Consider the following 115,343-nt stretch of genomic DNA (forward strand, 5'->3'; position numbering starts at 1 on the left):
GATGTCCCCGAGCACGCGGAATCGCAGCACAACGCCCCCAGCCCGACCGCCCGGACGGCGCCCCCACCCGTCGCGGTCCCCGATCGACCTCCCCGGCACTCTAACAACACTTCGCGAATTTCCGCCCGATCAATTCGATTGTTCAAGGTCCGGTAATGCGGGAGAAAAAGCATTTCCACGGCGACCGGCCCGGCAGGGGGCTGCCGGGCCGGTCGGTTCGCGGGAGGGTCGGGACGACGGATCAGAACATGGCCCTCCCACCCCCGCTGTTGCGGTGCACCATCCCGTCGTCGGTCTCGTAGAACCCGGACCTCTTGGAGTTCTCGCTGCCCCAGCGGTAGTCGTCACCCGGGTTCGACCGGCCGGACCCGGAGCTCTTCCTGGACTGCGGGCCGAGGTTCGTCCGGCCGGGCATCTTGTGCTGGTCGATCCGCTCCTTGCGGCTGAAGATGCAGTCGGACGGGACCGCGAGGCCGGACTTGCAGTACGAGGCGCCCAGCGGCCGGACCGCGTCCGGCGAGTCGCAGCCGATGGTCTGCGACCGGTTGCCGGCGGCGTAGCAGCCCATGTCGGTGGCCGGTGCCGCCTCCAGCTCCGCCTGCTGCTTCTCCCACTCCTCGCGCTGCTCCTCCTGCTCCACCTGCCGCTGCTCGGGGTAGTGGTTCTCGAAGGTCATCCACGCGGCCGTGGCCGTGCCCAGGCCGGCGCCGTCGGCGCCCTTGGCGACGCCCTCCACCACCTTGCTCGTGGCCGCCGCCGACTCGTCGACGATCGACGCGGACTTCAGGGCCTTGTCCACGCCCTTGACCGCGATGCCGAGCGCCTTGCCGTAGATGCCGGTGATGGCCGAGACCCCGTCGAGCACGGCCGTCGCGTAGTGGCCGTCCTTGACCGACAGGACGGCGTCGGCGACCGAGCTGACCACGGCCACCGCGCAGAACGCCATCCCGATCGGTCCCGGGATCAGCGCGCCGATGCTCGCGAAGGTGGAGATGGCCCCGAACACCCGTCCCCAGAGGCTGCGCCCGGACGGGTCGGCGTAGGTGAGCGGGTTGTTGTCCGCGTAGGTGTACCCGTTCATCGTCTGCGGGTCGTTCTTGGTCAGCAGCGGGTCCACCGACAGGAACCGGCCCAGCGCCGGGTCGTACTCGCGGGCGCCGAGGTGCACCAGCCCGGTGGACGGGTCGTCCGTCCCGCCCACGAAGCCGCGCCCGCCGGGGAAGACCGGTGCCGTGCCCCGGGCCTCGCCGAACGGCGTCTGCCGCCTGCGGGTGACCTGGAGGTCGGTGCTGCCCACCGCGAGCTGCGCGGTGCCCTGGTGGTCGCCCGCCAGCCAGGTCAGGCCGGCCGCGTCGCGCAGCGCCACGGTCTGGTCGCCGAACTGGTAGTACCGGGTGGCCGACTTCGCGCCGGTCGCCTTGGCGACCCGCAGCTCCTGGCCGTCCAGGTACAGCGTGGTGCCGGTCGGGTCGCGGCGCAGCAGCCGCTCGCCGTCCGCGTCGTAGGCGAACTCGGTGACGTCGCCGCCCCGGGTGACCCTGGCCAGGTGCCCCTCGGCGTCCCAGTCCAGCACCTCACCCGGCTTCGCCTTGACGTTGCCGGCCGCGTCGTAGGTCACCGGGCCGGACACGTCCACGCCCGGCCCCCTGGTGGCGACCGCGTTCACGGCGTGCGCACGCGGCTGCCCGGCCGCCGGGTAGGTGGAGGTCTGGACGGTGTCCCCGCCGGGGGCGTGCTGGGTCCGGGTCAGCCGGTTGCCGCTCACGTCGTAGGTGAACGACAGCCAGTACGGCGCGACCCCGCCCAGCCCGGCCACGTCCGGGTCGTCCCCGCACGCGGCCGACGCGGGCGTCCACGCCTCGGTGAGCCGCTGGAGGTGGTCGTGGCGGAAGCACTGGGTGTCGGCCTGGCCCGGTGCCCGGTCCGAGACCGAGGTGACGTTCCCGGACGGGTCGTAGGTGTAGTTGACGTCGGACCGCATCGGGCTCGGCACCTCGGCGTCCACGATCGACCGCTGGAGCCTGCGGGTGTCGGGGTCGTAGTAGTGGGACAGCCACACCCGCTTGCCCCGGTCGCCCAGGGTGGTCCGGGCGATCTCGCCGTACCGGGTGTACTCGGCGCCGGACACGTAGTCGACCGTGCCGCCGTCGCCGCCGGTCATGGTCAGCGGGTGGCCGAGGTCGTCGTAGGTGTAGGACACCGACTCCGCCGCCAGGCCGGCCGCCCCGGCGAAGCTGCGCCCGGCCACGGAACCGTCCGCCTTGTACCCGACGTACGTGGTGTACGAACCGGCCAGGCCGGGTTCCCGCGCGGTGGCCGGGACGGTGACCGTGGACCCGGCGATCCCGCCGAGCGGGTCGTACGCCTCGACCGCGTCGCGGTAGGCCGCGCCGTCGGCGTACCGGGTGGACGTGGCGGGCAGGCCCTTGCCCAGCGCGGCGGTGTCGTAGGTCCACTCCGCCCGGAGCGGGCCGGTCGGCGAGTCGAGGCGTTCGGAGGTCTTCCGGTTGAGGCTGTCGTAGCCGAAGACCAGCACGGTGCCCCGGGCGTCCTCGCGGCTCGCCAGGTTGCCGACCTCGTCGTAGGCCAGGGTCATGACGCCCTTGTCCGGGTCCTCGTCCACGACCTTGCGGCCGTGCAGGTCGTACGTCCGCTTCCACACCTGCCCGGCCGGGTCGACGATCCGCGCCAGCCGGTCGTCGGGCGTGTACGCGTACGTGGTGGTGTCGTAGGCGCCCTGCGGCCGGGTCCCGTGGTACTGCCGCAGCTCTACCAGCCGCCCGCGGGCGTCGTAAATCGACGTCCCGGCGTTGCTCCCGGCCGGCGGGGTGACGGTCACCCGGTCGCCGTCGTAGTCGGCGGTGACCCGCCACAGCTCCCGCACACCGCCCTTGACGACCTCCGCCCGCTGCCGGCCGGCGCCGTCGTAGGTGCTGACGGTCTGGCTGGCGACCTCGGCGTCACCGGCGATCCAGATCCGGTCGTCGACCGGGGCGTCGTTGAAGTACGGGTTGGTCGTCCGGGACCGGCGACCCTGCGAGTCGTACGCGGTGTCCGCGATCAGCCGGCCGCCGTTGGGTGCCGGTGTCTGCTTCTGCCGCAGCCGCAGCAGGCCGTCGTAGATCTCCTTGCTCGTCGTGTAGTTGCCGTTCGGGCCGACGGACGTGGTGGTCACCACGGTCGGCTGGTCCCGGCGGTAGGCGTAGGAGAAGTACCGGTTGCCGTGCGGGTTCGACTTCCTCGGCCGGTTGGGCAGCCAGACCTCGGTGGTGCGGCCCAGGGCGTCGTAGGTGGTCTCGGTGACGTTGTTGTTCGCGTCCTTGACCAGCACCGGTTGGCCGAAGGCGGTGTCCAGGGCGGTGGTGGTCGCCTGGTCGGCGGCGTTGGTGACCACCGTCCCGGTCACCGGGCCGCCGACCTCCGGCGCGTACGCCGTCCGGGTCTCGTTGTTCCTGGCGTCCTTCGTCGAGGTCACCCGGCCGTAGGCGTCGTACCCGCTGGTGGTCTTCAGCGTGGTCACCGGGTCCTGGCCGGTCCACCGGTCCAGGTCCTCCAGGCGGGTGACGTTGCCGCGGACCGGCGCGGTGGCCGCGCCGGTGGCGCCGTCGTAGAAGCTCCTGGTGGCCGACACCGCGTCGTCCGGGAGCTTCGGGGTGGCCGTGCACGCCTTGGCCACCGTCGTGACCAGGGACGGGAGGTTGAGCAGCCACGCCGCGGTGTTCTCGGCGTAGGTGGTCGTCGTGCACCTGTCGTCGGCCGCGGTGGTGGTGTCGCCCAGGTCGTTGTTCCTGGTCGGCAGGCCGTGGGCGTTGTAGGTCGGCTCGGTCCTGCTGGTGCGCCAGCCGCCGGCGGACAGGGCCTGGTAGTCGGTCTGCGGACCGGGTCTGACCAGGTAGGCCCGGAGGCTGCCGCGGGTCGCGGTGGGCCCCTGGACCGACGGCGTGCCGATCACCTTGGACACCACCCTGGTGGAGTCGCCGTCGAACACGGTGGTCTCGAACTTCAGGCCCTGCAACCAGCGGTCGTCGGCGCGGGCCCCCTGCTCGGAGTCGACGACCTGCGCCGACCGGGTTCCGCCGGGCAGGCGGTCGCCGTTCATGCCCTGGTAGTAGCGCTCCTCGGTCATGGTCACCGGGCCGGACGGGTCCTCGGGCACGCCCTTGCGGACCTGCACCCGCTTGAACCCGTGGAACACGTTGTAGTCGCGGTGGTCGTCCTTGGTGAACTCCGAGTCGTCCCACGCCCAGGCGGCCCCGTCCGGGTAGGCGTACCTGGTCTCCTGCACGGGGTTGGCCGCGATCCGGTCGGACTCGGTGATCTTCTCGACCACGTACTTGTGGAAGTGGTCGGTCCGCTCGGCGAAGTCCTTCTTCGCCCACTTCACCGGGTAGCACCGCAGGGTGTTGCTCTCCGGCGCGGGCAGTTGCCGCCCGGCGGCGCAGTCCGGCTTGGCGTAGGTGATCTGGACCAGGCCGCCGGACTCCGACTCGATCCCGCTGACCCGGTAGCGCAGCAGCGGGCCGATGCCGTCGGCGTTCTCCACCCGGTTGGGCAGCTTGGTGCCCTCGAACCGCACCGGCGGCAGCTCGACCGGCGACCCGCCGGCCAGGCCGGTGTGCCCGATGCCCTTGAGCCACAGCGCGGGCTTCTCGCCGTCACCGCTGACCGGGAACTGCTGGTCGAGCTGCCACTGCTCGACCGGCCGGTAGCCGGAGCCGTCGCGGACGGCGGTGACCACCCGGTCCAGCCGCCTGGTCGACCAGAACGACGGGCCGTGCCGGTCCGGGCAGGTCGGCGTGTCGCACTTGTCGCCCCACGGCACGTCCGGCCAGTTGTCCTTCTTGTCCGGCGTGCAGTCGCTGCCCGGCACGCACCGGTCGGCGGTGACGAAGTCGACCCTGGCCGCGGCCGGTTCGGCGTTGGCGGTGTTCAGGCCGTACCGCGCGGACTTGAGCGTGCCGCCCCTGGTGTAGGCGACCGCGGCGTCCTTGCTGTTCATGCCGTAGGAGTTGGTCTCGGCGTCGTAGTCGTAGAGGATCTGGTTGCCGTTGCGGTCGACGACCTTGTCCAGGTTCCACCGCCACGGCATCGCGCACTGCGACGCCTCGAACGTCCCCTGGTGGCACGGTTCGCCGGCGTCGTCGCCGAAGACGGGCAGCTTCCACGTGGAGTTGGCGTCGCCGCGGGAGCCGAAGGAGTACTGCGTCCCGTCGACCGTGGTGATCTTCCACGACTCGCCGGCGTCGCCCGGCTTGCCGATCCGCTCCACCCGCGCGCCGTCGTCCGAGCGCGGGTGCCAGCCCTGCTCCGGGTCCAGGACCAGGTCGCCGCCCGACCCGCCGTACGACGAGGTCGCGTTGTCGCTGCGCCAGCACAGGTCACCGACGCCCTTGGGCGGGGTGGTGCCGTCCGCGGTGTCGTTGGCGCACGGGATGTAGGAGCGCTCGATGTAGCCGACGGACAGGTCCCAGCCGTCGCCGATCCACGACGCCTGGTTGTTCGTCGCGCTCGTCCGGCCGTCCACCGCGGACGACGCGTAGGACAGCGCGAGGGTGGGCGCGAACCCGCCCGGGACGGGCGGGACGCGCAGCGGGTAGGACCAGGTGAAGTCGCCGGTCTGGCCGGAGACGTCCCACTTGGCCGACGGGGACAGCGGGGTGGCCCGGCTGGTGCCGCCGCCGTCCACGCCGCCGCCGCCCGGCGGCTGGTTGCCGTGCAGCTCGTTGCCGGTGGCCTCGTCGGGGCCGCGCGAGGTGTCCATCCTCTGCTCGGTCACCTTCGCCGACGGGGTGTCGGGCAGCGGGACCGAGGGTTCGCCCGCCCACGCGAACGGGGGAACCGCGGTGGTCACCACCGAGGTGGCCAGGACGAACGAGAACAGGACGGCGAGGCGTCTGCTGCCGGTGCGCAAGGTTCCTCCGGTCATGGTCCGAACACCGCCGCTTCGGCGGGGGCGTCGACGAGCGCGTAACCCAGCTGCCGGTCCACCGGGCGGCCGGCGCAGGAGGGGTCCGCGGTGACGAAGCTGTCCGTGCCCCGGCACCGGTAGAGCGGCCTGCTGGGCCCGGCTGGCGCGACCGTCCAGATCCGGCCCTGCGAGCCCACGACGGCCTTGCCCTCGCAGGCCGGGTCGGTGGACGCGAAGGAGTCGTTCCCGTCGCGGCAGAGCATCAACGACGTGGTGTCGGGCAGCTCGGCCATTGCCAGCACGCCCTGCACCTCGGCGAACACCGAGGCCACCGGCGCGGTGTCGACGGTGGAGAGGTCGTCGTAGCCGGGCAGGACGTAGCGGGCCAGCGGGGCGTAGCCGACCGAGTAGCCCAGCAGGCCCTCGGACGTGCCGCCCTCGCACGTGTCGGACCGCGACTCGAACCGGTCGCCGCCCGCCTTGCAGCGGTGGATCGCGACGGTCGGGACGTTGGTCGGCCGTGCGGTGTAGACCAGGCCGATCCCGCCCAGCGCGGTCTGCCCCTCGCAGGCCGCGTCGGTCGAGGTGAACGCGTCGGTGCCGGACGCGCACGCGTACAGCGCGCGGGTGTTCGGCCCCGCGGCGGCCGCGCGGCCCAGGGTGCCCTCGAAGTGGTAGCCGGGGCGGACCCGGTCGGTCGGGCCGGTGTAGTGGTCGCCCGCGCCGTTGACGAACCGGCCGAGCTGGCCCGCCGGCGGCGCCGGCCACGCGGCCCGCTCCGCGATCGCGGCGTCGCGCAGGACGCCTTCCGCCACGTGCACCTCGTCCAGGTCGCCCCGGAAGAACCCGGCGGCCTGCCCGCCGGCCTTGGCCCGGCCGACCACCTGCCCGCCCGTCGCGGGCCACAGGACGGCCTCGTCGCGCGAGGCGACCAGCCGACCGTCGACGTAGAGCCGCAACTGCCGCGCCGGGTAGTCGTAGACACCGGCCAGGTGGGTCCACTCGCCCACCCTGGGCGCCACCACGTCGGCGGCGTAGACCAGCGGTGCGCCGTCGGAGTCCGCGGTGTGCGCCCCGAACACCCACCTGCCCGGCTCCGGCCGGTACTGCAGGACGTACCCGGAGTTGCGGTCGCCGTCCTGGCTGACCACGGTGGCCGGCTGGTCGGTGGCGCGCAGCCGGGCCCAGGCGGACACGCTGAAGCTGTCGTGCAGGGGGACGTGCGCCGGGTTGGTCAGCGAGCCGGTGCCGTCGAGCACCGCGGCCCGCCCGGTCACGCCGGGCCCGTAGGTGACGCCCCCGGCGACGACGGCGTCGTTCTTCCGCCAGGAGGAGTCCTCGGCGTTGCCCCCGTCGAACCGGTAGTAGCCCCAGTCCCCGTCCGGGACGTCGTCGTGGACCTTGCGCACCTCGCCGTCGGACAGCGCCTTGCCGTAGACGCGGACCTCGTCGACGGCCAGGCCGAAGTACGACGCGTTGCCGCCGTTCCACCTGGCCCGGCCGATCGACATCGGCCCGGGTGCGGGCAGGACCGCCACCCCGACCTGGGCGGCCGAGAGCAGGCCGTTGACGTAGAGCCGGAGCTGGTGCAGGCCCGCGTCGTAGGACATCGCCAGGTGCGTCCACTCGCCCGGGTTCACCGACTCGGTCGAGTTCAGGATCACCACGTCCTGACCGGGGTCGTCGACGTCCCTGGTGGGCACGATCACCGCCCACTTGCGCGCGGCGCCGTTGTACCCCAGGGAGAACGTGCTGAGCCGGGTGCCGTCCTGCCCGATCACCGCCTGGTTGGCGGTGCCCGCGTTGTCCAGGTACACCCACGCGGCCGCGGTGAAGCTCCGCGCGGTGTCCACGACCGGGCCGTCGGTCTCGGCGTAGCCCGAGGTGCCGTCCAGCCGCAGGCCGTGGGCGCCGCCGCGGCCGCCGATCCAGGTCACGCCGCCCTTGAGGTTGGCGGTCATGCCCCGGCCGCTGGTGTCCCCGCCGACCGTCCCGGTGCCCTCGTCGAACCCCCAGCCGGCCGCGTCGGCGGTCGGCAGCGTCGCCGGTGCCGTCTCCGCCGGGTAGGAGTGGAACAGCGCGGACACCCGGGTCTTGTCCAGCAGGCCGGTGTAGACCCGGACGTCGTCGACGTCGCCGACCCACTGCTCGGCGGCCCGGCCGGCCACCTCGCCGCGGCCGACCACCAGGCCCGCGCCCGCGGGCGGCCGCCACGGCGAGTTCAGCGTGCCGTCACCGACGCGCGTCCCGTTGACGTAGAGCCAGATCTTCCTGGTCGCCGGGTCGTGCACGCCGACCAGGTGGGTCCACCGGTCCAGGTCGGACGGCAGCACCGACACCGCCGCCTGCGTGACGGGTGCGGCGGCCGTGTCCGACTCCGGCATCTCGAAGCTCCACACCCCGAACGGGTGGTTGGGCTCCCGCACGTGCCCCAGCTTGAACTTGCTGGCGCTCGCGCCGTCCACGCTGACCGCGTCCATCTTGCAGCCACCGGGGTTGGCCTGGAAGTCGCACGCCTTGTCCGGCAGCCGCACCCACGCCGACACCGTGAACGCCTGGTCGGTCCGCACGTCCAGGCCGGTGGTGGTCACCGAGTCGGTGCCGCCGTGGAAGGTCGCGGCGTTGCCGACCCGACCGGGGACGAACCCGGCGTCGCCGTTGAGCGTGCCGCCCCGGGAGCCGACCGAGTCGGCGGCGTTGCGGCCGGAGGACTCGTCGAACCGGTAGCCGTGCACCAGCGACAGGTCCCGGCCGGCCATGGCCTGGATCTCCGAGGCGAACAGCGTCCGGGAGTAGCCGGCCACGTCGTCGACGGCGCCGGTGAAGTACTCCACCGGCGCGCCGTTCCACTTGGCCCGGCCGATCTTCAGCCCGCCCGTCGCGTTCCACGACCGCGCGTGCGCGGTGGACCCGGCGAGCACGCCGTTGACGTAGAGCTGGATCTGCCGCGCGCCCGCGTCGTAGACCGCGACCAGGTGCGTCCACTGCCCCACCTGCACGGTCCCGGCGAGGACCTCGTCCCGGGCCGCGGTCGGGTCGTCGCCGGCGAACATCACGAACGACCAGTGCCCGTCGTCGGACGCGCGGAGCTTGAACGCGCTGATCCGGTCGCCGTCCTGGGACACCACGGCGGGCAGGCCGCCGAGCTTGTCCACGCGTGCCCAGGCGGCCACCGAGAAGCTGCGGTCGGTGTCCACGGTGTGCGGCGCGTCGACCCACTGCCGACCGGTGCCGTCCAGCCGGGCGGCCAGGTCGGCGGAGTCGGGCATGCCCGACTGGCCCGCGGTGTAGACGCCGCCGTTGACCATGGTCGCGTCCAGGCCGTTGGGCGACGAGTCGGCGGTGTCGCCGTCCAGCTTCCACAGGCCCTTGGCCACCGCGTCACCGCCGACGATGCCGCGGATCTCCTCGTCGGACAGCACCCGGCTGTAGGCGCGCAGCTCGTCGAGCGAGCCGTGCCACGGGTTGCCGGTCGCGCCGCCGTCCTTGTTGCGGCCCAGCACCATCGGCCCGGTCGCGTTGAACGCGGCGTTCTTCACCGCGGTCCCGGCGAGCACGCCGTTGACGTAGAGCCGCATCTGCTTGGCGGGCGCGTCGTACACGGCCACCAGGTGCGTCCACTCCCCCACCTTCGCGGGCACGCCGCTGCTCACCGCCGCGTCACCGGGGTGGACGGCCTCGTCCGACCCGAACGCGTAGAACTCCCACCGGTCGCCCGCGGGGTTGGCCCGGTAGCCCATCAGCATGCCGCTGTTGACCTCGCCGAACTGCGCCACGGCCGTGGCCAGCGAGTTCGCGCCCCCGGTGCGGTCCAACTTCGCCCACAGGGCGACCGAGTAGCTCTGGTCGGTGCGCACCACCGGGCCGTCGGTCCGCAGGTGGTCGGCGTCCTCGTCCAGCCGCAGCGCGCCGTCCACGGCGCCGTCGGGCACGAAGTGCGCGCCGCCCTGCAGCACGCCCATGCTCCCGCCGGGCACCGCGTTGCCGGCGGTGGTGCCGGAGGTCTCGTCGAACTTCCAGTAGCCCAGCTGCACGTTGTCGCGGCTGACCGCGGCCCGGATGTCCGCGTCGTTGAGGGCCCTGTCGTAGATCTTCACCTCGTCGACCGAGCCCTGGAGGTGGTCCACGTCGGGGCGGGAGTCCCACATCGTCCGCCCGATGCGGACGGGCCCGGCCGCGTTCTCCGGCGGCGCGTTGACCTTGGCGACGCTGCCGGACAGCACGCCGTTGACGTACAGGCGGAGCTGCCCGGCCGGCGCGTCGTACACGCCGGTCACCTGGGTCCACGTGTTGAGCTGCGCGTTCGTCGACGACCACACCAGGTCGGCCGCGCCCTGCACGGCGTCCGGGTCGGCCATGGCGAACACCCAGCGGCCGCCGTTCTCGGCCCGGTACCACAGGTCGAACCCGGCGAAGGTGGTGCCGTCCTGGCTCACGACCGCCTGCGCGCCCTCGGCCCGGGTGATCCTGGCCCACGCGGACACGGTGAAGCTGCCGTCGGTCCGCACCGCGTTGGGCGCGGTCACGTACCCGCCGGTGCCGTCGAGCGTGATCGCGGAACCCACGGCACCGGGGCTGTAGCTGCTGCCGCCGGTGGTGGTGCCGTCGCGGTCGCCGAGGAAGGCGGTGTCCTTCGCGTTGCCCTCGAACGAGTACTGCGCCACCGCGCCGCTGCCCGGCCGCACGTGCACGTGCAGCAGGGTTTCCGGGCTGGTGTTCCCGGCCCGGTCGACGCTCTGCACGTGCAGGGCGCGCGGTCCGTCACCCGGCGGGGTCGTGGTCACGGTCGCCCCGCCGCCCAGCGCGTCGGCGTCCACCGCCTCGCTCTTCTGCTCGTCCCACCGGTACACGTAGTGGTCGACGTCGGCGACCCCGGCGGCCTCGAAGGTGAACGCGCCGGGCACGCCGACACCGCCGTGCCACCTGTTGTCGTCCTGGTAGAGGCCCGCGGTCACGGCCGGCGGGGCGGTCGGCGGGTCGCGGTCGACGACGAACCCCGGTCCACCGCGGGCGTCGCCGGTGTCCCAGCCGTCGTCACCGCGCAGCGACCAGGTGACCTCCTGGCCGTTGTGCGAGGTCAGGTCGTAGGTGGTGCTGTAGGTGTTGCCCTGCTGGAGCTGCGGCCCCCTGCGGTCCTCGACCTGGGAGCCGCCCTTGACGGACCAGTTCGCGGTGAGCTGGTCCGAGCCGTCCCCGTCGGTGATCCTGCCCTTGAGCCGGACGGTGTCACCGGTCAGGTACGCCTTGCCCGCGCACCACTTGCACACCACGCCCCTCGGCTCGGTGGTGAGGTCGGTGGCCGGGTCCGGCCTGGTGTTGTACTGCGCGACGATGCGCGTCGCGCCCCCGTCGTACTTGCGCCAGCCGTCGGTGTAGCCGCTGCTCTCGTTGGCGGCCCGGATGAAGTACGCCGACCACCCGGACGGGTTGTAGTAGCCGCCGAGGTTCCAGCCGATGCCCTTGTTGCCCGCGCACCCGGTGTAGGCGGGTTGGGCGTTCGCGCTGCCCACCCGGGTGCCGCCGGGCTGGTTGTTCCAGGTGAGGTTGGCGTCGAAGGTGGAGTTGGCGATCCACAGCTCGTGCTGGGCGTCGGCGCAGCGCGGGCTGTAGAGGATGGTCGCGTTGAGCGAGATGCCGATGACGCGCTTGCCGTTCAGGAAGCTCGTGTCGAACTCCCAGAACGACCGCGTGGCGCCGATGTCGTTGCCGCCGGTGCAGCCGGTCAGGCCCGAGCAGCGGCCCACCTTGGCGTACGAGTCGACGTCGCCGCCGCCCCACCAGTGCCTGCTGTCCGGCTTGCCGGAGAACACCTTGGCCCAGCCGGCGATGTCGAACGTGCGCCAGTCCGGGTCGATGGTGACCGGGAACGCCGTGCCCGGGTCGGTCAGCAGCCCCTGATCGGGCACCAGGGTCAGGGACGTGCCGTCGAGCTCCAGGCCGACGGGCGCGGTCCGGCCCTCGGTCGCGTCCCACATGGTGGCGGGCGGGGTGCCGTAGCGGACCTTCCCGTCGGGGTCGGTGGCCCGGAGGGCTCCGTCCTCGGCGGTGACGGTCACGCCGTCGGCGTGGAGGTCCATCCTGATCCGGGCCAGCGCCGGGTTCCTCGCGGCCTCGGGGGTCTTGACGACCAGGTGCTGGGTGACGCCGTCGGCGGCGGCGGTCAGCTCCAGGTCCACGCCGGGCAGGACGTCGCGGTAGGTCGCGGTGGGGCCGTCCAGCGACGGCACCGGCAGGGCGTCGGGCCAGGTCAGCGTGATCGGGCCGTACCTGAGCAGCGGGCCGGTGCCGCCGCCGGACAGGGTCGTGCCGGTCACGACCGCCCTGGGGCTGACCGTGCGGTCCGGGTTCGCCGCGAGCACCGGGTCGACCGGTGCCCACGAGTCGCCCCGCCTGACCTGCGTCGGCCGCGCGCTCAGCTCGGCCAGCATGGTGCCGTCCGGCTGCGCGGACACCTTCCGCGTCGGCGTCCCCAGCGACGTCACGACCACGGGTTCGCCCTGCCGCCGCGCCGCCGCCACGGCCACGGCCTGGTCGGCCGACTCGCTGATGCGCGGGGCCGCGACCGGCGCGGGCTCCGGGTCGTCCTGGGCCGCGGTCACCACGAGCGCGACCCCCAGCAGCGCCATGACCAGCGCGAGTGGCTTTCTTCGCCACGTCATCTCGTCCTCCACCCCTCCGAGGCAATTGCCGGGCGAAGTGCAGCAAGACGACGATGCACGGACCTTTCACGGCTCTTACACGGGGACCGGAGAAGACGGGTGCACGCCGAACCAGCGGGTGGCGGCCCGCTCGAACGCCGCGCGGTCCGGGTCGCGGTCGCCGGCCCAGGCGACGACGCCGTCCGGTCGGACGAGCACCGCACCCAGCCCGAGGTCGTTCCGCGCCGCCCCGGCCGCGTACCGCACGCGGCTCCCCCAGCGCGCCGCCGCGCCGCGCAGGCGGTGGTCGGCGCCGAAGTCGAGCACGACGCCCCGTCCGTCGGGCATCAGGTCACCGAGGCGGGTGCCGTCCGCCAGGCGGAAGTCCGGTGCGTCGCGGCCGACCAGCGGGTGCTCGTCGCCGAGGTCGTGGCGGGTCCGCGCCCCCGACGTCCGCTCGAACACGTAGATCGTCCCGTCGCGGGTCCCGAGCAGGTCGCGGACCACCGCCTGGATCGCCCGGGCGTGCGCATCGGGTTTCATGACCGCCGTCTGCGCGCGCGTCCAGTCGAGCACCCGGGCGCCGACCGGGTGGCGTTCGCCGGTGTAGGTGTCGAGGAGCCCGTCCGGTGCGTCGCCGCGCACGGTCGCCGCGAGCTTCCACCCGAGGTTCACGGCGTCGCCGATGCCGAGGTTGAGCCCCTGCGCGCCGAGGGGCGAGTGGACGTGCGCGGCGTCGCCGGCGAGCAGCACGCGCCCCCGCCGGTAGGTCGTCGCCTGCATCGCCCGGTCGGTGAAGCTGGAGGCGTGCCGGACTTCGCCGAGGGTCACCTCGGTGCCGGACACCCGGCGCAGCACCGCCTGGAGGTGGTCCCGGGTCGGTGGCCGCGACCGGTCGAACGCGCCGCCGTCGAAGTCCAGCACGCCGACGTACCCCTCCGCGGGCGTCCGGAGGTACATGCCCGTCGGCGTCAGGGTGAAGCCGGGGCGCAGCTCTTCGGGATCGGCGATGGCGGCGAGCACGACGTAGCCGGTGAACTGCGGTTCGGTGCCGGCGAAGTCGAAGCCCGCGAGCCGGCGCACCACGCTGCGCCCGCCGTCGCAGCCGACGGCCCAGCGCGCCGCGTGCTCGTGCCCGCCCGCCCGCAGGACCACGCCCTCGTCGTCCTGCTCGACGGCGGAGACCGCGAGGCCCCGCCTGATCTCCACGCCCACGTCGGCCGCCCGCGCGGACAGCACCGACTCGACCGCTTCGAGGTCGGTCATCACGCCCTCCGCCGCCGGGCCGGGGAGCCGGAAGGGTGAAGCGGCGACGTTGGAGGGGTCGAGCACCATGCCCGCGAAGTGGCTCACGCTCCGAGGGGGTGACGGCTCGTCCGAGTCGGGTGCGTCGGGTGCGTCGGGTGCGTCGGGCAGACCCGAGGCGGTCAGCAGCGGTCGCAGCAGGCCGCGGCGGTGGAACGCGGCGACGGAGGTGGCGGACAGGCCGCGCATGCCGAGCGGGTGGGTCTTCCAGGGGGAGCGGGGGTCCGGGTCCCGTTCGAGCACCAGGACGGAGCAGCCCGCGAGGCCCAGCTCGCAGGCGAGGAACAGGCCGACCGGGCCGGCGCCGGCGATCACCACATCGTGCACGGGAACTCCTTTTCGGCGGTTGTGGTGCCAGGTTGGGGCGGGCCGCTCACACCGGGCGCACGTGGCGCTGACGCGGGTGCGGACGTGGGCGGAGACGGCGCCGCGTGGGCACGCACAGCGCTGACGCCTGCCCGGCAGGCGCCTCGGGGAGGCCGTTGCCGTGCCTCGCCGGCGCGTGCGCGAAAATCAGGGGGTGGACGGGGGTGCGCGGCTTCGCGTCACGCTGCTGGGCACCTTCCGGGTGTCCCGCGGTGACACCGCCCTGCCCGTCCCCGGCACCCGGTCGCAGAACCTCCTCACCCGCCTGGCGCTCGCGGGCGGACGCCCGGTCGAGCCGGGCGTCCTGATCGACGCGATCTGGCCGGAGGACCCGCCGGCCGCCCCCGCCCACGCCCTCCAGGCCCTCGTCTCGCGGTTGCGCCGCACCCTCGGCGCGGCGGACGACGTCGCACGACTCCCGGGGGGCTACCGGCTGGCCGTGGACGCCGCCGACGTGGACGCGCTGCGGTTCGAGCGGTTGGCCGGTGCCGGCCGGGACCGGCTGCGCGCGGGCGACCCGGGTGCCGCGGCGGCCGCGCTCGACGAGGCCGCGGCCCTGTGGGGCGACGGCCCCGGTGCCGAGCCCACGGCCGTCGCCGCGGTGGCGCCCGCCGTCGCGACCCGGCTGGCCCACGTCTCGGTCGAGGCCGTCGCCGACCTCGCCGACGCCGAGCTGGCACTGGGCCGCGCCGACGCGGCCGCCGCCCGCCTGACCGCCCTGCTCGCCGAGCACCCCGTGCACGAGCGCGCCGCCTCGCTGCTCATGGACGCGCTTGCCGCCCAGGGGCGCCAGGCCGATGCCCTGCGCCTGTACGAGCGGGTCCGCGAAACCCTGGCCGACGTCCTCGGCACCGATCCCGGCGAGGCGCTGCGCGGGCGTCACCTGCGCCTGCTGCGCACCGGGCCCACCCCGCCGACCGAGCCGCCCGGCCCCACCCCACGAACCAGCCCACCAACCGGCCCCGGCGCCCTCCCCACCCCGCTGACCAGCTTCATCGGCCGTGACGACGACCTCGCCCGCATCAGCGCCCTGCTCACCACCGGTCGCCTGGTCACCGTCCTGGGCCCCGGCGGCGCCGGCAAGACGCGCCTCGCCGTCGAGGCCGCCCACCGCCTGCGGCACGGCTACCGCGACGGCGCCCGGCTGCTCGACCTGGCCCCGGTCACCGAACCCGCGGAGGTGGGCGCGGCGCTGCTGGCCGCGATCGGGCTGCGCGGCTCGGCGCTGTTCGAGGCCGCGGCCAGGCTGCGCGGCGACCCGGTCGGCGAGCTGGACGTGCTGGTCGACCGGCTGGCCGGCCTGGAGGGCCTGCTCGTGATCGACAACTGCGAGCACCTGGTCGACGCCGTGGCGCACCTGCTCTCGACCCTGCTGCCCCGCTGCGCCGGGCTGCGGGTGCTGGCCACCAGCCGGGAGCCGTTGGCGATCGACGGTGAGGCGCTGGTCCCGCTGGGCCCGCTCGCCCTGCCCGGGCCGGGCGCGGACCTCGATCACGCCCGCCGCGCGGCGTCGGTGCGCCTGTTCGCCGAGCGGGCGGCGGCCGTGCGGCCCGGGTTCACCGTCGACGAGCGCGACCTGGACCCGGTGCTGCGCGTCGTCCGCGGCCTGGACGGCATGCCGCTCGCCCTCGAACTGGCCGCCGCCCGCCTGCGCACGCTCTCGCTCGCCGACCTGGCCGCCGGGCTGGCCGACCGCTTCCGGCTGCTCGGCACCGGCAGCCGGACCGCCCCGCCCAGGCACCGCACGTTGCGCGCGGTGATCGCGTGGAGCTGGGACCTGCTCGACCCGGACGCGCGCACGGTCGCGGAACGCGTTTCGGTCCTGCCCGGCGGGGTCACGCCGGCCTCGGCGGCCGCGGTCTGCGCGGGTACCGGGCTGGCCGACGACGAGGTGCGGGACCTGCTGGCGGCCCTGGTCGACCGGTCGTTGGTGCAGCTCGTGCCGGACACCGGTCGGTACCGGGTGCTGGAGACGATCCGCGAGTACGGGCTGGAGAGGCTGGCCGAGCAGGGTGCCCTGGCCGGGGTGCGGGACCTGGCCGCCCGTTACTTCGCCGACCTGGTGGCCCGGTGCGACCCGCTGCTGCGCGGCCCGGCGCAGCTCGACGCGCTCCACGTGCTGGGCGCCGAGTACGACAACGTGCTCGCCGCCCTGCGCCACCTCCTGGACGGCGGCGACGCCGACCGGGCGACCGGGCTCGCGGTGGACCTGACCTGGTACTGGCACCTGCTCGGCCGGGAGCGCGACGCGGTCCACTGGCTCGGCCAGGTGGTGGCGTCGCCCGGCGACGGGGCGACGCGCGACCTCGCCGAAGGGGCGCTGCTGCTCAACACCATCGCCACCGGGGACGTGCCGGTCGCCGAGGAGGTGCGGGCGCTCACCGACCGGCTGTCGGCCCGGCCGGGTTCCGCCGGCGCGCCGATCGCGCTCGGGCTGGCCGTCCTGGAGGACACCGGGGCGTCGCGGGCGGTCGTCCGGCGGCTGGTCGACGGCCCGGACGCGTGGTCGGCCGGCCTCGCCCGCCTGCTGCGGGCCCAGGCCGCCGAGAACGAGGGCCGGCTCGACCTGGTCCGCGGCGACGTGACCGCCGCCCTGGACTGCTTCACCCGGGCGGGCGACCGGTGGGGCGTGGCCGCGACCCTCCCGCTGCGCGCCCTGCTGCGGCAGTACGGCGGCGACCTCGACGGCGCGGTGGCCGACCTGGCCGAGGCCAAGCGGCTGGCCCGCGAGTTCGGGTCGCTCAGCCTCGGCGACGAGGTCTTCATCGACCTGCGCCGGATCGACCTGCACCTGCGGCTGGGCGAGACCGCGCGGGCGGCCGGGGTGATCGCCTCGGCCCGGGAGCGGGCGCTGCGCTCGGCGTCCCCGGACATGGCGATCCTGCTCGACGCGTGGGAGGCCGACGTGCTGGTGCGGACCGGTGAGCTGGAGCGGGCGCGCGAGCTGGTCGGCGTGGTCGAGGCCGGGCTGTCCGAGCGGCTGCCGTTCGGCGGCGACCACGGGCGCGCGCTGATCAGCGCGGTGCGCAGCGCGCTCTGCCTCGAACTCGGTGACGGCCCCGGCGCGGCGGAGGCCCTGGGCCGCGCGTACGCGGCCGCGGTCGACAGCTCGGACCTGCCGATCGTGGCGACGGTCGCGGTGGCCGTGGCCGGGCTCGCCGCGCTGCGCGGGAGTTACCCGGACGTGGCCGTCCTCCTCGGTGCGGCGGCCCGCCTGCGCGGCGCCCACGACCGCACCGATCCGCGGGTCGGCGCGCTGAGCGGCCGCGGTCGGGCCGCGCTCGGCGACGAGCGCTTCACCGCGGCGTACGAGAGCGGTTGGCGGTTGACCGTGCCGGCGGCGTTGGCCCGGGTCGACCCGGCGCGGCCGCGGACCCCGTGACCCGGTGCGGGCCGGCGTTCACCGGGCCGGCGTCGGGTGGCGCCGCGACCACCGGGGGTCGGTGACCGCGCCGACGACGAACCGGGCCAGGTCGGCGCGGTTGACGCGGCGGCCGTTGGCCGGGTTCGCCGAGTCGACGACGCGGCAGGTGCCCGTCGGCGGCCCGTCGACGATGCGGGTGGAGCGGACGAACGTCCAGTCCAGCGGGCTGTCCCGGACGATCCGCTCCATCCGGCGCATGTCCTGGTAGAGGTCCTTCAGCAGGGTGCGGGCGACGACCCGGTACCACAGCGGGTGGTCCGGGTCGTCGAGCCGGACACCGCTGGACGACAGCGCGACCAGGCGGTCGACCCCGTGCTCCCCCATCGCCGCGACGAACGCCCGCGCGGCCGCGGAGTACAGCCCGTCGGCCCTGGCCCCGGCCGGGCCGACGGCCGAGACGACGGCGTCGTGGCCGCGGACGGCGGCGCGGACGCCGTCGAGGTCCCGCACGTCGGCCCGGACCACCGAGAGCCGGGCGGGGTCGGCCGCCGGCCGGGGGAAGGCCGCCGGGTCGCGGACCGCCGCGGTGACGGTGTGCCCGGCGCGCAGCGCCTCTTCGACGAGGGCGCGGCCGGTGGCGCCGTTGGCGCCGAAGACGACGATCGAACTCACGGGGTCCCTCCCGGTGATCGCGGATCGCGACGCTGGATGAACGGTGTTCGTCACGAACAGCGTACGTTGCGAACGCCGTTCGTCGGCCCTAGGGTCGGGCCATGTCGAGGACCGCGCGCACCCGACCGCCCCGCCCGCCCCTGAGCAGGCAGTGGATCGTGTCGGCGACGCTGGGGCTGGTGGGCGAGCTGGGGGTGCAGGCGGTCAGCATGAGGCGGGTCGCGGCCGCGGTGGACACGGCGCCGGCCGCGCTCTACGTGCACGTCGCCGACCGCGACGAGCTGATGGCGCTGGCGCACGACCTCGCCGTCGCCGGCGTCGAACTCCCGGACGAGCGGGACGGGGACTGGCGGGCCCGCCTGGAGCTGCTGGTGCGGCGGGTCGTGAACGCCCTGGCGGCGCACCGCGACATCGCGGTCGTCGGCCGCGACGCCGCGCCCGGCCCGAACTCGCTGCGGATCACCGAGGAACTGCTCCGCCTCCTGCGGGTGGGCGGGGTGCCGGACCGCGTGTGCGCCTGGGCCCTGGACCTGCTCGGGCAGCACATCGCCTCGGCGGCGCTGGAGGCGTCCGCCGCGCGCGGGCAGCGGACCCCGCACGACGCCTACGCCGCGTTGGACGCGGGCGAGTACCCGAACCTGGCCGCGCTCTCCGGGCTGCTGGGCAGCGGTGACGCCGAGTCCAGGGCCCGGTGGAAGCTGCGGGCGACGATCGACGGCATCCTCGCCCAGGCCGGTGAGGCGGGGGCGGCGGGCTGCCCCGCCCACCCGGAAAGCCGGCGAACGCGAGCCGATCTTCCCCGCCGGGCGAACCGCAGAACCGATCTTCCCCGCCGGGCGAACCGCAGAGCCGGCCTCTCCCCCAGGCGAACCGCAAAGCCGGCCTCCCCCGGGCGAACCTCAGAACCGGCCTCTCCCCCGGACGAACCGCAGAGCCGATCTCTCCCCGCGCCGCCGCGTGGTGGACCGGGTCGTCGGACCGGCGGCACCCCCCTCCGCCGGTCCGCCACCCCGTCCTTCAGTGCCCCCCGCGCCCCCGCCCCGGCGGCGGCCGGACGCTGTTGCGCCGCACGAGCGCCGGGCTGGAGGTGCGCCGGGCCCCCTCGACCCCGTTCCCCTCGATCTGCGCCATCAGCAGCTCCAGGGCATCACGGGCGACGGCGTCGAAGTCCTGCCGGACGGTGGTCAGCGGCGGGATGAAGTAGGCGGCCTCGGGCACGTCGTCGAAGCCGACCACGCTCACCTCGTGCGGCACCCGCCTGCCGCGCTCGTGCATCGCCCGCAGGATGCCCAGCGCCAGGTGGTCGTTGGCCGCGAAGATCGCCGTGACCTCCGGCATCCGCGCCAGCACCTGCCCCGCCCGGTAGCCCGACGCCGCGCTCCAGTCCGCGGGCACCACCGGCGGCACCTCCGCGCCCGCGGCCTCCAGCGCCTCCCGCCACCCCCGGATCCGGCCCGCGCTGTCGAACCAGTCCGACGGCCCCGACACGTGCCACACCGTGGGGTGCCCGGCCTCCAGCAGGTGACGGGTCGCCACCAGGGCGCCCTCCGCCTGGTCGACGGTCACCAGCGGGGTCGAGCGCTCCGAGTCGCCGTCGACCATCACCAGCGGCACGCCGGGGGGAACGGTGTCGACCGCGTCGTGCGCGGACGCCGTCGGCGCGATCACCACGATGCCCGCCACCCGCTGGTCGCGGTGCCGCTCCAGGGCCGTGGTGATCGACTCGCGGTCCAGCACGTCGACCCGGTGCGCGGTCACCACGAACCCCGCGCCCGCCGCCGCCTGCTCGAACGCCGCCAGCAGCGAGGCGGGACCGCACAGGGTCGTGTTCTGGGCCACCACCCCGATCAGCTGCGAGCGACCCGTCACCAGCGCGCGGGCGAACCCGTTCGGGCGGTAGCCCAGCTCCTCGATCGCCGCGCGCACCCGCAGGCGCGTCTGCTCCTGCACGTACGGGTGCCCGTTGAGCACCCGCGACACCGTCTGGTGCGAGACACCGGCGAGCCGGGCCACATCCGCCATCGCGGGCGTCCCGGATGCCCTGTTCTCCAACTGCCGTCCCCTCCGCGCGGCAGCCAGCGGCCGAGCGGGCGACCGGCGGCGCAAGCGACCAGATCTCGAAAGTTTCGATATCGGAACCGATCGACTTTGACCAGCGGGTCAATGTAGCCCTGCGTAATTTCGCCAGTCAACCGATGCCGAATGCTAAATGTCGCGGCGGGAACTTTAGCTTCCGCAGCCCCTCGCCCGCCGAAGTTGTTCGCAAATGTTGCGCAGGGGCCGACCCCGGTCGAACGGGCGTCGAACGACGGTCTTGACACCTTTTGTGTTACCGCTAACACTGTCCGGCAACACGAAGTTGACGTCGCCGACACGCCTCATTTACCCACATCGTGCCGCACCGGTGCATTTCAAGACCGGTCGACTCGTCCTGCCCACCGCCAGGTTCCCGCCTTTCATGTTAGCGATCACACCAATGTTGACCGCCGACCGGGACGACCGGGCGGCGATGCCCCGCAGAACAAGGAGAACCCCGTGGATCGACAACGTCCGCAGCGACCGGGTCGGCGGACCGCCGCCGTCCTCGCCGCCGTCGGCGCGCTGCTGGCCGCAGGTCTGGCCGCCACCCCGGCGGCGACCGCCGCCGAACCGAACCTCATCACCAACCCGGGCTTCGAGGACGGCCTGACCGGGTGGGCCGTCAACAGCGGGAACCCCACCGACGGCGCGACCCTGTCGCCGACCGGCGACGCCCACTCCGGTACCGGCGCGGTGCTGGTGACCGGCCGGCGGACCACCGGGTCGGGACCGGCGCAGGACCTGGCCGGGAAGGTGCACGCGGGCAGGACCTACACGATCAGCGCCCGGGTCAAGTACGAGAACCCGGACAGCCCGGCGACCAAGCAGTTCTTCGTCACCATGCACTACGGCGGCTCGACCTACACCAACCTCGGCACCGGCACGGTGCCGCGCGGCCAGTGGGGGCTGCTCCAGGGCACGTTCACGATCCCGGCCGGGCAGGACGTCACGACCCCGCGCGTGTTCGTCGAGACGCCGTGGGTCGCGGACCCGGCGGCCGCGCCGGCGACCCACCTGATGGACTTCAAGGTCGACGACGTGGTCCTGCGGGAGTTCGTCCCGTCGACCACCATCGAGGTCCTGGCCAAGAACCCCGGCGAGGGCAACCCGCTGATCTCCCACAAGTTCGGCGCCGACGGCAACGCCTTCGTCCACGGCGGCCGGGTGTACGTCTACATGACCAACGACACCCAGGTCTACAACCCCGGCCCCGACGGCACCTCGCCCACCAACACCTACGGCGGGATCAACACGATCACCGTGATCTCGTCCGACGACCTGGTCAACTGGACCGACCACGGGGAGATCCCGGTGGCCGGGCCGAACGGCCTGGCGAAGTACGCGTCGCAGTCGTGGGCGCCCGCGGTCGAGAGCCGCGTGGTCGGCGGGGTGGAGAAGTTCTTCCTCTACTTCGCCAACAACGGCGCGGCCACCGGCGTCCTGGTCGGCGACTCGCCGCTGGGCCCCTGGCGCGACGAGCGCGGCAGCCTGCTGATCACCGCGCAGACCCCCGGTGCCTCGGACGGCCGCAACTGGCTGTTCGACCCGGGCGTGTTCGTCGACGACGACGGCCAGGGCTACCTGTACTTCGGCGGTGGCGGCAACGACGGCTCCAACTCCGCGGAGAACACCAACCACCCGAAGTCGACGCGCGTCATCAAGCTGGGTGACGACATGATCAGCACCGAGGGCGCGGCGCAGACCATCGACGCGCCCCTGGTGTTCGAGGCGGGCCACGTCTTCAAGCGCGGCGGCAAGTACTACTACTCGTACTCCTCGAACTTCGGCTTCGGCGGGCCGATCGACCCGAACGGCCCGCCGACCGGCGCCATCGCCTACCTCATGGCCGACGACCCGATGGGGCCCTGGACGCCCGAGACCTACGCGGGCGTCATCTTCAAGAACCCCGGCGTCTACTTCGGCGCCGGCGGCAACAACCACCAGTCGGTCTTCGAGTTCAACGGCGACTACTACTTCACCTACCACGCCCAGACGGTGAACCGCCGCATCACCGGCGGCGCGACGCAGGGCTTCCGCAGCCCCCACATCGCCAAGCTGGAGTTCAACGCCGACGGCACCATCAAGGAGGTCCTGGGCACCTTCGACGGCGTCGAGCAGGTCCGCCGGCTCGACCCCTACCGGGAGATCGAGGCGGAGACCATCGCCTGGCAGCAGGGACTGGCCACCAAGCGGCTCACCGCGCCGAACGACGTGCCGGACCTGGCCCTGCACGACGTCGACAACGGCGACTGGACGTCGCTGTCGTCGGTGGACTTCGGCACCGGCGCCACCGGCGTGTCGGCACGGGTCAGGCCGCTGGTGGCGGGCGCGGGCGTCCAGGTGCGCCTGGACGACCGCACCGGCCCGGTGGTGGCCACCATCCCGGTCGACGGGCCCGCCGGGGAGTGGACCGAGGTCGGGACCGACCTCGACGGCGTCTCGGGCGTGCACGACGTGTACTTCACCTTCGTCGGGCCGGACGGCCGGGACCTGGTCGAGGTCGACAGCTGGCGGTTCACCGCGCCGTCGCTGCGGGTCGACGGCGCGGCCGACACCCGGTGCGCCGGCCGGAACGTCAAGCTGACCGTGCGGGTGACCAACGACGACTCGGTGCCCGTCGACTTCGCCGTCGACACGCCGTACGGCGCGAAGTCGCTGGGCGGGGTCAAGCCGGGCCAGAGCCGGGCCCACCCGTTCACGGTGCACAGCCCGACCCTGCCCGCCGGGGTGGCGACGGTGACGGCGACCGCGAAGGTGGACGGGCGCGACGTGTCGGTCGGGCTCCAGGTCCCGTACGAGGCGCGCAGCTGTCGCTGATCACCGGCGGTGGGGCGGTCCGGGTTCCCGGGCCGCCCCACCACCGTACGGCAACGGTATTGACACTCAACGTGTTATCGCTAACACTGAGGTAACGCTCCGGTCACCCAGCGAGCACCACGGCGTGTGAACCACGCCGCGCGGTTCGTTGAAAGGCATTCCACCCGAGCAGCGTTCCACCCCACCACGACCACGCCTGTCCGCCTCGGCCGACGGGCCCGTTTGTTGTTAACGATAACAAAGCGACCCGCTCCAGGGGCGGTCCGCCCCGGGCGGGAAGTTGGCCACCGCTTGCGGACAGGCTCACCGCAGCCACCGCAGCCGATCCCGGGAGCCTCATGTCGTCCTCACCGTTGAGCCGTCGCAGGCTGTTGCAGGCCGCCGGCGTCGCGGCCGTCGCGAGCACCGCACCCACCCTGTTCCAGGGCACCGCCGGGGCGGCGGCGGTCCCGCCCGCCCGCGCCGACGTCGGCGTCTCGGCCTACGCGTTCGACCTCTCCGAGGTCCGGCTGACCTCGGGCCGGTGGCTGGACAACCAGAACCGGACGCTGTCCTACCTGCGGTTCGTCGACGTCGACCGGTTGCTCTACAACTTCCGCGCCAACCACCGGCTGTCGACCAACGGCGCGGCGGCCCTGGGCGGCTGGGAGGCGCCGAACTTCCCGTTCCGCACGCACAGCCAGGGCCACTTCCTCACCGCCTGGGCGCAGGCGTGGGCCGTGCTGGGCGACACCACCTGCCGCGACAAGGCCAACTACATGGTCGCCGAGCTGGCCAAGTGCCAGGCCAACAACGGCGCGGCCGGCTTCAACACCGGCTACCTGTCCGGCTTCCCCGAATCGGACCTCGACGCGCTGGAGGCGGGCTCGCCCAAGGCGGTGTCGTACTACTCGATGCACAAGACCCTGGCCGGCCTGCTGGACGTGTGGCGCCACCTCGGCAGCACGCAGGCCCGGGACGTCCTGCTGCGGTTCGCGGGCTGGGTGGACTGGCGCACCGCGCGGTTGTCCTACAGCCAGATGCAGCGCGTGCTGGGCACGGAGTTCGGTGGCATGAACGCCGTGCTGACCGACCTGTACCAGCAGACCGGGGACTCCCGGTGGCTGGCGACGGCGCAGCGGTTCGACCACGCCGCCGTGTTCGACCCGCTGGCGGCCAACCAGGACCGCCTCAACGGGCTGCACGCCAACACGCAGGTGCCCAAGTGGGTCGGCGCGGCGCGCGAGTACAAGGCCACCGGCACGACCCGGTACCGCGACATCGCCACCAACGCGTGGAACATCACCGTGGCCGCGCACACCTACGTGATCGGCGGCAACAGCCAGGCCGAGCACTTCCGCGCGCCCAACGCCATCGCCGCCTACCTCAACACCGACACGGCCGAGGCGTGCAACACCTACAACATGCTCAAGCTGACCCGCGAGCTGTGGCTGCTCGACCCGAACAACGCGGCCTACTTCGACTACTACGAGCGGGCCCTGCTCAACCACCTGATCGGCCAGCAGAACACCGCCGACGGCCACGGCCACATCTGCTACTTCACCGGCCTGAACCCCGGCCACCGGCGCGGCAACACCGGACCGGCCTGGGGCGGCGGCAACTGGAGCACCGACTACACCACCTTCTGGTGCTGCCAGGGCACGGCGCTGGAGACCAACACCAAGCTGGCCGACTCGATCTACTTCTACAACGGCACCACGCTCACGGTGAACCTCTACGCGCCGTCGGTGCTGAACTGGTCGGCGCGGGGCATCACGGTCACCCAGAGCACCACCTACCCGGCGAGCGACACCACCACGTTCACGATCAGCGGCACCGCGAGCGGGTCGTGGACGATGCGCTTCCGCATCCCGGCCTGGACCAGCGGGGCCACCGTCAGCGTCAACGGCGTGGCCCAGGGCGTCACCGCCACGCCCGGCAGCTACGCCTCGCTCACCCGCTCCTGGGCGCCCGGCGACACCGTCACCCTGCGCCTGCCCATGCGGGTGATCACGGTGCCCGCCAACGACAACCGCAACGTCGTCGCGGTCACCTACGGCCCGGCCGTGCTGGCCGGCAACTACGGCAACACCGCGCTGTCCGCGCTGCCGTCGCTCGACGTCTCGTCGATCACCCGCACCAGCACCACGGCGCTCGCGTTCACCGCGAGGGCCAACGGCACGACGGTCAACCTCGGCCCGTTCCACGACGCCCACGGCTTCAACTACACCGTCTACTGGAGCACCGGCGGCAGCGGGGGCGGCAGCTACCGCCTGGTCAACGCGGCCAGCGGCCTGGTGCTGGGCATCCGGGACATGTCGACCGCCGACGGCGGCCTGGCGCTGCAGTGGGGTGACACGGGCACCGCCGACCACAACTGGGAGATGATCCCCGACGGCGGCAACGTGCGCTTCCGCAACGTCCACAGCGGCAAGGTGCTGGGCGTGGAGAACATGTCCACCGCCGACAACGCCCGGGTGCTCCAGTGGGGCGACACCGGCACCGCCGACCACAAGTGGACGCTGGTCGACAACGGCGACGGCACGCACAAGATCCGCAACGTCAACAGCGGCAAGCTGCTGGCCATCCTCAACGGCTCCACCGCGCAGGGCGCGCAGGTGGTCCAGGACTCCGACAACGGCTCGGCGGACAACCGCTGGCGGCTGGTCCGCAACGCCTGATCCCCGGAGGTCGGCACGGCGCCCGGTGCGGATTCGCTCCGCACCGGGCGCTTCGCGCATCAGGCGGTGCGCAGGGTCCACTGCTGGTTGGCCTGCCCGGAGCAGGACCACAGGACCAGCTTGGTGCCGTTGGCGGTGCCGAGGTTGTAGGCGTCCAGGCACAGGTTGGACTGCACGTTGGTGATCGTGCCGTTGGCGTTGACGCTCCACTGCTGGTTGGTGTCGCCGTGGCAGTCCCAGATCACCACCTGGGTGCCGTTGGTCGTGCCCCGCCCGTACGCGTCGAGGCACTTGGTGCCGTAGACGACGAGCTGCCGGTTGGCGTTGAGCACCCACCGCTGGTTGGGCTGGCCGTGGCAGTCCCACAGCTGGAGCTGCGTGCCGTTGGCGGTCGACGAGCCCGGCACGTCCAGGCAGCGGCCCGAGGGCACGCCGACGACCTGCCCGCCCTGCCCCGCCACCGGGTCACCGATGCTCCCGGGCACGGCGCGCAGCGCGGCGTACCAGGTGGCGGCCATCTTGTCGTAGCCGGTGGCGGTGGGGTGGACGCCGTCGATGAGGTCGGCCGTCGTCAGCGCGGCGTGCATGTCCACCAGGCGCACGCGCTTGCCCGCGTTGACCTTGCTCTGCACCATGCCCGGGATCGTCGCGTTGAAGTTCCGGGCGGCGGCCTCCTGCCCGGAGTTGGCCAGCGGGATGATCGTGGCGACGAACACGTCCGCGTTCGGCACCGTCGCGGTGATGCGGTCGACGAGCGCCGACAGGCGTGCCGGCGCGTTGGCGACGTTGTAGTTCTGGAGGATGTCGTTGGTGCCGATGTGCAGCAGCACCGTGCGCGGGTTGGTGTTGCGCAGCCAGGTGGTGACGTTGGCGTCGATCTGGTCGATGCGCCAGCCGGGGTGGCCCTGGTGGTCGTGGTCCCCCAGCGAGGCCGGGCCGTTGAACTGGGAACCGACGAAGTCGACCCGGTAGTTGCCCGCCCCGAACCGCTGCCACAGGCCGATCCGGTAGCCGCCGGGCACCTGCGTGCCCTCGGTGATGGAGTCGCCCAGCGGCATGACCCGGACCCCGCCGTTGGACTCGGCGGTGGCGGGACCCGCGGGCAGCAGCGCTGCGGTGACCAGGGCGGCGGCGCAGGCGGCCAGCCATCGGAACGGTGTTCGCATCGGTTCTCCTCGTTCTGGTTGGTGACTGTCAGGATCGGTGCCGCGGTCGGACGACCGGCGTCACGTCCGACCCCACTTCTGACCGGCCGCGCCGGTGCAGGTGGCCAGGGTGATCGGGGTGTTGTTGGCGGTGCCCGAGCCGCTGGGGGTCAGGCACAGCCCGGACTGGCCCCCGGTGACCGTGCCGTCGCCGTTGAGGGTCCACTGCTGGTTGGTGCCGCCGTTGCAGTCCCAGATGATCACCCTGGTGCCCGGCGCGGTGCCGGCACCCTCGGCGTCGAGGCACTTGCCGCCGTACACCACCAGCTGCTTCGCCGCGTTCGACGCCCACTGCTGGTTGGCCCCGCCGTTGCAGTCCCACAGCGTCACCTGCGTGCCGTTGGCCTGCGACTGGTTGGGCACGTCCAGGCAGCGGCCCGAACCGGTGTTGAGCAGCGGGCCCGACGTCCCGTTGCCGGGACCGGCGACGACGCGGAGGTTGTCGAACCGGGCGGTCTGCCCCTCCCCGGTGGCGAACCCGACCTGCCCCGCCGACCAGGTCGCGTCGGTGGCCGTGCCGACGACGGCGCCGTCGACCGTCGCCGTGATGGTCGAGCCGGAGAACCCGAGGGCCAGCGAGTGCCAGCGGTTGGTGCCCAGCGCGGCGACCGTGCCGCTGCGCAGGGTCGTCCACTGCTCGCTGGTGTTGTTGCGCAGGATCGACCACGCGCCGGTGTCGGAGACCCTGAGGTAGTAGGCGTTGAGGCCGCCGCTGCACAGCAGGCACTCCGAGCCGGCGCGGCCGATCAGCCCGGCGTACCCGGACTTCTCCAGCAGCACGTCCGCCGACACGGTGTAGTTGCTCCAGTTCACGTTGCCCAGCAGCGCGTACGGGTCGGCCTTGGTCTTCCAGACGATCGCGCCCTGCGGCGCGGCCTGGCGCACGCACCCGCCGGTGCGGCCGCCACCGCACGCCGCCGTCTCGAACGCGCCCTCCTGGTCCATCAGGTACCTGGCGAGCTTGCCGGTCGGGTAGCCGTCGAAGTCGTCGGAGTACGGCAGGTTCAGCGCGCCCTGGGCCGGCCCGGTGGCCGTGGCCCTGCCCTGCCCGGTCGTGGTGGTGATGCTGTAGAGGTACCCGGGTTGGGCGGTGAGGCTGAACCGGCCGCCGCTGGGCGTGATGTCCGCCGTGCGGACGAAGTGGTCGGCGGGGTTGTTGGAGTTCATGTTGGTGGCCCACACGTGGACCTGGCCGGTGGACAGGCCGCCGGTGACGGTGAAGTCGAGCACCTGCGCCGCGGTGGCGTCCATCGTCTCCACGATGGTGCTGTAGTCGCTGTTGTTCGGCGCCTTCATGGTGACGAAGCTGCCGTTGGCGCGGTTGCCGTTGAGGAAGCCGGTGGAGGAGTCCAGGTAGCGCCAGCCCGGGGCGGTGAACTGGGCGGTGTGCGCGAGTGCCCACAGGTTCTTGCCGACCGAGTAGGCGCCCGACCACGGCTGGTTGGCCAGCATGAGGCCGGTGGTCGGCCACGGGATGTTCGGGGTGATCGAGGCGATGAGGGGCCAGTTGATGTAGGCGGTCATCTTCCCGTCGACGTAGACGCGGTTGATGCCGCGGGCGAGGGCCTTGGCGCCGCCGTTGTAGTCGTCCGAGCCGTTCTCGCTGGACCAGAGGACCTTGCCGGAGTTGGCCACGTTGGCGGGCACGGTGCACGAGGTCTGCGCGCTGAGGTAGCCGCACGTGTAGTGGGCGCTGAGCACGTCGGCCGCGTTGCGGTAGGCGGTGTCGGTGGAGATCGGTCCGGCCGGGCCCCAGTCACCGGGCCACGAGTCGCCCGCGATGACCTTCACGCCGCCGTAGCCCGCGGAGTTGAGGGCGTTGCGCAGGTCGACCGTCCACGACGCGCTCCACTTCCGCTCGTTCTGCGCGGCGGTGAGGTAGTCGATGGTCAGGCCGTGCTGCCGGGCGCACCCGAGCCAGCTCAGCAGGTAGTCGATCGTGTCGCGGGACAGGAAGTTGCCGTTGCCCAGCCAGCCCGGCGCGCCCCACGGCAGGGCCACCAGCCGGATGTTCGGGTTGCGGGCCTTGGCCTGCTCCATCAGCCACCACTCGTACCCGCGGTCGCAGTCCAGGTCGCCCCGGAAGTGGGCGTGGCTGGGCTCGGCGCCGCTGGTGGAGTTGGTGTCGCCGCCGATCTCCACCTTGAGGATCTGGAGGGCGCCGCCGTAGCCCGGCTTGAACAGGTAGTCCAGGATCTGCGCGCGCTGCTGCTCGGGGTAGTCGACGAGCAGCCGGCTGTTGCCGCCACCGCCGCTGATCGCGCCGACGCCGTCGAACACCCGGCCGCCGGAGGTGCCGTTGAGGGTGATCGCCGCCGCCGCCTCGGCGGGGGCGCCGGGGGTCGCGGCCACCCCCGCCGCGGCCAGTGCCAGGGCGGCTGCGATGGTCGTCACGCGGTGCCGGCGCCTTCCGGCGCGGCTCGACAGGGTCATGCTCGGGCTCCGTTCGGTTCGGTTCCGACGTGTGGTGGCGGGTCAGTCGCGCACGCCCCACTGCTGGTTGGTGCCGCCGTGGCAGGACCAGAGCTGGATCGGGGTGCCGTTCGCGGTCCCGTTGGCCGCGGCGTCCAGGCACAGCCCGGACTGCACGCCGGTGATGGTGCCGTTGGCGTTGAGGTTCCACTGCTGGTTCGGCTGGCCGTTGCAGTCCCAGGTGATCGCCGCGGTGCCGTTGGCGGTCCCCTGGCCGCTGGCGTCCAGGCACTTGGTCCCGTTCAGCACCAACTGCTTGGTGGAGCTGTAGGTCCACCGCTGGTTGGTGCCGCCGTTGCAGTCCCAGAGGCGCGCCTGGGCGCCGTTGGCGCCCCCGCTCGCGATCTCGGCGCAGCGGCCCGACTGGGCACCCACCAGCATCGCGTTGCGCGGGCCGCCGCTGCCGCCCGAGGGCCCGGCGTTGGCGATCACGGCCTGCGCGCCCGCCGGCCAGTTGCCCCCGGTGACCGTGACGTTGCCCGACACCACGTTGCCGCGGTCGCCGTTGGTGATGTTCGTGCTGCCGTTGGTGGACCAGTTGCCGGTCAGCGTCCAGTCGCCCATGTTCTCGCCGCCCCAGTAGTTGGCGGTGGCCCACGTGCCGGTGGCGGAGAAGACGTTGTTGGTGGCCGTGTAGAACCGCGAGCCCTCGTCGAAGTAGAGGCCGTAGTAGCCGTTGGTCCGCAGGCAGTGGTTGCCGCTGATCACCGCGTTCGGGTTCCAGGCCAGGGTGTAGATGCAGCCGCCGTCGTTCATCTGCTGCATGACGTCGTGGACGTAGTTGTCGGTGAGCCGGTTGTTGGTCGCGGTGGTGGGGGTGGTGTACCGCGGTTGGTAGTTGTAGAGGCCGCGGTTGGCGTAGTGGTTGCTGCCGCCGGCGTCGTTGGCGCCCCAGCCGTAGCCGATCGACATGCCGGAGTACGGCATGTTGTAGACCTCGTTGTGGGACACGGTGGCGTTGGTGACGTAGGTGTTCAGGACCGAGACGTTGCCGCGGTAGTCGATGCCGAGGTCGTGGATGCGGTTGTGGCTGATGGTGATGTCCCGGTTGACCATCCGCCGGTCGCCCGGGTGGTGGGCGTCGGCGCGCACGCCGCCGACCACGATGCCGCCGGCCGAGCCGCGGGCGATCTCGGAGCGGGTGACGGTGACGTTCGAGGCGCCCAGGCCGACCCCGCTGGCGTGGGCGTTGGCGTCGTTGCCGATGCCGATGGCCGTCTGGCCCAGGTTGACGAACCGGGAGTCGCTGAACGCGATGGTGTCGGCGGCGGAGACCTGCACCGCGGCGGGCATCTGGGACCAGTGCGGTCGGGCCGCCTCGAACTGGGCGCAGCCGTTCTGGCAGGAGGTCATCCGGTCGGCGGGCCAGTTCCAGGTGCCCGCGAGGTAGGCGCCGGTCTGCTGGTCGGCGTACCCCTGGTCGCCGCTGGGGCCCAGCCAGGTCGTACCGGTGAACGTGATGCCGCTGAACGAGATGTGGTGCGCCGGCGCGTCGTAGGTGCCGCCGACGTCCACCAGCGACTGGAGCACCGGCAGCTCCACCCCGGCGGTGCGCACGTCCTGCCCGGCCGGCGGGATGTAGGACAGCGCGCCCGTGCCCGGGTCGAGGTGCCACTCCCCCGGCGAGTCCAGGAACTCGTAGGCGTTGGCCAGGTAGAGCGGGCCCGCCCGGTGCGGGGCGGCGAGCGTGTCGTACCCGAAGGTGTTGTTGCTCCACGCGGGCTGCCGCATGGTGAGGAAGTTGCCGCTGATGCCCTGCACCGGGGAGTACCGGTCGGTGAAGGAGTTGACGCTCTCCACCTCGACCCGGCCCGGGGCGGCCAGGTTGTTCAGGTAGCCCAGCGCGGAGCTGGTGAACCTCATGCCCGTGGCGGTGAAGGTGAAGTCGGCCCGGTTCACCTGCGTGCGCGCCCGCGTCGCGATCGCGCCGTCGACGTAGAGCTGCCGGGTGTCGGTCCCGGCGCCGACGTTCGCCCGCCAGACGTTCCGGCCCGCGTCGACGAGCGACCAGCCGGTGACGGCGCGGGCGCCGCTGATCACGGGGCGCGCGGACGGGGCGGCCTGCCACACCACGCGGTAGCCGTTGTTGCCGGAGTCCGCCGCGGTCAGCCGCAACGGTTCGGCGAGCCGGTACACCCCGTCGGCCAGCTGCACGACGAGGTCACCGGACATCGCGCCGTTGCGCGACCGCACCGCGGCCTGGGCGGCGGGCAACGCGCACGGCTGGGTGGCGGAGCAGGCGGTGCCGGTGCCGGAGGGCGAGGCGTAGAGGGTCGTGGTGGCCGCGTGCGCGGCGGGGGCGAGGGGCACTGGCACCGCCGCGGCGGTCAGCACCGCGACGGCGGCCGCCAGCGTTCTGCGCGGCGCGGAGGACGAGGACAAGGGGACCTCCTGGTGTGGGTGTGCGGTGCGGCGGCGGGGGTGGGGTGCTCGGGCGTGCGGTGGGGCGCGCTCGGGCGTGCCCGAGGCGGTCGCCACGACGTGGCGGTCAGGACGGCAGCGGGTCCGGGCGGTCGGGGTCGCCGACCGGCGGCAGGCGCTGCCCGGCGCGTTCGGGCCGGACGTGCGGTCCGCCGGGCACCGGGGCCGCGGGCCGGTGGGGCGCGGGAATCGCCCCCTCGTCGACGCGGATGCCCAGCCCCGGGCCGTCGCCCAGGACGAACGCACCGCCCTCGACGTGGTGCCCGACCGAGACCCCCACCGGCGGGTGCAGGTCCTGCAACTCGCTGACCAGGTGGTTCGGCACCGACGTCGCGGCGTGCAGCAGCCCGACCGGGGTCGTGCCGACCGGGCTCACGGGCAGGTCGTGGGCGTGCGCGAGGGCCGCGACGCGCAGGAAGTGGGTGACGCCCCACCCCGCCGACGCCTGCACGACGTCGACCGCGCCCGCCGCGAGCAGCGGGCGGTACTGCTCCAGCCCGGTCAGGTTCTCCCCGCTGGCGACCGACGCCCGCACGCCGCGGCCGACCACCGCGTGCCCCTCCGCGTCCCACCTCCGGACGGGCTCCTCGACCCAGGTCAGGTCGAGCACCCGTTCCAGCTCGGCGACGTGGCGCACGGCCTGCTTGCGGTTGAGGGCCTCGTTGACGTCGAGCATCAGGCCGGGGCGCGCCCCGCGGCCCGCGGCGGTGAGCACGTCGCGCACCAGGACGAGGCGGTCCCGGTCGCGGCCGACGTCGAGGCCCCCCTTGAGCTTCGCCGACCGCACGCCGCGGTCGGCGTAGGTCTCGTGCACCGCCACCAGCTCGTCGTCGCCCAACGCGATGTCCAACCCGGAGGCGTAGGCGGGCACCCGGCGGTCGCGCCCGCCGAGCAGCCGCCATAGCGGTTCGCCGGCGACCTGCGCCTTGATGTCCCACAGCGCGGTGTCCAGGGCGCCGATGGTGCCGAACACCGCGCCCGCGTGGCCGGCCTTGAACGTCCGGCGCAGCATCCGGTCGTAGAGGGCGGTGACGGCGCGCGGGTCCTCGCCCTCGACGGCGGTGAAGACCTCCTCGACCCCCACGTGCGACCCGATCCCCACGCCGGTGACGCCCACGTCGGTCTCCACGAGCAGGAGCGGCACCCGGACGACGCCGTCGGCGAAGACGCCGTTGGCGTCGCCGACCGGCCGCCCCCAGTCCTGGACGGTGGTCAGGGCCCGGTAACCGGTGATGCGCATGTCAGCCCCTCGTGGCTCCGGCCGTGACGCCGTCGGCGATCCGGCGCTGCAGTAACAGGTAGACGACCAGGACGGGTACCGCGGCGACCAGCACGCCGGAGGCGAAGACCGGGACGTCGTCCGAGTACTGCCCCCGCAGCGAGGTCACCCCGACCATGAGCGTGCGGTGGTCCGCCGACGGCATCACCAGCAACGCGATGAGCACGTCGTTCCAGCAGAACAGGGCGTCGAGCACGCCGACCGACAGGAGCGCCGGCGCGCCCATCGGCAGCATGATCCGCCAGTAGGCGCCGAGCGCCGTGCTGCCGTCGACCCGCGCCGCGTCCACGATCTCCGCGGGCACGGTCGAGTAGTAGCTCGTCATCAGGAAGACGGTGAACGGCAGGAACTGCGCCACGTACGCGAGCACCAGCCCGGGGTAGGTGTCGACGAGGCCGGTGTCGGCCAGCACCCGGGTGAGCGGGACCATGATCACCTGGAAGGGGATGAACAGCGCGGCCAGGCAGCCCAGGTACAGCACCGACGAACCGCGGAACCGCAGCCGGGCCAGCGCGAACCCCGCCATCGAGCCGAACAGCAGCAGCAGCGCGACCGAGCACGCCACCACGACCGTCGAGTTCAGGAAGTACCGGGACGTGCCGACGCCCGCCCACGCCTCGGCGAGGTTGTCCCACCGCGGCGACCCCGTCGGGGCGAACCGGTCGAGGACGTACTCGCGGCGGCTCTTCACCGCGACGTTGGCGGTGAACACCAGGGGGTAGGCCGTCGCCAGCGCGAGCCCGGCCATCGGTACCGCGACCACCCACCTGCCCCACCGCCCGCCGGCCATCAGCCCTCCCGGCCCGCGCGCCGCAGGACGCCGACCTGGGCCAGCCCCACCAGCAGCATCACCAGGAACAGCGCCGTGGACGCCGCCGAGGCGAGCGCGGGCCGGTCGAGCTGCCCCTGCTGCACCCAGATGTAGTACTCGGGCAGGTAGGTGGACGCCTCCGGACCGCCGCCGGTCATCACGAACAGCAGGCCGAACATCGAGGTCAGCATCCCGATCATGGTGGTCGCGAAGACGAACTGGATCGTGCGGGCCAGGCCGGGGACGATCACGTGCCGGAGGGTCTGCGGCAGGGACGCGCCGTCCACCCTGGCCGCGTCCAGCAGCGAGGGGTCCAGCGTCGAGAACCCGGCCAGGAAGACGACCAGCGCCATGCCGAACGTCGCCCAGACGTGCACGCCGACGACCGCGAAGATCGCCACGTCCGGGTCACCGAGCCAGTCCACCGGCCCGAGGCCCACCACGCCGAGGAGGTCGTTGAGCGGACCGTCGTAGCCCAGGAGCAGGGTGAAGATCGCGCCCACGATCACCGGGGAGAGCACGGCCGGGAAGAAGTAGACGGCCCGGTAGACCCGGTGCCCGGGCACCCGCAGGTGGATGGCGGTGGCGAGCAGCCCCGGGATCGCCACCGCGACCGGGAGCAGCAGCACCAGCAGGCCGACGTTGCCCAGCGCGGTGCGGAACAGCGGGTCGCCGAGCAGCGTCGCGTAGTTGTCCAGGCCGACCGGCGTGCCGTTGAGGTCGCCGTCGCCGGTGAAGGAGAAGTTGACGCCGAGCGCCAGCGGCCACAGGCGCAGCGCGACGACGATCAGCACGGTCGGTGCCACCAGGGCGAACGGCGCCAGGCGCTCGGTCCGCGAGCCCCGGCGGGGTCGCGCGACCGGTGCCGGGGAGGGGTGGGGGCCGGTCGGCACGGATCAGCCCGCCCGGTCCGAGGCGGCGAGCTGCGCCAGGGCCTCGTCGACGGTGGTGGAGCCGCTGAGCAGCTGCTGCGACAGGCGTCCCATCAGGTCGACGGTCGTGCTGGGCAGGGCGACGTGCAGGGCCGGTTTGCCGGTCTTGATCCCCGCGGCGATGGCGGTGGCGGCCGGGCCGCCGGCGGAGACGTCGATGCCGGTGTCGGAGGTGATCGCGCCCGCGTCCGCGGAGAAGGCCGCCAGGGCCCCGGTCGAGGTCAGCGAGCGCACCAGGTCGGCGGCCAGCGCCGGGTCCCGGGTCCACTTCGCCACCCCGTAGCCGATGCCGCCGTCGTAGGGCAGGCTCGGCGTCGCGGCGGGGTCGACCACCGGCGCGGCCATGACGCCGATGTCGTCCGGGTCCAGGAACTCGGCGAAGTCCTTCCAGTGCCCGACGTCGGACATCAGGCCGATGACGTGCGCGGCCCGGCCCGACTGGAAGAGCGCGAACGCGTCGTTGAACATCGCGGTGGAGTTGACCCCGTCGTTGTTGAGGCCGGCGGCGTCGACCTGCTGCCACAGCTCGAAGATCCGCTTCACGCCCGGTGAGGTCCAGTTCCGCTTCCCGGCGGTCCACGCGTCGTACTCGGCCGGCGAGAGCACCGCGGAACCCATGCAGGACAGGAAGAACTGGATGCCGATGCCCTCCTTGTTGCCCACGCCGAAGCACGTGGCGCCCGTCCGGTCGGCGATGGTGCGGCAGTCCTCGACGAAGTCGTCCCACGTGGTCGCGGGCGCGTCGGGGTCCAGCCCCGCCCGCTCGTAGAGCGCCTTGTCGTAGTAGAGGGGGTGGCCCTGCAGGGTCACCGGTGACGCGTAGGTCTTCCCGTCCTTCGTGAACGCGTCCCACCCGACCAGCCGCTGCCGGTCCCCGGCGACGTACTCGTCCAGCGGGAGCAGCGAGTCGGCCCGGTCGCGGATCCGGCCGCCGCCGTTGAACAGGATGACGTCCGGCCCCCGGCCGGCTTGGACGGCGGCCCCGAGCAGCGTGTAGTACTGGTCGAACGGCTGCGCGACGAACTCGACCTCGACGTCCGGGTGGCCCTTCGCGAAGTCGGCCCTCGCCCGGTCCAGGTAGGCGGCCGAGGTCGCGTCGCCGGACTTCCAGTCCCAGACCACCAGCCGGTCGGCCGAACCGCCGGACGAGTCCGGCGCCGTGGCGCTCCCGCAGGCCGCGCAGAGCACCAGGACGAGGACGAACGACCACGACAAGCGCTGCTCCATCGTTGCTCACTCCATCCGGGCGGCGACCGGGCGGCCCGGCCGCTCGGGGAACGCGGGTGCGCGGCGCGACCGGGCGGCGGGGCTCCCGCGCCCGGGAGCCCCGCCCACCCGCGGCCGGTGCGGTCAGAACTGCGAGATGAACCTCCACGCCTCGGCCTTGGTCCACGTCCGGGCGCCGTTCTCGGTGTAGGTGCCGTCGACCGGGCCGGGCGTGTGGCCGTTGTCGTACGCGGCCCACTGCACCGGGTAACCCGCCCGGCACGAGTAGGTCGTGACCACGTGGGACAGGCTCCCCTGCGCCGGCTCGCGCGGGTTCTGCGGCGTGCACCCGTTGTTCGCCACGAACCGGTCCCGCAGCGACCGCCCCATGGAGATGTTGAGCACGTTGTCCGTGATGCCGTGCAGGCCGAAGTAGGCGATCGGCTGGCTGCCGCCGCTGCACCCGCTCAGCTGGGCGCCGGAGTAGACGACCACGGCCCGGAACACGGTCGCGCGGGCGCAGGCGAGCGCGTAGCTCATGCCGCCGCCGTAGCTGAAGCCCATGGCGAAGCGCAGCTTCGGGTCGACGCAGAGGTCGGCCTCGATCCGCTTGATCATGTCGTCGGTGAAGGTGACGTCCTCGCCGCCGGAGTTGGCCCAGCCGTTGCCCAGGCCCTGCGGTGCGACCAGGATCGCGCTGTTGTTCGACTGCTCCTGCATCCCGTAGTAGGACCACGCGGTCCCGCTGCTGCCGCCGGAGGAGACGTCGTTCATGGTGCCGCCCCGCCAGTGGAACGCGAAGATCAGCCGGTACGGGCGGTTGTTGTCGTAGCCGTCGGGCACCCGCAGGACGAAGCTGCGGCTCTTCCCGCCGCTCTGGATCGTGTACGTGCCGCTGCGCAGCGTCGGGGCCTTGCCGCAGCCGCTGCCGCCGGGGTCGCCGCCACCGGACACCTTGGCCAACTGCCACTGCTGGTTGGTGCCGCCGTGGTCGGCGTACTGCACGACGTTGGCGTTGTCCGCGGTGGACGCGCCCTGCACCTCCACCGCCTTGCCGCTGTGCCGGGCGATCAGCCGCACGTACCCGCCGTCGGAGTCGGCCAGGCCGAACTGCTGGTTGGTCCCACCGTGGTCGGCCCACTGCTGGATGGCAGTGCCGTCGGCGGTGGAGGAGCCGGGTACGTCGAGGACCTTGCCGGAGTGGCGTGATTTGAGGCGGTAGTAGCCGCCGCCGGAGTCGACGAACTGCCACTGCTGGTTGTTGCCGTCGTTGCGGGTCCACTGGGTGATGCGGCCGCCGTCGGCGGTGGAGAGGTTGTAGACGTCCAACGCCTTGCCGCTGCCGCGGTTGACCAGGACGTACCACGCGTTCGTGTCGACCGTCGCCGCCGAGGCCGGTGGCGCGCCGACGCCGGTGACCGCGCCGGCCCCGGTGATCGCGCCGGTCGCGAGGACCACCGCCGCCACGGCGGTCGTCACCGGCCTCCGGCGACGCGGGGGTGAGGAGGCGGGTGCCTCGCCACTGGTGTTCATCGAGCACTCCTTCGGTTCGGGGCGAGGTCCCGCGGGCGCGCACCCCGGAACGCCCCGAGGGCGCTCCGGAAAGGGCGGGCGGTGGAATTCGACCGAGGCAAGTGGTGGAATCTCGCCGATGCGGCGCACCGGGGCCTTTCCGGCACCGTAGCCACCGGCGACACCGGGCGTCAACGCTCGATGTTGCTAAAATTGTGAGCGATAACTTTTAGTCGGATCAGCGAATCTGGCCCCTCCGATGGTCATCACCGGGTGTCGAATGCGAATTCGAAGAGGTCAGCGACCGATGGCGCTGTTATCGCTCACATGTGCCCGGTCCTGGTGATTGACGGCCCTGTTCAAACCTGGCTACGTTGCCCGGAGGCTTCCTTTGAGCTGTGACCTCAGCGCCTTGTCCCGCACCTTACGAAGAGGGGATTCGAGGATGCCCGACCTGCCACGAAGGCAACTGATGAAGTTCGGCGCGGCGAGCGCCGGGGCCGCGCTGGTGCCGGGCGGTTGGTCGGCGGTGGCCCGCGCCGGTTCGCTCGCGCCGCCGGAGGTCCGCGCGGTCGGCGACCTGGCGCTGTGGTACGACGAGCAGGCCGGTTCGGAGTGGCTGCGGGCCCTGCCGGTCGGCAACGGCCGCCTCGGCGCGATGGTCTTCGGCAACGCCGACGTGGAGCGGTTGCAGCTCAACGAGGACACGGTCTGGGCGGGCGGCCCCCACGACTACACCAACACGCGGGGCGCGAGCGCCCTGGCGGAGATCAGGCGGCTGGTGTTCGCCAACCAGTGGGCGCAGGCGCAGACCCTCATCGACCAGGCCATGCTGGGCAACCCGGCGGGCCAGCTCGCCTACCAGACCGTCGGCGACCTCAGGCTCACCTTCCCCTCCCCCGGCGCGGTGTCCGGCTACCAGCGGTGGCTCGACCTGACCACCGCCACCACCGCCGTGACCTACGTGGCCAACAACGTGCGGTACCGGCGCGAGGTCATCGCCAGCGCGCCGGACCAGGTGATCGCGGTGCGGCTGACGGCCGAGACGCCGGGCGCGATCTCGTTCACCGCCGCGTTCAGCACGCCGCAGCGCGCCACCGCGTCGAGCCCGGACGGCACGACCGTCGCGCTGGACGGCCGGTCCGGCGACCAGCGGGGCATCGCGGGCGCGGTGCGGTTCCTCGCGCTGGCCAAGGCCGTCGCCGAGGGCGGGACCACCAGCAGCTCCGGCGGCACGCTGCGGGTCACCGGCGCCACCAGCGTGACCCTGCTGATCTCGATCGGCACCAGCTACGTCGACTACCGCAACGCGAACGGCGACTACCAGGCCATCGCGCGGGGACGCCTCGCCGCCGCCCAGGGCACCGCCTACGACGTGCTGCGCGCCCGGCACGTGGCCGACTACCAGCGGCTGTTCGGGCGCGTCACGCTCGACCTGGGCCGCACCCCGGCGGCGGACCAGCCGACCGACGTGCGGATCGCGCAGCACGGCGCCACCGCCGACCCGCAGTTCTCCGCGCTGCTGTTCCAGTACGGCAGGTACCTGCTGATCTCCTCGTCGCGGCCGGGCACCCAGCCCGCGAACCTCCAGGGCATCTGGAACGACTCGCTGACCCCGTCGTGGGAGTCGAAGTACACCCTCAACGCCAACCTGCCGATGAACTACTGGCCGGCCGACTCGACGAACCTGCCCGAGTGCCACGAGCCGGTGTTCCGCATGATCGACGACCTCGTCGCGACCGGCACCCGCACCGCGCGGGCCCAGTACGGCGCCGGCGGCTGGGTCACCCACCACAACACCGACGGGTGGCGCGGGTCCTCGGTCGTCGACGGCGCGCTCTGGGGCATGTGGCAGACCGGTGGCGCGTGGCTGTCCACCATGGTCTGGGACCACTACCTGTTCACCGGCGACGTCGCGTTCCTGCGCGCCTACTACCCCGCGATGAAGGGCTCCGCCCAGTTCTTCCTCGACACCCTGGTGGAGGAACCGACCCTGAAGTGGTTGGTCACCAACCCGTCGAACTCGCCGGAACTGCCCCACCACGCCAACGCCAGCGTGTGCGCCGGGCCCACCATGGACATGCAGATCCTGCGCGACCTGTTCGAGGGCTGCGCCCGCGCCTCGGAGGTGCTGGGCGTGGACGAGGACTTCCGCGGCCGGGTCCGCGCGACGGCGCAGCGGCTGGCGCCGACGCGGGTCGGCTCCCGGGGCAACGTGATGGAGTGGCTCTACGACTGGGTGGAGACCGAGCCGAACCACCGGCACGTCTCCCACCTGTACGGGCTGCACCCCAGCAACCAGATCACCAGGCGGCGCACGCCCCAGCTGTTCGAGGCCGCCCGCCGGACCCTCCAGCTCCGCGGCGACGCGGGCACCGGCTGGTCCCTGGCGTGGAAGATCAACTACTGGGCGCGGCTGGAGGAGGGCTCCCGGGCGCACGACCTGATCCGCTCCCTGGTCACCACCGACCGGCTCGCGCCCAACATGTTCGACCTGCACCCGCCGTTCCAGATCGACGGCAACTTCGGCGCGACCTCGGGCATCGCCGAGATGCTGCTGCACAGCCACGACGGCGAGCTGCACGTGCTGCCCGCGCTGCCGCCCGCCTGGCCGGCCGGCAGCGTCACCGGCCTGCGCGGCCGGGGCGGGTACACCGTCGGCGCCACGTGGAGCGGTGGCGGCGCGACCGCCCTGACCGTCACCCCGGACCGCGACGGCACCGTCCGGGTCCGCAGCCGGATGTTCACCGGCACGTTCGAGCTGCGCGACGCGACCAGCGGCACGGCCGTCCAGCCGGCCAGGCCCGAGGCCGACGTGGTCGAGTTCGCCGGGCAGGCGGGCCACACCTACCGCGCGACGGGCCAGGGCGGCTCCGGCGGGGTGGTGCAGCCGGGGGTGTACTACCGGCTGGTCGCGCAGCACAGCGGCAAGCCCGCCGACATCAGCGGCGCGTCCACCGCGGCCGGCGCGCTGCTGCAGCAGTGGACGCCGACCGGCGGGACCAACCAGCAGTTCGACTTCCTGGCCACCGGCGACCAGTACCGCGTCCGGGCCCGGCACAGCGGCCTGGTGCTCCAGGTCGCCGGCACCGGCAGCGGCGCCGACGTCACCCAGCAGCGCGACGCCGGCACCCCGAACCAGCTGTGGCGGTTGGTCGACCACGGCGGCGGGGTGGTGAGCCTGGTCAACCAGCAGAGCGGCCTGGCGCTGGACGTGTGGTCCGCCTCCACCGCCGACGGGGCGCGGATCTCGCAGTACGCCCTCTCCGGCAACGCCAACCAGCGCTTCCAGCTCCAGCGCGTCTGACACCGGTGGCGGAACGGCCCGTCCGGCTCCGGACGGGCCGTTCCGCTACTCCTGCGCCCTGCCCCCGGTCACCCGGGACAGCGCCAGCGCCACGAGGATGATCGCCCCGTTGAGGGCACCGATCCACTGGGCGGGCACCCCGCCGAGGGTGAGCACGTTCTGGATCAGGAACAGCAGCAGGATGCCGGTGAAGGCGCCGAACACCGTGCCCCGGCCCCCGTTCAGGCTGATCCCGCCGATGACGGCCGCGGCGAAGACGGTGAAGATGTAGCCGTTGCCCTGGGCCGAGGCCACCGACGCCAGGCGCCCGGACAGCATCAGGCCGCTGAGCGCGGCGAGCAGGCTCGCGGTGACGATGACGATCCACAGCACCCGGTCGGTGCGGATGCCGGCCGCCTTCGCCGCGTCGGCGTTGCCGCCGATCGCGTACAGGGCGCGGCCGAAGCCGGTGAAGCCGAGGACCACGCCGCCGAGGGCGAACAGGGCCAGGCACACCCACACCGACGCGGGCACCCCGAACCACTGCGCGGTGCCGAGGTAGAGCATGGACTCCGGGAGGCCGAAGAACGTCTGGCCGCCGGAGATGCCGGTCAGGGTGCCGCGCAGCACGATCAGCATGCCCAGCGTCACGACGAAGCCGTTGAGCCCGAAGCGGATGACGAACAGGGCGTTGACCACGCCGACCAGCACGCCGACGGCCAGCGCCACGGGCACCGACCAGCCGCCCGGCAGCAGGCCGAGGCCGTGGCCCGCGCCGGCGGGCACCGCCAGCCACGCGGCGACGCCGGGGGCGAGGCCGACCGTGGACTCCAGCGACAGGTCCATCTTCCCGACGACCAGCACCATCGCCTGCGCCAGCACGAGCACCGCGATCTCGGACATGGTCTGGAGCACGTTGAGGAGGTTGTCGACCCGCAGGAACACCGGGCTGACCACCTGGCCGACGACCGCGATCGCCAGGATCGCCGGCACCAGCGCCAGGTCCCGCAGCCGGCCGGCCGCGATCCGCCTGCGGCCCGTCGGGCGGCCCTCCTCGTCGCCGCCGGCCGGGCCGTGCACGGCGGTCGCGGTCTCAACCATCGGGGTCCACCCCTTCCATCGCGGCCACCAGGTCGTGCTCGTGCCAGCCGGCGGTCATCTCCGCCACCACGCGGCCCTGGAACACCACCAGGACCCGGTCGCACATGCGCAGGTCGTCGAGCTCGTCGGAGGCGACGAGCACGCCGGCGCCGGACCCGGCGACCTCCTCGACCTTGTCCAGCAGGAACTCCTTGGACCGCACGTCGACGCCGGCGGTCGGGTCGACCAGGACCAGCAGCCGGGGGTCGTTGGCCAGCGCCCGCGCCAGGACGACCTTCTGCTGGTTGCCGCCGGAGAGGTCGGCGACCGGGGTACCCGGGCCGGGCGCCTTGATCGCGAGGTTCGCGATCATCCGCCGGGCGAACGCGTCGCGGCGGCGGCCGTCGACGAACCCGGCGGGCCCGAGCCGGTCCGGGACGGTCAGCGTGCAGTTGTCCGCGACGGACATGCCCGGCACGAGGCCCTGGTGGTGCCGGTCGCGGGGGACGAACCCGACGCCGGCCCGCAGCGCGGCGGGGACGCTGCCCGGCCGGGGCCGGGACCCGGCGACCAGGACCGCGCCCGCGGCGGCGGTCCGCAGCCCGGCGACGGTCTCCGCGATCGCGACGCGACCGCTGCTCGCCGCGCCCGCCAGGCCCACCACCTCCCCCGCGCGGACCCGGAACGACACGTCCCGGTACGCGCCGGGCAGGGACGCGCCGACCACGTCGAGCACCACCTCGGCGTCGCCCGGCGGTCGACCGCGCGCCCGGCGGGCCCCCGGCGCGGCGTCGCCGGTCATGGCCGCGACCAGCGCCGACCGCGACAGCTCCGCCACCGGCGCGGTCAGCACGTGCCGGGCGTCGCGGAACACCGTCACCGCGTCGCACAGCTCGTAGACCTCGTGGAGGTGGTGGCTGATGTAGAGGAACGCGACGCCCTGCCGGCGGAGGTCGTCGACCCGGCCGAACAGCCGGCCGATGGCCGCCGAGTCGAGCTGGGCGGTCGGCTCGTCCAGGACGACGAAGCGGGCCCCGAACGACAGCGCCCTGGCGATCTCGACGAACTGCCGCCGCTCGACGTCCAGCTCACCCGCCGGGGTGCGCACGTCCACGTCGACCGACCAGGTCTCCAGCAGCTCCCGCGCCCTGCGGTGCACGGTCCGCCAGTCGATCAGCCCGGTGCGGCCCCGGTCGTACCGGTTGAGGAACAGGTTCTCCGCCACGGTCAGCCCGGGGATGATCGTGGACCGCTGGTAGACGCACGCCACCCGCCGCCGCCAGGCGGCGCGGTCGGCGAGCCGGGGCGCGGGCTCGCCGCCGAAGGCCACCTCGCCCTCGTCCGGTGCCCGCAGGCCGGTGAGGACGGACACCAGGGTGGACTTGCCCGCCCCGTTGCGCCCGACCAGCGCGTGGACCTGCCCGGCCTCGACCCGGATCGAGGCCCCGCGCAGCGCCACGGTGGACCCGAAGCGCTTGGTGATGCCCCTCGCCTCGGCGACGGGCGTGGTCGTGGCCATCTCGCGCACCGCCTCCCGGTCAGCCGCGCTCGTTGCCCCACAGGGACCGGTCGTCGTGCTTGAGGCTCGGCACGCCGTCGTAGGTGCCGCCGTCCGCGGTGACCAGCGGGGCGGGGAGCTGGTCCTCCAGCACGCCGTCGCGCACCTGGACGATCGTGCTGCCGTGGTCGGTCGCGCCCGGCGCGAAGCTCCTGCCGTCGATGGCGGCCTTCAGGTAGTGCAGGGCGTACTCGGCGTAGAGGTCGGCGGGTTGCGACACGGTGGCGTCGATCCGGCCGCCGGCGATGTCCGCCAGCTCCTGGGGGATGCCGTCGTTGGAGACCACGAACACGTGCCGGGGGTCGTCCGGGCCGACCAGCAGGTCCTTCTGCCTGAGCACCTGGAGGGTCCCGGCGAGCGCGAAGCTCGACTGCATGTAGACGCCCCGGATGCCCGGGTGGGCGGTCAGGTCGGTCTGGAGCTTCTGGGCCGCGACCGCGCCGTCCCAGTTGGTGGCCTCGCCGTAGACGGTGATGCCGGGGTAATTGGCCTTCATGCAGTCGTTGAACGCCTCGGTGCGGTCCCGGCCGTTGACCGAGGCGAGGTCGCCCTGGAGCATCACGACCTCGCCCTTGCCGCCGAGCTTGGCGCCGAGGAACCGGCACGCCTTCTCGCCGTAGGCCCGGTTGTCGGCGCGGACGACCATGAACACCCGGCCGGTGTCGGGGCGCGTGTCCACGGCGACCACCGGGATCTTCCTGGCCTCCAGCTGCGCCAGCGTCGGCGCGATGGCGGCGGTGTCCTGCGGTGCCATCGCGACGCCCTTGACGCCCTGGCTGATGAACGCCTGGGCGTTGGCGGTGAGCTTGGCGACGTCGTTCTGCGAGTTGGTGGTCCTGAGCTCCAGGCCGAGCGCGTCGGCGAACCCCGGGGTGTAGCCGATGTAGGAGTTCCAGAAGTCGGTGTCGGACCGGGGGTAGTCGACGCCGACCACCGGGGCGCCGGAGCCGGGCTGCCCGGCGTCCGGGGAACCGCAGGCGGCGAGGGCGAGGGCAAGGACGGCTGCGACGCGGAAGCGGGTGGTCACGGCGTTCCTCCCAGGGCCAACCGGCACCATGACATGGGATGAATCTTCGATCCGCGGGCGGAGCGCTGTCCATACCAGCCGACCGATTGCGCCGCAGGTCCACCCGGATGGCCTGACAGGACAAGGACTTCGACCTCGCAGCCGCGAACACCCGGACGGCCGAGTCCTTCCGGGAGATGGGATGTCTTGTTAGCCTGCCGCCGCACACCCGCACGGGACCGGGGAGTCCGATGTCGCTGACCGACAAGGCGATCGACCGGATCAGGGACCTGATCCGGTCCGGCGAGCTGCCGCCGGGGGCCAAGCTGCCGCCCGAGCAGCAGTTGGCCGCCGAGCTGGGCCTGTCCCGGAACCTGATGCGGGAGGCGGTCAAGGCGCTGGTCCTCGCGCGGGTGCTGGAGATCCGGCGGGGCGACGGCACCTACGTGACCAGCCTGGGCCCGGAGGTGCTGCTCGGGGGCGTCGCGTCCGCCGTGGAGCTGCTGCGGGGCGAGACGCTGCTGGAGCTGACCGAGGTGCGCAGGCTGCTCGAACCGGTCGCCACCGGCCTCGCGGCCACCCGCATCTCGCGCCGCCAGCTCGACGAGGTCGGGCGGCACCTGGACGCGATGCGCGCCGCCCGGGACGACGTGGAGCTGCTCAACCGGCACGACGCCGCGTTCCACCGGGCGGTGGTCGCCGCCACCGGCAACGCGGCCCTGGCCACCCTGCTGGAGGGCATCTCCGGCCGCACCCTGCGCGCCAGGGTGTGGCGGGGGCTGGCCGACGGCGACGCGGCGGACCGCACGCTCGCCGAGCACCAGGCGATCCACGACGCCCTGGCCGACCGCGACGCCGCCCTGGCCCAGGCCGCGGCCCTCGTGCACGTCAACACGACCGAGAGGTGGCTGCGCGAGCACCTGGCGCCGGCCGGGCGGGAGGCGACGTGACCAGGATCGACGCGCACCACCACCTCTGGCGGCTCCGGCCGGGGGCACCGGGCGGACCGGGGCCGGGCCGCCGGGCCCACGAGTGGCTGGCCGGGCCGGGGTCGGCCGCGATCCGCCGCGACTTCACCCTGGACGACCTCTCCCCCGTCGCCTCGGCGGCGGGGATCGACCGGACGGTCCTGGTCCAGGTCCTCCCGGAGGTCGCCGAGACGGCGGAGTTCCTGTCCCTGGCGGACGGGAGCGACGGGCTGGTGGCCGGTGTCGTCGGGTGGGTCGACCTCACCGACGACGGCGTGGGCGACGCGCTCGCCGCCCTGCGCGCGGGCCCCGGCGGCGACCTGCTCGTCGGCGTGCGGCACCTGGTGCAGGGCGAGGCGGACCCGCGCTGGTTGGCCCGGCCGGACGTGCGGCGCGGGCTGCGCGCGGTGGCGGGCGCGGGGCTGGTCTACGACCTGCTCGTCCTCGTCCACCAGCTGCCCGCGGCCATCGAGGTCGTGCGCGCGCTGCCCGGGGCGACGTTCGTCCTGGACCACCTCGCCAAGCCCCCGATCGCCGCCGGCGGGCGCGAGCCGTGGGAGTCCCGCATCCGCGAGCTGGCCGCCGAGCCGAACGTCGCCTGCAAGCTGTCGGGCATGGTCACCGAGGCCGACCACGCCGGGTGGACCGCGGCGGACCTGCGCCCGTACGCCGACGTGGTGCTGGACGCGTTCGGCCCGTCGCGGGTGATGTTCGGCTCCGACTGGCCGGTGTGCCTGCTCGCCGGCTCGTACCGGGAGGTCGTCGCGGCGGCCGAGGAGCTGACCGCCGGGCTCACCGCCGCCGAGCGCGACGAGGTCTTCGGCGGCACGGCCGCCCGCGTCTACCGGCTGCCGGGACAACGGCGCTGAGAGCGCCTCGCCCATAACGGGCACAACGGGTCGAAACGGCGGCGCAACCCAAATCGACCCTCCTCCACGTCACCTTTGACGGGTGGTCGCACCAATGCGCTGCGACCCGGTCCACCGCTCTGCACGGTAACCATCCCCGCGAGGTCCGGTCAACGCTCCCGGACAGCTAAAATGTTTGCGTTAACTTTAGCTCGTCCTGCGGAATTCGCCGTCGAACGGCGTTCGACCAGGCTGCGCCGCCGGGGGCGCCGCCGCGCGCCCGACCGCACGCCCGCCGGCCGCGACACGGGGTCCCACCTGCACGAAACATTTTCGGCGCACCTTGACCGGCCCTGCGCCATCGTTCACAGTCTGAGAGGCACGACGCGTACCCGCGGTGACGACTACCGCACCCCAGCGCCCTCCCCTTTGCGCCGAGGAGGTTGGACCTCTTAATTGTTAGCGTTAACAGCAAAGCTCTGAATCAACGTCCCAATCCGTGAGGACACGTGATGAACCATTCGATGCGAGCGGTCAATCGACCGGCGCCCGCGCGGCGGTCGAGAACAACGGCGTTGCTGCTCGTGACGGGCCTGGTCGCCACCATGATGGCGGTGGCGTTCACCGGCTCGGCCCAGGCGGGCACGACGCTGGGCACGGCGGCGGCGGAGAAGGGCCGCTACTTCGGCGCCGCCATCGCGGCGGGCAGGCTCGGCGACTCGACCTACGTGAACATCCTCAACCGGGAGTTCAACAGCGTCACGCCCGAGAACGAGATGAAGATGGACGCGACCGAGCCCAACCAGGGCCAGTTCACGTTCACCAACGGCGACCGGATCGCCAACCACGCCCTCAGCCGGGGCATGAAGGTGCGCGGCCACACGCTGGCCTGGCACGCCCAGCAGCCCGGCTGGATGCAGCGCATGGAGGGCTCGGCGCTGCGCCAGGCGCTGGTCAACCACATCAGCCGGGTCGCGTCCTACTACAAGGGCAAGATCTACGCCTGGGACGTGGTCAACGAGGCGTTCGCCGACGGCGGCAGCGGCGGCCGGCGCGACTCGAACCTCCAGCGCACCGGCAACGACTGGATCGAGGTCGCCTTCCGCACCGCCCGCGCCGCCGACCCGGGCGCGAAGCTGTGCTACAACGACTACAACACCGACGGCATCAACGCCAAGTCCACCGGCATCTACAACATGGTGCGGGACTTCAAGTCCCGGGGCGTGCCGATCGACTGCGTGGGCTTCCAGTCGCACCTGACCAACTCGGCCCCCTCGGACTACCAGGCCAACCTGCAGCGCTTCGCCGACCTCGGCGTCGACGTCCAGATCACCGAGCTGGACATCTCCGGCTCCAACCAGGCCAACGCCTACGCCGCCGTCACCCGCGCGTGCCTGGCCGTGGCCCGCTGCACCGGCATCACCGTCTGGGGCATCCGCGACAGCGACTCCTGGCGCACCGGCCAGAACCCGCTGCTGTTCGACGCCTCGGGCAACAAGAAGGCCGCCTACACCTCGGTCCTCAACGCCCTCAACGGCGGCACCACCACCCCGCCGGGGACGATCGACACCACCGCGTGGTACGCGCTGGTCAACCGCGGCAGCGGCAAGGCCCTCGACGTCTACAACCTCTCCACCGCCGACGGCGCCCGGATCACCCAGTGGACCCGCAACGACGGCAACAACCAGCAGTGGCAGTTCGTCGACTCCGGCGGCGGCTACTACCGGGTGAAGTCCCGGCTGTCGGGCAAGGTGCTCGACGTCTACAACTTCTCCACCGCCGACGGCGGCTCCGTCGTCCAGTGGACCGACGGCAACGGCACCAACCAGCAGTTCCTGGTCACCGTCTCCGACGGCTACGCCAAGCTGGTCAACCGCAACAGCGGCAAGGCCGTCGAGGTGCAGGGCGCCTCGACCGCCGACGGCGCCAACGTCGTCCAGTACAGCGACTGGGGTGGCACCAACCAGCAGTGGCAACTCGTCCGCGTCGGCTGATCCGCCCCGGACACCGCAAGGAGCACTTCCCCTGCCAACCGACCCCGGGGCCCCGCACGCCGTGCGGGGCCCGGGCCGCATCCCCGCCCGGCGCGGCGGGCAAGGAGCTGTCATGTCCCTCCCCGATCAACTGCCAGGGCGCCTCGCGCGCCGACGTGCCCGGTGGTCGCGGGTGGCCGCGGTGCTGGCCGCGGTCGCCCTCGGAGGTGCGATGGTCATCGCGGGCTCGGCGACCGGCTCGGCCGCCACCGTTGACACGAACGCGTGGTACGTCCTGGTCAACCGCGGCAGCGGCAAGGCGTTGGACGTCTACAACCTCTCCACCGCCGACGGCGGCCGCATCACCCAGTGGACCCGCAACGACGGCAACAACCAGCAGTGGCAGTTCGTCGACTCCGGCGGCGGCTACTACCGCCTCAAATCACGCCACTCCGGCAAGGTCCTCGACGTACCCGGCTCCTCCACCGCCGACGGCGCCGCCATCCAGCAGTGGACCGACGGCAACGGCACCAACCAGCAGTTCCGGCTGGCCGACTCCGACGGCGGCTACGTGCGGCTGATCAACCGCAACAGCAACAAGGCCGTCGAGGTCCAGAACGCCGCCACCAACGACGGCGCGAACATCGTCCAGTACAACGACTGGGGCGGCACCAACCAGCAGTGGCAGCTCGTCCGCCTGGGCACCGGCCCCACCACGACGACGACCACGACCACGACGACGTCGCAGCAGCCGGGTGGCCAGTTCACCAACCCGGTGGTGTGGCAGGACTTCGCCGACGTGGAGGTGATCCGGGTCGGGGAGGTCTACTACATGACCGCCTCCACCATGCACTACTCGCCCGGCGCGCCGATCCTGCGCTCCTACGACCTGGTCAACTGGGAGTTCGCCGGCCACTCCGTGCCCTCGCTGGACTTCGGCACCAAGTACGACCTCACCAACGGGCAGCGGGCCTACGTCAACGGCATCTGGGCGTCGACCCTGCAGTACCGGCCGTCGAACCGGACCTACTACTGGGCCGGGTGCATCGACTTCAACGACACCTACATCTACACCGCCACCAGCGTCGAGGGCCCCTGGAACCGGCACGCCCAGATCGACAACTGCTACTACGACGCCGGCATGCTCATCGACGACAACGACACCATGTACGTCGCGTACGGCAACTCCACCATCAGCGTCGCGCAGCTGTCGGCCGACGGGCGCAGCCAGGTCCGCGCGCAGCAGGTGTTCCAGACGCCCTCCAACATCGGCACGCTGGAAGGCTCGCGCTTCTACAAGCGGGGCAACAGCTACTACATCTGGCTGACGCGTCCCGCCAACGGCCAGTACGTCCTCAAGTCCGACAACGGCCCCTTCGGCCCCTACACCGTCCGCCAGGTCCTGCTCGACCTGCCGGGTCCGATCTCCGGCGGCGGCGTGCCCCACCAGGGCGGCCTGGTCCAGACGCAGAACGGCGCCTGGTACTACATGGCGTTCATCGACGCCTACCCCGGCGGCCGCGTCCCCGCGCTGGCCCCGATCACCTGGACCTCGGACGGCTGGCCCACCCTGCAGACGGTCAACGGCCGCTGGGGCGCGAACTACCCCTCGCCGCTGCCCACCCGCCCGGTCAAACCGCTCACCGGCACCGACACCTTCCCGGGCACGGCGCTGGGCCCGCAGTGGGAGTGGAACCACGACCCGGACACCTCCCGCTACTCGGTCAACAACGGCCTGACGCTCCAGACGGCCACGGTCACGGGCGACCTCTACGCGGCCCGCAACACCCTGACCCACCGCATCCAGGGCCCCACCTCCACGGCCACCATCGAGCTGGACTACAGCGCGATGCGCGACGGTGACCGGTCCGGCCTGGCCATGCTGCGCCAGTCCTCGGCCTGGATCGGCGTCAAGCGCGACAACGGCCAGACCCGCGTCTCCATGACCACCGGCCTGGCCATGGACGGCAGTTGGCGCACCACCAGCACCGGCAGCGAGGCGGCGGGCGCCGCGATCTCCGGCGGTCGGATCTGGCTGCGGGTCAACGCCGACATCCGACCCGGCTCCGGGCGCGTCGCCAGGTTCTCCTACAGCACCGACGGCACCAACTTCACCACCCTCGGGCCGACGTTCACCCTCAACAACACCTGGCAGTTCTTCATGGGCTACCGCTTCGGCATCTTCAACCACGCCACCCAGGCCCTCGGCGGCGCGGTGACCGTCCGCAAGTTCGACCTCACCACCCCCTGACCGCCGCCCGAACAACACGAACGGAGGCCCACGTGGTCAAGAGCAGGCTGACGGCCGTCGTCGCCGCGGTGCTGCCGCTCATCGCCGGTCTCGTGCTGGCGGTGGTCGCGCAACCCGCGAACGCGGCGTCGCTGGTGCGGGTGACGAACTTCGGCACCAACCCCACCGGCCTGAACATGTACGTCTACGCACCCGACGCGGTGGCACCACGTCCCGCCCTGCTGGTCATGGTGCACTACTGCGGCGGTTCCGCGAGCGCCGTCCACAACGGCAACGGCCGCGACTACGCCACCGCGGCCGACCGGTACGGGTACGTGATCGTCTACCCGGAGGCCACCCGCGAGGGCCGCTGCTTCGACGTGTCCACGGCCAACGCGTTGCGCCGCAACGGCGGCGGTGACTCCACGGGCATCATGTCGATGGTGTCCTACGCGCGGCAGCGCTACAACGTCGACCCGGGGCGCATCGTCGTGGCCGGCTTCTCGTCCGGCGCGATGATGACCAACGTGCTGGCCGCCCAGTACCCGGACGTGTTCAGCGCGGGCGCGGCGTACTCGGGCGTCCCGGCGGGCTGCTTCGCGACCACCAACGGGTCGCTGTGGAACAGCCAGTGCTCGGGCGGGAACCTGCTGAAGACCCCGCAGCAGTGGGGCGACCAGGCGCGGGCCATGTACCCCGGCTACACCGGGCCGTACCCGCGGATGCAGCTGTGGCACGGCACGACCGACACCACGCTGGCCTACCCGAACTTCGGCGAGGCGCTGGACCAGTGGACCAACCTCCACGGGCTGAGCCGGACGCCGTCGTTCACCGACTACCCGCAGTCGAGCTGGACCCGCACCCGCTACGGCAACACCGGTACCAACGCCACCATCGAGGGCATCAGCATCCAGGGCACCGGCCACACCCTGCCGCAGGCCGGGATGCTCGCGTACTCCATCGCCTTCCTCGGCCTGGACCGCCCGTCCACCACCACGACGACGACCACCACTTCCACCACGACCACCACTTCCACCACCACGACGACCACCACGACGACCACCACGACGACGTCGGTCCCGCCCGACGCCTGCAAGGTCACCGCGGCGGTCAACGCCTGGAACAACGGCCTGACCGAGACGATCACCATCACCTCCGCCACGGCCCTGAACGGCTGGCAGCTCCGGTTCACGCTGCCCGGCGGGCAGGCCATCACCGGTGGCTGGAGCGCGAGCTACTCGCCGACCACCGGCCAGGTGACCGCGCGCAACGTCGACTACAACGCGCAGGTCCCGGCGGGCGGGTCGGTGTCGATCGGCTTCCAGGCCACCCACACCGGCGACGACTCCGCCGCCGGCGGCTTCACGCTCAACGGCGCGCCGTGCGCCGCGGGGTGACGGCCGCCGTGGCGCACCCAGAGCAGCCAACCGACCGGGAGGCACAGTGACCAGCACGATGACGAGGCTCGGGGCGGTGGCGGCGGCGCTGGCGTCCGCCGCCGCGCTGACCGTCGCCCTGTCGCCCGCGGCGTCGGCCGCCGCGCCCCTGCGCGACCTCGCCGCGGCCAGGGGGCGGTACTTCGGCAACGCGATGACCGCGGGCGACTTCAACGACTCCGCCTACCGCGCGTTGAGCGCGCGGGAGGCGGGCGTCGTGACGCCCGGCAACGAGATGAAGTGGGACGCCACCGAACCCAGCCGCGGCGGCTTCACGTTCACCCGGGGCGACCAGGTCGTCGCCGGCGCGGTCGCCGCCAACCAGAAGGTCCGGGGGCACACGCTCGTCTGGCACAGCCAGACCCCGGCGTGGGTGCAGAGCCTGTCCGCGACCGACCTGCGCACGGCGATGGTCAACCACATCAACACCGTCATGGGGCACTACAAGGGCAAGCTGTTCGCCTGGGACGTGGTCAACGAGGCGTTCGCCGAGGACGGCACGCGGCGGCAGTCGTTCTGGCAGCAGAAGCTCGGCGACGGCTACATCGCGGAGGCGTTCCGCGCCGCCCGCGCCGCGGACCCGACCGTGAAGCTCTACTACAACGACTACAACACCGACGGCATCGGCGCGAAGAGCGACGGCGTCTACAACATGGTCAAGGCGTTCAAGCAGCAGGGCGTGCCCATCGACGGCGTCGGGTTCCAGGCGCACCTGATCGTCGGCCAGGTGCCGTCCACCACGCGGCAGAACCTCCAGCGGTTCGCCGACCTGGGCGTGGACGTCGCGATCACCGAGCTGGACATCCGGATGAAGACCCCGGCCGACAGCGCGAAGCTGGCCCAGCAGGCGCGGGACTACGCCGAGGTCACCAACGCGTGCCTGGCGGTGACCAGGTGCGTCGGCATCACGACCTGGGGGTTGAGCGACAACCACTCCTGGATCCCGGGCGTGTTCCCCGGTGAGGGCGCGGCGCTGCCCTTCGACACCAACCTCCAGCCCAAACCCGCCTACCAGGCGATGAGCACGGCCTTCGGCGGCCCGGGCACGACCACCACAACCACCACCACCACCACGACCACGACCACGACCACGACCACGACGGGTACCCCGCCGACGGGGTGCACCGCGACCTACCGGATCACCGGGCAGTGGCAGGGCGGCTTCCAGGCCGAGGTCAGGGTCAGCGCCGGTGCCGCGCCCATCAGCCGGTGGGCGGTCGACTGGACGTTCACCGACGGGCAGTCGGTCAGCTCCTCGTGGAACGCGGTGCTGACCACCCAGGGCGCCTCCGTGACCGCGAGGAACACCTCCTACAACGGCACCCTCCCGGCCGGTGCCGGCACGACGTTCGGCTTCGTCGGCACCTCGAACGGCCCGAACGCGACACCCTCACCCACCTGCACCGCGGCGTGAGCCCCGCGGGCTCGACCCGACCGGGGTCGGGTCGAGCCCGCGGACCAGGTGGACCGCCGAACCCCGAAAAACTCGGCCCGCCGTGTTATCGCTAACCGGATCCGGGTAACCCCGGAGTGGTCTTGTCGGTGGCGGAAAGCGTGCGCTACGGTGCCCTGGGAACGCTCCCAGACATGCTGGCCCGGCATCTGGCGACGACACCACGCACCCTGCTCGCAAGGAGGCGGAGCATGGCTCCACGTGCGCGAAAGCGGTCCGGGTCGTCATCGTTCCGCTCCAGACCCGGTTCGGCGCCCGCCACGGCCGCCATCCGGCGCGTCTAGGGACACCTCCGCTCGACCACTTCGGCGCACGTCGGCCGCCATCGACGGGGCGCGATGTCGCATGACCTTTGTTAGCGATAACAATGCGATTTCGCCTGTCTCCCCCGGAGGAACACCATGCGAGACCTCCTCGCGACCAGGAAGAGCACCGCCTTCCGCAGGCGACTCCGAGCGGCGGCGGTGGTGCTGTCGGTCCTCGGTGTCGTGGGCTCCACGTCCGCCGCCGACGGCGCCACCCAGCGGCTGCTCGGGGCCGGTACCGACGACACCACCCCGCCGACCGCGCCGACCGACCCCGGCGTCGCGGACCTGACGTGCACCGGGGTGACGTTCTCGTGGTCGGCGTCGACCGACGACGTCGGGGTGGCGTTCTACGACGTCTACCACGACGGCCAGCTCATGACCTCGGTGCCGGGCACCGCGCTGTCGGCGGAGCTGACCGTGGTGCCGGGCGCCACCTGGGGCCTGTACGTCAACGCCCGCGACGCCGCCGGCAACGTCTCCCAGGCCAGCGCCACGGTCACCATCACCGTGCCGCAGTGCCAGGCCGACACCGAGCCGCCCACCACCCCGGAGGGGGTGACCGCGACCGCGTCGGGCACCACGGTCACCGTGCGCTGGTCGCCGTCCACCGACGACGTCGGCGTCACCGGTTACGAGGTCCTGCGCGACGACACCCAGGTCGGCTCGGTCACCGGCCCGACCGCCGGGTCGTTCACCGACAGCGGCCTGGCCGCGAACACCCGCTACGAGTACCGGGTGCGGGCGCGCGACGCGCAGGGCAACCGCTCGGCCCCGAGCGCGCCGGTCGCGGTCACCACGGGCGCCGCCTGCGCCACCGCGCTGTGCTCGGTCACCAGGGTCACCACCGAGACGGACCTGCCGTGGGGCCTGACCACCCTGCCCGACGGGCAGGTGCTCTTCGGCCGCCGCGACACCTTCGAGGTCGTCCGCCTCGACCCCGCCACCGGCGCGAAGACCAGCCTCGGGCGGGTGCCGGGCGCGACGGGCACCGACGGCGAGGGCGGCGTCCTGGGCCTCGCCGTGGCCGCCGACTTCACCGCCGACCCGTGGCTGTACGTCATGCACACCAGCTCGACCGACAACCGGGTGGTGCGCATCCGCTACACCGACGGCGCGCTCACCGGCGACCCGCAGGTGCTGCTGACCGGCATCCCGCGCAACAAGTACCACAACGGCGGCCGGCTGCGCTTCGGCCCCGACGGCAAGCTCTACATCGCCACCGGCGACGGCCAGAACGGCGACTGGGCCCAGGACCTCGACAACCTCGCCGGCAAGGTCCTGCGCATCAACACCGACGGCACCGTCCCCGCGGACAACCCCTTCGGCACCCCGGTGTGGAGCTACGGCCACCGCAACCCGCAGGGCCTGGCCTTCGACTCCCGGGGCCGGCTGTGGGAGCAGGAGTTCGGCAACTCCGTCATGGACGAGACGAACCTCATCGTGCGCGGCGGCAACTACGGCTGGCCCGCCTGCGAGGGCACCAGGGGCAGCTGCGACGAACCCGGCTTCGTCGCGCCCGCGCACACCTACCCCGTCGCCGAGGCTTCGTGCAGCGGCATCGCCGTGGTCCGCGACGCCCTCTACATCGCCTGCCTGCGCGGTGCGCGCCTGTACCGGGCCGAGATCACCGACGACGGCCTGACCAACGTCCAGCAGTTCCTCAACGGCACCTACGGGCGCCTGCGCACGGTGGAGCCCTCCGCCGACGGCGGCCTGTGGCTGACCACCAGCAACTACGGCGACAAGGACAGCATCGCCAACAACAGCAGGGAAAGCATCCTCAAGGTCACCCTCGGACGGTGAACCGGGGCCCTCGCCCGGACCGCGAAAAGGAGTCACCATGCCCCGTTCCCGGACACCGCGCCGCCGCCGCGCGCTGACCGCGGTGGCGGTCGCCGTCGCGGGCGCCGTCACCCCCGTCGCCGACGCCGCGCCGGCCTCGCCGTGCACGCCGGGCGCCACCTACGGCCCGCCGCTGCCGAGCCAGGCGGTGACGGCCCAGCTCGTCCGAGGTGGGTTCAACTTCCTCGAAGGACCCACCTGGGACCAGCGCACGGGCACCCTGCTGCTGTCGGACATGCAGAACCCCACCGGCCCGCAGGGCGTGCAGCCGTCGGCCGTGCTCAGGTACACCCCGCCGGCGACCTTCGAGACGTTCATCGCCCAGTCCGGCAGCAACGGCCTGGCGGTCACCCCGGACGGCACGCGACTGCTCGCCGCCACCCACGACAACCGGACCGTCTCCTCCTACGGCCTGACCGACGGCAGCCGCACCACCGTCGCCGCCGACCACCTCGGCCGCGCGTTCAACTCGCCCAACGACCTGACCACCGGCCCGGACGGCACCACCTACTTCACCGACCCGTCGTTCCAGCGCGGCAACCGCGCCGACGAGCAGGGCGGGCGGACCGGCGTCTTCCGCGTCCGCGACGGCGTGGTCAACCTCGTCGACGACACCCTGGTGCAGCCCAACGGCATCGTCCTGTCGCCCGACGGCACGACGCTCTACGTGGGTGCCACCGGCAGCAACGCGATCGTGAAGTACACCGTCTCCCCCGACGGCACCCCCGGCAACCGCACGACGTTCGCCGACCTCCGCACGCCCGACGGCGCGACCGTCGACTGCGCGGGCAACGTGTACTGGGCCTCCTACGACGACGGCCTCGTGCACGTCTTCTCCCCCACCGGGACGAGGCTCGGCACCATCTCCGCCGGCCGCAACACCACCAACGCGGCGTTCGGCGGCCCGGACGGCCGGACCCTCTACATCACCTCCGGCACCTCCGGCCGGTTCGGGCTCTACCAGGTGCGCCTCAACGTGCCCGGCAACCCGTTCTGAACCGGGACCGGGGCGGCGTCGCGGCACGCCGCCCCGATCCCCCGGAGTCAGCCGGTGAGCACGACGTCCTCGTGGTAGTCGCCGCACACCAGCTTGAACAGCGGCATGTGCGGCCAGACCGACAGGTAGCAGGTGCGCCACCGGAGCGGGTGCGCGTCGGAACCCAGCGGCGCGAGGGAGACGGTCCGCGTCTCACCGCACTGCGGCTGGACGCGCCCCTGCCCCCCGTCCCACGTGTAGTCGACGAGCCACACCATGTCGCAGTCGTTGCGCGTGACCACTAACGAGTTCGGCCCGGCCGCCGGGTCCTCGTCACCGGCGTTGTACCGGACCTCGATCCGCGGGACGTCGGCGGGCCCGGGCGCTGCCGCTCGGGCGGTGGTCGGGAGGAGCAGGGCCACGACGCCGAGGACGACGGCGGCCCGGATCAATCGACCTGGTGACAACGGGACCTCCTGGAGGGAGTCGGACGACGCTGTCCGAGTGCCCGGTCCGCGAGATCACCACACCCGTGGAGGTCGCCCGGCCGCGTCACCCGTACGAATGCGGTCCCCGCGCGGCGGCACCGGGCAGGAACGGGGCGACGCCCGTCCGCGGCCTGCGGCGGGCCTGCCGCTCGGGCCGCCGAACAGCGATTTCCCGCGGCCCCGGCCGGCGGCTACTCGACGTCGAGGGCTTCCGCCAGCACCGGCGCCAGCGTGCGGCTGAAGGCGGCGTTGAGGTGGTCGGGGTCGTAGTACACGACGAGGTTGCCGACGACCCCGTGGCACTCCTGCTCGTCGCAGAAGTAGTCGGTGAAGTCCACCAGCGACACGTCCGGGTTGCCGCTGGTCCGCGCGACCTCCGCCAGCGGGTCCAAGGGCTGCGCCACGGCGCGGTCCACCGAGCACGCCGTCGGGTCGGCGGGGTTGAGCGCCACGCACTGGTGGTCGCGCACCTCGCCGTTCAGCGGCGGGTCGCCCAGCACCACCACGCGCGCGCCCGCGTCGGTCCACCGCTTCCAGGGCGGTTCGAGGCCGTCGCGGTACTGCTCGGTCTGCGAGCGGCCGCTGCCGTCGTCCACGACCTCCTTGCGCGCGTAGAACGACGTCAGCACCACCGAGGGCGAGTCCTCCGCGATCACGTCGGTCATCCGCGCGGACCAGTCGGCGCACTTGCGCCTGGCCTCGTCGGTCGTGGCGCCGCGGTAGCCGACGAAGTCCACGTCCGCCATCGGGCACCCGCCCAGGTAGCCGACCTTGAACACCCAGCCGTGCTCGCGCGCCAGCTCGGCCACCATCGGCTGCCACTGCTGGGCATGCGAGTCGCCGACCAGCCACACGACCCGCGCGGACGCCGAACCGCCGCTGTAGTCGCAGCTCAGGACGTCCTTCAGGTCGGCGACGTCGACGCAGCCCTCGGGCCTCTTGAAGTACTCGTTGGCCGGCCCCATGTGCACGACCTTCGCCGGGCCCAGCGGGTTGGGGCAGCCGTTGGCCGGGATCATCGCCCGCCCGCCCGCGCACGGCCCGGTGCCGTGCTCGGCCACGTCGCGCTCGGCCTGCGCCACGTGCCGCTCGTAGGTCCAGTTCAGGCCGCCCGCGGCGGCGGACACGACGACCAGGCCGGCCACCATCGCGGCGAACGTGGCACCGGTGCCGGCGCGGACCGCGATGCCCCGGTCCTCGATCAGCACCTTCGACAGGTAGGCCAGTACGAACGAGGCCGCGAGCACGACGAGCAGGTACGGCGTGGTCATCCGGCCCGCGCTCAGCGCGTCGCCGAACACGAACGGCGCCACCACGACCAGCGGCCAGTGCCACAGGTACAGCGAGTAGCTGATGTTGCCGGTGAACTGCACCGGCGCCGACGCCGTGACCCGCGCGTGCCACTGCTGCCCAGGGCGCTGACCTGCGAGGATGACCAGCGCCGTGCCGACGGTGGGCACCAGCGCGAGGTAGCCGGGGAACGGCGTGGAGTGGTCGTAGCACAACGCCGACCCGATGATCAGCGCGAACCCGGCTGCCGACGCCACCCCGGACAGCCGCTTCGACAGCTCGACGCCGGTCAGGGCGATGAGCGCGCCCAGCGCGAACTCCCAGACGCGCCCCGGCGTGACGAAGTACGCCTGGCTCGGCTCGACCTGCGTGTAGTAGGTGCTGAACGCCAGCGACGCCGCACCCACCACCGCGATGCCGACCACCTGGGCCCGGCGCCGCCGGACCTTGAACAGCAGGATCAGCAGCAGCGGCCAGACCAGGTAGAACTGCTCCTCCACCGACAGCGACCAGTAGTGCTGGACCAGACTGGCCGCCGCGTTGGCCGCCGAGTAGTCGACGGACTTGGCCGCGAGGAGCCAGTTCTCCCAGTACAGGGCGGCCGCGAACGACTCGGACGCGGTCGCCTCCCAGCGCGGGTAGGGCAGCAGGAAGTAGGCCGCCACCGTGCTCACGACGAGCACCAGCAGCGCGGCGGGCAGGAGCCGGCGGACGCGGCGGGCGTAGAAGCGGGCGAGCCGGACGCGGCCGGTCGAGGTGATCTCGCGGTCGAGGTGCGAGCTGATCAGGAAGCCGGAGATGACGAAGAAGACGTCGACGCCGACGTAACCACCGGTGAGCCCGGTCGGCCACAGGTGGTTGACCACCACCGCCAGCACCGCCACGGCCCGGAGGGACTGGATGTCGGTGCGGAACGCCGACGGCCTGCGCACCTCGGCGGGCGCGCGTTCCTCGATGACCGTGCTCACGCTTTAGCTCGTCCCTCACATGCATTACCCGATTACGGACTGTTGCCGGAGCACGGTACAGGACCAGGGCGCACCCGGATGCCATCGGGCCTCGAATTCGGGTTTGAGACCCCGGATCAGCGGGTATCGGTGGAGGTTCGCCGCCGCCATGGTCATCAAGGTGAACCGGCCGGTGCCACACCCGTCCTGTAGACATGACCGACGAACACGCCGCGTTCGGCGCACGACGCATCGACGTGACACGCCTGCCCGAGGACGTCGTCGAGCTGATCGACGCCCTCGCCCCCGGCGAGAGCCTGGTCATCACCCGGAAGGGCGCCCCGATCGCGCTGCTCTCCGCCGCGGGCTCACCGCGCGTGAACACCGAGCGGGCACCGCTGGTGCCCGACGTGACCGTGGTCGCCACCGCGATGAAGCTGTCGAGGTCGGCCCGCGCGGCGCTGTCCGCCGCGCTCGGCGGGGACTACATCGTGCTCGACCTGCACGCCGCCCCGAGCACGGCCGACGTGCTGCTGGTGCCGCCGAGCAGCCCGCAGCTGATCGGGGGCCTGCGGTCGATGTTCCCGAACGCCCGCGTCGTCGTCACCGAGGTCGAGGACAACGGCCTCGGCGTCAGCCACCCCGGCCCGGTCCGGCGCCTGCTCGACGCCGGCGCCGACAGCTACCTGGCCTCGACCACCATCCCGCGCCTGGCGGAGCAACTGGACCACGACGTGACCCGGCACCGCGAGCTCACCGCCGGCACCACCCCCACCCGGATCATCGAACCGGCTCACCACGAGCGGTAGGGGCCGCTGCGCGACAGGGGGAACGGCGCGGCGCCCGTGCGCGCCCACTCGGCCAGGACCGCGCGGTCGACCAGGACGATGCCGACGCCGGCCGCCACCTTCCGGGCCTCGGAGGTGAAGTCCGACGTCGTCACGATCAGCGAGATGTCGGCCCCGTGGTAGAGCCGGTCGGTGCCGGCGAACAGCTGCACGGCCTTGGTGCCGACCTTGGTCCGGCCGTAGCGCTTGCACTGCACCACGACGAGGCCGCCGCCCGGCGCCGTGGCCAGGACGTCCGCGCCCGCGTCACCCGACCCGCCGACGACGCGGACGTCGGTGCACCCCGACCGGCTCAGCAACCGGGCCGTCCACCGCTCGAACTCCACCCCGCTCATCCCGTCGGTGACCTCGATGACGCGGTCGCGCTCGGCCTGGAGCGACGCCTCGCGGCGGCGGGCGCGCAGCCACAGCACGAGGCTCGCCACTCCCCCGGCCAGCAGCGCCGCGGCGATCAGCGCGGACAGCACCGGGTGGGTCCGGACGAAGTCGACGAGCAGGAACAGCGCGATGCCACCGCCCACGAGCAGCAGCGGTGACACCTTGGTCTTCCGGCGGCTTCTCCCCCTGGCGCGCTTCTTCCCGCCGCCCTTCCCGCGGTTGCGTGTTCGCGCGGCCATCCCTCCCCCTCGCCGCCGTCCAGGATGCCCACCGGCGGCACCGCGGCACAGGCCCCATCGAGTGAACCCGCGCGGGTCGCCCCGGGAGGACGGGGGGCGCGGCGGGGGCGATCCCCCGAACTCCCCGCCGCGCCCCCCGCCTCACGCCACCAGGGCGATCGGTGGCGCGCTGACGCCCGAGAAGCCGGACAGCCGAACGGTCTCGGCCACCGCGCCCCGGGCGCCCGTGATCTCGATGCGCAAGCCCGGCCCGGCCGTCTGGTGCGCCATCAGCAGGCTCCGGACGCCCGCGCTGGGCAACGCGGTCAGGCGTTCCAGGTCGAACACCAGCCGCCGGACGGGCAGCAGGGCCACCGCGCTGATCAGCTGGTCCAGCGTGGGGACCGCCTCCTGCCCCGCGTACCCGGTCAGGGTCACGGTGGCCTCGTCGTCGTCCATTTCCACCTTCGTGTACAGCGTCATCCCTCTGCTCCTCCTCGCGGGGCCGTGGTGAGCACCAGCACCGAACGCGGCCCCGCCGGAATCCGGTCCTGGTCGACGGGCACCGGGTCGCGGTGCACCTCGCAGGTCGTGGTGTCCAGGAACAGCCGCCACCGCGCGCCCGGCGGCAGCGCGACCTCGGCCGGTTCCCAGTGGGAGTTCGCGACCACCAGCACGACGTCGCCGGGCGCCTCGAACGTCACGGTGAGCAACGAGCCCTCCGCCTCGTGCCGGACGCCGTCGAACGCGTCCCGCCGCAGGGCCGGGTGCGCCCGGCGGAACGCGATCAGCGACCGCGTGTACTCCACCAGGTCCCGGTTGCGCGTCGCGGCATCCCAGTCCACCCACGACACTTCGTCGTCGTGGCAGTACGCGTTGTTGTTGCCCTGCTGGGTGCGGCCGAACTCGTCGCCGGCCACCAGCATCGGCACGCCCCGGCCGAGCAGCAGCAGCGCCAGCGCGTTGCGGGTCAGCCGCCCGCGCAGGGCCAGCACCTCCGGGTCGTCCGTCGGGCCCTCGTGGCCGCAGTTCCACGAGTGGTTGACGTGCTCGCCGTCGCGGTTGTGCTCGCCGTTGCGCTCGTTGTGCTTCTCGTTGTACGAGAACAGGTCGGCGAGGGTGAAGCCGTCGTGGGCGGTCACGAGGTTGACCGACGCCAGGGGGCCGCGCCCGGCGTAGAGGTCGGGCGACCCGGCCAGGCGCAGCGCCGCCTCCCCCGCCGTGCCCGGGTCGCCCTTGAGGAAGCGCCGGACCGCGTCGCGGTACCTGCCGTTCCACTCGGCGAACCGGCCGTGCGCCGGGAACGAGCCGACCTGGTACAGCCCCGCCGCGTCCCACGCCTCCGCGATCAGCCTGGTGTCCCGCAGCAGCGGGTCCTCGGCGATCGCCCGCAGCAGCGGCGGGTCGGCCAGCGGCGTGCCGTCCGCGCCCCGCGTCAGCGCCGAGGCCAGGTCGAACCGGAAGCCGTCCACGTGGTACTCGGTCACCCAGAACCGCAGGCACTCCAGGACGAACTCGACGACCAGCGGGTGGTTGGCGTTGAGCGTGTTGCCGGTGCCGCTGTAGTCGCGGTACCCGCCGTCGTCGTCCAGCAGGTAGAACACCCGGTTGTCCAGGCCGCGCAGCGAGATGGTCGGGCCGTTCCCGTTGCCCTCGGCGGTGTGGTTGAACACCACGTCGAGCACCACCTCGATGCCCGCCCGGTGCAGGGTCTTCACCAGCGTCTTCAGCTCCGCGGAGGCGTCCGGGCCGGACGAGTAGCCCGCCTTGGGCGCGAAGAACCCGACCGTGTTGTACCCCCAGTAGTTCCACAGCGCCTGGCCCGCGACGGGGTCGAACCGGTCGTTGGCCAGCTCGTCGAACTCGAAGACCGGCAGCAGCTCGACGCAGTTGACGCCCAGCTCCCGCAGGTACCCCGCCTTCTCGGCGAACCCCGCGTACGTGCCGGGCGCCGCCACCCCCGACGACGGGTGCCGGGTGAAACCGCGCACGTGCGCCTCGTACACGACCAGGTCGCGCGCCGGCAGGCCGAGCGGCCGGTCGCCCTCCCAGTCGAACTCGTCGACCACCACCCGGCCGCGGTACCGGAACCCCTCGAACGGCTGCCGCGGCCCGCCCCACCGCTCGCCACCGCCGCCGATCGCCCGCGCGTACGGGTCGGCCACGACGCGCCGCGGGTCGTAGCGGTCGCCGGGGCCGCCCGGACCCCACACCCGGTAGCCGTACTCCAGGTCGCGGTGGTCGAGGCCGGGCACCGTCATCGCCCACACGCCGCCGGTCCGGCACTCCGGCGGGAACGGCAGCTCCGCGAAGGGCTCCGCCTCGCCCGCCCGGTACAGCACCAGCGACACCGCCGTCGCCCCGCTGGACCGGACGGCGAACGAGATGCCGCCCGGCACCACCCGCGCACCCGGCGGGTGCGGCGGTGCGGGCCGCACCGCTTCGATCAGCTCCGCCTCGATCAGCCTGGCTTCCACGTCTCCCCCGAGGAGTCCCGCCGGAAAGTCCTACCGAAGAGGTCCCACCGCGGCCGGTCGCGGCTCCCGCACGCGACCGGCCGCGCGGGCCTCACACCGCGACCAGCCGCGCCCGCACCTTCACCGGCGAGCTGGTGTCCGGCAGCCGCACGGTCAGCGACTCCGGGTCGAACCGGTCGTACGGGCCGCCGTCGACCTCCACCGACTGCAACCGCACCGACCCCGGCGGCAGCGCGTCCGGCGCCACCCGCAGCAGCCGGCCCGGGAACCCGTCCGGCCGCGGCCGGAACCACAGGTCCAGCGACTCGCCGCGGATCAGCAGCCGCTCGTAGACCTCGGCGAGGAAGCACAGCTCGGCGGCGTGGTACATCGACATCGAGTGGCTGCCCTTGAGCCGCTCGGTGCCCAGCAGGTACGGCGTGCCGTCGGCGAGGACGCTGAAGTACACGCCGCCCTCGTCGTGGTCGAGGAAGAAGGCGTTGTAGAACGCCTCGGACTCGCGGGCGTGCCGCAGGAACCCGTCCTCGCCGGTGTTGCCGGCCAGGATCAGGTACGCCAGCACGCCCTGCTCCTGCTGCCACCACGCCTTGCGGTCGTGCCAGGTGAGCCGGTGGCCGGGCACGCCCGCCCGGGTCGCCCGCTCCACCACGTCGTACCAGCCGCCGCGCCGGGTGTCGCCGCCCACCGCGGGCATGGTCTCGCCGATGGCGCGGGCGAGCTTGGTGTAGGCGTCCTTCGGGCGGATGGCGTTCATCCGCATCAGGTTCCACGCGATCTTGAGGTTGTGGCCCACCACCGCGCGGTCCTGCTGCCAGCCCCACTCGCGGTCCGGCGTCCAGTCGGCGTGGAACCGCTCCTGCACGAACGGGCTCGCCGGGTCCGGGAAGTGCGCGACGATCAGGTCGAAGCACTCCTCCAGCATGTCGGCGTCCTGGCGGCGCCCGGCGGCGAGGAACAGGTTGATCAGGTACGCGGGCGCGTGGTCGCCGATCGAGTTCCAGTTCTTGCGGGACCGGTTGGGCCCCAGGGACTCGTGGTCGGGCCGCAGGTGCACCGGGTCGATGTGCGAGTAGTACCCGCCGCGCTCCTCGTCGCGGAAGAACCGGTGGAACAGCCGCACGGTGGCGTCGACGTCGGCCAGGACGTCGGGGTCGCCGGTGATCCGGTAGGTCTGGGTCGGGCCGACCAGGGCGTAGATCTGCTCGTAGGCCGGGATGGACCGGAAGTCGTCGCCGAACTCCGAGGAGAACAGCTTGGTCTCCACCCCGTCGGCGACGTCGAGGCCGTGGTACCAGTACACGACGTCGTTCTCCGGGTCGGCGAACCGCAGGTGGTCGCGCAGGTAGCGGGTGCCGCGCTCGGCGACGTCGAGGAAGTCGTCCTCGCCGGTGAGCAGGAACGCCGACGCCATCCCGTACACCAGCCGGGAGATCGTGTCGGTCTCCTGCACGTGCCTGCCGCTCTTGTCGCCGCCCAGCCGCAGGATGGTGCGGTAGTCGGCGTAGTCGACCTCGCCCGTGCCGAACTGGGCGACCCGGTAGAACCGGGCCAGCTCGCGGAGCTGGCGCGGCCACCAGCCGGGCCGCGCGAACGCGTACTCCCCCGGCTCGCGGTCGAGGAACACGATCCGGGTGGCGTCGAAGACGTGCCCGTCGCCGGTCGGCGAGTAGATGCCGTGCGCCAGGACGTGCCGCCCGGGCGTGAGCAGCTCCGCCTTGCGCGAGGTCAGGTCGGTGTACGGCTCGCCGAGGTTGCGCAGCAGCTCGGCGGAGGCGTGCTCGAAGCCCACCCGGACCGGGTGGCCGTCACCGGTGCGCAGGTCGACCAGGCCGCGGTCGGGGTGCGCCTCGGTGACGTACCCGGCGACCAGGTCGGAGATCCGGACGTGGGCCAGCGGGTCAGCGGCCATGGCGCACCCCTCCCGTGGGCCGCACGGACGAGCGCCACCAGCGGGTGGTGCGGTCGGCCGTGCGGGCGGCCAGCAGGTCGATCACGGTCCGCGCGAACAGGTGGCAGTGGTCGGCGCTGCGCGCGGTGACCAGGTCGCCGCTGACCACCACGTCCTGGTCGACGTACTGCGCGCCCATGTTGCGCGCGTCCGCGATGAGGTTGTTGTGGCAGGTCAGCGGGCGGCCCTTGACCACCTCGGGGATCGGGGCGACCAGCCACAGGCCGTGGCAGATGACGCCCTTGAGCACCGACGGCTCGGCGAACGCCCGCCGCAGCAGGTCCACCGCGGGCGCGGTGCCGCCCGGCGACTCGGCGTAGCGCAGCCGGTCCGAGACCATGCCCGACGGCACGATCAGGGCGTCGTAGCCGCGCAGCCGCTCGTCGTCCACCTGCTCCAGGTCGCCGTCCACCGTGATGGGGAGCCGGTGCTCGTGGCCGGTGAACGTGATGCTCTCCTGGCCCCACAGCCGGGTCAGGAACTCGACCCGCGCGCCCTCCTCGGCGAACCTGAGCCGGTAGTAGTCGATCTCCGGCTCCACGTAGTCGGTCTCCATCAGGATGGCGATGGTGCGCCCGGCGAGCGCGCCGCCCTCCCGCAGGATCGTCGTGGTCATCGCGTCCGCCCTAGTCCGTCAGCAGGTCGATCAGGAACGGGCCGTCGTGGTCGAGCATCTTGCGCACCGCGGGCTCCACCTGCGCCGGCTCGTCCACCCGCAGCGCCTCCACGCCCATGCCCCTCGCCAGGTCCACGAAGGACAGGTCGGGGCGCAGGTCGAAGCCGTTCGGGTGGCGGTGCGACGGCACCCCGCCGTCCCGCCAGTACTGCTCGATGTTGAGGTCGAGCAGCTGGTAGCGGTGGTTGTTGCAGATGACGAACTTCGCGGCGACGCCGTGGCGCGCGGCCGTCCACAGCGCCTGGATGGTGTACATGCTGCCGCCGTCGCCGGTGACGCCGACGACCGTGGCGTCCGGCCGGGCCATCTTGGCGCCGATGGCGCCGGGGATGCCGATGCCCAGCGAGCCGCCGCGGGTGAGGAAGTAGTTGCCCGGCACGTGCGGCGGCAGGTGGCTGAGCAGGCCCGCCGACGCGGTCAGCGCCTCGTCGAACAGCACCAGGTCGTCGTCGGTGTGCGCGGCCAGGGCCGCGCTGAAGTGCTCGATCAGCGGGCTGTCCGCGGTGAGCGCGGGCGGCGTCCACGGCGGGACCGGCGCGGGCTCGGCGGGGGCGCCCAGCGCGTCGGCGAGCGCCGCCAGGGTGGCCTTCGGGTCGGCCACCAGGGCGACGTCCACCGGGAAGTTCTTGGCGATCTCGTAGTCGTCGAGGTCGACGTGCACGACCCGGGCGTCCTCGGCGAAGGGGCTCGCCAGCTCCGGGAACACCTCGGGGAAGACGTAGGTGCCCACGATCAGCACCGCGTCGGCGTCCGCGACGACCGCCTTGCTCACCGAGCCGAACATGTGCCCGAGCTGCCCGCGGTAGAGCGGGTGGCGGTTGTCCATGTTCAGCTCGGAGTTGTCCAGGCCCCACACGGGCGCGCCCAGCGCCTCGGCGACCCGGGCCAGCTCGCGCTGCGCACCGGACACCGCCACGCCGTCACCCATCAGCACGACGGGGTTGCGCGCGCCGCGCAGCGCCGCCACCGCGCGGTCCAGCTCGTCGGGGACGGGCCGGACCGCGCGGCTGGGGACGGTGCTCGGCGCCACCGGCTCGGTGTTGGGCGCGTCGAGCACATCCATGGGCAGCGCGACGAACACCGGGCCGCGGGGCTCGGTCATCGCCGTCTTCACCGCCCTGCGCAGCACGCGCAGCACCGAGTCCGGATGGGTGACCCGGGTCGCGTACTTCGTCACCGGCCTGGCCATCGCCACCAGGTCGACGGCCATCTGCGAGTCCATGGCGTCGTAGCGGACGCCGGCCTCGCCGGCGACGACCACCAGCGGCGAGTGGCCGCGCATGGCCTGGTAGAGCATGCCGATCCCGTTGCCGAGACCGACTCCCGTGTGCAGCTGCACGAGGGCGGGCCCGGCCGTGGCGCGGGCGTAGCCGTCCGCGATGCCGATGGCGACCGTCTCCTGCAACGCCAGCACGTAGTCGAAGTCGGGGTCCTGCTCGACGACGTCCAGCAGACCCTGCTCGACCGTGCCGGGGTTGCCGAACATCGTCGTCAGCCCATCGGCCCGCAGTTGTTCGAGAAGGGCGTGCTTGCCCTGCCGTTCGGTCATTGACCTGCCCTCCACGGGTGTTTTCCGATTACCAGCCGAATCGACGCAGACCGTTCTCCAGGACCTCCACCAGCTTTTCGCCGGCGAGGAAGGAGTCCGGGGTCGAGCGGGCCGTGATGAACGGGAAGTCGACGATCACCGAGGTTTCCTTGCCGACGTTGCCGTGGAACTGGCCGTCGGGGCCGGTGGCGTCGCGCAGGATGTACTCCAGCGGGTACGGCGGCGGGCCCATGTTGAACTCGACGCCGACGAAGCCGGTGCCGTCCTTGTAGTCGTACTCCTTGCAGTGGCCCGTGACGTGCTTGCCCCAGATGATCGACTTGCGGTCGTCCCACTCGCGGGCGAACGCCAGGGCGGCGACGCCGTAGCACTCGCCGACCACCGGCTTGTCGGCCCGGATGAAGGCCAGGATCAGCTCGTGCAGCCGGCCGTTGTTGGCCAGGTCCACGATCGGGCCGGAGCCGCCGACGATGACCAGCGCGTCGTACTCGGCGATGTCCTCGGCCAGCGTGGCGATCTCCCGGTAGTACGCCTCCATGGCGCGCAGCGGGTTCGGCGCGCTGTCGTAGGGGCGCTCGGGGATCCAGTCGGCCAGGCTGATCGGGTTGTCCAGGCGGGACGACTCGTCCAGCTCCCGGGCCGCGACCGCGACCTCCGGCGTGGTCACCGACCGGCCCAGCGGCGGGTCGACGTAGCCGGGGTCGAGGCTGGGCGGCAGGGCGACGGGCCGCTTGCCGGTCGGGGTGGCGAACACCGCCGTGTACCCCTGGCGGTCGCAGGCCACCAGGGGCCCGAGCAGCTCCTCACCCCAGTAACCGTATTCGGAAAGGATGAACAGGATTTTCTTGCTCACATTTTCTCCCGGTTTCGTGCCGATCGCTTCGGAACCGACAGGTCAATTTTCACCGGTGTGCGGACCACGAACAAGGAATCGCGGCCGCTGCGGTGCCATTCAGCGAGTTGCGGAATTTTCCGTGTACTCGGCGGAGAACAGCCAGGTCACCGTGGACGCGGGCAGGTCGAGCACGCCGGTGACGTGCTCGCCGGCCAGGTGGGGGCGCTCGCTGTCGAGCAGGGTGGTCCAGGGACCGCCGACGTCCAGGCGCTGCGGGACGCCGGAGAAGTTGGCCGCGCACAGCAGCGTGCCGTCCGGGCCGGTGCGGCGGAACGCGACCACGTTCCGCGCGGGATCGCTGGCGTGCCAGGCGAACGCGGCCCGGTCGTCGTCGGTGGCGTGCAGCGCGGGGGTGCGCCGGTAGACGTGGTTGAGCCTGCGCACGAGGTCGCGGATGCCCTGGTGCGGCGGGCTGTCGGCCAGCTCCCAGGACAGCGAGCCGTCGCTGTCCCACTCGGGTGGCTGGCCGAACTCGCCGCCCATGAACAGCAGCTGCTTGCCCGGGTGCGCCCACGTGTACGCCAGCAACGCCCGCAGGCCCGCCGCGCGCTGCTTGTCGTCACCGGGCATGCGCTGCCACAGCGAGCCCTTGCCGTGCACCACCTCGTCGTGGGACAGCGGCAGCACGTAGCGCTCGTTCCACGCGTAGTCCAGCGGGAACTCCAGCTCGCCGTGGTGCGCGGCCCGGTGCAGCGGGTCGTGCCCCAGGTAGCCCAGCACGTCGTGCATCCAGCCGAGGTTCCACTTGAGGTCGAAGCCCAGGCCGTCCGGCGCGGTGACGCCCGGCCAGGCCGTGGACTCCTCCGCGACCACCACCGCGCCGGGTACCTCCCGGTGCACGGTGTCGGTCAACTCCCGCAGCAGCGCCACGGCCTCCAGGTTCTCGTTGCCGCCGTGCGCGTTCGGCTCCCACTGCCCCGGTCCGCGCGAGTAGTCCAGGTAGAGCATGGAGGACACCGCGTCGACCCGCAGGCCGTCCAGGTGGAACTCGGTCAGCCAGTACAGGGCCGAGGAGATCAGGAAGTCGCGGACCGCCGGCCGGCCGAAGTCGAACACCAGGGTGCCCCAGTCGGGGTGCTCGCCGCGGCGCGGGTCGGGGTGCTCGTAGAGCGGGGTGCCGTCGAAGCGGGCCAGCGCCCAGTCGTCGCGCGGGAAGTGCGCGGGCACGAAGTCCAGCAGGACGCCGATCCCCCTGCGGTGCAGGTGGTCCACAAGGTAGCGGAAGTCGTCCGGGGTGCCGAACCGGGCCGTGGGCGCGAAGTAGGAGGTCACCTGGTAGCCCCACGAGCCGCCGAACGGGTGCTCGGTCACGGGCATGAGCTGGACGTGCGTGAAGCCCAGGTCCACGACGTGGTCGCCCAGCTCGTGCGCCAGCTCGCGGTAGGTCGCCCGGCGCCCGTCCTTCCCGGGCATCCAGGAGCCGAGGTGCACCTCGTAGACGCTCATCGGCTCCTTCGCCCAGTCGCGCCGGGCGCGGAAGTCCCCGTCACCCCAGCGGTACTCGGACCGGAACACCACCGAGGCGTTCTCCGGCGGGCACTGGGTCGCCCCGGCCACCGGGTCGGCCTTCTCCCGCCAGCGCCCGTCGGCGCCGAGCACCGCGTAGCGGTAGCGGTGCCCGGTCCGCGCCTCCGGGACGAACAGCTCCCACACCCCGCCGTCGCGGCGGCGCATGACGTGCGCGGCGCCGTCCCAGCCGTTGAAGTCGCCGCGCACCCGGACCTCGCGGGCCGCCGGGGCGAGCACGGCGAACGACACACCGCCCCCCGGTTCGACCCGGGCGCCCAGCACCTCCCAGAGCCTGCGGTGCCTCCCCTCGGCGATGAGCCGCACGTCGTGGTCGGTCAGCACGTGGTCGGTCGGCACGTGGTCGGTCACTGCCATCCCGGTCACCCCGCCTCCTCCGCGGCGGCCACGAACCCCTCGATCGCGCGCAGCGGGACGGTCACCCAGTCCGGGCGGTTGCGGGTCTCGTAGCCGACCTCGTAGATCGCCTTGTCCAGCTGGTGGGCGAGCAGCAGCGCGGGGTCCGGTGCCCGGCCGGCGCGCTCGGCGTAGCCCGCCAGGAACTCCCGCTCCGCGGCCCGCACCCAGTCCCGGTCGGGCGTGCGGTTGGCCGCGTAGTCCAGCGACCGCAGCACGCCCGCCACGTCGCGCAGCGGCGAGTCCCACCGCGCGCGCTCCGGGATCGGCGCGCCCGGCTCGCCCTCGAAGTCGATCAGCAGCCAGCCGCGGTCCGCGGCCAGGACCTGGCCCAGGTGCAGGTCGCCGTGCACGCGCTGGCGCGGCGAACCGGGCAGGGCCGCCCGGCAGGCGCCCACCAGCAGGCGCGTGAGCCGGTCGGCGTGCCGGGCCAGCGCGGGCGCCTCGGCGGCGGTCCGGGCCAGCCGGTCGAGCATGCCGTCCACCAGCGCGGACAGGTCGGCGCGGGTCAGCGGCGTGCTGCCGAACGCGTCGGCCAGCGCCGCGTGGGTGGTGGCGACCGCCTCGCCGAGCGAGCGCAGCCGCCCGGTGAACCCGGGCGTGCCGGCCAGGTCCCAGCCCGACACCGCGCCCGCCGCGTACCCCTGCACCACGGCCAGGGTCGACGTGCCGTCGTCCACCACGCCGTGCAGCCGCGGGACCGTCGGGGTCGGGCCGAGCGCCCGCGACACCGCGACCTCCGGGTTCTCCCCCGGGAAGAGCCGCCGGAAGAACTTGAGGATGTACCGGTCGCCGAACACCACCGAGGTGTTCGACTGCTCCCCGGTGACCCGCCGGGCCGGTGCCGCGGGCTCGACGGGCGCCGCCGCGGTGAACCGGACGCCGTCCCGCTCGGCGCCGGCCGCGACGAGCGCGAGCACGTGCGCCATCAGGTCCGGGACGTCGGTGGCGTCCACCGCCCACAGGCCGCCGAGGTCGGTGATCGCGTCCGGCGCGGGCTCGGCGCGCAGCCCGAGCGGGAGCTGGTAGCGGTGCGGCCCCGGCTCGCCGACCAGGTGCACGTCGACGAGCGCGACCAGGCAGCCGTGCCCGAGGTCCGCGACCCGCGCGACCTCCACCCGCTCCACCGGCCGCCCCTTGGCGGCGAACCAGCGGCGGCGGGGCAGCCAGTCCACCAGCGCCGCCGCGAGCCTCGTGCGGTCCCAGGCCGAGAGCGTCATGACGGCCTCACCAGCGACAGCCAGTAGAACCCGTGCCCGACCACGGTCAGCGCGTGGTCCGGCGACTCCACCACGCCGAAGCCCTCCCCGCCGGTCAGCTCGACCAGCTCCTCGCCGACGTGGTCGGACAGGTCCAGCCACACCGCCTGCGGGTGGCGGGACAGGTTGTAGACGCACAGGACGGTGTCGTCCCCGTGCCGCCGCACGAACGCCAGCACGCTCGGGTTCGACGACGGCATCTCCAGGTACTCGCCCAGCCCGAACGCCGGGTGCCGCTTCCGCACGGCGAGCATCCGCCGCGTCCAGTGCAGCAGCGACGACGTGTCGCGCTGCTGGGTCTCGACGTTGAGCGACTGGTAGCCGTAGATCGAGTCCATGATCACCGGAAGGTAGAGGCGCCCCGGGTCGCAGTCGGAGAAGCCGGCGTTGCGGTCGGGGGTCCACTGCATGGGGGTGCGGACGCCGTCGCGGTCGCCGAGCCAGATGTTGTCGCCCATGCCGATCTCGTCGCCGTAGTAGAGCACGGGTGAGCCGGGGAGGCTGAGCAGCATGGCGGTGAACAGCTCCTGCTGGTTGCGGTCGTTGTCCAGCAGGGGGGCGAGCCTGCGGCGGATGCCGATGTTGGCCTTCATCCGCGGGTCCTTGGCGTATTCCGCGTACATGTAGTCGCGTTCTTCGTCGGTGACCATTTCGAGGGTCAGCTCGTCGTGGTTGCGCAGGAAGATGCCCCACTGCGTGCCCGACGGGATCGGCGGGGTCTGCGCCAGGATCTCGGTGATGGGGAACCGGTTCTCCCGCCGCACGGCCATGAACAGCCTGGGCATCAGCGGGAAGTGGAAGGCCATGTGGCACTCGTCGCCGCCCACGGCCGGGTCGCCCAGGTACTCCACGACGTCGGTGGGCCACTGGTTCGCCTCGGCCAGCAGCACCCGGTCGTGGTACTCCTCGTCGATCACCTTGCGGCAGCGCTTCAGGAACTCGTGCGTCTTCGGCAGGTTCTCGCAGTTCGTGCCCTCTTCCTCGAACAGGTAGGGCACGGCGTCGAGGCGGAAGCCGTCGATGCCCAGGTCGAGCCAGAAGCGCAGGACGTCGAGCATGGCCTCCTGGACGGCCGGGTTCTCGTAGTTCAGATCCGGCTGGTGGGAGAAGAACCGGTGCCAGTAGAACTGGCCGCGCACCGGGTCGTAGGTCCAGTTGGAGGTCTCGGTGTCGACGAAGATGATGCGGGCGTCGGCGTACTTCTGGTCGTCGTCGTTCCAGACGTAGAAGTCGCCGTACGGGCCGTCCGGGTCGCGGCGCGACTCCTGGAACCACGGATGGGCGTCACTCGTGTGGTTGAGCACCAGGTCGGTGATCACCCGGATGCCCCGCCGGTGCGCCTCGTCCAGCAGGTGCACGAAGTCCTGCACCGTGCCGAACTCCGGGAGGACCCGCCGGAAGTCGCTGATGTCGTAGCCGCCGTCGCGCAGCGGCGAGGCGTAGAACGGCGGCAGCCACAGGCAGTCCACCCCCAGCCACTGGAGGTAGTCCAGCTTGCCGGTGAGGCCGTCGAGGTCGCCGGTGCCGTTGCCGTCGGAGTCGGCGAACGCGCGGACCAGCACCTCGTAGAACACCGCGCGCTTGAACCACTCCGGTTCGTCGCGGGCCGGTCTCGCGCTGACCGGGTCGGTGGACGCGGCCGTCGTCATGGGCGCACCTCCTGGGGCACGGCGGCGATGTGCGCCACCGCCTGGTTCGGGTCGAGCCGCACGTAGGCGCGCTCGGACCAGCGGAACGCCTGCCCGGTCACCTCGTCGTGCGCGGTGAACCCGTCGGGCAGGCCCAGCTCGTCGAGCCGCCACGTCACCGTGCCCTCCTGCGGGCCGGTGGGGTCGAGCGTCACCACGACCAGCACGATCTCGCCGGGCGCGGTCTTGGAGTAGGCGATCAGCGCGTCGTTGTCGACGTCGTGGAACCGCAGCGTGCGCAGCTCCCGCAGCGCCGGGTGGGCCCGGCGGACCTCGTTGAGCCGCGCGATCCACGGCTCCAGCGTCCCGTCGCCGCCGAAGTCGCGGTGCACGAGCTGGTACTTCTCCGAGTCCAGGTACTCCTCGCCGCCCGGGCGCAGCGCCTGGTGCTCGTAGAGCTCGTAACCGGAGTACACGCCCCAGGTCGGCGCCATCGTCGCGGCCAGCGCCGCGCGGATCGCGAACACCGCCGGCCGCCCGGACTGCAGGTGCTCCGGCAGGATGTCCGGGGTGTTGACGAACAGGTTCGGCCGGGCCTCGTCGGCGTGGGCGACCAGCTCGCGGCCGAAGTCGGTCAGCTCGGCCTTGCCGGTGCGCCAGGTGAAGTACGTGTAGGACTGGCTGAACCCGCGCCGTGCCAGGCCGTAGAGCCGGGCCGGGTTGGTGAACGCCTCGGCGAGGAACACCACGTCGGGGTGGGCGCGGTGGACCCGGGCGATCAGCCACTCCCAGAAGTCCGGCGGCTTGGTGTGCGGGTTGTCGACCCGGAAGATCCGCACCCCGTGGTCGACCCAGTGCAGCACCACGCGCAGGACCTCCGCGTACAGGCCCGCCGGGTCGTTGTCGAAGTTCAGCGGGTAGATGTCCTCGTAGCGCTTGGGCGGGTTCTCGGCCGTGGCGATCGACCCGTCGGGCCGGTGGGTGAACCACTCGGGGTGCTCGCGCACCCACGGGTGGTCCGGCGAGCACTGGAGGGCCAGGTCGAGCGCCACCTCCAGGCCCAGCTCGCGGGCGCGGGCCACGAAGGCGTCGAAGTCCTCGATGGTGCCCAGGTCCGGGTGGACGGCGTCGTGGCCGCCCTCCGGCGAGCCGATGGCCCACGGGGAGCCGACGTCACCCGGGTCGCTCACCGGGTTGTTGTTGGGCCCCTTGCGCTTGGTGCGGCCGATCGGGTGGATCGGCGGGAGGTAGACCACGTCGAAGCCCAGGGCGGCGACGCGGTCCAGCTCCGCGGCGGCGGTGGCGAACGTGCCGTGCACGGGTCGGCCGTCGGGGCCGAGGCCGCCGGTGGAGCGGGGGAACAGCTCGTACCAGGAGCCGACCAGGGCGCGCTCGCGCTCCACCAGCAGGCGGTGCGGCAGGCCGGGGGTGACCAGCTCGCGCACCGGGTGGGTGGTCATGCCCTCGTGCACCGGGTCGGACAGGGCCAGGATCACCCGGTCGACCAGGAGCAGGTCCTTGCGCCGCAACCGCTCGGCGGCTTCGAGCAGCCGCGCGGGGCGCGGGTCGTCGGCGAGGGCCTCGGTCGGGTTGTCGGTGGTGCCGGCGGGTGCGCCGCCGGCGGCGGGGGCACCTGCCAGGAGGGTGCCGGCGGCGAGGGCGCGGCCGGCGGGGGTGCCGCCGACCGCGCCGCCCACCGGTCTGCCGTTGGTGCCGCCGGACCGGGCCGGGCCGGGGTGCGCGGCCGCCCGCTCCAGCAGCCGCGCACCCTCCTCCAGGTCGAGGTCCAGTTCGTCGGGCGACACGCCCGCCGCGAGCTTCGCCTCCACCGCCCGCCGCCACGTCGCCCAGGGGTCGCTCCACGCCTCCACGCGGAACGCCCACTCCCCCGGCCGGTCGGGGACGATGGTGGCCTCCCAGCGGTTGTCCGGCCCCGGCGCCATCCGCGTCCGCCGCGGCGCACCGTCCCCCGGCCCGGACCACACCACCTCGGCCGCGACCGCCTGGTGCCCCTCCCGCCAGGCGGTCGCCGACACCGGCACGCGCTCGCCCACGACCGCCTTCGCGGGCCGCAGACCCCCCGAGACCGCCGGGCGGACGTCCTCCACCGCGATCCGCTGCATGACTGGTTCCTCCTCGACCACGACTGCGTGGAACGGCCTACCGGGCGTCCGGCCCGATCACCCAGTGCTCCCGGACGACCATCTCGTGCAGGTAGCGCTCCTGGACGAGCGGGCGCAGCTCCTCCTCCGCGCGCTGGAACTCCGGCGACGCCAGGGCCGCGGCCAGCGCGTCGGTGTCGTCGAACCACAGCTGGTGGGCCGCGTCGAGGGTGGCCTCACCGATGCCGTAGGCGCCGTCCACCACGTGGTTCTGCAGGTAGCCCCGCAGGCCCGGCACCTCGGCCACCAGCTCGGCGTGCTTGCCCAGGCTCTGCTCGCGGAACGCGGCCAGCGGCAGGCCCTCGCGGCGCTTGACCAGCCGCACGATCTTCACGCCCTCGGTGCGGGGCGGCTCGACGATCGAGTGGGCGTCGGTGTCCAACACGAGCGTGCGCCAGAACGCGGCCCACTTCGGCTCGTCCAGCCGCGCGCCCTCCAGGAACTCCGGCGTCTGCAGCGACTCGATCTGCTCCTCGGGGCGCAGCCAGATCTCGGCGATGCCGCTCCACAGCGGCTCGGCGCCGTCACCGGGCAGCGCGATGCGGGTGTCGATCTTGTACCGCCGGATCTGCGGGATCTTGCTCGCGTACCGGACGGCGTGCTCCTCCAGCCAGTAGCGCTGGAACTCCTCCTCGGTCATGCCGGGCTTGGGGTGGGCGAAGATGAGCTGGTGGATCATGGTTTCCTCCCTCGGCTTCAGACCTGGTAGCGCTTGAGGACGTCCTCGGCGAACCCGAGGTAGTCGCGCAGCGGCCAGACCTCTTCGAACTCCAGGTACTCGCGCATCGGCAGCCGGCCCAGCGCGGTGCGGTCCAGCTCCTCGGCGCTGGGCGCGTCGATGATGCCGATGACCCGCTTCTGCGCGGCCACCTTCCACAGGCCCACGGCGAAGCCCGAGTCCAGGGTCTCCTTGGCGTGGACCGCCTCCTCCTGCTCGATCTCCCACAGCTCGTCGAGCGTGATGCGGCCCTCGTGGTTCCAGCGCATCTGGACGTAGAACAGCATGGCGTCTGCTCCCGGCGTGGTCAGGCGGCGCGCAGCCGCTCGATGATCGGGTGGTCGGTGTCGAACACGTCCAGGGCGACGTCGAGCGGCGTCTTGCCGTCGTGGCCGACCAGGTCGGTGCGCGCGCCGGCGTCGAGCAGGGTGCGGGCGCACTCGTCGTAGCCGTGCCACAGGGCGTCGTGCAGCGGCGTGTAGCCGTTGGTGGCGCCCTGGAAGTCCAGGTCCACGCCGGGCGCGGTGACCAGCAGCGCGGTGATCTGCTCGTGGCCGTTGTAGACGGCCTTGTGCAGCGGGCACGCGCCGAAGGTCGGCTCGGTGGCGTTGACGTCGGCGCCGGCGGCCAGCAGCTCGCGCACGATCTCCAGGTGCCCGTCGCGGGTGGCCACGAGCAGCGGGGTGTGCAGGTCGTTGAAGCCGTTGCGCACCGGGTAGCGGGCGTCGACCTCGGCGCCGTCGGCCAGCAGCCGGCGGACGCGCTCGGTGTCGCCGGCGGCGGTGGCGGCCATCAGCTCCTGCTCGGCGATGCGGCGCTCGTCCTCGCCCTCGCGGGCCTTGAGCAGCTTCTCGGCTTCGAGCAGCTTCTCCTTGCCGAGCGAGTTGACGTTCAGCTCGAACTCGAAGTGCTCCTTCATGGAGAAGCCGTAGTGCGTGCCCAGGTTCACGCCGGCGCCCTGGTCGAGCAGGTAGCCCACGACCTCCGGGTGCTTGTACCAGAGGGCGTCCATCAGCGCGGTGTGGCCGGTGGTCGGGGCCACCGCGTCGACGAACGCGCCCGCCTCGACCAGCGCGCGCACGGTGGCCAGGTCGCCGTTCTGCACCGCCTTGTGCAGCGCCGTGCAGCCCGCGCGGGTGTCCACGCCGTGGACGTCGGCGCCGCCGGCCAGCAGCGCCTCGACGGTGCCCGCGCGGCCGAGGCCCGCCGCCACCTGGAGCGGGGTCAGCCCGGTGGTCGCCTCGCGGCGGTTCGGGTCGGCGCCGTCGCGCAGCAGGGTGGCGACCCGCTCGTCGTCACCGGCGCGGACGGCCGCGAGCAGCCGCTGGTCGATGTCGGAGCGGAACAGCGCGATTTCGGGCGCGGAGTCGAAGAACGCGCGCCACTCGTGGATCAGCTCGTCCTCGCCGACCGTGATGCGCATGGTGAACTCGAACTCCACCGCCATCCCGGTGTGCTTGTGACCGATTTTCTGGTAATTGAGCACGAAGGCCCGGTCGCCCTCGACCACCAGGTCCCGCTGCTCGAATTCCAGGATTTCGGTGTCGAGCGTGCGCAACCGGAACGCCTCGACCACGCCGTCCTTGCCGCGCCACGTCCGCAGGTTGGGGATGACGGTGTTGAACTCGTTGCCGGGCAGGTCGAAGACGATGTCGTCACCCAGGGCGGCGAGCACGCCGTCGAGGTTGCCGGACTGGACGTCGGCGAACAGCCTGGTCACGATCTCGCGTGTGCGTGCGGTTTCCACCACAGCCGGCTCTCCTTTTTCATCGCACGGGCTTGCCATACCGATGAAACCAGCGGGCGGGGCACCGGACAACGTTTCCGACGGCCGCCGCGCGCACTCCCAGCGGTAAGCTGAATTCCGTGTAGTCGGCGATTCTCCTGAAATGTGCGGACAGCCGAACGGACCCGCCGCGGTGCCGCGACGGGTCCGTTCTCCGCGATGGGCTCAGGCCCAGGGCAGGGGCGAGTAGCGGGTGTCGGCGACACCCCGCTGCACGGTGGTGCGCCGGTCCTGGATGGACTCCCACTGGACGCCGTACATGTCGCGCACGGTGATGTCCTGGCGCAGCAGGTCGTGCGGGTAGCCCAGGTCGAACGCCGCCGCCCGCTCCAGGCGCGCGACCTGGTCGTCGGTCAGCGCGACGTCGGTGCAGCCGAGGTTGTCGCGCAGCTGCTCGACCTTGGTGGCGCCGAGCAGCGGGATCACCACGCCCGGCCGGGTCCGCACCCAGGCCAGCGCGACCTGGGCGGGCGTCCAACCGCCCTCGGCCGCGACCTTGCCGACCTCGACCACGAGGTCGTCGCCGCCCGCCATGCTGTGCTCGCGCGGCTGCACGGTCAGCCGGCCCTGCCCACCGCCGTTGAGGTACTTGCCGGTGAGCCGCCCCTCGGCCAGCGCGCCCCACGCCAGCACCGGGACGTCGAACTGGCGCGCCATCGGCAGCAGGTCGCGCTCGGCCGCGCGCTCCAGCAGGTTGTACCGGATCTGCAGGCCCACGAACGGCGACCACCCGCGCAGCTCGGCCAGGGTGTTGGCCTGCGCCACCTCCCACGCGGGCCAGTTGGACGCGCCGACGTGCAGCACCTTGCCCAGCCGCACCTGGTCGTCCAGGGCGCGCATCAGCTCCGGCACCGGCATCAGCGTGTCGTGGGCGTGCACCCACAGCAGGTCGATGCGGTCGGTTCGCAGGCGCCGCAGGCTGGCCTCGATGGACGAGACGAGGTTCTTGCGGCTGTTGCCCGCCGAGTTCACGTCGCCCAGGTCCGTCTGGAGGGTGAACTTCGTGCCGATGACGAACCGGTCGCGGCGGCTGCCGCGCAGCATCTCGCCCAGGTACTCCTCGGACGTGCCGCCGGTGTAGTGGTCGGCGGTGTCGAGGAAGTTGCCGCCCGCCTCCTCGTAGAGGTCGAGGATGCGCGCGCTGGTGTCCTTCGGCGCACCCCACCCCCAGTCCTCGCCGAAGGTGACCGTGCCGAGCGCGAGTTCCGAGACCCGCAGCCCGCTGCGGCCAAGCACCGTGTAACGCATGGGACCTCCTGTGTGTGACGTGGTCTACCGCTCGGTCGCGATGACGGGGCTGTACTGCTCGTAGAGCTCGATCAGCTCGCCGGCGGGGCCGCGGACGAACGCCACGCGGACCAGCATCTCCGGGTCGCCGTTGATGGTCACCGTGGTGGGCTCGCCCGACCAGTCGTCGAAGCCGAACGGCCGCGCGCCCTCGGCCAGGCACCGCTCGTAGGCTCCGTCCACATCGGAGATGGCCAGTCCGATGTGGTGCACCGGCCCGGCCGAGGAGTCGCGGCCGGGCTCGCCGCCGGGGAACAGCTCCAGGTAGGTCTGGCCCTCCAGCTCGATGTAGACGCCGCGGCCGCTGTAGACGGTCTTGCCGGTCTCGGTGTAGGTCTTGGTCCACTCGTAGGTGCGCGAGAAGCCCAGGGCCTCGCGGTAGAAGCGGATCGACTCGTCCACGTCCGGGCAGAAGATCGCGACGTGCATGAGGGTCGCGGCGCCGGGCGGGCGGATGGAGACGGGGCTCATGGGTCCTCCAGGGTTGTTCAGCGGTTCAGCCAGGCGGTGAGGCGCCCGGGCAGGTCGGCGGCCTCGTCGGCGGGCGCGGTCAGCGCGACGTGCCCGTCCGGGCGGACCAGCACGGCGTGCGGCAGCTCGGGGTCGACGGCCACCGCGACCGGCGTGCGGCCGCGCTCCGCGGCCTCCTTGACGGCCGCGGCACCCGCCTCGGAGGGCAGCACGACCGACCAGCCGATGCCGTCGGCCATGCCGGGCCGCGGCGGCATGCGGTCGCCGACCGCGGGCGACGGTCCGCCGTCGCCGCCGCCGTAGGTGATGGCGAGCTGGGCCAGGCGCCGGGCGAGCCAGCCGGAGAACTCGGGCAGCTCGCCCAGCACGCCGAGCATCCGGTTGCGCAGGTGGATGCTGTCGGGGTTGCTCATCGTCGAGACGTCGTGCAGCTGGGCGGTGAACGCCAGCAGGCCCTGCGCCATCGGCCGCCGCTCGCCGTCGTAGGTGTCGAGCAGCGCGGGGCCGGCGGTGCCGTCGAGCACGGCGGCGAGCTTCCAGGCGAGGTTGAACGCGTCCTGGATGCCCGTGTTCAGGCCCTGCGCGCCGACCGGGCTGTGCACGTGGGCGGCGTCGCCGACGAGGAAGAACGGCCCCTTGCCGAACGCCTCGGCCAGCCGGTGCCGCACCCGCCAGATCGACACCATCTCCAGCGACTCGACCTTCGCGCCGGCCGCGGCGGGCCCGCGCGCGTCCAGCATCTCCTGCACGTCGGCCAGGTCCGGCACCGGCGTGTCGTCCTCGACCAGCGCCACCATCCGGTACAGCCGGCCGGGCAGGTGGGAGATCGCGGCGAGGCCGGCGGGCGAGAAGAAGAAGCTGATCTCCCCCTCCGGGCCGGCCCACTCCATGACGAACTCGATCAGGGCGAAGTTGTGCGGCCGGTCGTGGCCCTCGAAGGCGATGCCGGCGCGCTGCCGCACCACGCTGTGCAGGCCGTCGCAGCCGACGACGTAGCGGGCGCGGATGGCCCGGATCTCGCCCGTGTCGTCGTCGGTGACCATGGCCATCGCGCCGGGGTACTGCTCCTTGACGTCCACCACGGTCCAGCCGCGGTGCACGTGGCCGCCGACCTCGGCCAGCCTGGCGTCCAAAATCCGCTCGGTGGTCTCCTGCGGGATGGCCAGCACGAACGGGTAGGGCGTGTCCAGCTCGTTGAACGGGGTCTCCAGCAGGACGCGGTCGCCGTCGCGGGCGGCGAACGACCGCCCCGGGCGCCCGGCGGCCACCAGCTCGTCGGCGACGCCGACGGCGGACAGCGACTCCAGGGTCCTGGCGTGCAGGGCGGCGGCCCGCGAGTTGGGCGACGGCCCGAGCTGCCGCTCGACCACGACGTGGTCGACCCCCAGCCGGGTCAGCGCCAGCGACAGGGCGAGACCGGTCGGCCCGCCGCCGACGACCAGGACGTCGGTGCTGCTCGGCAAGCCGCGCTTGCCCGGGTTCCTGCTCATGGGTCCTCTCCCCGGTGGGAATTGTCGGGCCCGCCCTGGCGAAAAGCGGGCGGGTGCTCGCCGAACCAGTGTCGGAGGCCGCCCGGAACGGCGACAAGGACGACTGAACACACCGGCCCGGAAAACCAGGAGCAGCGCCGACTTGACGGAGTACGGGAACCCGGGTCACCCGTTCCTCCCAGTTCGCCGGGCCGGGGCGCTACATTCGACGCACCTCTTGTGCGACCTCTTCAGAAAGGTGCGCGAAATGAGTAGCGAGTTGTCCGGCGACGACCGCCGGGCGCGCAACGCCGCGACCCTGGAAACGTATTTCGAGCGCCTCGCCGCGCTCGACGTCGACTCGTGGATCGAGCTGTGGGCGGAGGGCTGCGTGCAGGTGATGCCGTTCGCGGCGGGCGGTGTCCCGGACCGCGTCGAGGGCCGTGACCAGGTGTGGGACCTGTACCGGGGCATGGCGGAGGACTACGCGGAGCTGGCGTTCGACGACGTGGAGATCCTGCCGCTGGACGACCCGGACAAGGTCCTCGCCCTGTGGCGCCCGCGCGGCCGGATGACCGACGGCCGCGCGTACGCCAACGAGAACGTGGGTTTGTTCGAATTCGACGCCGACGGGCGCATCGCGATGTTCACCGAGTACTTCCACCCGGTGTACGTGGCGCAGGCGTTCGCCGCGGAAGGAGCGCGGTCGTGAACTCGGAGCGCAATGTCGCCACCATGCGCCGGTACTTCGAGCTGCTGAGCCGGAAGGACTTCGACGGCTGGCTCGACCTGTGGGCCGACGACGGCGTGCAGTTCATCCCCTACCACGACAACGTGCTGCCGCCCGAGGTGCGCGGAAAGGCCGAACTGGGCCGGCTGTACCGCGAGATCCACGAGTCGTACTCGTCGATGGTGTTCACCAACGTGGACATCCACGCCGTCCACGGCGCCGACCGCGTGTTCGCCCGGTGGCACCCGGTGGGCCAGCTGCTGGCGGGTGGCGAGTACGAGAACGACAGCATCGGCCTGTTCGACTTCGACGCCGACGGCAAGATCGTCCGCTACACCGAGTGGTTCAGCCCGCTGGGTTTCTCGGACAGCTTCGAGGTGACGCGCTAGGTGCGGCGAAAAGGGGCGGCCCGGGTCGATCGGACCCGGGCCGCCCCTTTCGGTCACCTCATCCCGCCTGGGGTCGGGACGCGGCGACCTCGTCGCCGGACCGCGCCCCGTCGGCGGGGGTGGCCGCCGAGCCGGACCGCGGACCGCGCAGGAACAGCACGGCGACGAGCACGCCCGCGAAGGTCACCGCGGCCGCCACGAGCAGGGCCGACCGCAGGCCGTCGAGGGTGGCGGCCTCCGGCGAGGCGGCGTCCGGCACCGTGGTCGCGGCCACCACCGCGGCGAGCACCGCGACGCCGACCGCGCTGCCCACCTGCTGGGCGGTCTGGGCCAGGCCGCTGGCCAGGCCGGTGTGCTCGGTGGGCACGCCGGAGGTCATGGTGCCGATGAACGCCACCACGGCGAGCACGTGGCCGAAGCCGAGCGCGGCGCTGGTGACCAGCAGCAGCACCAGGTCGCCGTCCTGCGGCAGCAGCAGCATCGCCGCCGTGCCCAGGCCCTGCACCACCAGGCCGAGGACCAGCACGGCCGGGGTGCCCAGGCCGCTGATGAACCGCGCGGCCAGGCTGCCCGAGACCATCGCCGCGACGCCCTCGACGATGAACCCGAGGCCGGTGGCCAGCGGGCTCCAGTGCAGCACCTCCTGCATGTAGAGGCTGAGCAGCACGGTCGAGCCACCGCACATGCCGAACGTGATGAACCCGGTCAGGCCGCCCCACTTCACCGTGCGCCTGCGCAGGATCGACAGCGGCGCCAGCGGCGCCTCCTGCCTGCCCTCCACCACCAGGAACCCGGCCAGCAGCACCACCGCGGCGATCAGCGGCACCAGCGCCGCCGGGGAGGTCCAGCCCGATTCGCCGACCGTGGAGATGCCGTAGACCAGCGCCAGCAGGCCGGTGGTGGCCAGCAGCGCGCCGGGCACGTCCAGCCGCGCCGGGCTGCGCTCCTCGTCCTTGTCCAGCAGCGCCACCGCGCCGGCCAGCACGACCACGCCCATGATCACCAGGATCAGCATGGTCCACCGCCAGCTCAGGCCGCTGGTGATGACGCCGCCCGCGATGGTGCCCACGACGAACCCGAGCGACAGCAGCGCGCCGCTGACGCCCAGCGCCTTGTCGCGCCGCGGCCCCTCCGGGAACGACGCGGTCAGCAGCGCCAGCGCCGTGGCGCCGACCATCGCCGAGCCCACGCCCTGCCCGGCGCGGGCCGCGATGAGCACCCACGGCGCCGTGGCCAGGCCCGCGACGAGCGAGAACACCGTCACGATCCCCAGGCCGAGGATGAACAGCGGTCGCCTGCCCACCAGGTCGGACACGCGTCCGAACAGCAGCAGGAAACCCGCCGTGGGCAGGATGAACGCCGTCATCACCCACTGGAGGTCCGCCGCGCCGCCGAAGCCCAGGCCGCGGTCGATGGCGGGCAGGGCGACCGTGACGATCGAGAAGTCGAGCGCGATCATGAACTGCGCCATGCAGAGGGTGATCAGCGTGAGCCAGCCGCGCAGGCCCAGGCCGGCCGTCGCTTCACCCGGCGCGGCCCCGGAGCCGGTTTTCCTGGTCATGATTGGCCATGCCTCCCTGAACTGTTTCGCTTCAGGAATGATCGTGACCGGCGCGCGGAGGTGTACCCAGACCTCGGTTCGATGTAGGAACTTTCAGGGTAGGAACCCGGTTCCTAGCACTGCCAGTGTTAGCCGCGCGGCCGCGAACCGCGCGACAATGGCCGGATGAAGAGGCTCAACGACCTGGGCGAGTTCCTTCGTTCCCGACGCGCGCAGCTGCGCCCCGAACAGCTCGGGCTGGTCAACCACGGCCGCCGGCGGGTCGCGGGGCTGCGCCGCGAGGAGGTGGCGCAGCTCGCGGGCGTGAGCGTCGCCTACTACACGCGGCTGGAGCAGGGCCTCACCGACCGGGCGTCCGACGCGGTGCTCGACGCCGTCGCCCGCGTGCTCCAGCTCGACGAGGACGCGCACGCCCACCTGCACCGGCTGGCCCGCGGTTCGCGCCGCGACCGGCCCCGGGTGCGCCGGCCGGAGCGGCTGCGGCCCTCGATCGCGCTGATGGTGGAGTCGTTCACCGCGGCGAAGGTGCCGGCCCTGGTGATCGGCCGGTCGACCGACGTGCTGGCGTGGAACCGGCTCGCGCACGGGCTGCTGGCCGGGCACCTGGACTTCGACGCGCCGAACCGGCCCGCGGACCGGCCGAACATCACCCGGATGGTGTTCCTCGACCCGCACGTGCGCGAGCTGTACCCCGACTGGAAGCGCAAGTGCCGCGACACCGTGGACGACCTGCGCCTGGTCGCCGGGCGCTACCAGGACGACGCGCGCCTGGCCGAGCTGGTCGGCGAGCTGAGCATGAAGAGCCCGGAGTTCACCGCGCTGTGGAACAACCACGCGGTCAAGGCGTGCGCCTACAGCGCGCGCGAGTTCCACCACCCGCTGGTGGGCCCGCTGACCCTGGCCAACGAGCTGCTGGTGCTGCCCGACGACGACGGCCAGCGGCTGGCGCTGTTCCACGCCGAGCCCGGTTCGCCGTCGGAGGCCGCGCTGAGCCTGCTGGCGGACCTGGTCACCTCCGGTGCCCGGCCCCCCGCGGTGCCCTCGCCCCGCCCGTCGCTGCACCCCGGGGCGTGAGCCCGATGGCTGAACTGGGTGCTCTGCGGGTGAGCGCGCAGGGCCTGGGCTGCATGGGCATGAGCGCGTTCTACGGCTCGCGCGACGACGTGGAGTCGGTGGCGACCATCCACCGCGCGCTGGACCTGGGCGTGACCTTCCTCGACACGGCCGACGTCTACGGCCCGTACCTCAACGAGGAGCTGGTGGGCCGGGCGATCCGGGGCAGGCGCGACGAGGTCGTGCTGGCCACGAAGTTCGCCGCCGACCCGGAGGAGAACCGCATCCGCGGCGACGCGCCCTACGTCCGACGCGCGTGCGACGCGTCGCTGCGGCGGCTCGGGGTCGACCACATCGACCTCTACTACCAGCACCGCGTCGCCCTGGACACCCCCGTCGAGGAGACCGTCGGCGCGATGGCCGAGCTGGTGGCGGCGGGCAAGGTGCGGCACCTCGGCCTGTCCGAGGTCAGCGCGCGCACCCTGCGCCGCGCGCACGCCGTGCACCCGATCGCGGCGGTGCAGACCGAGTGGTCGCTGTGGTCGCGGGAGATCGAGCGCGAGGTCGTGCCGACGTGCCGCGAGCTGGGCGTCGGCGTGGTGCCGTACTCCCCGCTGGGCCGCGGCTTCCTCACCGGGCGCTACCGGGCCGCCGGCGACTTCGCGCCGGACGACTTCCGGGCGACCGGCCAGCCCCGGCTGGACCGCCGCAACATCGACCACAACCTGGAGCTGGTGCGCGGCCTGGAGGAGCTGGCCCGGGCCTGGGGCCACACGGCCGGGCAGCTCGCGCTGGCGTGGCTGCACCACCAGGGGTCCGACGTCGTGCCGATCCCCGGCACGAAGCGCCGCCGGTACCTGGAGGAGAACGCCGCCGCGCGCGACATCGCCCTGGACGCCGCGCAGGTGGCCGCGATCGAGGCGGCCGTGCCCGCCGAGGCGGTGGCGGGCGCCCGCTACCACGCCGACGCGATGGCGAACATCGACCTGTGAGCGGCACGACCGACCCGTGCGGTGCGGGTGCCCGGCCGCGCCGGGCACCCGCACCCGTGCTCAGTCCAGCGGCATGAGGACCAGCTTGCCGCGGCTGATCCCCTCGTCCACCAGCTTGTGCGCCGCCGCGACCTCGTGCAGCGGCAGGACCGAGCCCACGTCCACGGTCAGCTCGCCCCGGTCGACGTGCCCGGCCAGGGTGACCAGCCCGGCGCCGTCCGGCGCGACGACGTGCCGCACCACGCGCACGCCCCGCCGCGCGGCCGCCTCCTCCAGCGCCGTGGGACCGGTCGCGGCGTCGGGCACCCGCGCGTGCGCGCCACCGGGCCGCACCAGCTCGACCAGCCCGTCCCGGCCGACGCAGTCCAGCACCGCGTCGACCTCGCCGACGGCGGTCGCCACGTCGGTCGTCGTGTAGTCCACCACCTCGTCCGCGCCGAGCCCGCGGAGGAAGTCGTGGTTGGCCTCGCGCGCCACGGCCACCACGGACGCGCCGCGCGCCTTGGCCAGCTGCACGGCCAGGTGCCCGACACCGCCCGCCGCGCCGTTGACCAGCAGCCGGTCCCCGGCGCCGACGCCGAGGCGGTCGAGGGTCTGCAACGCGGTCAGCCCGCTCAGCGGCAGCGCCGCCGCGTCCACGTGCCGCAACCCCGCCGGCTTGGCCGCCAGCTCCGCCGCGGGCGCGCTGACGAACTCCGCGTAGGCCCCGGCGAGCGCCGGGAACCGGGGCATGCCGTAGACCTCGTCACCGGGCCGCAGGTCCGCCACCCCCTCGCCCACCTCGACGACCACGCCGGAGACGTCCCAGCCCCACGTGTGCGGGCCGGCGCCGAACCACTCCTCGGCCTTGCCGCCGCGGCACTCCGCGTCCACCGGGTTCACCCCGGCCGCCAGCACCCGCACCAGCACCTCACCCGGCGCGCACCCCGGGCGCGGCACGTCCGCCAGCTCCAGCACCTCCGGGCCGCCGTACTGCCGGGCGACCACCGCTCGCATGGTTTTCCCCATGGCCACAACTGTTCCAGCCCCGGGTGGGGCCACCCAGCCACCTGCCGAACGTAGACCTGTTTTGGGTATTCCTGGCAGGTGCAGGTTCGCCAGGGGTGCCCGAGGCATCCTGGTCCCATGGATCAGCGATCGGAACTCGGCGAGTTCCTCCGGTCGAGGAGGGCGCGGATCAGCCCCGAGGACGCGGGCGTACCGCGCTACGGCCGCCGCCGCGTGCCCGGTCTGCGCCGCGAGGAGCTCGCCCAGCTGGCCGGCATCAGCGTCGGCTACTACGTGCGGCTGGAGCAGGGGCACCCGGTCAACACCTCGGACTCGGTGCTGAACTCGCTGGCCCGGGCGCTGCGGCTGACCCCGGACGAGCACGCCCACCTGCGCGGCCTGATCCGGTCCGGCCCGGTCAAGCCCGCCCGCGCGCGCCCCGACCGGCTGCGGGAGACCGTGCGGTCGGTGGTGCACTCGCTGGGGCACATGCCCGCGCTGGTGCTGGGCGTGTTCGGGGACGTGCTGGTGTGGAACCGCCTGGCGCACGCGCTGCTCGCCGGGCACCTGCCGTTCGGGGCGCCGGACCGGGCGGCCGACCGCCCGAACTGGCCCCGGCTGTTCTTCCTGGACCCGCACGTGCGGGAGCTGTTCCGCGACTGGTCGGAGAAGGCCCGGGACACCGTGGCCGACCTGCGGCTGATGGCGGGCCGCTACCCGGACGACCCGCGGCTGGCCGAGCTGGTGGGCGAGCTGTCGCTCAAGAGCCCCGAGTTCCGGGCGCTGTGGTCGGCGCACCCGGTGCGGAGGTGCGCCTTCCACGACCGCCGCTTCCGGCACCCGGTCGTCGGCGAGCTGACCCTGACCGACGAGCTGATGGCGCTGCCCGAGGACGAGGGCCAGCGGCTGGTGGTCTTCACCGCCGCGCCGGGCTCCTCCTCCGCCGCCGCGCTGACCCTGCTGGCCGAGCTGGCGGAGTCGGGCGCCCGCCACCGGCCCGGCGTCGGGGGGACCGGGTAGCGCCGGTCTCCCCCGCGGCGCCGGGACGGCGGGAGAGCGGGTCGACGGCGGCGCGGTCGGCCACGCTGCCGCCGCACCGCCGAACGTCGAACGTCGAACGTCACGCACCGGGTAACGGGACCGGTCCGCACCACCGGGCACCTGCCGCACCAGGGGCACCGGGCCGCGAGACCTCCACACCACCCGGCACCTGCCGCACCACCGGGCACCTGCCGCGTCAGGGCACCGGGGGTCGCCCCGCGGGCTACGCGAAGGGCCGCCGGCGGAGGTCCCGCTCCTGCTCCGCCCGCCGCCTCCCCAGCAGGTAGGCGTGCGCCAGCGAGGTGAGCGTGACGTGGTGGTGCCAGCCGCGGAACGAGCGGCCCTCGAAGTGGCCCAGCCCCACGTCCTCGTAGAGCCTGCTCGTCTCGCGCTCGACCTCGACCCCGGCCCGGGTGAGCCGGATCAGGTCGGGCATGGCCGCGTGCACGTTGGTGAGCCACACCTGCACCGGGTAGGGCTCGCCGGGCAGCCACCGGGTCAGCAGGCGGCGCGCCCGGCGCGGCCCGCTCGGCGAGGTGCCCGGCCGGGTCGGCACCGACTCCACCACGTACCGCGAAGCCTGCTGCCTGCCGTTCTCCACGGCCCACAGGTTCATCACCGCCCCGGGCCGGCTCACGCCGCGGAACGCGCCCGGCGAGCGCTCGCCGACCAGCGACACGGCCGACTCGTAGGGCACCTGGACGAGGTAGCGCATCCGCCGCTCCTCCAGGCCCGTCAGCAGCTGCTCGACCTGCATCATGTGCCGCCCGTCGACCACGACCGGCTGCGGGGGCAGCCCCCAGTCGCCGGCCAGCTCGTCGACCATCGACAGCACGGCCTCCCACCGCTCCCGGCGGCGCTCGCCCTCGGGCACGTGCGCCTTCGCGCGCAGGTCGGCGTCGGAGTCCCAGGAGTGGGGCAGCAGCAGCCGCCAGTCGACCGGCGCCGCCTCGCCCTCGCCGACGAGGAACATCGCGAGCCCGAGCTGGCAGTTCAGCAGCTTGCCCGCCGACGGCGCGAACTGCCGCGCGACGCCGACCGAGCTGGACCCGTTCTTGGTGAACACCGCCTCGCCGACCGCCCAGGCGTGCGGTCGGTACAGGGTGGCGAGGTGCCGGGCCAGGTTGCGGCGGATCGGCGCCCACTGCCAGGTGCTCTGGTTGACGAACTGCTGGAGTCCCTGCTCCGCCCGCCAGCCGGCCATCGCCTCCGCCACCCGGCGGATCGACTTGCGGCCGGGGAGCGAGACCAACCCGCGAACGTAGATCTCGCCCCAGCGACGCTGGTCCGAGCGGGGCAGGGTGTCGAGTAATTCGTGGCAGAACTGCGTCAACGTGTCGACCTCACCGGGCCGCACGGCATGGAAGTTGCGATCGTGTAAAGCCATCGGACCTACGATCCCCCAATGTCGTTTCTTCTGGTCCTGCCGGATGTGCGGAAATTTCTCGGTTACCTCCCCGGGGCTCCGCGAAAACCTTCGGGAATCCGTCTTAGCGGCGTTCCTCGAATCTGGTGTATAGGAGTCTCACGGCCAGCGCCGACGCGGCGGGCGCATACCCCGTGCGCCGGGCCTGGAACTCGGTCCACGCGTCGACGGGGTCCCGCTCGACGGGCAGCCCCGCCGCGGCCAGCAGGCTCACCGTGTCGTCGAACGCGCGGTCCTCGCGGCCGTGCAGGCTGATGGTGCTGCGGGGTGCCGCGGTGCCCGTGGCGACGAGCGCCCGACCGATGCAGTCGGTGCCGTTGACCAGGACGACCGCGGTGTGCGGCGGCGTCCAGTCGGGCGCGATGGCCTCGGCGAGCGCCGCGACGTCCAGCATGGTGACGACCGTCTCCAGCCAGCACCGCGTCCCCGAGGACCGGGTGTAGAGCAGGGTGGGCCACGCGCGGTGCGCCCAGTGCAGCTCGGCGAGCCACGCCGACCAGTCGGACAGGGCCCGGTCCAGGCCCTCCCGGCCGCCCGTGCCGAGGAACCCGGCCAGCAGCTCCTCGGCGCCGCGGCCGTCGCCGAACTCGCCGCAGCGCCGCTCCCGCGCGGTGTGCGCCTGGCCGGTGCGCACGACGAGCGCGCCGAACAGCACCACCAGCGCCGTCCGACCGCCGTCCGCGACCCCGGCGGGCGCCGCCACGAGCACGACGCCCACCTGCCAGGCCCCGAGCCACACCAGCAGCACCGCCAGCAGGCAGACCGGCGCGGTCAGGCCGATCGCGCGTTCTCCCGCGCGCTCGTCGAGGCGGCGGCCGACCCACCCGAACGCCGTGCCCGCCCACCGCACCGCGTGGTGCGACCACGCCGACGCGGAGGTCGCCAGCGCCGACCGCACCGCCGTGAACGACACGACGGCCAGCACGACGGCGCCCAGCACCCGCAGCACCGCGTCCACACCCGATGCCAGCTCCACCGGACCAGGCCCTCCCTCAACACCAGACGATCAACCCGGATGCCATTCCACGCGGTCGGGTTAAATCAGTACAGCAAGCGTTTATCGGGGAACTCGGAGTACCAGCCTGGCGCAAATGCGGACGCCCCTGCGTGGCGCAGCGTGACCGGTTGCGCCATTGGGGTGGAACGGCCCGACAAAGCACCGCGCGGCACAGTTGACGGAAAACCGATGTGCTGACGGAGACAACACCGGACTCTGTCAGCTGAATGCAGCGGCAAAACGCCGGGGTCACGATGGACGAGTCCGGCGGAACACGCCGGAATCGCGTGGCTGGAAGGAGAAACCGATGTCCTGGCGCTTCGTCGTGCGCGACGGTCTGCTCGACCGCGTCGCCGCGGTGCTCGCCGCGCCGCGCCCCGGGCCGCTGGTGTTCACCGGCGAGACGGGGATCGGCCGGTCGACGGTGCTGGAGCTGGCCGCGGGGCTGGTGGACGAGCGGACCGACGCCCTCATCCCGCTGCGCGGTACGCCGGGGCGCCTGGCGACGCTGCGCGAGCACCTGCCCCCGGACGTGCCCGTCCCCCGGGCGGGCGGGCTGGGCGTGGTGGTCGAGGCGCTGGAGCGCCACGCCGACGGCCGCCGTCCCGTGGTGCTGCTGGACGACGCCCACCTGGCCGACCACGCGACCGTGCAGGTGTTGCGCGACCTGCACGTCCGGACGGGCGCGGTGCTGGTGCTGGCGCTGCGCACCGACCGGTTCCCGGGCCCCGACCCGCTGGACTGCCTGCGCTACGAACCGGGTTTCCAGCGCGTCGAGGTGCCGCCGATGGGCGTGGACGAGGTGGCGTCGCTCGCGTCGGACGTGCTCGGCGGCCCGGTGTCGGCCGCCGCGGCGGAGGCGTTGCGCGCGGTCACCGGCGGCAACCCGGCCCTGCTGCGGCGCTACCTCACCGCGGGTGCGCTGCGCGCCGCGATGCGCCAGGGCGAGAGCCCCGGGCTGTCGCTGGGCGACGTGCCGCACGAGGGCGTGGAACTCGACGAGCGCGGCAGGGAACGGCTTCGGGAAGCCGTCCGGGACGCGTGGCGGGAGCTGTCGCTGGACGTGCTGGACCAGGCGTGCCGGCTCGCGCTGCTCGCGGGCGAGGAGGCGGCCGTGTCCCTGGTGTGGCCGCAGGTCCTGCTGCTGCGCGGCAACGCCCGGGAGGCGTTGGCGCAGGTGCGCGAGACCGGGGCGGCGCCGTCCGAGGCGCGGGCGCTGACGCGGGCGTTCGTGCTGGCGTTCGGGCCGGAGGGCACCGACAAGGCGTGCGCGCTGCTCGACGACGTCGCCCGCACCACCCCCGCGTGGGCGTCCCGGTTGGACGCGGTGCGCGCGTGGCTGCTCGCCGTGGGCGGTGACACCGCGGAGGCCCGGCAGGTGGTGGCGGACCTGGTGCCGGACCGGCAGGCGGCGGTGTTCGCGCAGGCGGCGCTCGCGACCGTCGCCCTGGCCGAGAACCGGCCCACCCAGGCGGTGTCCGCGCTGCGCCGGGCGTTGACCGGTGCCGAGCGGATGCGCGACGAACTGCCGTGGCTCGCGCCGTACCTGACCGCCTGCCTGGTGGACGGTCTGGTCCTGGCGGGACGGCTGGCCGAGGCCACCTGGACCGCCGCGCAACTTCGGGCACACGCAGGTCACTGGGAGGCCGCGGTATCGCTCGGGGCCTGCGCAGAAACGGTTTTCCAGCGGGTTGGCAGCAGGTAGGGACGGGATTCGCTGTCGGTGGTGGTAAAGCACTAGAGTCGGTGAGCCGGCGTTCCGGGGCCTGGGGGTATTTGTGGGAACGAGGAGGAACAGGCAGGAGTTGGCGCAGTTCCTGCGCCGCTGCCGGGAGCGCACCAGTCCCGCCGACCTCGGCCTGCCCACCGGCTCGCGCCGCCGCACGCCCGGGCTGCGCCGCGAGGAGATCGCCGTGCTCGCCGGCCTCAGCCCCACCTGGTACACGTACCTGGAGCAGGGGCGGGACATCCGGCCGTCCACCGAGGTGCTGGCGAGCCTGGCCAGGGTGCTGCGGCTGAGCGGTGACGAGCGCACCTACCTGTACCTGCTCGCCACCGGCAGCCCGCCGTCGGACGAGAAACCGCGCAGCGACACCTCCGACGACGCGGTCGTCCGCTCGGTGGTCGCCGCGATGTGCGACAACGACCTGCCGGTGTACGGGGCCGACGTCCACGGCGACGTGGTGGCGTGGAACGTCGCGGCGACCAAGTGGTACACCGACTTCGGCGCGCTGCCCGAACCCCGCCGCAACATGCTGCTGTGGATGCTGACCGCCCCGGAGGCGCGCGAGCGGTTCGTCAACTGGGAGGACGAGACCCGCGACGTCGTCGGCCGGTTCCGGCGGGCGGCCGCGGCCCGCGCGTGGGACGCCCGGTTCGAGGAGCTGATCGCCCTGATGCACGAGGCGAGCCCGGAGTTCCGCGAGTGGTGGTCGTCGCACTACGTCACCCGGCAGCGCACCCGGCTGCGGGAGGTGCGCGTCGACGGGCAGCTGCGGGTGACCCAGCTGGCGGTGCTGAACCTCGCCGACTGCACGCGCTCGGTCGTGGTGCACCTGCCCGCCGACGACCCGCGACCCGACGCGTTCCTCCGGTAGGCGGGCACGGCTGCCCCGTTCGCAGGGGGACGATCCGGGCACTTCCGGACGAAGAACACCGAACTCGGCTCCGCACTCCGTCAAGTCGGGGTTGTCGCCGCACCCGCCCCGCTCAAGTCTGAAGAGGACCGCAGGAACCGGGGGCAGCGCACCCGCCGCGTGCCATCACGTGCCTCCGCGGGCTGAGGAGGGACATGCGCGAGGAGGGGGAAGTCCGGGAACCGGTCGCCGTCGTCGGCATCGGCTGCCGACTGCCGGGGGCGCACGGTCCTCGACAGCTGTGGGATCTCCTGGAGACCGGGACCGACGCCGTCGGCGAGATACCGGCCGACCGCTTCGACGTCGACCGCTACCACGACCCCGAACCCGGGCCGGGCCGGATCTCGACCCGCCTGGGCGGGTTCCTGGCCGACGTGGACCTGTTCGACGCCGGGTTCTTCGGCATCTCCGGCCACGAGGCCGCGCGGATCGACCCGCAGCACCGCCTGATGGCCCAGACCGTGTGGGAGGCCGTCGAGGACGCCGGCCTCACCGCCGAGGGGCTGGCCGGCAGCGCGACCGGCGTCTACACCGCGTGCCTGAACGCCGACTACTGGGACGTGGTCCGCGCCGCGGGCCTGTCGGACATGCACGCGGTGGCGGGCAACGGGGCGTGGGGCATGCCGGCGGGCAGGCTGTCGCACCTGCTCGACCTGCGCGGGCCGAGCCTGGGCGTCGAGGCGACGTGCTCGACGTCGCTGCTGGCCGTGCACCTGGCGTGCCGCGACCTGTGGTCCGGGCACGCGGAGGCGGCGATCGTGGCCGGCGTGAACCTGCTGCTGGCGCCCGACTTCTACTTCCCGCTCTCCGAGGCGGGCATCCTGTCGCGGGACGGGCGCAGGCGGTTCGGCGACGCGGGCTCCGACGGGTACGTGCGCAGCGAGGGCGCGGTGGCCGTGGTGCTCAAGCCGCTGGGCGCGGCGCTGCGCGACGGCGACCGCGTGTACGCCACCATCCTCGGTGGCGCGGTGAACAACAACGGCCGCGGCAGCGACACGCTGATCACGCCGAGCGTCGACGGGCAGGCGGCGATGCTGCGCGCCGCGCACGCGGACGCCGGGGTGTCCGCCGCCGAGGTCGACTACGTGGAGGCGCACGGCGCGGGCACGCCGGTCGGCGACGAGGTGGAGCTGACCGCGCTGGGCCGGGTCTTCGGCTCGGTGCCGCGCGAGCGGCCGTGCCTGGTCGGCTCGGTGAAGTCGAACATCGGCCACATCGAGGCGGCGGCCGGGCTGGCGGGGCTGGCGAAGACGGCGCTGGCGCTGCACCGGGGCGTCCTGCCCGCCACGCTGCGGGTGCTCGACCCGCACCCCGTGCTGGCCGGGTCGGCGCTGGAGCTGGTGACCGGCGCGCGGCCGTGGCCGGCCACCGGGCGGCCCGCCGTGGCCGGGGTCAGCTCGTTCGGCCTGTCGGCGACCAACGTGCACCTGGTGCTGCGCGCCGCGCCCGCGCCCTGGCCGCGCGAGCGGGAGCGGCCGCGGCGCGAGGCGCACCTGGTCCCCGTGTCGGCGCGCGACGAGGCCGCCGCGCGGGCGTTGGCCGCCGCGTACGCGGACGTGGTGGAGCGCGCCGGCGACGAGGGCCTGGTGGACGTCGCGTTCACCGCGGCGACCCGCCGCAGCCACCACGCCCACCGGATCGCGGTGTCCGGCGCGGACGCCGCCGAGGTCGCGGCGGGCCTGCGCGCCGCCGCGCGTGCCCCCGCCGTGCCGGCGCGCCCGCCCCGGGTGGTGTTCGTCTACTCCGGACAGGGCTCGCAGTGGAAGGGCATGGGCCGCGACCTGTACGAGGTGGAGCCCGCGTTCCGCCGGGAGTTCACCGCGTGCGCGGAGGCGATCCGGGCCGAGGCGGGCTGGTGGCTGCCCGACCGGCTGGACTCGCTGGCGGGGCCGGCGGAGCTGCAACCCGCGCTGTGGGCGTTCCAGGTGGCGCTCGCGGCCACGTGGCGGGAGTGGGGGCTGGAGCCGGAGGTCGTGATCGGGCACAGCATGGGCGAGATCGCGGCGGCGTGCACGGCGGGCGTGCTGACCCTGCGGGACGGCGCGGCGATCGCGTGCCGGCGCGGCGAGCTGATCGCCCGCCTGCCCGGCCGGGGCGCGATGGCGGCGCTCGGCATCGGCGAGGAGGAGGCGCTGCGCGCCGTCGGCGACCACGCGGACGAGGTCGCGGTCGCGGTGGTGAACGGACCGGACTCGGTGGTGCTGGCCGGTGAGCCGACGGCGCTGGAGCAGGTCGTGGCGCCGTTGCGCGAGGCGGGCGTGTTCTGCCGGTACGTCGACGTCGAGTACGCCTCCCACTCGCCGCACATCGACCCGATCCGCGCCGAGCTGGCCGGGGCGCTGGCGGACGTCGAGCCCCGGCACGCCCTGGTACCGATGCGCTCCACGGTCACCGGCGAGCGGGTGCGCGGTCCCGAGCTGGACGGCGGGTACTGGGTGCGCAACCTGCGCGAGCAGGTGCGGTTCGGCCCGGCGGTGGCGGCCGTGCTCGCCGGGGGCGGGCCGGTGACGTTCGTGGAGATCAGCCCGCACCCGGTGCTCGGGCCGGTGCTGGCCGACCGCGCCCGGGAAGCCGGCGTGGACGGCGTCGCGATCACCTCGGCCGTGCGGGAGGAGCCGGTGCTGGGCACGGTGCTGGCCGGGCTCGGCGAGGCGTACGCGCGGGGCCACGAGGTCCGGTGGGACGCCGTGCAGCCGCCCGGCTCGTTCACCGACCTGCCGCTGTACCCGTGGCAGGGCAGGCGGCACTGGGTGCCCACCCGGCCGGCCGCGGCCGTGCCGACCGACGACGTGCGGACGTTCGACCCGCGCCGGAGGGCGCCGGAGGCCGGGCGGCTCGTCGCGGTGTGCCTGGAGGTGGCGTTGACCGCGGTCACGCGCGTGACCGGCGGTGGCGCCGAGCTGACCGGGCTGCACCACCACGGCACCGCGACCCCCGGCAGCCCGCTGCGGGTCGTGCTGCACGCGGACGGCGGCGGGTGGCGGTTCACCGTGCGGTCGGAGGAGGCGGGCGAGGACGGCCTGTCGACGTGGACGACCGTGCTCAGCGGTCACGGGGCGGCCTGTGCGTTGACCGGGCGGGGTACGCCCGACGGGGACGCCGTGCCGCTGGTGGACGCGTTGGCGGAGCCGGCGCTCGGTTCCGTGGCCCTGGCGGCGCCCCTGCCCGACCGGGTGTGGAAGCGCGCCGACGGCGACGTGGTGCGGTTGCTGGCGGCGGACGGCGCGGTGGTCGGCGAGCTGCGCGGCGTGCCGGGCGAGGTCGCCCCGGAGCGGCCCGCGGCGCTGGACGAGTGGTTCGTCGAGCAGGTGCGCGCGCTGCTGGGTGCCGACCACGTCGACCGCACCAGGCGCCTGCCCGACCTGGGCATGGACTCGGTGCTGGCGGCCAAGCTGATCGCCCGGGTCCGCGCCGAGACCGGGGTGCGGCTGCCCACGCGCGCGTTGCTGGGCGGGAACACGGTGGACGCGGTGATCGCGCAGCTGACCGCTTCGGGGTGAGGTCGGTGCGGGTCCGGCGCTCCCCCGGGAGCGCCGGACCCGTCGGCGTCGGTGTCGGCGTCGGTGTCGGCGTCAGCCGAAGTTGCCGGTCGCCACGGCCTGCCAGTCGTTCGCGCAGCCGGGGCCGCACCTGGCGGACAGCCGCGGGTCACCCGTCACGTGACCGCTGCCGTCCAACAGCCACGTCGCGACCTCACCGGTGCCGGCGTTGTGCCACACCACGTCGTTCTTGAAGTCGTTGTTGAAGTCGTTGACACCGACGACGTCCCACTGGTTCGCGCAGTCCGGCCCGCACGTCCAGTCCAGGGTCAGCGCACCGGTCACCTGCTGCCTGCCGTTGGCGAGCCACGCGGACACCTCGCCGGTGGTGGCGTTGTGCCACAGCAGGTCGTCCAGGCTGTCCTCGTTGAGGTCGCCCGCACCCACGACCTCCCACCGGTCCGCGCAGCCCGGTCCGCACGTCCAGGACAGCCGCGGGTCACCGGTCACGTGACCGCTGCCGTCCAGCAGCCACACGGCGACCTCGCCGGTGGCGGCGTTGTGCCACACCACGTCCGACTTGTCGTCGGCGTTGAAGTCGCCGATGGCGACGGCCCGCCACTGGCTCGCGCAGTCGGGACCGCACGTCCAGTCCAGGGCCAACGCCCCCGTGACGGTGCCCCGGCCGTCCAGGAGCCAGGCGGACAGCTCGCCCGTCGTGGCGTTGTGCCACAGCACGTCGGAGGTGAAGTCGTTGTTGAAGTCACCGCCGCCGACCACGCGCCACTGGTCCGCGCAGCCCGGACCGCACGTCCAGGACAGCCGGTTCTCCCCGACCACCGCGCCGTGGCCGTCGGTGAGCCAGGCGCCCACCTCACCGGTCCTCCGGTTGTGCCACAGCAGGTCCGCGTTCCCCGCGGCGGCCTGGGCGGGCACGGTGCCGGACGCGAGCGCCACCGCGACCGCCACGAGCACGGCGCCGATCTTCCTCCGCATTTTCTCCCCCTCCGGTGGATGTCGATCGCACGCCGGCCGCGGCCGGCGTGGACCCCACGGTCGTTCCACGCGCCCGTGCCGGTAACCCCCAACATTGGGGGGTGACGGGAGCACGTGGCGCCCGCGACGCTCGTCCCCGGCCGTGAACGAGGAGGAACCGCGATGCTCGCGTCGACCAACGCCCAGCGACTCACCGCCCGCCTGACCGCCACCTCGCTGTGCGCGGGGCTCCTGGTCGTCGGCGCCCCCTCCGCCTCGGGGGAAGCCTGCACGCTCACGCCGACGCCGGGCACCGTCAGCCGCGAGGTCGCGGGCCGGACCTACCACGTGAACGTGCCGCCGGGCCTGTCCGGTCCCCCGGTGCCACTGCTGCTCAGCCTGCACGGCGCGCTCCAGCCGTACGCCCTGCACGAGCGGGAGACGGGGTGGTCGACCGCCGCCGCCACCGGGCACTTCATCGTCGCCTACCCGTCCGCCGCGGCGGGGCTGGTGTGGGACGCCGACCAGCGGTCCGGTGACGTCGACTACCTGCGCGAGGTGGTCGAGGACATCTCCGGGACGTGGTGCGTCAACCCGCGGCGGGTGCACGTGGAGGGGTTCTCCAGCGGCGCCAACATGTCGGCCAGGCTGGCGTGCGACGCCCCCGACGTGTTCGCCTCGGTCGCCGCCTACGCGGGCGTGTCCCCCTCGTTCACCGGCAGCCCCTGCGAACCGGCGCGCCCGATCTCGGTGGGCCTGTTCCACAGCGACGGGGACGTCATCAGCCTCCCCCCGCTGGCCGTGGCGCACCGCGACGAGTGGCTTCGGCGCAACGGCTGCCCGACGACCCCGGTGACCGAACCGGGCGTACCGGTGGAAGCCTCCGCGTACGGCCCGTGCCGCGCGGGGACCGAGGTGGTGTGGCGCGTTTACCGGGGCACCCACTTCTGGCCGGCGGGCGACGACATCACCGACCGCATGTGGGCTTTCTTCTCCCGGAATCCGCTGCCGTGAATTCAGCCGGAGAGCACGGCGGTGATCTCGTCGCGACCGGCGATGCCGGTTTTCCGGTAGATGGCCTTGAGGTAGTCGTTCACGGTGTGCACCGACAACGCGAGCCGCCGGGCGATCTGCTTCGCCGGTATGCCCTCGCGCAATTCGTCGATGACGGCGCGTTCCCGCCCGGTGACGTCGTACCAGGCGGAGAGCGCGGGCAGCAGCTCCGCACCGGCCGCGCGGATGACGACGGCCACGTCACCCGTGCCGTCCGCGTCGAGGGGTTGGCCCTGGACGCCGACCCAGCGACCGGCGTACGCCGAGGGCAGGCAGGTCACCGGCCGGGGTGTCGTCGGGTCGCGCACGAACCTCCGGCCGGCCAGCGCGACTTCACTCGAAAGAGCGACAGCCGCCCACTCCGGCTCGGTCAACGCCCCCGGCAGCCGGATGGCGCGCAACCACGCGTGCCCCTCGGGCGTGATCCCGCGCACGGCGTGGTCGGCACCCACCACGATGACGCCGGGAGGCAGGTCCCCGTCCGGCGAGTGCAGCGGGGTCGCCCTGACGTAGCTCCGCGACACGGCCACCAGCGGTTGGGCGAGTCGTGCGACGCGGTCGACGTCGCCCTGCCCGAACGGTGCGGCGCCCTGCTCGCGGAGGAGCACGAGCGTTCCCCACGTGCCGTGGGCGGCTCGCAGGAGCAGGCGCAGCTCGCCGGCGTAGCCGTTGTCGAGGAGGACTTTGTGCGCCAGGCGGTCGTGCGCGTCCACGACCTGCACCGGGATGCCTCGGCGTGCCTGTTCGACGGGGTGGGTGAGGTCTTGGCCGGAGTAGTAGTTGATCGTCTGCGCGCGGCCGACCTCGGCGGTGAGCCGGTGCCAGAAGCCGAATGACGGCATGTCGGTGTTGGGGTTCCGCCAGCAGACGTGGAGGGAGTCGTGGGCGACCACGCCGGAGATGGCGCGGGAGATCGCCTCGCCCATCTCGTCGGAGGTCGGGTTGTGGGCGGCTATTGAACAGAGTTCACGTTTTAGGCGGTCCAGGTCCGGGGTCATGGGGTCGAGTGTCCTGGCGCGTTGTTTCCGGTGGAAGCGAATATCCGTCGGCGGAATCCGATCGGGTCTCGTCGACAAGATCTTTCCGCACGATCGGGCCACCGGAGTAAGACACTGATATAATGGCCGAGTCGAGACTGCCGGGCACGGGCAGGCGGTCGTCTTTCTTGCAATTCCGACCGACGCCCGCCCATCACGGCCTCGGTGCCCGCCGGGGAGTCGGTCGTGTTCCCGGCCGCCCGGCCCCACCACCGGGGCGGCCCGCCCGGTCCCCTGTGGACGGTCGCCTCCACCCTCCCTCGGCCCGGCCGGCCGGGTACCCACTGGTAGGCTGCCGGTCGCCTTTCCACTCCTCGGAGGTCCCAGCCCGATGCTCGACCGCGCCCTCGTCGATTCGCTGTTCCCGGCAGACCTGCCCGAGGTCGACCACTGGGAGCGGCGCTACCCGCCCCGGCCGGTGCCGGAGGGTGCGTGGGTCACCCGGCTGGGTCCGTCACCGACCGGTTTCGTGCACATCGGCGGCATCTACGTGGCGATGCTGGACAAGGACCTGGCGCACCGCACCGGCGGCCGGTTCCTGGTCCGCATCGAGGACACCGACCAGGCCCGCGAGGTCGAGGGCGCGCTGGCGCAGTTCGCCCGTGCCTTCGAGTACTTCGGCACCCAGCCCGACGAGGACGACGGCAACGGCGACTACGGCCCCTACCGCCAGTCCCAGCGGTCGGAGATCTACCTCTCCCACGCCCGCGAGCTGCTGCGCCGCGGCCTGGCCTACCTGTGCTTCGCCACCGAGGAGGAGCTGGCCGAGAACCGCAGGCTCCAGATGGAGCGCAAGGTGCCCACCGGCTACTACGGCGGCTGGGCGCTGTGGCGCGACCGCGACGAGGCGGACGTGCGCGCCGAGCTGGAGGCCGGGCGGCCCTACGTCGTGCGGTTCCGCTCGCCGGGCGAGATCGGCGCGCGCGTGGAGTTCGACGACGCCATCCGCGGCCGCCTGTCGGCCGAGGACAACTACAACGACGTGGTGATCATCAAGTCCTCGGCCAACGAGGTGCGGCTGCCCACCTACCACTTCGCGCACGCCGTCGACGACCACCTGATGCGGGTCAACCTGGTGATCCGCGGCGAGGAGTGGCTGCCCTCGGTGCCCATGCACCGGCAGCTGTTCACCGCCCTGGGCTTCGAGATCCCGACCTACGCGCACATCGCGCTGCTGCAGAAGCAGATCCCCGGCGGCAAGCGCAAGCTGTCCAAGCGCAAGGACCCCGAGGCCGGCGTCGACCACTACATCGCCGCGGGCTACCCGGCCGAGGCGGTGCTGTACTACCTGCGCGGGCTGGCCAACGGCAGGCTCGCCGAGCAGCCGCTGCCCGAGGCGCTGGCCGCGCCGCTCAACCTGGCCGAGTGCGGCGGCGCCGGGCCGCTGGTGGACCTGGTGAAGCTGGAGGACATCAGCGCCGACTACATCGCCACGCTCAGCGGTGAGCAGATCCTCCCCCGGCTGGCGACCTGGGCGGCCGAGTTCGACCCCGAGCTGGCCGACGTGCTCGGCGCCGACCGCGACCTGGCGCTGGCCGCGCTGGCGGTGGAGCGCGAGGGCGTGGACAACCCCCGCAAGGACCTGCGCAAGTGGTCGGACTTCCGCGGCGCGTACGGCTTCTTCTTCCCGCGGCTGTTCGAGCCGGTCCGCGCCGGGGACGAGCGCCTGGGCGCCCTGCCCGAGCAGCTGGTGCGCGACTTCGCCGCCGCGTTCGTCGCGGACTACCGCGACAGCGACGACTCGCAGGAGTGGTTCGGCCAGATCAGGGACCTGGCCGCGCGGTTCGGGTTCGCGCCGAACGCCAAGGAGTACAAGAAGAACCCCGAGGGCTACCCCGGGTCGATCCGCGAGGCGTCCCAGCTGATCCGGGTCGCGCTGACGGGGTCGACCCGCAGCCCGGACCTGTTCAGCATGGCGCGGACGCTGGGCCGCGACGAGATCCTGCGGCGGGTGGGCGCCCTGGCGGGCTGATCCTTCCCGGCTTCCCGGGCTCCGGGCTTTGCCCCCCGGGCTTTGCCCCCCGGGCTTTGCCCCCCGGGCTTTGCCCCCCGGGCTTTGCCCCCCGGGCTTTGCCCCCCGGGCTTTGCCCCCCGGGCTTTGCCCCCCGGGCTTTGCCCCCCGGGCAGGGCCTGCCGAACCGGCAGGCCCGCCCGGTTCAGGCGGGGCTCTTCACGGTGAACCCGACCCGCAGCAGCGCCGAGTCCCGCGACGACGGCCCGACCAGCAGCGTGAACTCACCCGGCTCGACCACCCGACGGCCGCGCGCGTCGACGATGGTGCAGTCGGCGACGGGGATGTCCAGGTGCGCGGTGACGGTCTCCCCCGGCCCCAGCTCGACCTGCCGGAACGCCTTCAGCTCCTTGTCCGCCCAACTGGCCGAGGTAACCGTGTCGCTGACGTACGCCTGCACCGTCTCCCGAGCCGGCCGCGTGCCGGTGTTGCGCAGCGTGACGGCGGCCCGCACGTGATCCTCCGGCGCGAGCACGTCGACCTCCAGGCGCAGGTCGGCGTACTCGACCCGGGTGTAGGACAGCCCCTCCCCGAAGGCGAACGCCGGGTCCTGGGTCAGGTCGGCGTACCGGGTGCCGTGCTGGCCGCGCACCTGGTTGTAGTACGTGGGCTGCTGCCCGACGTGGCGGGCGAAGGAGATCGGCAGCCTGCCGCTGGGCTCGACCAGGCCGAGCAGCACCTCGGCGACGGCCTGCCCGCCCCGCATGCCGGGGTTGGCCACCCACAGCAGCGCGGCGTCGCGGGTCGACTCGGGCAGCACCAGCGGCTTGGAGGCGAGCAGGACCACGACCAGCGGCGTCCCGGTGGCGGCCAGGGCGTCGAGCAGGGCGATCTGGCCGCCGACCAGGTCGAGGGTGGCGGTGGAGCACCCCTCGCCCACCAACTCGACGCGGTCGCCCACGACGGCGACGACGCAGTCGGCGTCCCGGGCGGCGGCGACCGCCTCGGCGATCAGCGCCTCGTCCGGCGGGCTGGGCACGACCACCTGCGGGCGCGGCTGGCCGTCGGGGAAGGTGTCGCCCTCGGGGTCCGGCGCCAGGGTGAGGATGTCGGCGCCCCGGGCGTGCACGACCTCCCAGCCGGGCGGCACGTGGGCGCGCAGGCCGTCGAGCACCGTGGTGATCATCTCGCGGGGCTGGCCGTCGGGCAGCCAGTCGGCCTGCCCGGACGAACCCGCCCAGTCGCCCAACTGGGTCTGGGCGTCGTCGGCCAGCGGTCCGACGACCGCGATCCGGCGGGCCCGCCCCCCGGTCAGCGGGAGGGTGCCGTCGTTGCGCAGCAGCACCAGGGAGCGCCGGGCCACCTCCAGGTTGAGCGCGGCGTGGTCGGGGTGGTTGATCACGGCGCGCTGCCGGTCGGCGTCGGGGTGGCGGGGGTCCTCGAACAGGCCCAGCTCGAACTTCAACGACAGGATCCGGGCCACGGCGCGGTCCAGCTCGGCCTCGGCGAGCAGGCCCGACTCGACGGCCTCCAGGGCGCCCTCGAAGAACCCGGGCGTGGTCATGATCATGTCGTTGCCCGCCCGGACGGCCGCCGCGGCGGCGTGGGCGTAGTCGGGCTGCACGCGCTGCTCCCAGACCATGCGGCCGACGTTGTCCCAGTCGGTGACCAGCGTGCCGGTGTAGCCCCACTCGCCGCGCAGCACCTCGTCGAGCAGCCAGGAGTTGACCGTGATCGGCACGCCGTCGGTGGTCTGGTAGCCGAGCATGAACGTCCGGCAGCCCTCGCGGGCGACCCGCTCGAACGGCGGCAGGAACCACGAGCGCAGCTTGCGCCGGGACAGGTCGGCCTCGCTGGCGTCCCGGCCGCCCTGGGTCTCGGAGTAGCCGGCGAAGTGCTTGGCCGTGGCCAGGACGGCGGTGGGGTCGGCCAGCCCGTCGCCCTGGTAGCCGCGGACCATCGCGGAGGCCAGCTCGCCGATCAGCACCGGGTCCTCGCCGAAGGTCTCGTCCACCCGGCCCCAGCGCAGGTCGCGCGCGATGCACAGCACCGGGGAGAACGTCCAGTGCACGCCGGTGGCGGCGACCTCGACGGCGGTGGCCCGCGCGACGCGCTCGACCAGGTCGGCGTCCCAGGTGGCGGCCATGCCCAGCTGGGTGGGGAAGATCGTCGCGCCCTCGTGGAAGGAGTGGCCGTGGATGCAGTCCTCGGCGACCAGCAGCGGGATGCGCAGGCGCGTGCGGGCGGTCAGCGCGTGGGCGCGCAGCACCCGTTCCGGGGAGGTGTGCAGGATCGAGCCGGCGTGCTTGCGCAGCACGTGGTCGTCCAGGTCCTCCCGCGCGTCCAACTGCATCATCTGCCCGACCTTCTCCGGCAGGGTCATGCGGCCCAGCAGGTCGGCCACCCGGTCCGGGATCGGCCGGGCGGGGTCGCGGAAGGGCGGGGTGTCGTCCACGTGGTTCTCCGTAGTTCGCTGACGGCCGGCGGGGTGCCTCGGCGACCGGGTGGCCACCAGCGCCCTGGTGCCCTGGAAGCGCTCCCAAGGTCGTGAGAGCGCTCTCACACAGCAGGCGGGAGCGGTTCGGTCGTACCTCGGGGGATTCGCCGGTGAGTCGCGGCCCGCAGTGGGCCGCTACCCCGAGCCTACCTCGGGTACGTACGGTCGTACATAGCCGTGGGGGCGTCCGCGCAGATCCGGAACCCGGCCCACCCGGCACGGTTCCCGGTCCCGGCCACGGGGTCCGGTCACGGGGTCCGGTCACGGCCGCGCCCCGCCGCGTGAACCGCCTGTCCGACACGGGCGCCGGGAGCCGTGATGCGCTCGACGGCGGCGACCACCGCGGCGGGGTCGGGCGGCGCGGTGCCGAGGGCGCGGTGCAGCACCAGCCCCTCGATCAACGCGTCGAGCATCCGGGCGGTCAAGGGGTCGAAGTGGCGCTCCAGCGCCCGCCTGCTCGCCGCCGCCCAGGCGTCGGTGATGTCGCGGAACGCCGGGTCCCGCGCGGCCAGGGCGCAGAGCTCGTAGCTGATCACCAGGTCGCGCCGGTCGCCCGCGACGTCGGCGGTGATGATGTCGACCACCGCGCCCTTGGCGCCCTCGAAGTCCCGGGCAACGCCCATCCGCCGCTCGAAGAGCCCGGCGACGCCGCGGGCGTGCCGCCCGAACGCCTCGCGCAGCAGCTCGTCCATCCCGGCGAAGTGGTAGGTCATCGAGCCCAGCGGCACCCCCGCCGCCGCGGCGATCCGGCGGTGCGAGGCGCCCGCGACACCGACCTGCGCGATCACGTCCAGGCAGGCGTCGATGATCCGGTCGCGCCGGCCCGGGTCGTTGCGGCGAACCCGACCGGCGACGGCGCCCCCGGCACCGGAGGTGTCCATGAAGACCTCGCATCCCGCGCGCGAACGCGTACGACCGTACACGTGCCGCGCGGCCCGGGTGCCACTGTGGCCGGCCCGACCCCGCCAGTCCACTGAGGACCATTCGGGACCTGCCACGACGCGTGGACCGGGGGTGGGCTATGTTCGGGGGCGGCGGGTGCTGCACCGAGGTCCCGCGCCCGGTCCTGACCGACCGGGACGACACGACCGCCCGCGGAGGTGACCGACGTGCGCAGGTCGGGACTGGTCGACCAGGTGCGCGGGCTGGGCGCCCACGACCACCTGTGCTGGCGCTACCGCGACCGGCGCGAGTTCCGGGAGCGGGCCCGCGAGTTCCTGGCCGACGGGCTCGCCCTGGGCCTCCAGGTCTGGTGCGTCGCGCCCGGCGCGGTGGCCGACCTGGTCGAGGACCTGCGCGGGACCGCCGCCCTCGACGAGGCGCTGCGGACCGGTGCCGCCCGGGTCGCCTCCCTGGAGGCCACCTACCCGGTCGGCGCGGTGGTCGACCCCGACGCGCAGGTGCGCGCCTACGCCGAGGCCACCGAGGCCGCCCTGCGGGCCGGGTTCGGCGGTCTGCGCGTCGCCGCCGACTGCACGCCCCTGGTGCGCACCCCGGACCAGCTCGCGGCCGTCGCCCGGTACGAGCACCTGGTCGACCACTACATGGTCGACGGCCCGTTCTCGGCGATGTGCGCCTACTCGGACGCGGAGGTCGACGACGAGGCGTTCGCCCAGCTCGCCTGCATGCACCCGATCACCAACAGCCCGTCGCCGGGCTTCCGGCTGCACGCCGCGGGCGACCGGGCCGTGGCCCTGGGCGGGGAGCTGGACATGCACGACGACGCCCTGTTCACCCTGGCACTGCGGCGGGCGTGGCTGCGCCCCCGGGACGGAAGGCTGGTCATCGACGCCCGCGGCCTCGACTTCCTCGACCACCGCACCCTGATCCACCTGTCCGCGCACGCCGCAGACCTCGGTGCGCCCGTCGTGCTGCGGACCGCGTGGGAGGGCGTGGCCACGCTGGTGGACCTGCTCGGCCTGACCAACGTTCACCCGGAGCGCGCCGCATGACGACCACCGACAGCAACGCCCTGGGCGGTTTCATTCACCCGGCCGTGTTCTACGGCTCCGACGAGGAGTACCTGGCCCTGCTGGTCCCCTTCGTCACCGACGGCCTGGCGCAGGGCCACCCCGTGGCCGCCGCGGTGCCCGGCGCGCGGCTGCGGCTGCTGCGCGAGGCCCTGGGCGCGGACGCGGGCGACGTGCTGCTGCTCGACATGGAGGTCGTGGGCCGCAACCCCGGCCGGATCATCCCCGGGGTGCTGCGCCGCTTCGCCGACGCCCACCCGGACGCGCACGTGCGCATCATCGGCGAACCGATCTGGGCCGGCCGCACCGACACCGAGTACCCCGCCTGCGCCCAGCACGAGGCGCTGATCAACCACGCCTTCGCCGGGCGCGACGTCACCATCGCCTGCCCCTACGACACCGCCGCGCTCGCCGGGCACGTGCTCGCCGACGCCCTGGCCACCCACCCCCTGGTGTGGGACGCGACCGAGCGCACCGGCAGCGACCGCTACTCCCCCGACGCCGTCATCGAGCGCTGCAACACCCCGATCATGCCCGTCCCGGGCGGCCACGTGCTGGTGGTCACCACCACCGCCGAGATCCGCGCCGCCCGCCGGGTCGCCGTCGACGAGGCGCACCGCCACGGGCTGGACGCCGAGCGCACCGCGAACTTCGCGCTCATCACCACCGAACTGGTGACCAACAGCCTCCGGCACACCGGCGGCGGCTGCCGGCTGACCGTCTGGCTCGACACCGACCACCTCGTCTGCACCGTCGAGGACGGCGGCCTGCTGGCCGACCCGCTCGCCGGGCGCCACCCGGCCGGGCGGGACCAGCACGGTGGCCGCGGCCTGCTGATGGTCAACGCCCTGGCCGACCTGGTCCGCGTCCACACCGGTCCCGGCGGCACCGGCGTCCACGCCTTCGTGCGCCTGGCGCCGTAGCGACCGCCCGCCGCCGGAAAAGGGTTCGCGGGGCGACCGCGCGAGATCGCAGGATGGGCGGGTGACCGCCCTCGTCCCCGACATCAGCATCAGGGTCGTCCCACCGACCTCGGCCCCCGCCGCGGCCGTGCTCAGGGACTACTACACCGACATCGTGAGCCGCTACTGGGGCAGGCCGGTCACCGAGGCCGAACTGGACCGGGTGCTCGCGGAGGAGCGCAGCGACGACCTCGTCCCGCCCACCGGCCTGCTCCTGGTCGCCTTCGACGACGCCGGGCCGGTCGGCTGCGCGGGGCTGCGCCTGCTGACGGCCGGGCTCGGCGAGGTGACCAGGGTGTACGTGGCCGGGCGCGCCCGGCGTCGCGGGCTGGGCGGGCGGCTGCTCCGGGAGGTCGAGTCGGCCGCCCTGGCCTCGGGCCGCACCGCGCTGCGCCTGGACACCCGGGCCGACCTGGTCGAGGCGCGCCGGCTGTACGCCGGGCACGGCTACCGCGAGGTGCCCGCGTTCAACGACAGCCCTTACGCGCAGCACTGGTTCGCCAAGGACCTCCAGATGAGCAAGTCCAAGGGGTAGGCACCTGGAGGCATGGGGCGAGGGTGTCGTTGTACGGGTTGTGACGACCGACATTGACACCCTCGCGACCGCACTCTGCGTCAGGACCGACGACCTGCTGAAGGCCGCGCCGCACCTCGCGCCGTGGCGACCGCGGGTCGGCCTGCGCCCCGGTTGACCGACGCGGGGCTGGCCACCCTGGCGGTGACGCAGGCCCTGCTCGGGTTCACCAGCGAGGCCCGCTGGTGACGACACGCCCGCGCCCACCTGGGGCACCTGTTCCGCCACCTGCCCGGCGGTCCGGCTACAACAAACGCCTGCGCCACGCATCCGACCTGGTCAAGGCGGTCATCCGAGTGTTGGCGGCGGACACGACGCCGTGGACCGACGACGTGTGGGTGGTCGACTCGCACAGGCGAGCCGGAACGGCTCGGCGCAGCCCTGTTCAAGCCGCTGCGCCAGACCGTCGAGTCGATCAACCAGACCCCCAAGGCCCAACTCGACCTCGAACGACACGGCGGACGCACCCCGCCGGAGTGATCGCCCGTGTCCTGCAACGCTTCCTGGCCCTGACCGCCGCCGTCTGGCACAACGACCACACCGGCCAACCCGTCAAACGATCACTGACCGCATACGACCACCAACCCTTGGCATCAATCATCTAGCCGCCCGTCCGGCGACCCCGCCGGTCCGGGGTGAAGCCGAGGGCGGTGAGCGCCCCCGCCGAGCCGGTCCCGGACCATGCGGCGAGCCGGTCGGCGTGGTGGGTCAGGTGTCGACCGGGTCGGCTCACCGACTCGTTACTGTCGCACTATTGCGCAAATCTGCCAACTTCTTGCATTCTGGTGCCGTCCCTCCAACGAAGGAGCCCGCGGTGCCCCTGTCGCGCAGGACGTTCCTCGGCTCGGCCCTCACCGTGCCTACCCTCGGCGCCGCCACCGCCACCGCCACCGCCGCGAGCCCACCCGGCGACGTGGTCGGCAAGGTCACCGTCGGCTACCAGGGGTGGTTCGCCGCGCGCGGCGACGGTTCGCCGCTGGACGGCTGGTGGCACTGGAGCCAGGACTGGGGCCGCTCGCCGTCGCCCGCCAACCACGCGCTCAAGGCGTGGCCGGACACGGCGGACTACACCACCCGCTACCCCACCGACTTCGGCCTCCTCGGCGACGGCCGACCCGCCACCGTGTTCTCCGACCACGACCAGCAGACCGTGGACACCCACTTCCGCTGGATGCGCGAGTACGGCTGCGACACCGCCGCCCTCCAGCGGTTCAACCCGGTCGGCGGCGAGGGCCCGATCCGCGACGCCGTCACCGCCCGGGTGCGCGCCGCGGCCGAGCGGCACGGCGTGAAGTTCTACGTCATGTACGACGTCACCAACTGGACGGCCATGCGGTCGGAGATCAAGACCGACTGGCTGGGCAAGATGCGGGCGCACACCGCGTCGCCGATGTACGCCCGGCAGAACGGCAAGCCGGTGGTGTGCGTCTGGGGCTTCGGCTTCAACGACCCCGCCCGCCCGTTCACCCCGCAGGAGTGCCAGGAGGTCGTCGACTGGTTCAAGGCGCAGGGCGTCTACCTGATCGGCGGCGTGCCCACCCACTGGCGCCGCGAGGTGGAGGACTCCCGTCCCGGTTTCGGCGGCGTCTACCGCGGCTTCCACATGCTCTCGCCGTGGATGGTCGGCCGGATCGGCACCGCCGCCGACAGCGACCGCTTCCACACCGACGTGAACGCGCCCGACAAGGCCGAGTGCGACCGCCTGGGCATCGACTACCAGCCGTGCGTGCTGCCCGGCGACCTGGCCGAGCGCCAGCGCGCCCACGGCGACTTCATGTGGCGGCAGTTCTACAACATGGTCCGGCTGGGCGCGCACGGCATCTACGTCTCGATGTTCGACGAGTACAACGAGGGCAACCAGATCGCCAAGACCCCGGAGACGCGGGCCGGCGTCCCGGCGGGGTCGGCCTTCCTGGCCCTGGACGAGGACGGCACCCGCTGCTCGTCGGACTACTACCTGCGGCTGACCGGCGACGGCGGCCGGATGCTCAAGGGCGCGCTCGCCCTCACCCCGGTGCGCCCCACCCCGCCGCTGCCCGGCCCCGTCGAGCGCGACCTGGCCGCCGGGCGCCCCACCGCGCAGAGCAGCCAGACCCAGCAGTACGGCGGCCACCTCGCCGTGGACGGCGACCCGCGCACCTACTGGGAGAGCGCCAACAACGCCTTCCCCCAGTGGTGGCAGGTCGACCTGGGCGCCACCTCGACCCTGACCCGGCTGGTGCTGGGCCTGCCGCCGGACCCCGCGTGGGGCGGGCGCACCCAGACCGTCGCGGTGGAGGCCAGTGCGGACGGGGGCGCGTTCACCACCCTGGTGGGCGCCGCGGGGTACGTCTTCGACCCGGCCACCGGGAACACCGCGACCATCGCGCTGCCGACCGGCGCGCGGGCCCGCTTCGTCCGCCTCCGGTTCACCGGGAACACCGGCTGGCCGGCCGGCCAGCTCTCGGTCCTCAGGGCGTTCGGCACCTAGGACCGGGGTCGGCGCCAGTCCAGCGCGATGCCCGCCAGGCCCGGGCGGCAGGGCGTCGGTGCCGCGCACCACCCGGGTGATCCGCGCGGGCAGGGCGGTGGGCGACAGCTCCACCTGCGTCAGCAGCGGCCCGGCGGACTGGCGGTGGACGCGGAAGTGGCCGGGGCACTCGACGGCCGAACCGGAGACGACCTCGTGGGCCGGCACGAACGTCTCGCCCCCGCCCGGCCTGCGGTCGAGCAGCAGCTCGAACACCACCCAGCTCTCCTCGCGCCGCACGCGCCCCAGCCGGCAGCCCCCACCGCCGCGTCCGCGCCCGGCCCGCCCTGGTACACCGCCAGGTACCGGTCGACGCCGCGCTCGTGGCCCTGCTCCCCTGGTCGGCCGGTCGGACACCGGCGGTCGCGGCCGCGCCGCTGGACTTCACCGTGCAAGCCCCAGCAGAAGACCAACTGGTGCCGGGACGCCGCAGGCGCGTCGATCGCCGGCCACCACGGCTACGCCGTGAGCCGGAACAGGTTCTGCGCCCTGTCCATGGACCTGAGCACCGCCAACGACTGCCCCGACAACCAGGCGACCCTCGCCGAGGTGCAGCGCGGGTTCGCCCGGCTCGGGTTCCGCAACGCGGGCACCTACGCCTACCACCACCTGACCTACTCGGCGATCCAGGACCAGCTCAACGCGGGCCGGCCGATCGAGACCCGCATCGGCTGGAAGCCCGGGGCGGCCACATGCACGTCCTCTACGGCTACGACAGCGCCAAGAGCCGGGTCCGCCGGACAACCACCGGTACACCTGGGCGACCTACAGCCACTACGTCGACAACTCCAGCTTCGCGTGGACCCACACGCTGACCGGGGCGCGGACGGCTCGGTGTGGACGGTGCGCGACGGCGACCGCTGGGTGGTCGCCACCATCGCGACCGGTGACGTCGAGGCGCGGCGGGCCCGCGAGCTGCCGCCGGGTGGTGTGCTGCTGCGCGAACCGCAGACCAACACCTGGTACGCCGTGGTCGGTGGCGATGTCGGCCCGCGGTCCGGCGTGGGTGCGCAGCAGTGCGGGCACGTCCGCGGCCGGCCGGCGATGCCGACACCGGCGAGACCCACCCGGGGGGTCGAACCCGGTGCCGGCGGTGTGCAGCCTGCCTCACGACCGTCGTGACGTGGGCCGGGGAAGAACTCCGGTGCACCGGGTGTGCTTGGGGTGACCGACCGGACTCGCACCGGCTTGGACCAGGGTCACGGCCTGGCGCCTCGTCTGCTTCGGCATCGGTCACAGCCGTCCCGCCGGGAGTCGAACCCGGGACCTCCCGCCTGCGCGGGCGCTCTTCCTGCTGAGCTACGGGACGCCACCGCCGGCGGCGGTGCCGGTGGTCGACAGAGCTGTACGCGCGGGCACCCCGCCACGGGGTGCCCAGTCGGGTGCCCGCGAGTCGAACGCGGTTCCTCCTGAACCCAAATCAGGTGGGGTCGCCGTGCCCCTCGCACCCGGTGCCCACCGCCGCCGCGACCGGTGGGCCGCGGCGGCGGAACTCGGACGAGCGGTCGGCGGGCATCGAACCCGCTTCTCCGGCTTGGCGCGCCGGCGTGTCCGCCGAGTTCACCACGACCGCACGATCCCTCCCGCCCGTCCGGGGCGGCAGGGCACCTCCTCACGCGCCCCACCAAGCTCGGGAAGAGGCGCGCGGATGAATTCCTGCTCCGCTGTGGAGTTGTCGACGAGCACGCACGGGCGGCATTCACCGAAAAGAGCCGGACAAAAGACCCCGACCGCGGGGACGCCACATGAAATCTTTCCCGGAACGGGAAACGAAAAAGCCGCCCGAATCGGTTCCCCGATGGGCGGCTCCCTGTCCACTGGACCCGATCGGGTCAGGGCGGGGAGTCCGCGCAGCCGGGGTGCTGCCCACCCGCGGCGGGTCGGTGGCCACCTGCGCTGGGGCACACGAGCGCGGCGCCAACGCCGTGCCGCGAACCTCGCTGCTCCACGCCCCTCATGACCCCGCCCTCTCGTTTTCCGGTGTGCCCAAATGGTGCACCCTCGCCGCGCCCCACCGCAATGCCTTTTTCCGCCACTACCCGAATGGGCGCACCGGTCGACGGGCGCCGCCCGTCGACCGGTCCACCCCTTTAATCCAACGAGGCGAGGATGTCGGCGGCGTGGTAGTAGACCTGCCTGCCCAGCTTGTACCGGCGCCACCGGTGCTTGTTGGCCAACCAGTACACGGTGCCGCGGGGAATCCGCCACACCTCGGCCACGTCCGCCGCGGTCAGGCCGTTCGCTGCCGGCTCAGCCTCCCCCAGTGCCGGGCCGGCCAGTGGTGGGTGCCGTTGTGGTCGCACAGTACCTCCGGTTGCTGGTGGCCGCCCTTGGCGGGCAGGAGGGCGACGAGCGCCCCGGGACATCCCTCGTGGACGCAGGAACCGACCGGCACGGTGCGCGCCGGGCCGCCGACCAGCAGCGCGGCGGAGGACTCCAGGTCCGCCACCTCCGCGCGGAAGTCCTCCCCCGCCGGGTGGGCGCACAGCCAGGTGGCGTGCTCGTCCAGGAAGGCCGCCATGGCGGCCACGTCGCGCGGCGGTGGCCGCACCTCCCGCTCCTCGACGACGAGCTGGGCCCAGCAGGACAGGACGGACGTGATGGTGGACCGGACGGCGACGGCCTCGTCGTTGAGCGGTATCCCGACCGGCCTGCCGCCGGACACCCGCTCCCCCTTCCGGCGCGAGGAGTTCAGCTCCTCGGCGATCTCCGCGTAGAGCGCGGGAAGCCTCCTCAGGCTTCTGCTGACTTCTCGTACTTCGGCGTGCACTCCCCAGTACCCCCCTTGAACGTGAACGCTGTCGTGATCAGCTCTCGCGGCGCCCGGTGCCTCACCTCCCCCGCGCGGTCTCGGGAACGGGTTCGCCGCGGGTCCCGGTGACGAGCCCCCGCACCCCCGGCACGGCGGCCACGCCCAGGCACGCGACGGCGACGAGCGCGGCGGCCGTCCACAGCGGCACGCCCGGTCCCCACCGCTGCGCGACGAGCGGGCCCAGGGCGAAGCCGAGCGGCTGGGCGGCGAGCGAGAAGAGCCAGTCGTAGGCGGTCACCCTGGCCAGCGCGTGCTCGGGGACGTTCGCCTGCACGACCGTGTCCCAGGTGGGGTTGAGGAACCCCAGGGCGACCAGCGCGAGCCCGTAGCCCGCGACCACGGCGGCCACCGGCGCGGGCACGGCGAACAGCGCCAGCGGCACCGCGTAGGTGGCCAGGCCGAGGTTGGCGACCAGCACCGGTCTGCGCAGCCGGGCCCGGCCCGCCAGCAGCGAGCCGAGGAGCAGGCCGATCCCGCCCGCCTGGAGCACCGCGAGCCAGGCGCCCTCGCCGCCGAGCCGGGTGACCGCGATGACCGGTCCGAGGGTGAGCAGCACGCCCGCGGTGAAGTTCCACACCGCGTGCACGACCAGGCCGGTCCAGTACCAGTCCCGGGCGCGGACCTCGGCCCAGCCCTCGGCGAGGTCGGCGCGGATCGACCGGCGCGGCACCGGCTCGGCCCGCGCCGACCGGATCGCGGCGAGCAGCGCGGCGCTGACGGCGAACGCGGTGGCGTCGACCAGGAACACCCAGCCGGGACCGGCGAGCAGGATCAGCGCGGCGGCCAGCGCGGGCCCGAACAGCAGCGACACGCTGCGCGAGACGCCCATGACCGCGTTGGCCCGCTGCCGGGCCGCGCCCTCCACCACGCCGGCCACCAGCGGCGAGGTGGTGGGCAGCGCGCACGCGGACGCGGCGCCAGCGACGGCCTGCGCGACGCAGAGGTGCGCCAGGTGCGGCCCGCTCGTCAGCAGCTCGACGCCGACGAACGCCTGGGTCGCGCACCGCACCAGGTCCGCGGTCACCGCGACCCGGCGCACGTCGAACCGGTCGGCCACCGCGCCGCCGAGCGGGAGCAGCAGGAGCCGGGGCACCATCGCGCACACCAGCACGGTGGCGAGCGCGGACGCGGAACCGGTGGCCAGCACGATCGTCAGGCTCAGGGCGGCGGGCACCAGGGAGTCGCTGACCGTGGACAGGCTGCGGCCGACGAACAGCAGCCGGAAGCTGCGGCTCCGCAGAGGGTGCGTCACGCGGCCACCGTACTTCCGCGCCGAACTATTCCGCAACGAAGGGATCGGTCAAGAGAGCCGGTCCCCGCCGGCCCACCGGCGTCCGATCCGGACGCGGCACCCGGGTGGCCCTAGGATCACGCGAATGGTGGATCGGGATGCCGTGGACGCGCACGTGGAGCGGTGGCGCGCCGTCCTGCCCGACCTCGACCCGGTGGCCGAGGGGGTCGTGGTGCGGATCGAGCACCTGGCCAAGCACCTGCACCGCGCCAAGGAGAAGGCGCTCGCCGACCACGACCTCCAGGCGTTCGAGTACGCCACCCTGCACGCGCTGGCCGGGCGCGGCGGCACGGCGACGCCCACCGAGATCGCGACCGACCTGCGGATCTCGCCCGCGGCGATGAGCGGCAGGCTGGACACGCTGCACCGGCGCGGTTTCATCGCGCGCGAGGTGTCCCCGACCGACCGGCGCAAGGTCGACGTCGCGCTCACCGACGCCGGGCGGGCCGCGTGGCGGTCGGCGCTGGACGTGCAGGGCGCCGCCGAGGAGCGGATGCTCGCCGTGCTCACCCCGGCCGAGCGCGGGCGGCTGGCCGCCCTGCTGCGGCGGGTGCTGCTCGCCGCGGACGCCGACGGCCGGTGACCTGACCGTCCACTTCGGACCAGCCGGGGACGAGCGGCGTACCGGCATCCGGGTGACGGCCGCGCTTCCTTTGCGCCCCAGCGGAACCATCGACCGCGAATGCCCCGCGCCACCGGCTGGGAGGCGGCGCCGGGCCGCTTGACAGCCCGAGCAGGCGCCAAGATGATGGCTTCATCTTCCTGGAGTCTGCCCGTTCGGCGACGATCACCAGGATTCCTCCCGAACCATCCGGCCAGGCCGCCCGCGCGGGGTCCTCCCGTCGCGGGGATCGGCCCGCGCCAGCCTGCGCGAGGAGACGACGTGACCGATCCCGACCTCGTCACCGGCACGCCCGCCCCGGTGGCCCCCGACCCCGTCGTGGCGTCGGTGCGGCGCATCTGGGCCGACGTGCTCGACGCCGAGCAGGTGCCCGTCGACGCGGGCTTCTTCGAGATCGGCGGCGACTCGCTGCTGTTCATCGTGCTGCTGGAGCGGTTGAGCAGGTTCTGCGGGCGCGAGCTGGACGCGGCGGAGCTGTTCGAGCACGGCACCGTGGCCGACCAGGCGCGGTTCCTCACCTCCGGCGAAGGCGGGCGGGACGCGGCCGGGCAGGACGCGGGCGGGCGCGGCGCGGCGGCCATCGGCGCGCACGACCGGAGCCGCCTGCTCGGCCGGTCCCGCCGCGCCTGACACCCGTTCCCCGAGCAGAGGCAGTCCAGTGAGCGCTGAAACCGACATCGCCGTCGTGGGCACCGGGTGCCGCTTCCCGGACGCGGGCAACCCCGCGGAGTTCTGGGACAACCTCGTCAAGGGCGTCGTGTCGCCACGCCC

At 73.2% G+C, this 115,343-nt stretch carries 77 protein-coding genes, 2 tRNA genes and 5 pseudogenes (2 of these 84 running past the window's edge); 34 read left to right on the top strand and 50 right to left on the bottom strand.

Going from position 1 to position 115,343, the window contains the following annotated elements; genetic code table 11:
* The 4 genes from EKG83_RS49185 to EKG83_RS29255 all read right to left on the bottom strand — a co-directional run.
* Window positions 1-30, bottom strand: partial view of an AfsR/SARP family transcriptional regulator gene (locus tag EKG83_RS49185; protein ID WP_033433789.1) — the start only. It extends 2,721 nt beyond the left edge of the window; the window shows 30 of its 2,751 coding nt (coding positions 1-30); it begins with the start codon at window positions 28-30; the stop codon falls past the left edge of the window.
* Window positions 31-241: 211 nt separating this feature from the next.
* Window positions 242-5,926, bottom strand: a complete 5,685-nt coding sequence (locus EKG83_RS29245) for an RHS repeat-associated core domain-containing protein (RefSeq protein WP_153278524.1) — start codon at window positions 5,924-5,926, stop codon at window positions 242-244.
* Complete coding sequence (locus EKG83_RS29250) at window positions 5,923-12,567, bottom strand: LamG domain-containing protein (protein WP_033433860.1); 6,645 nt, start codon at window positions 12,565-12,567, stop codon at window positions 5,923-5,925. The genes EKG83_RS29245 and EKG83_RS29250 overlap by 4 nt, the downstream gene beginning before the upstream one ends.
* A gap of 75 nt (window positions 12,568-12,642) precedes the next feature.
* Entirely contained in the window at window positions 12,643-14,178 is a 1,536-nt protein-coding gene (locus EKG83_RS29255; protein WP_033433788.1) for an FAD-dependent monooxygenase, read from the bottom strand.
* Between the two features lie 193 nt (window positions 14,179-14,371).
* Here EKG83_RS29255 and EKG83_RS29260 point away from each other — a divergent pair, with 193 nt between their 5' ends.
* Window positions 14,372-17,599, top strand: a complete 3,228-nt coding sequence (locus EKG83_RS29260) for an AfsR/SARP family transcriptional regulator (RefSeq protein ID WP_033433787.1) — start codon at window positions 14,372-14,374, stop codon at window positions 17,597-17,599.
* An 18-nt stretch (window positions 17,600-17,617) separates the two neighbouring features.
* Here EKG83_RS29260 and EKG83_RS29265 read toward each other — a convergent pair whose 3' ends face one another.
* Both EKG83_RS29265 and EKG83_RS48440 read right to left on the bottom strand, forming a co-directional pair.
* On the bottom strand, window positions 17,618-18,253 hold the full coding sequence (locus EKG83_RS29265) for an NAD(P)-dependent oxidoreductase (RefSeq protein ID WP_033433786.1): 636 nt from the start codon (window positions 18,251-18,253) through the stop codon (window positions 17,618-17,620).
* Window positions 18,254-18,341: 88 nt separating this feature from the next.
* Window positions 18,342-18,491, bottom strand: coding sequence for a hypothetical protein (locus tag EKG83_RS48440; RefSeq protein WP_228123002.1), 150 nt, complete (start codon window positions 18,489-18,491; stop codon window positions 18,342-18,344).
* Between EKG83_RS48440 and EKG83_RS29270 the strand changes: the two are divergent.
* Window positions 18,463-18,924: pseudogene (locus tag EKG83_RS29270) on the top strand (TetR/AcrR family transcriptional regulator C-terminal domain-containing protein); the annotation flags it as partial. The gene EKG83_RS48440 and the pseudogene EKG83_RS29270 overlap by 29 nt on opposite strands.
* Before the next feature lie 346 nt (window positions 18,925-19,270).
* Here the strand turns inward: EKG83_RS29270 and EKG83_RS29275 are convergent.
* Window positions 19,271-20,275: a LacI family DNA-binding transcriptional regulator gene (locus EKG83_RS29275; protein ID WP_033433784.1), complete on the bottom strand. Its 1,005-nt coding sequence runs from the start codon at window positions 20,273-20,275 to the stop codon at window positions 19,271-19,273.
* A 513-nt stretch (window positions 20,276-20,788) separates the two neighbouring features.
* Here EKG83_RS29275 and EKG83_RS29280 point away from each other — a divergent pair.
* Both EKG83_RS29280 and EKG83_RS29285 read left to right on the top strand, forming a co-directional pair.
* Window positions 20,789-23,149: a family 43 glycosylhydrolase gene (locus tag EKG83_RS29280; RefSeq protein ID WP_051766553.1), complete on the top strand. Its 2,361-nt coding sequence runs from the start codon at window positions 20,789-20,791 to the stop codon at window positions 23,147-23,149.
* 353 nt (window positions 23,150-23,502) lie between these two features.
* Window positions 23,503-25,809, top strand: coding sequence for a beta-L-arabinofuranosidase domain-containing protein (locus tag EKG83_RS29285; protein WP_228122263.1), 2,307 nt, complete (start codon window positions 23,503-23,505; stop codon window positions 25,807-25,809).
* 59 nt (window positions 25,810-25,868) lie between these two features.
* Here EKG83_RS29285 and EKG83_RS29290 read toward each other — a convergent pair whose 3' ends face one another.
* The 8 genes and pseudogenes from EKG83_RS29290 to EKG83_RS49850 all read right to left on the bottom strand — a co-directional run.
* Window positions 25,869-26,975 (bottom strand): RICIN domain-containing protein, encoded by a 1,107-nt coding sequence (locus tag EKG83_RS29290; protein ID WP_033433782.1) that lies wholly within the window; start codon window positions 26,973-26,975, stop codon window positions 25,869-25,871.
* A 60-nt stretch (window positions 26,976-27,035) separates the two neighbouring features.
* Window positions 27,036-29,408: a ricin-type beta-trefoil lectin domain protein gene (locus EKG83_RS29295; protein ID WP_228122264.1), complete on the bottom strand. Its 2,373-nt coding sequence runs from the start codon at window positions 29,406-29,408 to the stop codon at window positions 27,036-27,038.
* An 81-nt stretch (window positions 29,409-29,489) separates the two neighbouring features.
* On the bottom strand, window positions 29,490-31,868 hold the full coding sequence (locus EKG83_RS29300; protein ID WP_033433780.1) for an RICIN domain-containing protein: 2,379 nt from the start codon (window positions 31,866-31,868) through the stop codon (window positions 29,490-29,492).
* A gap of 106 nt (window positions 31,869-31,974) precedes the next feature.
* Window positions 31,975-33,147 (bottom strand): mandelate racemase/muconate lactonizing enzyme family protein, encoded by a 1,173-nt coding sequence (locus tag EKG83_RS29305; protein WP_033433779.1) that lies wholly within the window; start codon window positions 33,145-33,147, stop codon window positions 31,975-31,977.
* 1 nt (window position 33,148) lies between these two features.
* On the bottom strand, window positions 33,149-33,976 hold the full coding sequence (locus tag EKG83_RS29310; protein ID WP_033433778.1) for a carbohydrate ABC transporter permease: 828 nt from the start codon (window positions 33,974-33,976) through the stop codon (window positions 33,149-33,151).
* A complete protein-coding gene (locus tag EKG83_RS29315; RefSeq protein ID WP_228122265.1) occupies window positions 33,976-34,803 on the bottom strand; it encodes a carbohydrate ABC transporter permease in 828 nt (275 codons plus the stop codon). Before EKG83_RS29315 ends, EKG83_RS29310 begins: the two co-directional genes overlap by 1 nt.
* A gap of 90 nt (window positions 34,804-34,893) precedes the next feature.
* Window positions 34,894-36,156: an ABC transporter substrate-binding protein gene (locus EKG83_RS29320; protein WP_033433776.1), complete on the bottom strand. Its 1,263-nt coding sequence runs from the start codon at window positions 36,154-36,156 to the stop codon at window positions 34,894-34,896.
* A gap of 126 nt (window positions 36,157-36,282) precedes the next feature.
* Window positions 36,283-37,668 (bottom strand): annotated as a pseudogene (locus tag EKG83_RS49850) (RICIN domain-containing protein); the annotation flags it as partial.
* A 424-nt stretch (window positions 37,669-38,092) separates the two neighbouring features.
* On the opposite strand from EKG83_RS49850, the gene EKG83_RS29330 reads away from it, so the two are divergent.
* Entirely contained in the window at window positions 38,093-40,954 is a 2,862-nt protein-coding gene (locus tag EKG83_RS29330) for a glycosyl hydrolase family 95 catalytic domain-containing protein (RefSeq protein WP_033436011.1), read from the top strand.
* Between the two features lie 45 nt (window positions 40,955-40,999).
* Here EKG83_RS29330 and EKG83_RS29335 read toward each other — a convergent pair whose 3' ends face one another.
* Genes EKG83_RS29335 through EKG83_RS29345 form a run of 3 tightly spaced genes read right to left on the bottom strand, consistent with a single transcriptional unit; the run spans window position 41,000 to window position 44,598 of the window.
* Window positions 41,000-42,034 carry an ABC transporter permease gene (locus EKG83_RS29335; RefSeq protein WP_033436010.1) on the bottom strand — a complete coding sequence of 345 codons (1,035 nt, stop codon included), beginning with the start codon at window positions 42,032-42,034 and terminating at the stop codon, window positions 41,000-41,002.
* On the bottom strand, window positions 42,027-43,532 hold the full coding sequence (locus EKG83_RS29340) for a sugar ABC transporter ATP-binding protein (RefSeq protein WP_033436013.1): 1,506 nt from the start codon (window positions 43,530-43,532) through the stop codon (window positions 42,027-42,029). The genes EKG83_RS29335 and EKG83_RS29340 overlap by 8 nt, the downstream gene beginning before the upstream one ends.
* Before the next feature lie 19 nt (window positions 43,533-43,551).
* On the bottom strand, window positions 43,552-44,598 hold the full coding sequence (locus EKG83_RS29345; protein ID WP_033436009.1) for a sugar ABC transporter substrate-binding protein: 1,047 nt from the start codon (window positions 44,596-44,598) through the stop codon (window positions 43,552-43,554).
* Window positions 44,599-44,828: 230 nt separating this feature from the next.
* Between EKG83_RS29345 and EKG83_RS29350 the strand changes: the two genes are divergently transcribed.
* The 9 genes and pseudogenes from EKG83_RS29350 (at window position 44,829) to EKG83_RS29385 (ending at window position 56,632) form a co-directional block, all read left to right on the top strand.
* Window positions 44,829-45,527, top strand: a complete 699-nt coding sequence (locus EKG83_RS29350; RefSeq protein ID WP_033436008.1) for a FadR/GntR family transcriptional regulator — start codon at window positions 44,829-44,831, stop codon at window positions 45,525-45,527.
* Complete coding sequence (locus EKG83_RS29355; protein WP_033436007.1) at window positions 45,524-46,414, top strand: amidohydrolase family protein; 891 nt, start codon at window positions 45,524-45,526, stop codon at window positions 46,412-46,414. Before EKG83_RS29350 ends, EKG83_RS29355 begins: the two co-directional genes overlap by 4 nt.
* Window positions 46,415-47,001: 587 nt before the next feature.
* A pseudogene (locus EKG83_RS48445) lies at window positions 47,002-47,859 on the top strand (endo-1,4-beta-xylanase); the annotation flags it as partial.
* Window positions 47,860-47,955: 96 nt separating this feature from the next.
* Window positions 47,956-48,384, top strand: a pseudogene (locus EKG83_RS48450) (RICIN domain-containing protein); the annotation flags it as partial.
* A gap of 115 nt (window positions 48,385-48,499) precedes the next feature.
* On the top strand, window positions 48,500-50,617 hold the full coding sequence (locus tag EKG83_RS29365) for an RICIN domain-containing protein (RefSeq protein ID WP_194282946.1): 2,118 nt from the start codon (window positions 48,500-48,502) through the stop codon (window positions 50,615-50,617).
* A 32-nt stretch (window positions 50,618-50,649) separates the two neighbouring features.
* The gene (locus EKG83_RS29370; RefSeq protein ID WP_033435859.1) at window positions 50,650-51,993 is read left to right on the top strand and encodes an extracellular catalytic domain type 1 short-chain-length polyhydroxyalkanoate depolymerase; all 1,344 of its coding nucleotides are present in this window, start codon (window positions 50,650-50,652) and stop codon (window positions 51,991-51,993) included.
* A gap of 46 nt (window positions 51,994-52,039) precedes the next feature.
* Window positions 52,040-53,446: an endo-1,4-beta-xylanase gene (locus EKG83_RS29375; RefSeq protein ID WP_228122266.1), complete on the top strand. Its 1,407-nt coding sequence runs from the start codon at window positions 52,040-52,042 to the stop codon at window positions 53,444-53,446.
* 440 nt (window positions 53,447-53,886) lie between these two features.
* The gene (locus tag EKG83_RS29380; RefSeq protein ID WP_084717203.1) at window positions 53,887-55,596 is read left to right on the top strand and encodes a PQQ-dependent sugar dehydrogenase; all 1,710 of its coding nucleotides are present in this window, start codon (window positions 53,887-53,889) and stop codon (window positions 55,594-55,596) included.
* A 37-nt stretch (window positions 55,597-55,633) separates the two neighbouring features.
* Window positions 55,634-56,632, top strand: a complete 999-nt coding sequence (locus EKG83_RS29385; protein WP_033435860.1) for an SMP-30/gluconolactonase/LRE family protein — start codon at window positions 55,634-55,636, stop codon at window positions 56,630-56,632.
* A 47-nt stretch (window positions 56,633-56,679) separates the two neighbouring features.
* On the opposite strand, the gene EKG83_RS29390 is transcribed toward EKG83_RS29385, so the two are convergent.
* Together EKG83_RS29390 and EKG83_RS29395 are read right to left on the bottom strand one after the other, a co-directional pair.
* Window positions 56,680-57,078, bottom strand: a complete 399-nt coding sequence (locus EKG83_RS29390; RefSeq protein ID WP_153278526.1) for a hypothetical protein — start codon at window positions 57,076-57,078, stop codon at window positions 56,680-56,682.
* 212 nt (window positions 57,079-57,290) lie between these two features.
* Entirely contained in the window at window positions 57,291-59,357 is a 2,067-nt protein-coding gene (locus EKG83_RS29395) for an acyltransferase family protein (RefSeq protein WP_033435862.1), read from the bottom strand.
* A gap of 194 nt (window positions 59,358-59,551) precedes the next feature.
* Between EKG83_RS29395 and EKG83_RS29400 the strand changes: the two genes are divergently transcribed.
* Window positions 59,552-60,145: a hypothetical protein gene (locus EKG83_RS29400; RefSeq protein WP_033435863.1), complete on the top strand. Its 594-nt coding sequence runs from the start codon at window positions 59,552-59,554 to the stop codon at window positions 60,143-60,145.
* Here the strand turns inward: EKG83_RS29400 and EKG83_RS29405 are convergent.
* The 17 genes from EKG83_RS29405 to EKG83_RS29485 all read right to left on the bottom strand — a co-directional run bounded on the left by EKG83_RS29405 (window position 60,130) and on the right by EKG83_RS29485 (window position 81,049).
* Window positions 60,130-60,801, bottom strand: coding sequence for a restriction endonuclease (locus tag EKG83_RS29405; RefSeq protein WP_063741576.1), 672 nt, complete (start codon window positions 60,799-60,801; stop codon window positions 60,130-60,132). The genes EKG83_RS29400 and EKG83_RS29405 overlap by 16 nt on opposite strands.
* 141 nt (window positions 60,802-60,942) lie before the next feature.
* Window positions 60,943-61,263 carry an STAS domain-containing protein gene (locus EKG83_RS29410; protein ID WP_033435865.1) on the bottom strand — a complete coding sequence of 107 codons (321 nt, stop codon included), beginning with the start codon at window positions 61,261-61,263 and terminating at the stop codon, window positions 60,943-60,945.
* Complete coding sequence (locus tag EKG83_RS29415) at window positions 61,260-63,257, bottom strand: glycogen debranching protein (RefSeq protein ID WP_051767065.1); 1,998 nt, start codon at window positions 63,255-63,257, stop codon at window positions 61,260-61,262. Before EKG83_RS29415 ends, EKG83_RS29410 begins: the two co-directional genes overlap by 4 nt.
* Window positions 63,258-63,348: 91 nt before the next feature.
* The gene (locus EKG83_RS29420; RefSeq protein WP_033435866.1) at window positions 63,349-65,166 is read right to left on the bottom strand and encodes an AGE family epimerase/isomerase; all 1,818 of its coding nucleotides are present in this window, start codon (window positions 65,164-65,166) and stop codon (window positions 63,349-63,351) included.
* Window positions 65,156-65,821, bottom strand: coding sequence for a DJ-1/PfpI family protein (locus EKG83_RS29425; RefSeq protein WP_033435867.1), 666 nt, complete (start codon window positions 65,819-65,821; stop codon window positions 65,156-65,158). Before EKG83_RS29425 ends, EKG83_RS29420 begins: the two co-directional genes overlap by 11 nt.
* A gap of 10 nt (window positions 65,822-65,831) precedes the next feature.
* The gene (locus tag EKG83_RS29430; RefSeq protein ID WP_033435868.1) at window positions 65,832-67,430 is read right to left on the bottom strand and encodes a thiamine pyrophosphate-binding protein; all 1,599 of its coding nucleotides are present in this window, start codon (window positions 67,428-67,430) and stop codon (window positions 65,832-65,834) included.
* 28 nt (window positions 67,431-67,458) lie between these two features.
* Window positions 67,459-68,283, bottom strand: a complete 825-nt coding sequence (locus EKG83_RS29435; protein WP_033435869.1) for a type 1 glutamine amidotransferase domain-containing protein — start codon at window positions 68,281-68,283, stop codon at window positions 67,459-67,461.
* Between the two features lie 99 nt (window positions 68,284-68,382).
* Window positions 68,383-70,209: a 1,4-alpha-glucan branching protein GlgB gene (glgB, locus tag EKG83_RS29440; RefSeq protein ID WP_084717204.1), complete on the bottom strand. Its 1,827-nt coding sequence runs from the start codon at window positions 70,207-70,209 to the stop codon at window positions 68,383-68,385.
* Window positions 70,210-70,214: 5 nt separating this feature from the next.
* The gene (locus EKG83_RS29445) at window positions 70,215-71,468 is read right to left on the bottom strand and encodes a maltokinase N-terminal cap-like domain-containing protein (RefSeq protein ID WP_033435870.1); all 1,254 of its coding nucleotides are present in this window, start codon (window positions 71,466-71,468) and stop codon (window positions 70,215-70,217) included.
* A complete protein-coding gene (gene treS / locus EKG83_RS29450; protein WP_153278527.1) occupies window positions 71,465-73,156 on the bottom strand; it encodes a maltose alpha-D-glucosyltransferase in 1,692 nt (563 codons plus the stop codon). The genes EKG83_RS29445 and treS overlap by 4 nt, the downstream gene beginning before the upstream one ends.
* A complete protein-coding gene (locus EKG83_RS29455; RefSeq protein ID WP_033430155.1) occupies window positions 73,153-75,258 on the bottom strand; it encodes an alpha-1,4-glucan--maltose-1-phosphate maltosyltransferase in 2,106 nt (701 codons plus the stop codon). The genes treS and EKG83_RS29455 overlap by 4 nt, the downstream gene beginning before the upstream one ends.
* Before the next feature lie 37 nt (window positions 75,259-75,295).
* Entirely contained in the window at window positions 75,296-75,976 is a 681-nt protein-coding gene (locus EKG83_RS29460) for an EthD domain-containing protein (RefSeq protein WP_033430156.1), read from the bottom strand.
* 17 nt (window positions 75,977-75,993) lie between these two features.
* Entirely contained in the window at window positions 75,994-76,302 is a 309-nt protein-coding gene (locus EKG83_RS29465; protein ID WP_153278528.1) for a muconolactone Delta-isomerase family protein, read from the bottom strand.
* 20 nt (window positions 76,303-76,322) lie between these two features.
* Complete coding sequence (locus EKG83_RS29470) at window positions 76,323-77,762, bottom strand: ankyrin repeat domain-containing protein (RefSeq protein ID WP_228122267.1); 1,440 nt, start codon at window positions 77,760-77,762, stop codon at window positions 76,323-76,325.
* A 204-nt stretch (window positions 77,763-77,966) separates the two neighbouring features.
* A complete protein-coding gene (locus tag EKG83_RS29475; protein WP_033430158.1) occupies window positions 77,967-79,049 on the bottom strand; it encodes an aldo/keto reductase in 1,083 nt (360 codons plus the stop codon).
* 24 nt (window positions 79,050-79,073) lie between these two features.
* Complete coding sequence (locus tag EKG83_RS29480; RefSeq protein WP_033430159.1) at window positions 79,074-79,559, bottom strand: VOC family protein; 486 nt, start codon at window positions 79,557-79,559, stop codon at window positions 79,074-79,076.
* A gap of 17 nt (window positions 79,560-79,576) precedes the next feature.
* Entirely contained in the window at window positions 79,577-81,049 is a 1,473-nt protein-coding gene (locus tag EKG83_RS29485; RefSeq protein ID WP_051765385.1) for an FAD-dependent monooxygenase, read from the bottom strand.
* 247 nt (window positions 81,050-81,296) lie between these two features.
* On the opposite strand from EKG83_RS29485, the gene EKG83_RS47125 reads away from it, so the two are divergent.
* Both EKG83_RS47125 and EKG83_RS29495 read left to right on the top strand, forming a co-directional pair.
* Entirely contained in the window at window positions 81,297-81,740 is a 444-nt protein-coding gene (locus EKG83_RS47125; protein ID WP_170191813.1) for a nuclear transport factor 2 family protein, read from the top strand.
* Window positions 81,737-82,147, top strand: coding sequence for a nuclear transport factor 2 family protein (locus EKG83_RS29495; RefSeq protein ID WP_033430161.1), 411 nt, complete (start codon window positions 81,737-81,739; stop codon window positions 82,145-82,147). Before EKG83_RS47125 ends, EKG83_RS29495 begins: the two co-directional genes overlap by 4 nt.
* Window positions 82,148-82,205: 58 nt before the next feature.
* Here EKG83_RS29495 and EKG83_RS29500 read toward each other — a convergent pair whose 3' ends face one another.
* On the bottom strand, window positions 82,206-83,708 hold the full coding sequence (locus EKG83_RS29500) for an MFS transporter (protein WP_051765387.1): 1,503 nt from the start codon (window positions 83,706-83,708) through the stop codon (window positions 82,206-82,208).
* Window positions 83,709-83,873: 165 nt separating this feature from the next.
* On the opposite strand from EKG83_RS29500, the gene EKG83_RS29505 reads away from it, so the two are divergent.
* Both EKG83_RS29505 and EKG83_RS29510 read left to right on the top strand, forming a co-directional pair.
* Complete coding sequence (locus EKG83_RS29505; protein ID WP_033430162.1) at window positions 83,874-84,782, top strand: helix-turn-helix transcriptional regulator; 909 nt, start codon at window positions 83,874-83,876, stop codon at window positions 84,780-84,782.
* Window positions 84,783-84,787: 5 nt separating this feature from the next.
* Entirely contained in the window at window positions 84,788-85,753 is a 966-nt protein-coding gene (locus EKG83_RS29510; RefSeq protein ID WP_033430163.1) for an aldo/keto reductase, read from the top strand.
* A 60-nt stretch (window positions 85,754-85,813) separates the two neighbouring features.
* Here the strand turns inward: EKG83_RS29510 and EKG83_RS29515 are convergent, their stop codons facing one another.
* Entirely contained in the window at window positions 85,814-86,761 is a 948-nt protein-coding gene (locus tag EKG83_RS29515) for an NADP-dependent oxidoreductase (RefSeq protein WP_033430270.1), read from the bottom strand.
* Between the two features lie 117 nt (window positions 86,762-86,878).
* Between EKG83_RS29515 and EKG83_RS29520 the strand changes: the two genes are divergently transcribed.
* Window positions 86,879-87,760: a helix-turn-helix domain-containing protein gene (locus EKG83_RS29520; protein ID WP_051765389.1), complete on the top strand. Its 882-nt coding sequence runs from the start codon at window positions 86,879-86,881 to the stop codon at window positions 87,758-87,760.
* A gap of 244 nt (window positions 87,761-88,004) precedes the next feature.
* Here EKG83_RS29520 and EKG83_RS29525 read toward each other — a convergent pair whose 3' ends face one another.
* Both EKG83_RS29525 and EKG83_RS29530 read right to left on the bottom strand, forming a co-directional pair.
* Complete coding sequence (locus tag EKG83_RS29525) at window positions 88,005-89,168, bottom strand: IS701 family transposase (protein ID WP_084716281.1); 1,164 nt, start codon at window positions 89,166-89,168, stop codon at window positions 88,005-88,007.
* A gap of 103 nt (window positions 89,169-89,271) precedes the next feature.
* A complete protein-coding gene (locus EKG83_RS29530) occupies window positions 89,272-90,183 on the bottom strand; it encodes a hypothetical protein (RefSeq protein ID WP_153278529.1) in 912 nt (303 codons plus the stop codon).
* 328 nt (window positions 90,184-90,511) lie between these two features.
* On the opposite strand from EKG83_RS29530, the gene EKG83_RS29535 reads away from it, so the two are divergent.
* The 3 genes from EKG83_RS29535 to EKG83_RS29545 all read left to right on the top strand — a co-directional run bounded on the left by EKG83_RS29535 (window position 90,512) and on the right by EKG83_RS29545 (window position 96,340).
* Window positions 90,512-91,909, top strand: coding sequence for an ATP-binding protein (locus EKG83_RS29535; RefSeq protein WP_033430166.1), 1,398 nt, complete (start codon window positions 90,512-90,514; stop codon window positions 91,907-91,909).
* Window positions 91,910-91,982: 73 nt separating this feature from the next.
* Window positions 91,983-92,801: a helix-turn-helix transcriptional regulator gene (locus tag EKG83_RS29540; RefSeq protein ID WP_033430167.1), complete on the top strand. Its 819-nt coding sequence runs from the start codon at window positions 91,983-91,985 to the stop codon at window positions 92,799-92,801.
* Window positions 92,802-92,995: 194 nt separating this feature from the next.
* Window positions 92,996-96,340, top strand: coding sequence for a type I polyketide synthase (locus tag EKG83_RS29545; RefSeq protein WP_051765391.1), 3,345 nt, complete (start codon window positions 92,996-92,998; stop codon window positions 96,338-96,340).
* A gap of 72 nt (window positions 96,341-96,412) precedes the next feature.
* Here EKG83_RS29545 and EKG83_RS29550 read toward each other — a convergent pair whose 3' ends face one another.
* Entirely contained in the window at window positions 96,413-97,315 is a 903-nt protein-coding gene (locus EKG83_RS29550; protein ID WP_033430168.1) for a hypothetical protein, read from the bottom strand.
* Between the two features lie 162 nt (window positions 97,316-97,477).
* On the opposite strand from EKG83_RS29550, the gene EKG83_RS29555 reads away from it, so the two are divergent.
* Window positions 97,478-98,308, top strand: a complete 831-nt coding sequence (locus EKG83_RS29555; RefSeq protein WP_228122268.1) for an alpha/beta hydrolase family esterase — start codon at window positions 97,478-97,480, stop codon at window positions 98,306-98,308.
* 2 nt (window positions 98,309-98,310) lie between these two features.
* Here EKG83_RS29555 and EKG83_RS29560 read toward each other — a convergent pair whose 3' ends face one another.
* Window positions 98,311-99,273, bottom strand: a complete 963-nt coding sequence (locus tag EKG83_RS29560) for a helix-turn-helix transcriptional regulator (RefSeq protein ID WP_051765393.1) — start codon at window positions 99,271-99,273, stop codon at window positions 98,311-98,313.
* Between the two features lie 442 nt (window positions 99,274-99,715).
* On the opposite strand from EKG83_RS29560, the gene EKG83_RS29565 reads away from it, so the two are divergent.
* Window positions 99,716-101,356 carry a glutamate--tRNA ligase gene (locus EKG83_RS29565; RefSeq protein WP_033430170.1) on the top strand — a complete coding sequence of 547 codons (1,641 nt, stop codon included), beginning with the start codon at window positions 99,716-99,718 and terminating at the stop codon, window positions 101,354-101,356.
* A gap of 184 nt (window positions 101,357-101,540) precedes the next feature.
* Here the strand turns inward: EKG83_RS29565 and EKG83_RS29570 are convergent, their stop codons facing one another.
* Window positions 101,541-103,790: an exo-beta-d-1,3/1,6-glucosidase gene (locus EKG83_RS29570; protein WP_194282947.1), complete on the bottom strand. Its 2,250-nt coding sequence runs from the start codon at window positions 103,788-103,790 to the stop codon at window positions 101,541-101,543.
* Between the two features lie 290 nt (window positions 103,791-104,080).
* Window positions 104,081-104,713 (bottom strand): TetR/AcrR family transcriptional regulator, encoded by a 633-nt coding sequence (locus EKG83_RS29575; RefSeq protein ID WP_051765395.1) that lies wholly within the window; start codon window positions 104,711-104,713, stop codon window positions 104,081-104,083.
* 228 nt (window positions 104,714-104,941) lie between these two features.
* Between EKG83_RS29575 and EKG83_RS29580 the strand changes: the two genes are divergently transcribed.
* The 6 genes and pseudogenes from EKG83_RS29580 to EKG83_RS49855 all read left to right on the top strand — a co-directional run bounded on the left by EKG83_RS29580 (window position 104,942) and on the right by EKG83_RS49855 (window position 110,969).
* On the top strand, window positions 104,942-105,784 hold the full coding sequence (locus tag EKG83_RS29580) for an MEDS domain-containing protein (RefSeq protein WP_051765453.1): 843 nt from the start codon (window positions 104,942-104,944) through the stop codon (window positions 105,782-105,784).
* Window positions 105,781-106,725, top strand: a complete 945-nt coding sequence (locus tag EKG83_RS29585; RefSeq protein ID WP_033430174.1) for a sensor histidine kinase — start codon at window positions 105,781-105,783, stop codon at window positions 106,723-106,725. The genes EKG83_RS29580 and EKG83_RS29585 overlap by 4 nt, the downstream gene beginning before the upstream one ends.
* 61 nt (window positions 106,726-106,786) lie before the next feature.
* The gene (locus tag EKG83_RS29590; protein ID WP_228122269.1) at window positions 106,787-107,299 is read left to right on the top strand and encodes a GNAT family N-acetyltransferase; all 513 of its coding nucleotides are present in this window, start codon (window positions 106,787-106,789) and stop codon (window positions 107,297-107,299) included.
* Between the two features lie 40 nt (window positions 107,300-107,339).
* Window positions 107,340-107,943: pseudogene (locus tag EKG83_RS50045) on the top strand (hypothetical protein).
* Window positions 107,944-108,152: 209 nt separating this feature from the next.
* Entirely contained in the window at window positions 108,153-109,808 is a 1,656-nt protein-coding gene (locus EKG83_RS29600) for a discoidin domain-containing protein (RefSeq protein WP_033430175.1), read from the top strand.
* A gap of 504 nt (window positions 109,809-110,312) precedes the next feature.
* Complete coding sequence (locus EKG83_RS49855) at window positions 110,313-110,969, top strand: hypothetical protein (protein WP_170191814.1); 657 nt, start codon at window positions 110,313-110,315, stop codon at window positions 110,967-110,969.
* 117 nt (window positions 110,970-111,086) lie between these two features.
* On the opposite strand, the gene EKG83_RS29610 is transcribed toward EKG83_RS49855, so the two are convergent.
* From EKG83_RS29610 to EKG83_RS29625, 5 genes are all read right to left on the bottom strand, one after another.
* Window positions 111,087-111,156 (bottom strand) — tRNA-OTHER (locus EKG83_RS29610).
* 191 nt (window positions 111,157-111,347) lie between these two features.
* Window positions 111,348-111,420: transfer RNA gene (locus tag EKG83_RS29615), tRNA-Gly, on the bottom strand.
* Between the two features lie 517 nt (window positions 111,421-111,937).
* Window positions 111,938-112,066, bottom strand: a complete 129-nt coding sequence (locus EKG83_RS49200; RefSeq protein ID WP_248782370.1) for a helix-turn-helix domain-containing protein — start codon at window positions 112,064-112,066, stop codon at window positions 111,938-111,940.
* Window positions 112,067-112,077: 11 nt separating this feature from the next.
* Window positions 112,078-112,617, bottom strand: a complete 540-nt coding sequence (locus EKG83_RS48460; RefSeq protein WP_228122270.1) for a hypothetical protein — start codon at window positions 112,615-112,617, stop codon at window positions 112,078-112,080.
* Between the two features lie 61 nt (window positions 112,618-112,678).
* A complete protein-coding gene (locus EKG83_RS29625) occupies window positions 112,679-113,911 on the bottom strand; it encodes an MFS transporter (RefSeq protein WP_051765399.1) in 1,233 nt (410 codons plus the stop codon).
* A 124-nt stretch (window positions 113,912-114,035) separates the two neighbouring features.
* Here EKG83_RS29625 and EKG83_RS29630 point away from each other — a divergent pair, with 124 nt between their 5' ends.
* From EKG83_RS29630 to EKG83_RS29640, 3 genes are all read left to right on the top strand, one after another.
* On the top strand, window positions 114,036-114,533 hold the full coding sequence (locus tag EKG83_RS29630) for a MarR family winged helix-turn-helix transcriptional regulator (RefSeq protein ID WP_033430178.1): 498 nt from the start codon (window positions 114,036-114,038) through the stop codon (window positions 114,531-114,533).
* A gap of 300 nt (window positions 114,534-114,833) precedes the next feature.
* Window positions 114,834-115,202, top strand: coding sequence for an acyl carrier protein (locus EKG83_RS29635; RefSeq protein WP_051765401.1), 369 nt, complete (start codon window positions 114,834-114,836; stop codon window positions 115,200-115,202).
* 28 nt (window positions 115,203-115,230) lie between these two features.
* On the top strand, window positions 115,231-115,343 hold the 5' end (the start) of the coding sequence (locus EKG83_RS29640; protein ID WP_033430179.1) for a thioester reductase domain-containing protein. It continues 3,262 nt past the right edge of the window; only the first 113 of its 3,375 coding nucleotides appear in the window; the start codon lies at window positions 115,231-115,233; its stop codon lies off the right edge, out of view.

Origin of the sequence: Saccharothrix syringae (genome assembly GCF_009498035.1) — a bacterium.
GTDB lineage: Bacteria > Actinomycetota > Actinomycetes > Mycobacteriales > Pseudonocardiaceae > Actinosynnema > Actinosynnema syringae.

Excerpts from the sequence above, each read along its gene's own strand:
- EKG83_RS29630 (WP_033430178.1), top strand. The coding sequence starts at position 114,036 with ATGGTGGATCGGGATGCCGTGGACGCGCACGTGGAGCGGTGGCGCGCC.
- EKG83_RS29535 (WP_033430166.1), top strand. The coding sequence starts at position 90,512 with ATGTCCTGGCGCTTCGTCGTGCGCGACGGTCTGCTCGACCGCGTCGCC.
- EKG83_RS29420 (WP_033435866.1), bottom strand. The coding sequence starts at position 65,166 with ATGGCCGCTGACCCGCTGGCCCACGTCCGGATCTCCGACCTGGTCGCC.
- EKG83_RS29555 (WP_228122268.1), top strand. The coding sequence starts at position 97,478 with ATGCTCGCGTCGACCAACGCCCAGCGACTCACCGCCCGCCTGACCGCC.
- EKG83_RS29465 (WP_153278528.1), bottom strand. The coding sequence starts at position 76,302 with ATGCTGTTCTACGTCCAGATGCGCTGGAACCACGAGGGCCGCATCACG.
- EKG83_RS29320 (WP_033433776.1), bottom strand. The coding sequence starts at position 36,156 with ATGGAGCAGCGCTTGTCGTGGTCGTTCGTCCTCGTCCTGGTGCTCTGC.
- EKG83_RS29475 (WP_033430158.1), bottom strand. The coding sequence starts at position 79,049 with ATGCGTTACACGGTGCTTGGCCGCAGCGGGCTGCGGGTCTCGGAACTC.
- EKG83_RS29350 (WP_033436008.1), top strand. The coding sequence starts at position 44,829 with ATGTCGCTGACCGACAAGGCGATCGACCGGATCAGGGACCTGATCCGG.
- EKG83_RS29275 (WP_033433784.1), bottom strand. The coding sequence starts at position 20,275 with ATGGCGGATGTGGCCCGGCTCGCCGGTGTCTCGCACCAGACGGTGTCG.
- EKG83_RS29585 (WP_033430174.1), top strand. The coding sequence starts at position 105,781 with ATGACGACCACCGACAGCAACGCCCTGGGCGGTTTCATTCACCCGGCC.
- EKG83_RS29545 (WP_051765391.1), top strand. The coding sequence starts at position 92,996 with ATGCGCGAGGAGGGGGAAGTCCGGGAACCGGTCGCCGTCGTCGGCATC.
- EKG83_RS29430 (WP_033435868.1), bottom strand. The coding sequence starts at position 67,430 with ATGACCGAACGGCAGGGCAAGCACGCCCTTCTCGAACAACTGCGGGCC.
- EKG83_RS29410 (WP_033435865.1), bottom strand. The coding sequence starts at position 61,263 with ATGACGCTGTACACGAAGGTGGAAATGGACGACGACGAGGCCACCGTG.
- EKG83_RS29480 (WP_033430159.1), bottom strand. The coding sequence starts at position 79,559 with ATGAGCCCCGTCTCCATCCGCCCGCCCGGCGCCGCGACCCTCATGCAC.
- EKG83_RS29505 (WP_033430162.1), top strand. The coding sequence starts at position 83,874 with ATGAAGAGGCTCAACGACCTGGGCGAGTTCCTTCGTTCCCGACGCGCG.
- EKG83_RS29330 (WP_033436011.1), top strand. The coding sequence starts at position 38,093 with ATGCCCGACCTGCCACGAAGGCAACTGATGAAGTTCGGCGCGGCGAGC.
- EKG83_RS29310 (WP_033433778.1), bottom strand. The coding sequence starts at position 33,976 with ATGGCCGGCGGGCGGTGGGGCAGGTGGGTGGTCGCGGTACCGATGGCC.
- EKG83_RS29485 (WP_051765385.1), bottom strand. The coding sequence starts at position 81,049 with ATGAGCAGGAACCCGGGCAAGCGCGGCTTGCCGAGCAGCACCGACGTC.
- EKG83_RS29365 (WP_194282946.1), top strand. The coding sequence starts at position 48,500 with ATGTCCCTCCCCGATCAACTGCCAGGGCGCCTCGCGCGCCGACGTGCC.
- EKG83_RS29380 (WP_084717203.1), top strand. The coding sequence starts at position 53,887 with ATGCGAGACCTCCTCGCGACCAGGAAGAGCACCGCCTTCCGCAGGCGA.
- EKG83_RS29520 (WP_051765389.1), top strand. The coding sequence starts at position 86,879 with ATGGATCAGCGATCGGAACTCGGCGAGTTCCTCCGGTCGAGGAGGGCG.
- EKG83_RS29455 (WP_033430155.1), bottom strand. The coding sequence starts at position 75,258 with ATGCAGCGGATCGCGGTGGAGGACGTCCGCCCGGCGGTCTCGGGGGGT.
- EKG83_RS29550 (WP_033430168.1), bottom strand. The coding sequence starts at position 97,315 with ATGCGGAGGAAGATCGGCGCCGTGCTCGTGGCGGTCGCGGTGGCGCTC.
- EKG83_RS29445 (WP_033435870.1), bottom strand. The coding sequence starts at position 71,468 with ATGACGCTCTCGGCCTGGGACCGCACGAGGCTCGCGGCGGCGCTGGTG.
- EKG83_RS29405 (WP_063741576.1), bottom strand. The coding sequence starts at position 60,801 with ATGGCCGCGCGAACACGCAACCGCGGGAAGGGCGGCGGGAAGAAGCGC.
- EKG83_RS29425 (WP_033435867.1), bottom strand. The coding sequence starts at position 65,821 with ATGACCACGACGATCCTGCGGGAGGGCGGCGCGCTCGCCGGGCGCACC.
- EKG83_RS29400 (WP_033435863.1), top strand. The coding sequence starts at position 59,552 with ATGACCGACGAACACGCCGCGTTCGGCGCACGACGCATCGACGTGACA.
- EKG83_RS29290 (WP_033433782.1), bottom strand. The coding sequence starts at position 26,975 with ATGCGAACACCGTTCCGATGGCTGGCCGCCTGCGCCGCCGCCCTGGTC.
- EKG83_RS29560 (WP_051765393.1), bottom strand. The coding sequence starts at position 99,273 with ATGGGCGAGGCGATCTCCCGCGCCATCTCCGGCGTGGTCGCCCACGAC.
- EKG83_RS29245 (WP_153278524.1), bottom strand. The coding sequence starts at position 5,926 with ATGACCGGAGGAACCTTGCGCACCGGCAGCAGACGCCTCGCCGTCCTG.
- EKG83_RS29525 (WP_084716281.1), bottom strand. The coding sequence starts at position 89,168 with ATGGCTTTACACGATCGCAACTTCCATGCCGTGCGGCCCGGTGAGGTC.
- EKG83_RS29385 (WP_033435860.1), top strand. The coding sequence starts at position 55,634 with ATGCCCCGTTCCCGGACACCGCGCCGCCGCCGCGCGCTGACCGCGGTG.
- EKG83_RS29500 (WP_051765387.1), bottom strand. The coding sequence starts at position 83,708 with ATGACCAGGAAAACCGGCTCCGGGGCCGCGCCGGGTGAAGCGACGGCC.
- EKG83_RS29510 (WP_033430163.1), top strand. The coding sequence starts at position 84,788 with ATGGCTGAACTGGGTGCTCTGCGGGTGAGCGCGCAGGGCCTGGGCTGC.
- EKG83_RS47125 (WP_170191813.1), top strand. The coding sequence starts at position 81,297 with ATGAGTAGCGAGTTGTCCGGCGACGACCGCCGGGCGCGCAACGCCGCG.
- EKG83_RS29515 (WP_033430270.1), bottom strand. The coding sequence starts at position 86,761 with ATGGGGAAAACCATGCGAGCGGTGGTCGCCCGGCAGTACGGCGGCCCG.
- EKG83_RS29460 (WP_033430156.1), bottom strand. The coding sequence starts at position 75,976 with ATGATCCACCAGCTCATCTTCGCCCACCCCAAGCCCGGCATGACCGAG.
- EKG83_RS29340 (WP_033436013.1), bottom strand. The coding sequence starts at position 43,532 with ATGGCCACGACCACGCCCGTCGCCGAGGCGAGGGGCATCACCAAGCGC.
- EKG83_RS29250 (WP_033433860.1), bottom strand. The coding sequence starts at position 12,567 with ATGACGTGGCGAAGAAAGCCACTCGCGCTGGTCATGGCGCTGCTGGGG.
- treS (WP_153278527.1), bottom strand. The coding sequence starts at position 73,156 with ATGACGACGGCCGCGTCCACCGACCCGGTCAGCGCGAGACCGGCCCGC.
- EKG83_RS29575 (WP_051765395.1), bottom strand. The coding sequence starts at position 104,713 with ATGGACACCTCCGGTGCCGGGGGCGCCGTCGCCGGTCGGGTTCGCCGC.
- glgB (WP_084717204.1), bottom strand. The coding sequence starts at position 70,209 with ATGGCAGTGACCGACCACGTGCCGACCGACCACGTGCTGACCGACCAC.
- EKG83_RS29335 (WP_033436010.1), bottom strand. The coding sequence starts at position 42,034 with ATGGTTGAGACCGCGACCGCCGTGCACGGCCCGGCCGGCGGCGACGAG.
- EKG83_RS29565 (WP_033430170.1), top strand. The coding sequence starts at position 99,716 with ATGCTCGACCGCGCCCTCGTCGATTCGCTGTTCCCGGCAGACCTGCCC.
- EKG83_RS29305 (WP_033433779.1), bottom strand. The coding sequence starts at position 33,147 with ATGCGCATCACCGGTTACCGGGCCCTGACCACCGTCCAGGACTGGGGG.